We start from the raw sequence: 112,980 nt of genomic DNA on the forward strand, positions 1-112,980 counted from the left end.
CAGGATGCCGCCCGCCAGACGCGGCGGGTCCTTGATGATCTGCAGGAAGTAGAACAGCAGGTTGCCTTCGCGCTGTGCCGGCGTCTTCTTCTGGTTTCCGTACGTGAAGTCGTACTCGTAGTCGAAGCGCACCAGGTTGAAGTCACCGCCCTGCGTGACCGGTGCCTGCGCCCAGGACGTGGCGTAGGTATCACCCTTGTAGATCGTCAGGTGGTTCCAGATCGCTTCCTGTCCGTTCTTCGGGATCGGGAAGGGCGTGCCGTCGCTGCTGCCGGTGAAGCCGTTGCCGCCGCCGACCAGGTTGACCTTGGTGGCGTTGGCAATGGACTCGTCGTACCACTTCTGCGGATAGCCGGCGCTGCGGCGTGTCGGGTAGACCACCATCTTCCAGTCGGCGTAGCGCTTCAGCAGCGCGATCTGGCCGGGAGAGAGCTTGTCCTTGTACTGCTCGGCATTGGCGGCGGTGATGGTGAACAGCGGCTTGTCGCTGGAGTAGGGATCCGGATAGTGGCCGCCCGGCTTGAAGCCCGGCTGCGCCTTCACCAGGCCGCCGTCCCAGGCAGGAATGCTGCCGTCCTTGTTTCCGGCCTTCTCGGCCCCGATGGGGGTCAGCGTCTTGCCGAGTGCGGCGGCTTCATCGGCGGACACCGCGGCCTGCGCGGTGCCGGCGAAGAAGGCCAGAGCCATCAGGCTCGTCTTAATCATCTTGTGCTTCATGAAATTCTCCTTGTGTCCTCGCTCAGAACGCGTACGAGACGCTGAGAGCGAGGAAGTCACGATCCTTGAGGGGATTGGCGCTGCTGGCGTAGCTGCCGGCATTGTCCGTGCCCGAATAGGTGCGCCCGCCGAAGAAGCTGGTGTAGGCCAGGTCAGCCTGCCAGCGCTGCAGGTAGTTCAGACCCAGGCCGAGTGTCACGGCCTTGGTGTCCTGGTTGAAGGTAGGACCGACGCCGTTGACATCGTGTGCGAACACGATGCGGGGCGTCAGGCCGGCAGCGCCAATCACGTTTTCATATTCGAGACGGCCTACCAGACGGTAGCCCCAGGAACTTTCGTCGGCATAGCCTTCGCCGGCCTGTGTAGCACCCTGAGTCACTGCCGCCAGCGGTCCGGTGGGGCCGTACGATGCGTCAGAAGGTAGGTTGGTTCCTGGTCCATTGAACAGCATGCCGTCCGGCAATTCGAGGTGGGTGAAGCCGGCATCGGCAATCAGGGCAAATTGCTGCGCCCCAAAAGTTGGCCCGAATGCCTTGGTCGCCGTTGCCTGAATCTGGTGCATCGGCACCCGCTTGTAACCCTGGATGATCGTTCCCTGCGGCACCAGCGCCGCTACGGGCGTAGCGCCCTGGAAGCCGCGGCCCGTGATGTCATTCGGCAGACCCAGAACGGCCAGCACGATCTCCACGTCTTCGCGCTGCAGAGGCTGGTTTGGACGATACGAATATTCGCCCTGCAGGGCGACGCCGAACGGTCCGTTGGTGTTGAAGCTGAGGCCATAGAGATCAATGTCCTCCGGATACTCCGCGAAGTAGAAGGCAGAACCACCGGGACCTCCTGGGGTTGTGCTAGGTGCAGACTGCGCATTCGTGAACAGGCCAAAGCGGTTGGTGGCTGCCGGCGCCAGAGGATCCGCACGTACGCCCGATACCAACGGGGTACGACTGTGATAGCGCAGGTAGTAAAGGCCGAACTCTGTGCTGTTCAGGGCTTCCGCCAGATAACGGAAGGAGATGCCGTACTGCGAGCTCTGGTTATCCGGATTCTGATCGGCTTGGCGGACGCCCCAAGATTGCGCGCCGGGTGGCGAACGCTCGTCAGGGCCTCGACCAAAGCCAGCAAAGACCTGCGTGGCGTCGTCGGACAGCACGTCGGTATTGGAGAAGAAAGCGCCCTTCGGATCGATCTCAGTCTTGTCCCAGGAAAGAATCCACAGCAGTTCTGCGCTGAGGGAGTCGGTCAGGGAGATGGACGACCATGCGATCGGCAGCGGCAGCAGCGCCTCCTTGATTTCGGAGCCCGGCTGGCGCAGCTTGGAGACATCAACCGGGTTGATCGAATTGATGCCATTGGGGATGAAGGTGCTTTCGCCCCAACTCACTACTTGCCGCCCAAAGCGTGCGGAAACACTGCGCCCCGCCACATTGAAGTTGCCGTAGACGAAGAGATCGAGAAGGTCGAATTCCGCGCCCAGGCGGTCTTCACCGCGGCGGCCCAGCTTGTCCGAGTCATGGTTCTCGATGTCGTAGAAGTACGACACGCGGTTGAACAGACCGAAATTGCGCCAGGTCAATTCCAGGTCGTGCGTCGCCTTGATGGGCGCTGAGGTGACGTCACCCTTCTTGTAGTTCAGGTTGCCGTTGTCATCGTTGACGGAGCGGCCGACGCCGCCGTTGGCAATTCCGTATAAGGTTTCGTCCGGATCCTGCATGCGGATCTGGACACCGGCCGACAGGGTCGTATCGAAGCTACCCTGGATCTCGCCGGATTCGAACTTCAATGCTGAGGCCATGATCGGCACGGTCAGCATCACCCCGCCCGCGCCAAGGCGCAGGAGTCCTTTCACTCTCGACTTCATCGTTATCTCCTCTAGTGGCACCAAAGTGCCCGGCCCTCGCACAGGCCGGACGCAATCCTTCGTGGGGGTCTTGCGTCATGTGGCAGCCTCTGCTGTTGGGGACAGGGCTGCTCTTTACATTGAAATCGTTTCGAGTCCGGTCAAGGTACAAGACCTTGGCGGCTTGCGCCAGTGACTTCCTGCCGAGCACCGGTTCGGCGATTCGAAAGTCACGCCGCTGCGCATTCATGCGGACGTATTCCGGTACATCCAGGGGGCGATGCGCCGGACCGTAGCGGCAGCGCCGGTCGTTCCGTTCGCATCGCGCCCGATGGCGAATCCATTTCGCATCGAAGCTCCTTTCTCGCACTGGGAGAGGCCTCTGCCGGGCCGCTAACCGTGGAGTCAGCATACGCTTGCATAAAGAAACTCACAACCGTAGTCTGCTGCACATCAGCCGCCTTGCGGCACCGCAGCATTCCGCCGGAGAGCGGAGGGAGGAGAACATGGAGACGCCCGCCGCCGGTGCCGGGAGTGCTTCCGGAAACCCCAACGAGTTCAATCCTTACCTGCAGGGGCTCTACGCGCCCGTGGTACGCGAAGAAACCGTGCTGCACTGCGACATCGCCGGCGAGCTGCCGCGCGAGCTCTGGGGCGCCTATGTGCGCAACGGCCCCAACCCGGCGCAGGCCCCGCAGGGTCTGCATCACTGGTTCGACGGTGACGGCATGCTGCATGGTGTGTGGTTCGAGGACGGCCGTGCCGAATACCGCAGCCGCTACGTGCGCTCGTCGGATTTCGAGGCGGACCTGGCGGGGAGCTGCGGCGCCAGTGGCGTGATGCTGCCGGCGCATCGTGAGCGCGGCGGCACGGTGTACAAGGACACCGCCAACACCGACATCCTGCTGCACGGCGGCAGCCTGCTGGCGCTGTGGTACGTCAGCGGCACACCGGTGCGCGTCGATGCACGCACGCTGCAGACGCTGCGCGATGAGCGTTTCGACAGTCGCTTGCCGCGCCATGTCTCGGCGCACTCCAAGACCGATCCGGTCAGCGGCGAGTTCGTGTTCTTCGACTACGCGCTGTACGAGCCCTGGATGTCCTTCGGCGTGGTGGACCGTGAAGGACGCCTGCTGAACTTCGACAAGGTGGAGTTGCCGGGCCCGCGACTGCCACACGACATGGGCCTGACGGAGAACTACCTGATCCTGCACGATCTGCCGGTGGTGATGACCGAGCAGGGCCTGAAGCGCGGGCAATGGACCATCGAGCAGCGTCGCGACCAGCCGGCCCGCTTCGGCGTGGTACCGCGGCGCGGACGCGGCAGCCAGGTGCGCTGGTTCGAGACCGACCCCTGCTACATCTACCACGTGATCAATGCCTGGGAGGATGGCGACGAGGTCGTCATGCAGGCCTGCCGCATGGTGCCCAATGGCCTGGCGCCGAACCGCGCCTACGGCCCTTATGCACCGATGGTGGCAGTGCTGGCCTTGCATGCCGTGCCCTGGGAATGGCGCATGAACCTGAAGACCGGCGCCGTGCGCCAGCGCCAACTCGACGACCGCATCGGCGAATTCCCGATGGTGAACCTGGACCGTGCCGGCCGGCCGACGCAGTTCGGCTACGTCATGTCGATCGACACCGCCACCGATCTGCAGCGCTTCGACGGCATCCACAAGTACGACCTGCGCAGCGGCGCCTGCGAGACCTGGCGCTACGCGCCCGGCTGCTTCGGATCCGAGGCGGCATTCGCGCCGCGCATCGGCGCGACGGCGGAGGACGATGGCTGGCTGACGGTGTTCGTCACCGACGCCACCAGCGGCCGCAGCGAGGTGCAGGTGCTGGACGCGCGCGACATCGCGCTTGGTCCGGTGGCCACGGTGAAGCTGCCCTGCCGCGTGCCGGCGGGGTTCCACGCGACTTGGGCGCGCGGCGACCAGGTGCGGGCCGCGTGAGCGCGATCTGCATCCTCGGTGGTCACCAGACCGACTTCTCGCGCGTGTGGTCGCGCGAGGGGCGCGATCTCTCCGACATGATCCGCGAGGCCACCCACGGCGCGCTCGACGATGCCGGCATCGGTGCCGAGCAGGTGGAGTCGATCCACGTCGGCAATGCCTTCGGAGAGCTGCAGCGCCAGCAGGGGCACCTGGGCTCCATGGTGGCCCAGGTGGTGCCGGAGTTATGGGGACGTCCGGCGATGCGTCACGAGGGCGCCTGCGCCTCCGGCTCGCTCGCCATCCTGTCCGCCATGGCGGAGATCGAGGCCGGGCGCTACGACTGCGTGCTGGTGGTGGGCGTGGAAGAGCAGAAGAACCTGCCGGGCGACGAGGCCTCGCGCATCCAGAATTCCGCCGCCTGGCAGGGGCGGGAGAACATCCCCTGTCGCTTCATGTGGCCCGCCGTGTTCGGGCGGCTGGCGCAGGAGTACGAGGAACGCTATGGCCTGGACCGGCGCCATCTCAATGCCATCTCGCAGCTCAATTACGCCAACGCCCGGCGCAATCCCAAGGCGCAGACGCGACGCTGGCAGTTCGCGCCCGAGGCTTTCCACGACGACGATTCCGCCAACCCGGTGATCGAGCCCGGCGTGCGTCGGCAGGACTGCGCGCAGATCACCGATGGCGCCTGCGCGGTGCTGCTGGCCACTCCGCAATGTGCGACCGAACTGGGCCTGGACCCGTGGCGGTTGCCGCGCATCCTCGGTTGGGGTCACCGCAACGCCGGCCTGCGCCTGCTCGACAAGCTCGAACGCAGCCGCGGCCAGGACTACGTCTTTCCGGATGTGCGCGCCACGATCCTGGACGCCTTCCGCCGCGCCGGCTTGCCCGGCGTGCAGGCGCTGGACGGCATCGAGACGCATGACTGCTTCACCAGCACCGAGTACATGGCCATTGACCACTTCGGCCTGACGCCGCCGGGGCAGAGCTGGCGCGCAGTGGAGGACGGCACCATCGCCCCCGGCGGTGCATGCCCGGTCAATATGTCCGGCGGGCTGATCGGCGGCGGCCATCCGGTGGGCGCCACCGGCGTGCGCATGCTGCTGGATGCCGGGCGGCAGGTCATGGACCAGGCGAGCGAGATGCAGATCCCCGGCGCGCGCCGCATCGGCACGCTCAACATCGGCGGCTCCTGCGCCACCACGGTCAGCTTCGTCGTCGGCCGGCCTTGAACGCCCGGTCCATCGCCCCGCCCCGCCAGGTGGGAGCGCCGAACCTCTCGGTACAGGCGCATTCGGTCTCGCGCGCGCTGAATCTGATCGGCGACCGTTGGACCTTGCTGCTGCTGTACTGCCTGTTCCTGGGCCAGGGTCGCTTCAGCGATCTGCTGGAGATGACCGGCATGGCGCGCAGCGTGCTGTCCAAGCGCCTGCGGCGCCTGGAAGAGGCCGGCCTGCTGCGCCGCCGCCGCTATCAGCAGCATCCACCCCGCGACGAGTACCTGCTGACCGAGCGCGGCGCCGATCTGCACGACGTCGCCTGCGCCGTCATCGCCTGGGATCGGCGTTGGCACTACGACGCACGCAGCCCCATGCACCGCCTGCGCCATGTCGGCTGCGGGCGCGAGTTCACGCCGCAGCAGCGCTGTGCCGCCTGCGGCGAGACTATCCACGCGCGCGAGGTGGAGTGGCGCGCCGGCCCCGGTGCCGGCCTGGACCCGCATCCCGGCGCGCGTGCGCACCGCCGCTCCAGCATCGCGGCAGAGGATATCGCCGCCACGCAGCCGCTGATGCAGCGCAGCTTCGAGATCCTGGGTGATCGCTGGACCGCAATGACGGTAGCCGCGGCCTTCTACCGCCACCGCCGCTTCGGCGAGTTCCAGGAGGCCTTGGGCATTGCCAGCAACATCCTCAGCGAGCGCCTGGCGAGGCTGGTGGAGCTGGAGGTGCTGGAGCGCGGCGACGAGGCGCGCGACGGCTACAGGCTTACCGACCAGGGGCTGGACCTGTTCCCCATCATCGTCGCCTTGCTCCGCTGGGGCGACCGCTGGCTCGCAGGCCGCAAGGGGCCGCCGCTACTGCTGTTCCATCGCAGCTGCGGGCAGCCGCTGGTGCCGGTGGTGGGCTGCGACCGCTGCGGGGAGGAAGTGGGGCAGGGGGAGATGCGCTTGAGTGGGGCGATGAGGAAGCGGCTATTGGGTGATGCTGCTTCTGCTCCCGCTCCTGCTGGCGGGAGAGGAAGCTGACGCGAAGCTACCCATGATGCCCATGCCCACGGGCCACCAGCGTGATCAGCAGCGCAATCAGCGCCACCAGCGTCAGCTGGATGTGAACCAGTGCCTTGGTCTTGCGCAGGTCGGCCTCGGCCGGCAGGCCGTTGCCGGCACCCAGTTGCTTGTTCCAGCGGATGAAACGCACGGTCGGGACCAGCGACACAAAGAAGGCGACGACGAAGGCGGTGATCACGCCGTGCATCAGGCCGTTGTGCCAGTACCAGTCGGCACCCTTGCCGCCGTGGTACATGCGCAGGATGCCGGTGACGAAGGTCAGCACGGCGGTGATGCCGTAGAAGCGGTCCACGCGCGGCAGCAGGCGCACGATGTCGCTGGAGGCGGGCAGGCGCAGCAGGTAGAGCTCGGCCACGGCGCCGCCGGCCATCATCAGCACGGCGAGGTAGTGGATCCAGGGCAGGATGACGGTGCTGGCGACGGTGGCGTCCATGTCGGGGCTTCCAGTAGGCAAGTAATGAATTCATTCTAGTGCCAACGCGGCCCAAAACACCGACAATGGCGGGGTTCGCAGGAGATCGGGTCCGGTGTTCACCAAACTCCCCCGCTGGGTCGAAGTCGGCGCCTTCTGGCTGGCCGCCATCGCCGGCGCGGTCAACGCCATCGGCCTGCTGGGATTCCGCCACCAGGCGGTGTCGCATCTCACGGGGACGTCCACCTGGCTGAGCCTGACGCTGGTCGGCGCGGACCTGGGGGAGAGCCTGCACCTGTTCGGCGTGTTGCTGGCCTTCGTACTCGGCGCGGCGCTGAGCGGGGTCATCATCGGCGATGCCGTGCTGCGCCTGGGGCGCCGCTATAGCGTGGCGCTGCTGATCGAGGCGGCGCTGCTACTGGCGGCGATGCTGGCGCTGATGCGTGGCTCCACCAGCGGCCATTTCCTGGCCTCCGCCGCCTGCGGCCTGCAGAACGGCATGGTCAGCACCTACAGCGGTGCGGCGATCCGCACCACGCACGTCTCCGGCCTGTTCACCGACCTCGGCACCATGCTCGGCGCGCGCCTGCGCGGCCATGCCATGGACCGGCGCAAGGCGGTGCTCTACCTGCTGCTGATCGTCGGCTTCATCCTCGGCGGCTGCGTGGGCGCCTTGGGCTTCCAGCAGATGCAGTTCGCGGCGCTGGCGATCCCGGCGGCGGGTGCGGCGGCACTGGCGCTGCTGTACTGGGTCTACCGCTATCGCAGCATGGCGGCGGGCAAGGCGGCGCAGCCCTGAGGGACCTGCGCCGGCCGTTCGCCAGGACGGCCGCTCAGCGGCCGCCGAAGTGGTAGCGGGCCGACAGGCCGACTGCCAGAGGGTCGATCTCGAAGGTGCCCAGCGACGCGCCGTCGAGCGTGCCATCGGTGTCGATATCCATGTAGCGCACATCCAGCGCCACACCCCAGCGATCATCGATGTCCCAGTCGATGCCGGCTACGGCGGCGAGCCCCAAGGACGGATCAAGCTTCAGCTTCTGGCCGGCGATGGGGCCCTGGGTGTCCTCGTCGAAGAAGATGGTGTAGTTCAGGCCGGCGCCGACATAGGGGTGCCAGGGGCCATTCACCGCCGGATACCAGACCAGGGACAGCGTCGGCGGCAGGTGCCGCGTGCTGGCCACCTCGGTGCCGTTGAGCTCCACCGCGTGCTTGAAGGGCACGGCCACCAGCAGGTCGATGGCCCATTGCGGCTGCAGGAAGTACTCGACGCTGGCGGTCAGGGATGCCGCCGCCTGTACCTCGAGCGTGTCATGGTTGTCCGACTTGGGGCTCACGTAGTGGATGCCACCGCGCAGCAGGACGTCGCCGGCCTCGTAGGCCTGCGTCGCCGGGGCCGCAGCAAGGGCGAGCGCGTAGAGCGCCACGGAAATCTTCGTTTGCATGTTGGTTCTCCGGTGTGTGCGGTGGCGATGCTGCGAGCACCGCCCGTCGCCGGCATTGACCCAGGTCAATGCAGCGGTGGTGCGTGCTGGAGATCGTGTCGCCAGCAACGGAGAACCCCATGACGCAGTTCCGCAGCCTGTACCTGCTGTCCGATCCACAGCGGCCGCATTCGCCCGCCTTCGAGCGCACTCGCGCGCTTGCCCTGGCCTCGGGCGCGCGCGTGCACATCGCCGCCTTCTGCTACAGCCGCGCCATCGCCGCCATCGCGCTGGTGAACCGCGCCGCCATGGAGCAGGCCCGCGACGGCTACCTGGCCGAAGCGCGGCGGGTCGTCGAGCAGCAGGCGGTTGATCTGCGCGAACTCGACCTGCAGGTGAGCAGCGCCGCCGACTGGGCTCATCCGGTCTTGCCCGAGATCCTCACTGGCCTGGCGGAGCAGCAGACGGACATTGCCATCGTCGATGCCATGGAGGAGGGACTGCCGCAGCGCCTGCTGGCGCATTCGCCGGACCAGCAGATGTTGCGTCGCTCACCGGTGCCGGTGATGCGGGTGACGCCGGGTGACCGGCCGTTGCCGCGCCGCGTCCTCGTGGCGGTGGACGTGCTGGAAGACCCCATGCTGAACCTGCGCCTGCTGCGCGATGCGGCGGCCTTTGCGCTGCAATGCGACGCGAGCCTGCAACTGGCCTACGTCAGCGAGCCCATCGCCCTGGTCGGCAGCGACATCATCGTCGGTGGCGGAACCAGCGAAATGCTGGAAGCCGAGGTGAGCCGTGTGCGGCGCGAGACCTTCGCGGCTTTTTCCGCCGATGCCCACGTGCCGGCGGAACTCGCGCACTTCCTGGAGGGGCCCGCGGCGCCGACGCTGTGCCGCTTTGCCAGCGAGCAGGGCTGCGACCTGATCGTGCTGGGGGTGACCGCGCGCGGACGGGTGGATCGCTGGCTGCTCGGCAGCACCGCCGAGCAGGTCCTGCGTCACGCGAGCTGCGGCGTGCTGGCCCTGCCCACCGGTACGGCCTGAGCCGGCGTTGACCTGGATCAACGCCGGCCCAGGCTGGTGCCGGTAGTCTCGCTTCCAGGCTTCCGGGGCCGCTGCGCCCCACAGGAGACAGGCATGAGCGAGATGGCGACCGCAGTATCGCAAGCGTTACCAACCCAGGCGCTGGCCCAGCTGAACTTCGATGCGGCCCGGCCGCTGCTGGAGAAGCTCCCATTCCCCGCGTTGTGGGTCGGGCAGGACTACGAGCTGCGCTGGGCGAACGCGGCCACGCCCCTGCAGCGGCCTGAAGGAAAGTGCCACGAATGCCTGCATGGCTATGACCGGCCCTGCGACAGCCAGGGCCATGGACCCTGCCGCTCGCTGCGCGCGGCGGCGCAGGGGCTGACCTGCGAGTTCGTGCACGCGCACCGCGTTGGCGGCGGCCTGGAGCTGTTCAAGGTCGTGGCCTTGCCGATGGACCAGGGCGTGCTCGAATTCCATATCCCCATCGACGAGAACTTCTCGCGTGACGCGCTGACCGGCCTGCTGAACCGCCCGGCGATCGAGCAGGTCACGCGCCAGGGCATCCGCCTGATGCGCCGCCTGCGCCAGCAGTGCGCCGTGGTGATGCTGGACCTGGATCGCTTCAAGCGGATCAACGACACCCATGGACACGCCGCCGGCGATGCCTACCTACGGGCGGTGGGGCAGGTGCTGCGCCGCGAGACCCGCAGCACTGATCTGGTCGGGCGCTGGGGCGGCGAGGAGTTCCTGCTGTTCATGCCCGGCTGCGATCGCCGGGGAGCCGCCGCCAAGGTGCATGGTCTGCTGGAGGCCCTGCGCGAACTGCGCGTGGACTTCCACGGCAGCAGCATCCATACCACCACCAGTGCCGGCATCTGGGCCGGATATCCGCGCACCCGCTTCGAGCACATCTACGAGGTATCCGACGCCGCCCTCTATCAGGCCAAGGCCGAGGGCCGTAACCGCTACTGCTTCGCCCAGGAGCACCTGTCGCCGCCGCAGGCCGGGGCGCAGGGCCCCCGTTACCAGACGGAACAGTTCGCATGAGCGCGCTCGGCAGGATCATGGTGGTGCTGGAGCAGGAGCCCTGGCACGGTGCCGCGCTGAGCCGCGGGGTCGAGCTGGCGCGCCGCAGCGGGGCCGAGCTGCATCTTTACGTGTTCGACCATGAACCGATGGTGGAGGCCTACGGCGACGACCTGGAGCCGGGCCTCCGCAAGGCCGCCATCGCGCAGTTCATCGACAGCCGCCTGCGCCGGCTGGCCATAGAGGCCTCGGCCCTGGCGGATAAGGGCCTGCGTGTCGAATGCGACGTGCTGTGGGCGCCCCGGCCCCATCAAGCGGTGATCGCCCGCAGCATGGAACTGAAGCCGGACCTGGTGATCGCGCCAGCCGGCAGCGGCGACGAGGCCCTGCGTCCACTGGCCTGGAAGCTGCTGCGCCTGCTGCCGGCCGACCTGATGCTGGTGTGCGGCGAGGCGCCGCTGTTGCCTCGGCGCGCCGTCGCCGCCGTCGATGTCTGCAACAGTCGGCTGCACCCCACGCCGCTGAACGACGCCCTGGTCGGCAGCGCGCTGCGCCTGTGCCGCTATGCCGATGCGGAACTGCACCTGGCGCATGTGGTTCCGTTCATTCCGGCAGGGGAACTGGTGGGGCACCGCCTGCGTAGCGACTACGAGCTGCGGATCGCCGCCGACCTCGAATCCTTCCGCAGTTTCGCCGCGCAGCGGCACGTGCCGCCGGATCGGCTGCATACGCTCTCGGGAGATCCGGCGTCCAGCCTGGCCGCCTTCATCGGCCGCAGTGACGCGGACCTGGTGGCGCTGGGCTCGGTATACCGCTCGGCCTGGGACCGCTTCATGATGGGCAGCACCGCGGAGGGCCTGCTCGCCGTGCTGCGCTGCGACGTGCTGATGGTCAAGGAGCCGGAGTTCGGCTCGGCGCTGGCGCGGCATGCGGACCTCGCGCGCTGGCAGCGGGCACTGCAACCGGAGGCCTGAACCTTCCGTCGCCGCTGCCGATCCATTGCGTGCAATGTCCAGGGGAGTAAGGTAAGCACATGAACACCATGCCCGTCGCCTGGATCACCCATCCGGACTGCCTGCTCCACCAGATGGAGGAAGGGCATCCCGAGAGCCCGCTGCGCCTGCACGCGATCCAGGACCGGCTGATGGCCTGTGGCATTGACGGTTTCCTGCTGCATGCCGAGGCGCCGGAGGCCACGCCGGAGCAACTGCAGCGCGTGCACACCGCCGAGCACGTGCGCTTCATCCTCAACGCGCCGGCCGATCCGCCGCAGCACCTGGATCCGGACACCCTGTTCATGCGGCACACGCGCCGCGCCGCCCTGCGCGCCGCGGGTTCCGGCGTGCAGGCCGTGGACATGGTGTTGGGCGGCAAGGCCAGCCTGGCGTTCTGCGCCGTGCGCCCGCCGGGGCACCATGCCGAGCGTGCGCGGGCCATGGGCTTCTGCTTCTTCAACAACGTCGCGGTGGCGGCGGCGCACGCGCTGTCACGTGGCCTGGAGCGCGTCGCGATCCTTGACTTCGACGTCCACTACGGCAACGGCACCGCCGACATCTTCCAGGACGATCCGCGCGTGCTGCTGTGTTCCACCTACGGCCACCCGCTGTATCCGTACTGGGCCGGTAGCGGCGACTCCGCCAGCCTGATCGACGTGCCGCTGTCGCCCTACAGCGCCGGCACCGCCTTCCGCGCGGCGGTGACGGAGCACTGGTTGCCGGCGCTGGAGCGCTTCCAGCCGCAGATGCTGCTGGTCTCCGCGGGCTTCGACGCGCACGGCGCCGATCCGCTGGGCAACCTGCGCCTGGGCCTGGACGACTACCGCTGGCTGGGCCGCCTGGTGCAGCAGTTGGCCGAGCAATGCTGCGAGGATCGCGTGGTGGCGATGCTCGAAGGTGGCTATGACCTGACCGCGCTGGCGCGCAGCGTCGAGGCCTTCCTGGAGCCCTTCATGGGCGGCGCGCTGTGACCGTCCGCAATCTCGACGCCTTGCTGCAGCCCGACCACGTGCTGGTCCTGGGCCGGCCGGCGGACGAGGCGGCGCGCCAGCTGTTCCACAACATCGCGCAGAGCGTGCCGCCGGAGCGGCGCACGCATGCCGGTGCCGATGCCGAGCCCGGCTGGGTGAGCCTGTCGCCCGGCGAGCCCTGGCCGCGTGCGTCGCTGGCGGTGGTGCTCGACCCCGCGATGCTGGACCCGGCCACCGTGTCCGCTCTGGCGGAGCAGGGCTGTCGCGCCTTGCTGTGGCCCAGTGTTGAGCCGGCGCCCGCGGCGCTGCTGGAAGCCATGCGCCCCACCACTATGCGCCTGCTCGGCTCACGCGCCGGCGGCATCTGCTCGGTGGCCCAGGGTTACAACCTCAGCTCGCTGCCGCTGACGCCGCCACCCGGCAGCATCGCGCTGATCGCGCAGTCGCAATCGGTGGCCGCCGCCGCCGTCGACTGGGCCGTGGGCCGCAACGTCGGCCTGTCCTGGCTCGCCGTCACCGGCATCGAGGCCGACGTCGATGTCGCCGATCTGCTGGACCGCGCCGCGCTGGACCCGCGCACGCGCGCGGTGGCGCTGCAGCTTAGCCGCATCCGCGCCTCGCGCAAGTTCATGTCGGCCGCGCGCGCCGCGGCACGCATCAAGCCGGTGGTGGTGCTGCAGACCCAGCCGCTGTTCGGCAACCGCGGCGATCCGCAGCTGCGCTCCGCCGCCTTCCAGCGTGCCGGCCTGGTGGAATGCACCACGCTCGGCGGCCTGTTCGACGCGCTGGCGGCGCTGGAGCGCATCCCGGTGCCCGAGGACGGACGCTTCGTGGTGGCCGGCAACGGTGCCGGTGCCTGCGCGCTGGGTATCGACGCGCTGCGGCGCCAGGGCCTCAGCGTGGTGCCGCCACCGGCGGACAGCCTGGAGCGGCTGCCGGAACTGGCGCCGCAGGCGCGCCTGGGCCTGGCGGTGGACCTGGGCCGCAGCCCGCCGCAGACCACCGTCAACGTGCTGCGCCTGCTGCTGGCGCAGAAGGGCGTGGACGCGGTGATCTACGTGCACAGCCCCGAGGAGCGCGGCTCACACCAGACCATGGCGCAGGCCCTGATCGCCTCGGGCCTGCGCGAGCGCCTGCTGACGGTGTGGCTGGGCCTGGAGACCGCCTTGCCGGCGCGGGGCCTCGCGGCCCTGAGCGGACTTGCCACCTTCCCCTCGGCGGACGAAGCGGCCCGCGCGCTGCGCTACCGGCGCCAGCACCGCCTGACGCGTGAACTGCTGATGCAGACACCGCCGCCGGTGCGCGAGGCCTCGGCGCAAGGCCAGCAGGCCGAAAGCCTGCTGGCGAGCCAGCCCGAGGGCGAGCCTCTGGCCTCGTCGGTGATCGAGGAACTGTTCGCCGCCTATGAGCTGCCGGTGGTGCCGGCAGCGACCGGGCTGTGCCTGCGCCTGCGCGCCGACCTGGACCCCGAGCTGGGCATGCACCTGCGCCTGGCGGCACAGGCCGGCGGCCTGCAGGAGCGCGAGGTCTACGGCTTTGCGCCGCTGGATGCGCTGCTGGCGCGCCGCATGCTGACCGACGCCGGACTGCTGCCGGATTCCCTCGCCGTGCGCGGCGCGGCTCTGCCGGAGGCGCTGGTACGCCTGGGGCAGATGCTGGTGGACCTGGCGCAGCTGACGCAGCTGGAGCTGCTGCTGGCGGTGGCCGCCGACGGCAACGTGGGCATGGTCGCCGGCAGCGGCACCGGCTTGCTGCAGACACCGCCACCCGAACGCCAGCGCCTGTCACTGGCACCGTATCCGGCGGCGCTGCGGCATCCGCTGGCGCTGCGCGATGGCCGCAGCCTCAAGGTGCGGCCGGTGCGCGCCGCCGACGAGCCCGCGCTGATCGAGCTGCTGCAGCGGCTGGACCCGGAGGAAGTGCGCCTGCGCTTCTTCCTGCACATCCGCAACTTCTCGCACGACATGGCGGCCCGCATGACGCAGGTCGACTACGACCGCGAGTTGTCGCTGGTGGTGGTGCCGCCCGAGGGCGGCGACCGCATCGTGGCGATGGCCACGCTGGTGATGGACCCCGACAATGCCGAGGCCGAGTACGCCATCCTGGTGCATCACGACTGGGCCGGGCTCGGTATCGGCAAGCACCTGATGCGCTGCCTGCTCGACGTCGCCCGCGCCCGCGGCGTCGGCACGGTCTATGGCGACGTGCTGGCCGAGAACGGGCCGATGCTGGCGGTAGTGCGCTCGCTGGGCTTCACCATCCGGCGCGACCCGGAAGACCCGCAATGCATGCGCGTCAGCCTGCGCACCGCACTGGGGCCTGGCCCGGCACAGGACGCCGCGCAGTCCTGACGTCGCTCAGGCCTGTCGCGGCCGCGGCAGCCGGCGCAGCAGGCTGCGCGTGGCGGCGACGATCGCCCGGTCCAGGTCCACGGCATTGCTGGGATGCTTCAGGCCGTTGCAGCTGACGATGCGCTCCGCGCCCGCGCTGCGCAGCAGGTCCACCGTGGCCTGCCCGAACAGCGCATGCACGCCGATGCACACCGGCTGCGGAAATCCCGCGCTGCGCAGGCGTCGCACCGCCATGGCCATGGTCTGGCCGCTGGAGACGATGTCGTCGACCAGCACCGGGGTGAAATCGGTATAGGCCGTCAGGTCGGGGATCGACACCTCCACGCGGCTGTCGCCTATGCGGATCCGGTGCAGGAAGATGCTGGGGCACTCCAGCGCGCGGGCGATGCTGTCGCTCCACTGGCGGCTTTCCATGGCGGGCCCGACGATCATCGGCCGGGAGACGTTCTCGCCCACCCAGCGCGCGATGCTGTCGGCGGCGCCCACCACCTCGCAGGGTATCGAGAAGACGTCGGTGAGTTCCGCGATGCGGTGCAGGTGGGGTTCCACCGTCACCAGGCCGTCGGCGAAGCCGGAGAACCAATGCGCGATGTAGCTAGACGACAGGCCCTCGCCGGGCCGGAACACCCGGTCCTGCCGCAGGTAGGGCAGGTAGGGCGCGACCAGCACGATGTTGCGCGCCCCCAGGCTGCTGAGCGTGCTGGCCACCAGGAACAGCGGCACCAGCTTGCTGTCCGGCGCATCCAGCGCCGTCACCAGCAGCACGTCGCGGTCCGCCACCGGCGATTCGATGCGCACATAGGTCTCGCGATCCGGGAAGACGTGCAGGTCCATCGTCCCGGTGTCGGCGGGCAGGCCTTCGGCCAGCGCCTCGCCCAGGGCCTCGCTGCCGGGCATGGACAGGGCCAGGGGATTCATCGCGTGATCTCCTTCATGGCCATCCCTTAACCCGCGGTGCGCCGGCCGCGCCGGTCGCAGGCGGTCAGGATCGCCGCGCGGTTCGGGCAGAGAGCGATCGGCGGATCGCCGACGGCGCTGTTGATGCTGCGGTCGCAGCGGTGCGTCTCCGCGCAGCCGCCACATTGCTGCAACTGGCGCTGCAGGGTGTCCAGGCCTTGGCATCCGGCGTATTCCGCGGGATCGATGCGACGGCGGACCAGCACCGCATGCAGGCGCATCGTCGCCAGCGTCCGCAGCAACGCCTGCCTGCGCCGGCGCAGGAAGGCGGGCGAGTCGCGGTACAGCAGCAGGGCCAGCAGGACGGCGAAGACGGCGGTCGTCAGGATGACGCTGAAGGTGTAGGCGTGTGCGATCTGTTCGGTCATGGCGGCTGGCTCACAAGGACTTGAGCCAGCATGGACGCGACGGTGCCTGGCGCGCATTGAGCCAGGTCAATGCCACTGCGATGGGGCAACGGCAGGATGCGGGAATCAGCCCTGCAGGTGGAGCATCATCTGCACCAGGTGGGCCAGGCCGCGGGCCTCCATCTTCTGCATGATGCGGGCCCGGTGCAGCTCCACCGTGCGCTCGCTCAGGTCCAGGTCGATGGCGATGACCTTGTTGGCGTCGCCGGAGACGATGCGCTCCGCCACCTCGCGCTCGCGCGGGGTCAGCGTCTCGAAGCGCCGCCGCAGGCCCTCACGCTCCTCCAGTGCCGCGCTGTCGCGCTCGCCCTGTTCCATGGCGCGCTGCACGCGGCGGATCATGTCCTCGTCGTGGAAGGGCTTCTGCAGGAAATCCATGGCGCCGGCACGCATTGCCTCCACCGCCATCGGCACGTCGCCGTGGCCGCTCATGAAGATCAGCGGCAGGCTGCAGCCGCGCCGGTTCAGCTCCTGCTGCAGCTCCAGCCCGCCCATGCGCGGCATGCGCACGTCCAGCACCACGCAGCCGCGCATGCCCGCGTGGTAGGCCGTCAGGAAGCTGCCGCCGTCGGGGAACAGCCGGGTGGGGATGCCGACCGAGCGCAGCAGCAGCGCCAGGCTGTCGCGGATCGCCTCCTCGTCGTCGACGATATAGACGCAGGCCGTTTCGCTCATTGCGTGTTTCCTTCCGCCGGCAGGCGGATGCGGAAGCGCGATCCGCCGCCCTCCCGTGGTTCGTGCTTCAGTTCGCCGCCATGGGCGGAGATGATGGACTGGCAGATCGACAGCCCCAGGCCCATGCCCTGCGGCTTGGTGGTGAAGAAGGGCTCGAACAGCCGCTGCGCGGTAGCCGCCGGGATGCCCGGCCCGCAGTCGTCCACCGTGATCTCCACCCAGCCGTCGTGGGTGCGGGTGCGCAGGTCCACGGTGTCGCCGCCGGTGGTGGCCTCGGACATCGCCTCCACCGCGTTGCGCAGCAGGTTCAGCACCACCTGCTGCACCTGCACGCCGTCACCGCTGACCGGCGGCAGCCCCGGCGCCAGCGACTGGCGCAGCTGCCAGCCGGCATTGCGGAACTCGAACTCCACCAGGCGTGCCACCTCGCCCACCAACTGGTTGACGTCGAGGCGGTCGGCGGCGCGGTCCTCGCGCCGCGCCAGCTTGCGCAGGCCGCGGATCACCTGTCCGGCGCGTTCGGCCTGAACGCTGATCTTGTTCAGCACTTCGGCGATCTCTTCCGGTTGGGCGTGGCCCGACAGCAGCAGGCGCTTGCAGGCGCTGGCGTAGTTGGCGATGGCGGTCAGCGGCTGGTTCACCTCGTGGGCGATGCCGCTGACCATCTCGCCGAGCGTGCCGAGGCGGCCGGCATGGGTCAGGCGCGCGCGCAGGTCCTCAGCCTCGCCGAAGGCCTGGCGCAATTCCTCCGCCGTGTCGCGCAACTGCTGTTCCTGCAGCTTGCGCGCGGTGATGTCGCGCAGGATGCCGACGAAGCCGTGCTCGCCCTCGTCGCCGGAGGGTTCGCCGCCCTCCGCCGCCGGGCGGCGGAACTCGCCCACCGACAGGTCGATGGGAAAGGTGCTGCCGTCCTTGCGGCGCGCCACCACCTCGCGGCCGATACCGATGATGCGCGGGCGGCTGGTGGCGGAGTAGCGCTCCAGGTAGCCGTCGTGCTCGCCGTGATAGGGCTCGGGCATCAGCATCGAGACGTTCTGGCCCAGCACCTCCGCCGCGACGTAGCCGAACAGCCGCTCGGCGGCGCGGTTGAAGCGCGAGATGCGTCCGCGCGGGTCGATCAGCACGATGGCATCCACCGCCGCGTTGAGCAGTGCGCTCAGGCGGTCTTCCGCGGTGGGTGGCGGCGTGGTTCCGGGCATGCGCCCAGTTTAGCCGCGCAGGAACGGGTTGCAGAAGGCGGGCGCGGCGGTCACCGGGGCCAGGCCGGCGGCGGCCAGCCCCACCAGGCCGAAGACGATCAGCAGCGCCGCGCCGGCGCGGCGCAGGCCCTCGCGACGTAGTGTCGCGCGCGGCAGCAACCAGCCGCCGGCCCCGAGCAGCGGCAGGGTGCCGAGTCCGAAGGCCGCCATCAGCAGCGCGGCGTACAAGGGGCTGCGGCTGAGCATGGCCAGGAACAGCATGCCGTACAGCGCGCCGCAGGGCAGCAGCGCCCAGGCCATCCCGCGCAGCAGCACACGGACCGGCTTGGGCGCGGCTGCCGGCGGCTGTCGCGCGGCGTGGCAGCGGGCAGCACCGCGCCACTGGCGCAGGCCCATCAGCAGCAGGATCGCCGCGGCCAGCCCTTGCAGCGGCAGTCCGGTCATCGCCTCCGGCAGCCGGCGGAACAGCAGCAGGCCGCCGGTACCCATCACCGCGCCCAGCAGCGCATAGCCGGAGACACGGCCGGCATGCAGCAGCAACAGGCGCTGCCGCAGCGCGGCGCCGTCCGCGGCCGGCCGCAGTTGCAGCGCCTGCAGGCAGCCGCACATCAGCGCGCAATGCGGGCTGGCGCCCAGCCCCGCCGCGGCGAAGGCCGCTAGGGTCAGTTCGGCGGCGGGCATGGCCGTGGTGCCGGCTGGCGCTGGGCCAGGGCAAGCGCCGGCACCGGGGCGCGGTGGTCGAGCAGGTCGCGGTAGAGACGCCGGGCCCAGGCGCTGTCGCCCTGCTGCATCAGGGTGCCGAACAGCAGCATCAGGTGCTCCTCCAGCGCCGCCACGTCGCGGCACAGCGCCAGGTAGGGGTCGGCGCCATCCTCGCTCGCGGCCAGCGGGGCCGGCGCATGCGCCAGCCAGTCCTGCAGCAGGGCCGCGGTCTCGGGATCGGCGGCGAGGCTGGACACCACCTGGTCGAAGCTGCGCTCGCGGGCGGCGCACCACTGGCGGATCCGCGCCGCGGCATCCTGCTGGACGGCATCGCCCGGCGCCAGCAGCACGGTGCGCCCCGCCAGTTCGTGAAGCGCCATGCAGATGTCCTGCAGGCTGCAGTAGCAGTAGGGCTTGGAGGAACAGCGGGCGGAGGAAAAGCTCATGTCTGGATTGTCCGGCGCAGCGGGCTGCGCTGCCTTGATCTGGGTCAATCGTCGTCGGGCAGGGTCTGCGCCTGCTCGTCCAGGTTCTCGTACTGGCCGCTGCCGATGGTCCAGGCAAAGATCAGCGCGGCGGCCAGCACCACCAGCAGTCCCATCGGAATCAGCAGGTAGAGCGCTTCCATCAGTGTTCTCCGGTGTGCAGGCGCAGGGCGTTGCCCACCACCAGCAGCGACGACAGCGACATGCCCAGCGCCGCCAGCCAGGGCGTCAGCCAGCCGCCCAGGGCCAACGGCAGCACCACCAGGTTGTAGCCCAGCGCCCAGGCCAGGTTCTGGCGCAGGCGGCGCTGCGCCTGCCGCGCCACGCTGCGCAGGGTGCCCAGGCCGCTCAGCGAATCACCCACCAGCACCACGTCGGCCCGCGCCTGCGCCAGCGCGGCGCCCTGTGGCATCGCCACCGCGACGTCGGCCGCCGCCAGGAAGGGCGCGTCGTTGATGCCGTCGCCCACCACCATGACCACGCGGCCCTGCGCCTGCAGCTCGCGCAGGCGCGCCAGCTTCTGCTCCGGCGTCTGGCGCGAGCGCAGCGCGGCGATGCCGGCCTGCGCGGCCAGCGCGCGGGCCGGGGCCTCGGCGTCGCCAGTCAGCAGTTCCATCGCCAGGCCCTGGCTACGCAGCGCGGCGATCAGCCGCTGCGCCTCGGGCCGCAGCTCCGCGCGCAGGCCGAACAGCGCCAGCGGGCGTTGGTCTTCGCAGAGCAGCAGCCAGCTGGCCTGCGCCGCCTGCGGGCCGGCGGGCAAGGCGACCGCTTGCGGCGCCTGCTCCGCGGCGCCGATCCAGTAGCGGCGTCCGTCTATGCTGCCGCTGACGCCGCCCGACTGCAGGCGGATGTCCTGTGCCCGCGGCAGGTCGCTGACGCCGGCGGCGAGCGCGCGGGCGATGGGATGGGTGAGCTCGCGCTCCAGTGCCGCGGCCAGGCGCCGGCAGGTCCCGATGCCCAGGTCCGCCAGCGGCAACACCTGCGCCACGGTCAGATCCGGTCGCGTCAGGGTGCCGGTCTTGTCGAACAGCACGGTGTCGACCTGGGTCAGGCGCGCCAGTGCGCGCGGCCGCGCCATCAGCACGCCGCGGCGCGCCAGCAGGGAGCTGGCCGCGGCATGCACCGTGGGCACGGCCAGCGACAGGGCGCAGGGGCAGCTCGCCACCAGCACCGCCAGTGCCACGCTCAGGGCCTTGTCGGCGTCCTGCGGCCACCAGTACCCCGCACCGGCCAGCGCCAGTGCCTTCACCGCCAGCACGAAATGGCCGGCGTAGCGGTCGGCCAGCAACTGCACGCGCGGCCGGTCGTCCTGCGCCTGCTGCAGCAGGCGCGTGATCTGCGCCAGGCGCGTGCCCGCACCGGCGTCGCTCACCTGCAGGCGCAATGTGGCCGGCGCCAGGTTCAGGCTGCCGGCCAGCACCGTGTCGCCGCGGCGGTGCAGCACCGGCCGCGACTCGCCGCTGAGCAGCGACTCGTCGAGCTGCGCGGTCTCGTCCAGCAGCTCGCCGTCGGCCGGCAGGGCCTCGCCGGGTGCCACGCGCAGGCGGTCGCCGGCCTGCAGCGCGGTGAGCGCCACTGTCTCCGCACTGTCGCCCTGCTCGCGTACGGCGGTCAGCGGGCGCCGGCCGGCCAGCAGGCGCATGCGTTCGCCGGCACGGCTGCGGCTGCGCCCCTCGAACCAGCGTGCCACGCCCAGCAGCATCACGAACATGGTGGCGGCGTCGAAGTAGAGCTCGCCCTGGCCGGTGAAGACCCGCAGCGCCGACGCGGCCCAGGCGATCAACAGCGACAGCGCCACCGGCAGGTCCATGGTCGGCACCCGTGCGCGCAGCGAGTGCCAGCCACCGGCCAGGAAGGGCCAGCCGGCGTAGAACACCACCGGCGTGGCCAGCAGCAACTGCGCCCAGCGCATCAGCCCGGCGATGCCGGGCTCGATGGTGCCGCCGTCGAAGTAGGCCGGCCAGGCCAGCATCATCACCTGCATGGCGCCGATCACCGCCACGCCGATCCGCACCAGCTCCGTGCGGCGCCGGCGCCGCGCACGCGCGCGGTCGGCGTCCTGCGCCAGCACCTGGGGCTCGAAGCCGGCGGCGTCGATCTGCGCCAACAGCGCGGACAAGGCTTGGCGCTGCGGATCGTGCACGAACTCCAGCGTGCGGCTGGCCAGGTTGATGCGCAGGTCCTGCACTTGTGGCCCCAGCAGTTTGCGCAGGCGGCCCACGCAGGAGGCGCAGTGCATGCCCTCGGCCAACAGCAGCACCTCCTCGCGCCCGCCGGGCAAGCCGGTGGCGATGGCGGCGCGCAGCTCCGGCCGGTCGTAGGCGCTCCAGTCGGCCGCGGCGGCGCTCATGTCAGCGCACCGCCTGCTGCAGGACCACGGCTTCGAGCGGCGTGAAACCCTGCTGCATGGCCAGGGCGGTGGTGAAGGCACCGGCCACCAGCACCAGCAGCGGCAGGCCGACCAGCAGCGACATCTCGATCCAGGGGAAGCGTTTCATGGTTGTGCTCCAGACAGGAAGCGGGCCTCGCGCTCGCGCCTCAGGCGCGGGGCATCGACGGCGGCCGCGGTGAACAGCAGGGTCGTCACCGTCTCGGCGGGACGTTCGGCGGTGCGTACCGGCAGCACCAGGCTGCGCAGCTCGCCCGGCGCCAGCGTGATCTCCCCGGAATCGGCCTCGTAGGCGCGGCCCTGGCGGTCGCGCACCTCGATGCGGAAGCGGTGCGCGTCCGCCGAGGCATTGGCGAGCTTCACCGTGTACAGGTTTTCCACGCGCCCATCGGGCAACTGGCGGTAGAGGCTGTGGCGGTCGCGCATCACGTCGAGCTGCAGCGGCGAGCGCAGCGCCACCATGACGACGAAGCCGCCGCAGAGCAGCAGCCACAGCAGGCCGTAGGCGAGGGTGCGGGGACGCAGCAGCTTTGTCGCCAGGCCCTCCTCGCGCGCGCTGCTGGTGTAGCGGATCAGGCCGCGCGGCTGGCCGACGCTGTCCATGACGTTGTCGCAGACGTCGACGCAGGCGGCGCAGGCGATGCACTCGTACTGCAGGCCCTGGCGGATGTCGATGCCGGTGGGGCAGACCTGCACGCACAGCGAGCAATCCACGCAGGACCCGCGCGCCTGCGCGTCGGCCTTGCGCGCCAGCGACTTGCGCGGCTCGCCACGCTTTTCGTCGTAGGCGATCAGCAGCGTGTGGCGGTCGAACATCGACGACTGGAAGCGCGCGTAGGGGCACATGTACTTGCAGACCTGCTCGCGCAGGAAGCCGGCGTTGCCCCAGGTGGCGAAGCCGTAGAACAGGCTCCAGAACAGTGCCCAGCCGCCCACGGCGCCGGTGAAGAAGGCCGGGAACAGTTCGCGTGCCGGCACGAAGTAGGCGACGAAGGTCAGGCCGGTGAACAGCGAGAACAGCGCCCACAGCAGGTGGCGCCCGCCACGGCGCAGGATCTTGTTCGCGCCCCAGGGCGCCGCGTCGAGCTTGAGGCGCGCGTGGCGCTCGCCCTCCACCAGCCGCTCCATCCACAGGAAGGCCTCGGTCCAGACCGTTTGCGGGCAGGCGTAGCCGCACCACAGGCGGCCGGCCAGGGCGGTGAACAGGAACAGCGTCATCGCCGCGATCACCAGCAGCCAGGCCAGCAGGTAGAGGTCCTGCGGCATCAGGGTCAGGCCCAGCACGTGGAAGCGCCGGTGCGGCAGGTCCAGCAGCACCAGCGGCTGGCCGCCCAGGCTGATCCAGGGCAGCAGGTAGTACAGGCCGAGCAGGCCCAGCATGGCCGCCACGCGCAGACGCGCGTAGCGGCCGTGGGCCATGCGTGGTTGCAGCTTGGCGGTGGCGGCGTAGAGCGAGGTGGCGGGAGTGGTCATGGGCGATTCCCGCGTGGCGGCAGCACCAGCATCTGCGTGACGATGGCCGGCACCAGCGCCAGGGCCCAGCAGACGAAGAACAGCAGGCTCAGTTCGCGCAGGCCCGCGCCATGCTCCAGCCAGGACGGCGGCAGCGCCAGGATCGCGCCCATGCTGCTGGCGCCGCCCAGGAAGGCGGCCCACAGCAGGGCGCCGAGACGCTGCAGCCGTTCCGGGTTCACGGCGTCTCCGCCAGGCCGTAGACGTAGGCGGCGAGCAGGTGGATCTCCGCGTCGCTGAGCAGGTCGCGGTGCGCCGGCATGTTGCTGCGCCGCCCGAACAGGATGCTCTGCCGCACCGACTCGTACGAGCCGCCGTGCAACCAGGTGGCGTCGGCCAGGTTGGGAACGCCGATGGCCGGGTTACCGCGCCCTTCCGGGCCGTGGCAGGCGGCGCAGGTGTAGGCGTACTGCTTCATGCCGCGCTCGCGGACCTCGGCCGGCAACGCCGGATCTGACCAGCCGCGCACGGTGCGCACCAGGTCGTCCACCACCTCGGCCTTGAGCATGGCGTTGAAGTTCGGCATCTGCCCGGCGCGCCCGTCGCGGATGCTGGCGAGGATGGCCTCGGGATCGCCGCCGTAGAGCCAGTCCTTGTCGGCCAGGTTGGGGAAGCCCAGCGCGCCGCGCGCGTCGGCGCCGTGGCAGCCGGCGCAGTTCGCCATGAACAGGCCGCGCCCCAGCGCGCGTGCCTCGGGGTCCACCGCGTTGGCCGGGATGGGGCGCGAGGCCAGTGCGGCATAGCGCTGGTTGCGCGCCTGCTCGACCTGCGCCAGCTGCTGCTGCATCTGGCCGTCCGAGCTCCACTGCAGGCGCCCGCCGAAGTTGCCCAGGCCCGGGTAGAAGGCCAGGTAGCCCAGCGCGAACACCACCGTGAGCACGAACAGCACCAGCCACCAGCGCGGCAGCGGGTTGTTGTACTCGCGCAGGTCATCGTCCCAGACGTGGCCGGTGTCCGATCCGCCGGGAGCCTTGGCATTGGCGAACAGCAGCCACAGGCAGCCGGCGATCGAGACCAGCGTCAGCAGCACGATGAACCAGTGCCAGAAGCCGCTGAGTTGCTCGAGCATGTTCATGGCTGGCGCTCCTTGCAGCAGCAGGCGGGAGCGCCCTGCGCGCCGTCATCCTTCAGCGGCAGGCTGGCGGCCTCGGCGAAGCGCTCGCGGTTGCGCGAAGACCAGGCCCAGACCGCGATGGCGAGGAAGGCGAGCAGCAGGATGGCGGTGACGATGCCGCTGATCATGGTTGTTCTCCGGTGGCGGGGCCGGCGGCGGCTGCCGCGGCCGTGCGTTGCGTGGTGGCCGCGGGCGTGGCCGGCGCGGCGGCGGCCTTGGGGGCGCGCAGCGACTGCAGGTAGGCGATCAGCGCGTTCATCTGGTTCTTGCCCGCCACCGCTTCCGGCGCGCCGGCAATGTCCTGCTCGCTGAACGGCACGCCGGCCAAGCGCAGCGCGCGCATCATCGCGGCAACCTCCTCGCCGTCCACCGCCTGCTCCGTCAGCCAGTGATAGGCCGGCATGTTCGACTCGGGCACCACGTCGCGCGGGTTGTTCAGGTGGATGCGGTGCCAGTCGTCGCTGTAGCGGCCGCCGATGCGCGACAGGTCCGGCCCGGTGCGCTTGGAGCCCCACTGGAAGGGGTGGTCCCAGACCGACTCGCCGGCCTGCCCGGCCGGGCCGTAGCGCATCACCTCTTCATGCAGCGAGCGCACCATCTGCGAGTGGCAGTTGTAGCAGCCCTCGCGGATGTAGACGTCGCGGCCGGCCACCTCCAGAGGCGTGCGCAGCGCCAGGCCCGGCGAGGGCTGGGTGGCGGCCTTCTGGTTCATCAGCGGGACGATCTCCACCAGGCCGCCGATGCTGATCGCGGCCAGGATCAGCACCGCCAGCAGGACGACGTTTTTCTCGAGGATCTCGTGTTTCATGCCTGGGCTCCGGCGGGCAGGGCGCGGCGCTGCGGCTGGGCCTGCGGTTCGATGGTCTTCCAGACGTTCCAGGCCATCACCAGCATGCCCGACAGGAAGATCAGGCCGCCGGCCAGGCGCAGACCGTAGAAGGGATAGGTGGCCTTCAGCGACTCGACGAAGCTGTAGGTCAGCGTGCCGTCGTCGTTGACCGCGCGCCACATCAGGCCCTGCATGACGCCGGCGATCCACATGGCCACGATGTAGAGCACCGTGCCGATGGTCGACAGCCAGAAGTGCAGGTTGATGGCCGGCACGCTATGCATCTGCGGCTTGCCCCAGAGGCGCGGGATCAGCATGTAGATCGAGCCGATCGAGATCATCGCCACCCAGCCCAGCGCGCCGCTGTGGACGTGGCCGATGGTCCAGTCGGTGTAGTGCGACAGCGCGTTGACGGTCTTGATCGACATCATCGGACCTTCGAAGGTCGACATGCCGTAGAACGACAGCGAGACGATCAGGAACTTCAGGATCGGGTCCTCGCGCAGTTTGTGCCAGGCCCCCGACAGGGTCATGATGCCGTTGATCATGCCGCCCCAGCTCGGCGCCAGCAGGATCAGCGAGAACACCATGCCCAGCGACTGCACCCAGTCGGGCAGCGCGGTGTAGTGCAGGTGATGCGGGCCGGCCCACATGTAGACGCTGATCAGCGCCCAGAAGTGCACGATCGACAGGCGGTAGCTGTAGATCGGCCGCCCGGCCTGCTTGGGCACGAAGTAGTACATCATCCCCAGGAAGCCGGCGGTCAGGAAGAAGCCCACCGCGTTGTGGCCGTACCACCACTGCACCATCGCATCCACCGCGCCGCCGTAGACGCTGTACGACTTGGTCAGCGACACCGGGATCGACAGGCTGTTGATGATGTGCAGCACCGCCACCGCGATGATGAAGGCGCCGTAGAACCAGTTGGCCACGTAGATGTGGCTGACCTGGCGCTTGGCGATAGTGCCGAAGAACACCACGGCATACGACACCCAGACCGCGGCGATCAGGATGTCGATCGGCCACTCCAGCTCGGCGTATTCCTTGCCCTGGGTCATGCCCATCGGCAGCGTGATGGCGGCGGCCACGATCACCGCCTGCCAGCCCCAGAAGGTGAACGACGCCAGCCGCGGCAGGAACAGCGGCGCGCGGCAGGTGCGCTGCACGCACCAGTAGCTGGTGGCGAACAGCGCGCAGCCGCCGAAGGCGAAGATCACGGCGTTGGTGTGCAGCGGCCGCAGGCGGCCGTAGCTGAGCCAGGCGGTGTCGAAGTTCAGCGCCGGGAACATCAGCTGGGCGGCGAGCAGCACGCCGACCGCCATGCCGACGATGCCCCAGGCCACGGTCATCACGGAGAACTGCCGGATGACCTGGTCCTGGTAGGCGACGGGGGTGGGTTGCGGGTCCATCGGTACGTGCTCCCTGTGGAGGTTCGTTGCGGCGCCAGTCTCGGTCCGCGGGGCGGCGGCGGCATTGATCCAGGTCAACCCGCCGCCGGGTCTCAGATCACCCGCGAATGGCGCACCTGCTCGCCCGGGGCGGCGGCCTGGTAGGTGTCGAACACCATGGCGATGGCGCGCAGCAGGTAGCGCCCGGCGGGCGTCACCTCCAGCCGCGTCTCGGCCACCCGCACCAGGCCGTCGCGCGCCATCGGCTCCAGCGCCGCCAGCTCAGCGGCGAAGTGCTCGCGGAAGCGGATGCCGTGCTTCCACTCCAGGCCGCTGAACTCCACCGCGCAGCGGCACATCAGCGACTCGATCAGCTCCGCCCGCAGGCGGTCGTCGGCGGTGGGCGCCAGGCCGCGTTCCACCGGCAGGTGCCCGTGGTCGAGCTGGGCGTAGTAGGCGTTGAGCTGGCGCGCGTTCTGGGCGTAGCAGCCGTCGGCCCGGCTGATCGCGCTCACGCCCAGGCCGATCAGGTCGAGCCCCGCGCCGGTGGAGTAGCCCTGGAAGTTGCGCTGCAGGCGGCCGGCCGCGGCGGCCTTGGCCAGTTCATCGGAGGGCCGCGCGAAGTGATCCATGCCGATGTACTGGTAGCCGGCGGCGCAGAGCCGCTCGATCGCCAGGCGCATCAGGCGCAGCTTGAGCTCGGCACCCGGCAACTCGCGGGCGTCGATGCGCTGCTGCGCCTTGAACTGGCGCGGCAGGTGGGCGTAGCTGTACAGCGACACGCGGTCCGGCAGCAGCAGGGTGACGCGGTCCAGGGTCTCGGCGAAGCCCTGCTCGGTCTGGCGCGGCAGGCCGCAGATCAGGTCCATGCCCACCGAGCGCATGCCGTAGTTGCGGGCCTGCACCACCGCGTCGCGGGTCTCCTCGAAGGACTGCAGTCGGTTCACCGCCTTCTGCACTGCGGGGTCGAAGTCCTGCACGCCGATGCTGATGCGGTTGAAGCCCATCGCCGCCAGGTCGGCGATGGTGTCGGGGCCCAGGCGGCGCGGGTCGATCTCGATGGAGTATTCCCGCCCCGGCCCGTCCACCAGGCCGAAGCTGCGGTCCAGCTCCGCCATCAGGCGGCCCAGCTGATCGCTGTCGAAAGAGGTCGGCGTGCCACCGCCTAGGTGGAGCTGCTGGATCGAGCGGCGCGCGCCGGGCGTGCGCGCATGCAGGCCGATCTCCTGCAGCAGCCGCTCCAGGTAGGCCTGGGTCATGGCCTTCTGCCGCGTCATCACGCGGTTGCAGGCGCAGTAGAAGCAGGGGCTCTCGCAGAACGGCACGTGCACATAGACCGACAGCGGCCCGCCGCGATGGTGGGCGCGCTCCAGTGCCGCCTCGTAGTCGCTGCGTGTGAAACCGCTGCCGAACTGCGCGGCGCTGGGGTAGGAGGTGTAGCGCGGGCCGGCGCGGTCGTAGCGGCGCAGCAGCTGCGGGTCGAAGGCTTGGGCGTCGTTCATGGGCGGGCACGGCGGTGGTGGGTGCCGGGCCAGTCTCCGGCGCGCGCCAGGGCGCGGCATTGATCCGCGTCAATGCGCCGCATCCCGCTTCCGGCGGATCGTGTGGCCGCCACAGCCACCGACGGAGCCCGACATGAGCCACCGCAGACACGCCCCGGGCCTTGCCGCCCTGCTGCTCGCCGCCTCGCTGTCGCCGGCCCTGGCACAGGGCGGCGACGACTGCAACGTCGCGCCGCCCGCCATCGCGGTGCCACCGCCCGCGGCGACGCCGGGCAAGGACTGGACGCCGCCGTCCACGCTGCTGCCGGTGCAGCAGGCCGGCACCCTGCGCTACATCACCGGTGGCATCGGCGAGGACAGCGCCGTCGCACTGCGCGCGCTGCGTGGTGAGTATCCGGTGGCCATCACCTTCGGCCTGCGCGACGGCGGACGCAACCAGTTCACCGCCGGCGTCACCGTGGCGATCGACGATGCCGCGGACCGTCACCTGCTGAGCGTGATCACCGAGGGCCCCTACCTGTATGTGGACCTGCCGCCGGGCGACTACCTGCTCAAGGCCGCCGCGCCGTCGCTGGGCCCGGCGCAGCAGCGCCGCTTCCAGTTGCGGCCGGGCCGGCATATCGACCTGCTGCTGCTGTGGGAGGCGCCGCGATGAGCGCCGATCCGCGCCGCATGCTGGTGATCCAGGGACACCCCGACCGGTCGGAGCCGCATTACTGCCACGCGCTCGCGCAGGCCTATGCCGAGTCCGCAGGCATGGCCGGCCACGCGGTGCGCGTGCTGGAGGTAGCGGCCCTGGACCTGCCGCCGCTGCGCTCGAAGAAGGAATGGTCGCGTGATGCTCCCACCGAGGCACTGCTGCAAGCGCGCGAGAATCTGCTCTGGGCCCAGCACCTGGTGATCGTCTACCCGCTGTGGCTGGGCTGCATGCCGGCGCAGCTCAAGGCCTTCTTCGAGCAACTGGCGCGTCCCGGGTTCGCGGTGCCGGCCGGCCCGGCCCGGCTCGACGCCGGGCTGCTGCGCGGCCGCTCGGCGCGCGTCGTGGTGACCATGGGCATGCCGGGCTGGTTCTACCGCTGGTACTTCGGCGCGCACAGCCTCAAGTGCCTGAAGCGCAACATCCTGCAGTTCATCGGCATCCGGCCGGTGCGCAGCAGCGTGATCGGCCAGGTGGAAGGCAGCGCGGAGCACCGCCGGCGCGGGCTGGAGACGATGGCCCGGCTCGGCCGGCGGGCGGCCTGAGCTATCAGGCCGCGAGTTCGCGCAGCGCCACCGGCTCGGCCACCGCCTTCAGGGCCTCGCGGTCGCGAAGGGTGATCTCGCGATCCTGCACGGCCAGCAGGCCGCGCTGCTCGAAGCGCGTCAGCGCGCGGCACACGGTCTCGGTCGCCAGGCGCAGGTAGTTGGCGATATCGCGGCGCCCCATCGGCAGGCGCAGCGGCCGGCCCGGCAGAGGCGCCAGGCGCACCTGCATCTGCAGCAGGAAGGCGGCCACGCGCTGCTCGGCGGTGTAGTCGCCGCCCAGCGCCAGGGCGTTGCGCAGCGAATCGCTGAGGCGGTCCACCAGGCGGCCCATCAGCACCGGCGAGGTCTGGGTCAGGCGGCGCATGTCGCCGCGCGCCAGCACGCAGACCTGGGTGGGGACGATCGCCACCGCATGGATCGGGTAGCGCTCCTCGGTCAGCGCGTCCAGGCCGACGATGTCGCCGGCCAGGTAGAAGCCGCGCACGCGCTCGTTGCCCTGGGCGTCGAGCGTGAATGTCTTGATGCAGCCGGCACGCACCGAGTAGGCCACCCCGGCGCTGGCACCCGGCTCGAACAGCACCTTGCCGGCCAGCAGGTTGGCCATGTGCTCGACGATGCTGTTCCAGCGCAGGGTTTCCTCGGCGCCGAGGTCCCGCACCAGGCAGTGCTGCCGGGTGGGGCACTGCAGGCAGTTGGCGGCGCAGGCGTTGCGCAGGCTGGTGGGGGCGGTGTCGAAGGCCATGGGGGTCACCCGGTTCGGTTGCAGTGACCACAGGTTCGCAGACCGGCCCGGTGCGGGAAATCCGGGGTTTCCGGCAGCACATTGCGGGTAGTACGTATGTTGCCGCGGAGGGGCCGAGGCGGGCGGGTGGAGGGCAAAAGAAAAGGCCGCCCCGGATTCCCGGGGCGGCCTTGGGTGACGCGCTTCAGCTTACTGGCAGGCTTCGCAGTCCGGATCCAGGATCGAGCAGACCTTGGCGCCGCCGACGTCGGTCGAGGCCAACGGGGCCACGATCGGTTCGGCGGCCTTGGCGGCCGGCTTGGCCGAGGAGCCGCCTGCGGCGCCGTTGCCGACGGCGTTCAGGCGGTTGTCCTGGATCGTCGTCTTCTCGGCGTGGGTGGCGCCCAGGGTGCGCAGGTAGTAGGTCGTCTTCAGGCCGGACAGCCAGGCGTGCTTGTACAGCTCGTCCAGCTTCTTGCCGTTGGGCTGGCTCATGTACAGGTTCAGCGACTGCGCCTGGTCGATCCACTTCTGGCGGCGGCTGGCGGCGTCGACGAGGCGCTTGGCGTCGATCTCGAAGGCGCACTTGTAGAGCTCCTTCAGGTCGGCCGGGATGCGGTCGATGCGCTGCACGCTGCCGTCGAAGTACTTCAGGTCATGCGCCATCACCTCGTCCCACAGGCCGAGCTTCTTGAGGTCGTTGACCAGGTACTCGTTGACCACAGTGAACTCGCCCGACAGGTTCGACTTGACGTACAGGTTCTGGTACGTCGGCTCGATCGACTGCGACACGCCGGTGATGTTGGCGATGGTCGCGGTCGGCGCGATGGCCATGGTGTTGGAGTTGCGGATGCCCACGGTCTTGATGCGGCTGCGCAGCGCATCCCAGTCGAACTGGCCGGACACCGACACGTCCTGCTTCAGGTACTTGCCGCGGCTCTGCGCCAGGATCTGGATGGAATCCAGAGGCAGGATGCCCTGGTCCCACAGCGAGCCCTTGAAGCTGCTGTAGGCACCGCGCTCCTGCGCCAGGTCCGTGCTGGCCTTGATCGCGAAGTAGCTGACCGCTTCCATCGAGTTGTCGGCGAACTGGATCGCCGCGTCGCTCTCGTAGGGCAGGCGCAGCTTGTACAGCGCGTCGTTGAAGCCCATCACGCCCATGCCCACCGGGCGGTGGCGCAGGTTGGAATTGCGCGCCGTGGCCACCGAGTAGTAGTTGTACTCGATGACGTTGTCGAGCATGCGCATGGCGGTGTTGACCGTGCGCTCCAGCTTGGCCAGGTCCAGCTTGCCGTCGACGATGTGCGCCGGCAGGTTGACCGAGCCGAGGTTGCACACGGCAATTTCCTGGCCGGCCTTGGTGTTCAGCGTGATCTCGGTGCAGAGATTGGAGCTGTGCACCACGCCCACGTGCTGCTGCGGCGAGCGCAGGTTGCAGGGGTCCTTGAAGGTGATCCAGGGGTGGCCGGTTTCGAACAGCATCGACAGCATCTTGCGCCACAGGTTGAGGGCCGGCATGCGCTTAAAGTTCTTGATGCGGCCTTCGTCGGCCAGCTTCTCGTACTCGCAGTAGCGCTTCTCGAAGGCCTCGCCCACGAGGTCATGCAGGTCCGGCGTCTCCTCGGGGGAGAACAGCGTCCACTGGCCTTCCTCCATGACGCGCTTGAGGAAGTAGTCCGGCACCCAGTTGGCCGTGTTCATGTCATGGGTGCGGCGGCGGTCGTCGCCGGTGTTCTTGCGCAGGTCGAGGAATTCCTCGATGTCGCGGTGCCAGGTTTCCAGGTAGGCGCAGACCGCGCCCTTGCGCTTGCCGCCCTGGTTCACCGCCACGGCGGTGTCGTTGGCCACCTTCAGGAAGGGGACCACGCCGTTGGACTTGCCGTTGGTACCCTTGATGTAGCCGCCCATGCCGCGCACCGGGGTCCAGTCGTTGCCCAGGCCGCCGGCAAACTTGGACAGCAGCGCGTTGTCCTGCACCGCGCCGAAGATGCCGGAGAGGTCGTCGGGCACCGTGGTCAGGTAGCAGGAGGACAGCTGCGGGCGCAGCGTGCCGGAGTTGAACAGCGTCGGCGTCGACGACATGAAGTCGAAGGACGACATCAGCTGGTAGAACTCGATGGCGCGGGCTTCACGGTCGATCTCGTTGATCGCCAGGCCCATGGCCACGCGCATGAAGAACGCCTGCGGCAGCTCGAAGCGGGTCTTGTTGCTGTGGATGAAGTAGCGGTCGTACAGGGTCTGCAGGCCCAGGTAGTCGAACTTCTGGTCGCGGTCGGCGAGCAGGGCCTTGCCCAGCGCGTCGAGGTCGTACAGCGCCAGCTTCGGGTCCAGCAGCTCCAGCTCCACGGCGCGGTGAATGAAGGCGGTGAAGTAGGCCGGGTACAGCTCCTTCATGTCCTCGAAGGTCGGCCGGGTCTCCGGCAGGTTGAGGAACTTCAGGGCCTCGTGGCGCATGGCGTCGCAGAGCAGGCGCGCCGACACGTAGGTGTAGTTGGGCTCCTTCTCGATGCGGGCGCGGGCGGCCAGGGTCACCGCCTGCGACAGCTCGGCCTCGGGGATGCCGTCGTAGAGGTCGCGCAGGGCAGAGGAGACCACCTCGTCGATGCTGACGCCGGTCAGGCCCGAGCAGGCCTCGCTGACCACGCGGCGGATGCGAGCCTCGTCAAGCGGCACCGAGCGGCCGTCATCGAGCTTGACCGACAGGCGCGGCTGGCTGGATTCGGGAACCTTGGCGGCCTCGGCGGCACGCTCCTTGGCGCGCTCGGCACGGTAGATCACGTAGGAGCGGGCGATCTTGTGTTCGCCGGCGCGCATCAGGGCCAGCTCGACCTGGTCCTGGATGTCCTCGATGTGCAGGGTGCCGCCGCCGGTCATGTGGCGGGTCAGGCCCTGCACGACCTGGCGGGTGATGCCCTCGACCTTCTCGCGCACGGCGGCGGAGGCCGCAGCGGCGCCGCCCTCCACGGCCAGGAAGGCCTTGGTCACGGCGATGCTGATCTTGCCGGCATCGAAGCCGGTGACCTTGCCGTTGCGGCGGATCACCTTGATCGCGCCGGGGGCGGTGGCGGTCACCTCCACCGTCGAGACGGGGGCGGGCGGGGCCTGGCGGCGGGCTTCGGTGGTGGTGGCAGTGGACTCGTTCTGCATGTGGTTTCTCCCCCTGGATGATGGGATGCCGTCAGGTGCCAAGGGCAGGGCGCCTGCGGGATTCTTGCGGAGTACCTGAAGCCGGCGCCCCATCCTGTTGGGGGTGGCTTGGGTAGTGTGGCTACCATATCTTGTGGTTCTTCCCCCCGTCAACCCCAATTGTTTGTGTCCAAGACGGTGCAAAGAACCTGCCAAAACTGTGCATAAGCTGGGGATTTCCGGGGCAGAACCCTGTCTCCGCGGGGCTTGCAGGGCCGGGGCGGCCCGCAAGCCCCGACGCTGCGGCGCCGGACACGAAAAAGCCCGCAGGACCGGGGCTTGCGGGCTTTTTCGTGTGTGAGATTATTTAACGAACTTTGATTAAGAGTTAATTAAATAAAAACATCGATCATTTGCGCTCGGTACGCATCATCTTGGTGTCGCCGCCGTCCGCGACCGCGCCGGCCATCGACAGGCGGCTGGGGACGCAGCTGAAGCGCACCACCTCGCCGGTCTGGCTGGACAGTGGTGCGCCCGGGCTGATGGCGCCTTCGCCGGCCAGCACGATCTTCTCCTGCTTGAGCAGGATCTCCTGGCCGCCGCCGGTAAGTACATAGGTGCCGTTGCGGCTGTCGTCCACGTAGTGGAACTTCTCCTTCTCGAACTCGATGCGGCCGTGCACACGCGAGGCCTTCTCGCCGGACACCTGCACGCCGCAGGACTTGTCGCGGCCAATCAGGATCGGGCAGTCGCTGGAGCGGAAGGTCTGCGACACGCCGCGAACGCGCAGCGTCAGCGTCAGGAAAACGCCGTTGGCGCCACCGCCGATGCCCGCCATGCGGGTTTCCTGGTCCTCGGTCACCTCGATCATCGGCAGGATGAACAGGTCGCTGCGCGCCGAGGGACGCGGTGCCGGATTGAGCTGCCCATGGGGGAACTGGGCCACGAAGTCGCGCAGCGCCGCCACGCCGTTCTGCGGCACCGCCGTGACCAGGCCGGCCAGCCGGTGGGTCCAGTCGCTGCGCAGGCGGCCCTGTTCCATCGTCACCTGGCCATGGCCCAGGATCACGCGGATATCCAGGCCCAGGCGGCTCAGGTCCGAGCGCGCGCGCAGCGACAGCTGCGCGATCTCCCGGGCCAGCTGCAGGGCGCCCTCGGCCTGGGGGAAGAAGGCGTAGAGCTTGCGCGGCGTCGCCTCCATCACCAGGCCACCCAGGCGGCCGCCGGCGGCGGCCAGGTCGCGCACTTCGTTGTAGTTCAGCGGGGATTCGGAGATACGGTCGGACAGGGCTTCGCTGAAATCGGCGTAGAGCACGGTGCCGCGGTACTGGCCATCGGGAATCTGCGTCATGGCATTCACTCTTCTGTTTGGCGATCCTCGCCGGAGTTGTCGTGGCTGGCACAGCCTAGGACGAAAGCAGGGCTTTTCGCCAGCTGCCGGCCGCCGGCCCAAGGGCACAGGCAGTTTCCGTGCCCCGCACCCCGGACAGCGCCGGCAATGTGGATACAATCGCCCCGGAACGGCACGAGGGAGAGAAGCCGCAGGTGGACTACCAGAAGCATTGCCCGGGCTGCTACGCGGAAAAGGGCGGGGCCGCGGTATGCCCGGCCTGCGGCTATGACGAGTCGGCGCCCCGCTCGCCGCTGTTCCTGCCGCACGGCATCGTCATCGGCGGGCAGTTCCGCGTCGGCCGCGTACTGGGCAAGCGCGGCGGCTTCGGCATCACCTACATCGGCTGGGACATCCACCTGCAGCAGCGCGTGGCGATCAAGGAGTACATGCCGCGCGACCTGGCCACGCGCACCGCGGATTCCCTGGACGTGCAGGTCCATACCGAGGCCGACCAGGCCAATTTCCGCTACGGCCGCGAGCAGTTCCTGCAAGAGGCGCGCATCGTGGCGCGCTTCGACCACCCCAACATCGTGCGCGTGCGCAGCTTCTTCAACGCCAACGGTACCGCCTACCTGGTGATGGACTACTACGAGGGCCAGTCCCTCGGCGAGTACCTCTCCACGGTGCGCAACAGCACCGCCCCGGGCGTGGCGCTGCGGCTGATGCGGCCGATCCTGCAGGGCCTGCAGTACCTGCACGAGCACAACGTCATCCACCGCGACGTCAAGCCGCACAACATCTACCTGGCGGCCGACGGTCGCCCGATCCTGCTCGACTTCGGCGCCGCCATGCAGGCCGCCGGCGAGCGCCCGCACAGCCTGGTGGTGGTGCTGACCGAGGGCTATGCCCCACTGGAACAGTACCAGCGCCGCAGCCCCCAGGGCCCCTACACCGACGTCTACGGCGCCGCCGCCACGATCTACCGCATGATTGCCGGCGAGGCCCCGCCCATGGCGCTGGACCGCCTGGGCCACGATCCGCTGGAGCAGGCCGGCTACAGCGCCCTGCCCGCGGCGTTGCGCGAGGGCATGGCCAAGGCGCTGGCGGTGCGCGCGCAGGACCGCTACGCCACCGCGGGCGAGTTCCTGGCCTTCCTCGACAGCCTGAGCGACGAGCAGATCGACAACGGGGCCGGTATGGCCGACGTCTTTACGCCGCCACCCGTGCGGCAGGGGGCGGTCGCCGACGAGGCCACCGTCACCCGCAGTGCGGAGTCCCGCGTGGTCAGCATGGTGCCGGCGGATGCGCAGGTCACCATGACGCGGGCGCCCGTGACGCTGCCGGCGGTGCCGGAGCGGCTGCCGAGGCGCTGGCGCTGGGTGGTGGCGGTCCTGGCCATGATCAGCGTGGTGGAGTTCCTGCTGCTGATGCTGCGCTGAGTGGGAGCACGCCGTGGGAGCGGCCTTGGCGCTGTCCAGACGCACAAAGCAAAACGGCCGCCGGTTTCCCGGCGGCCGTTTCGTTTGCAGCGGTGTGGCTTACTTCTGGCCTTCGATGCGCAGCTCGGTGCGGCGGTTCAGCTGGCGGCCGGCATCGGTGTCGTTCGGAGCGACCGGCTGGGACTCGCCGTAGCCCTTGGCGGTGAGGCCATCGCCGGCGACGCCCTGCTCGATCAGGTACTCCTTGACCGAATTGGCGCGCAGGTCGGACAGCTTGAGGTTGTACTCATCGCTGCCGATGCTGTCGGTGTGACCGGCCAGTTCCATCGGGATCTTCTTGTAGGCGACGATCTTCTTGGCCACGTCGTCGAGGATCTTGCGGGCATCCGGGGTCAGGGTGGCCTTGTTGAAGTCGAACACCACGCCGGTCAGGGTCAGGACCTGCGGCAGCGCGCAGCCGCGGCCGTCCACTTCCATGCCCTGCGGGGTATCCGGGCAGGCGTCATACGGATCCAGGACGCCGTCCTGGTCCGCATCGCCCGGCTGGCCGGCGTCGACCACCTGCACGCGCTCTTCCACCACGGCCAGCGGGGTGACCGGACCGTCGCCGCGCTGCAGCGGCAGTTCCAGGCCCAGGCCGATCTTCACGTCCTGGCGCTTGTCCAGGTATTCGAAGGCGTCATAGACATAGCGGGCTTCGAGGCGCAGGCGGAAGCCGAAGTCGCTGATCGGGCCGGTGATGAAGCCCAGGCCCGCGTTGGCCGCCCAGCTCCAGTCGTCCTCGTCATCCGGGATCACGTCGGTGTAGGTCGCCGCAGCGCCGATCAGCACGAACGGCGTGAAGTGCAGGCGGTCACCGAAGGAGTACACCAGGTCGGCGCCCAGGCCGTAGCGATAGAAGTCCGTGGTGCCGGTGACATCGGTCTCGATGTTGTCGGCGGTGAAGTTGCCTTCGATGTACCAGTTGTCGGACAGGTTCCAGCCGCGCAGCAGCGTCAGGCCGATGGCGTGCTCGATGCTGTCGAACGGGGTGTCACCGATGAAGGTGTAGTTGCCCAGCAGGCTGACGTAGTCGGTGACGCGGGCGGCGGAAGGAGCTTCCGTCGTCTCGGTGGTCTCCGTGGTGGTCTCGGTGACCGTCTCGGTGACGGTTTCCGTCTCCGTCAGGGTGGTTTCGACCGGGGCAGCTTCGGCGGCCACGGCTTCCTCGGCGACAGCCTCGGGGGCGGCTTCGGCAGTGGCGTCGGCCGGTGCAGCCTCGGGGGCGGCTTCGGCGGGAGCGGCTTCCGCCGGCACCGCCTCGCTGACGACGGCTTCTTCGACCGGGGCTTCTGCGGCCGGGTCCTGGGCGTACGCCATCGGCGTCAGCACAAGGCAGGCGAGGGGGAGTTGTTTCAGCAGCGCTTTCATCGTGACTCTCCTGATTGTTGGGGTGGGCACGAACAGTGCCTGCGGAGCGGGTAGGAAGACCGTTCCGGGGTGCGTTTCTATTATTTGACGACGTTTAAGGCGGAATGCCTGAATGCATGATATATCGTGACGGGGGTCACTCAAGCAAGTCCGGGTTGAACGAGCGTTTTAGTGACAACCCCATCCGATATTTCTTACATTACAGGCGGATAGGCCTGGGGCATGATACTACCGGTTGGGCCGGCAGGCACTATCCCAGAAGCGGTCAACAAGAACGCCGAATCCCTCACCCCTTTGACAGTGGAGATGCACTAAATGAAAACGAACCTCCCCCAGGCCTGCGGCATTGCGCTGCTGGCCATCTCCGGCCTGCTCCTGGCCGGCTGCGATGCCAATGGCGACGGCACCATCGATGGCAGCGGCGGCCTGAATACCGGCAACGGCGATGACAACGGCAACGGCACCATCGACCCCAACGAATTCCCCAATGACGGCACGGTGCCCACCGACGTCACCGACGGCGGCGCCCCCGGCGGCACGCCGATCGCAGGCAACTTCATCTGCAGCGCCAGCGCTTCCGGCCCCGGCGTGACGACCACGGTCGGCGCCCGCGGCCTGGTCGGCGGCCTGCTGACCAACCTGCTGAACCTGCTCGGCGCCGATCCGGTGACCCAGCTGACCAATGGCGTGGCCGACAAGGACCTGCTGATCGACGGCAAGCTGTCGACCCACTCGACCTTCACCCTGGCCGTGGGCCTGCTGGGCTCCCTGCTGGAAGGCGTCGACCAGAATGTCAACCTGCCGACCGCCGCTCCGGCTGGCACCTTCTCGGTGTTCGCGCTGGGCTTCCCCAACGGCACCGTCGATCTCTCCTTGGTGAATCAGGTCAAGATCACCACCTACCTGAATGGCAACCAGCGCGAGACCCGCAGCTACACCCAGAACGATCTGGACCTGCTGGGCGCCGGCACGCATGAGCGCGCCTGGGTGGGCTTCCGCAGCAAGCAGTCCTTCGACCGGGCCACCGTGACGCTGGAGCCGGGCCTGCTCAGCGCTAACGTCGGCAAGGCGATGTACGTGCACGAGCTGTGCACGGGCGGCCGCTTCGTCGCGACCCCGTAAGCCTCAGGCTGAAAACAAAAAGCGCGGCTCCGGCCGCGCTTTTTTGTTGCCTGCCGTTCCGGTGTCGGTCAGGCCGAGCCGCGCAGGGCCTCCACCACCGGCAGGCGGGCGGCCTTCAGGGCCGGGAAGAAGCCGCCGATGGCGCCGATCAGCAGCGCCCAGGTCACCCCTTGGCGCAGCAGGTCCGGCGTCACCTGGAAGGCGAAGGCCACCTGGCTGAAGGTCTGGAAGTTCAGTGTCGAGACGCTGTAACCGTTGAACACCACGTAGGCGATGGCCGCGCCCAGCACCCCGCCCGCCAGCGACAGCAGCATGGCCTCGATCATCACCGACACCACCACCGGGGCCCCGCCGAAGCCGATGGCGCGCAGCGTGGCGATCTCGACCGTGCGCGTTGATACCGCCGCGTACATGGTGTTGAGCGCGCCGAACAGCGCGCCGATCGCCATGATCACGGCCACGGTATAGCCCAGGCCGTTGATCAGGCCATTGAGCGCCTTGGAGCGCGAGGAATAGTAGTCCGGCTCCTTCTGCACGCCGGCGTTCAGGCGTGGGTCGGTGGTCAGCGCATCCTTGAAGCGATCGAAGTCCTGCTCGGATTCCAGCTGCGCCGTCACCGAGGTGGGCGCGCCGCGCTTGGCCGCCTGCATCAGCGTCTCGGCGTCGGTCCACAACTCGGACTCGTGCACGTCGCCGCCGCTCTCGAAGAAGCCGACGATGGTCCAGTCGCCATCGCGCAGCGGCAGCTTGCCGCCCAGCTCCATGCCGGCGAACTGGTCGCGGGCGCCGCGGCCCACGACCACCTCGTAGACGCCGGGTCTGAACATGCGCCCTTCCACCAGCTTCGTCTCGGATCGCACCTCCAGCACATGCGGCTCCGTGCCGCGCAGCACGACGTTGGCCGGGTCGGTCTGCCCTTTGCGCGGCAGGCCGGCGAGGATGTAGACCTCGGCCAGGGCCAGCGGCCGGCCGTCGATGCCCTGGCGCACGCCCGGGGCCTGCTTGATGATCGTGGCCTGCTCGCGGAACAGCACGCTGGACAGCTCGTCGTTGGCGCCGCCGCGCAGCACGATCACCCGGTCCGGCCGCCCGGTGCTGTTCAGCGTGGCCTGGAAGCCCTTGGCCATCGACAGCAGCGCCACCATCACGCCCACCACCCCCGCGATGCCGATCACGATCACCATCGACGCCCCGAGCCGCTGCGGCACGGCGCGGAGGTTCATGAGGGTTACAGCAAGCACCTGTTGAAGCATGGTGGCTCCCTGCCTGTTTGAAATTCCCGGGCCATGGATGGCCCGGCCCTGGTCATGGACGGGTTAATGAGCCGACAGCGCATTGACGATGTCGAGCCGCATGGCCCGCCAGGCCGGCAGGAAGCCGACGATCGCCGCCAGCACCGCGGCCAGACCCAGCCCCATCAGCCAGACCTCGGCTCCCATCTCCAGGCCCGGCATCTTCGCCGCCAGGCCCGGCATCATGATCGACGCCGCTCCCAGGCCCGCCAGGGCCGCGATCAGGCACAGCAGCAGCGATTCCGCCAGCACCAGGGCCAGCACACTGGGGTCCGAGAAGCCGATGGTCTTGAGCACCGCCAGTTCCGGGATGCGCTCGCGCACCGACTGCATCATGGTATTGCCGGTCAGGAACAGCAGCGTGAAGAACACCGCGCCCAGGATCGAGCGGACGATCAGCTGGATATCGCCCATCTGCTTCATGAAGGCCTGGTTGAAGGCCTTCTCCGAATCGGTGCGGGTTTCCTTCGGCGAGTTGGCGAACTGGCGGTCGATGGCCGCGGCGATGGTCGCAGCCTGCGCCGGGTCGGCGATCTTCTCCAGGTACCAGCCGACGTAGCCCTGGCCGAACTGGCGCGCCTCGTCGAAGTAATCGAAGCGGAACAGCAGCACGTCGGCCTGTGCCTGGCTTGCCTCGTCCTGTCCGTCGATCAGGCCGACGACATCGAACTCCCAGTCGTTGCGGCCGTCGCGCTTGGGCCAGATCGCGGCCTGGATGGGAATGCGGTCTCCCACCTTCCAGCCGAACTTCTTGGCCAGGCCGGAGCCGACCAGGGCACCTGTCTTGTTGCGCGCCCAGGCGCGGCGCGCTTCCTCGCTCACGATCAGGTCCGTGTAGACGTCCAGATAGGTCTCGTGATCCACCGCGAACTGGCCGAAGAAATTGCGCTCGTTCTGGTACACGCCGCCGAACCAGCTGGCATGCGAGGCCAGCTGCACCCCGGGCGTGGACTTGATCCGCGCGTAGTAGCCCAGCGGCAGGATCTCCGTGAACGAGAACTTGCCGGCGGTGAACAAGCGGTCGGCGCCGGAAATCTGCACCGACTGGGTCATGCTCTGCGCCACCGCCTGCAGCATGCCGAACAGCAGGAAAGCCACCACGATGGACAGCATCGTGAAGATGGTGCGCGGCTTCTTGCGCCACAGTGCCGACCAGACCAGGGGGAAGTATTTCATCGTCGCTGCCTTCAGGAGTGAGCGACGGTCTCGACCAGACGGCCCTTGTCCATATGCAACTGGTGCGTCGCGAACTCCGCCGCCTTGGGGTCGTGCGTGACCATCACGATGGTCTTGCCGTACTCGCGGTTCAGCGCCTGCAGCAGGTGCAGGATCTCGTCGGCGGTCTTGCGGTCCAGGTCGCCCGTGGGCTCGTCACAGACCAGCAGGGTCGGGTCCGCCACCAGCGCGCGGGCGATCGCCACGCGCTGGGCCTGGCCGCCGGAGAGCTCGCTGGGCTTGTGTCCGCCGCGCTCGCCCAGGCCGACGATCTCCAGCGCCACGCGCACGCGGCGCATGCGGTCCGCCGCCGGCAGGCGCGTCAGCAGCAGCGGCAGCTCCACGTTGCGCTCGGCGTTGAGCATCGGCATCAGGTTGTAGAACTGGAACACGAAGCCGACGTGGCGCGCGCGCCACTGCGCCAGCTGGCCGGAGCTGAGCTGGTCGATCCGCTCGCCCGCCACGTCCACGCTGCCGGTGGTGGGGCGGTCCAGGCCGCCGATCAGGTTCAGCAGCGTGGTCTTGCCCGAGCCGCTGGGGCCCATCAGCGCCAGGAAGTCGCCGCGGGCGATGTCCAGGTCCAGGCTCTCCAGCACCTCCACGGTCTGCTTGCCGCGCGTATAGCTCTTGCGCACGCCGCGCAGGCGGACGATGGCTTCGCTCATGGGCTCACTCCTTCTTCTTCAGCCTGACCTTGCCGCCGTCTTTCAGCAGGGCGAAGTCGCCCACCGCCAGGCGCTCGCCGCCGCGCAGGCCGCCCAGCACGCTGATCTCGCCCTCGCTGCTGCCGCCGAGCTTCACCGCGCGGCGCTCCAGCGTCAGGTCCTCGCGCAGCACATAGACCACGCCGTCCTCGCCAGTCTTCTGTACCGCGGCCGCCGGCACCAGCACGCCCTGCGGCTGCTGCGCCTGCTTCTCCGCCTCGTTCTCGCGGAAGGACACGCGCACGCCCATCTCCGGCAGGATGCGCGGGTCCTTCTGCTTGAAGCCCACGCGCACCTTGACCGTGGCCTTGCTGCGGTCGGCGGTGGGGATCACGGCGATCACCTCGCAGGGAATCTCCCAGTCCGGGTAGGCATTGAGCCGCGCCGCGGCCGGCTGGCCGGTCTGCACGCGGTTGATGAAGTTCTCGTTGACGTCGACCTCGATCTCCAGCGAGTCCATGTCCACCAGCGTGCCGATGCCGGTGCGCGTACCCGCACCGCCGGCCGACAGCGGCGAGATCATCTCGCCCGGCTGGGCGTTCTTCAGGGTGATGACGCCGGAGAAGGGGGCACGCACCACGGTGTCGTCCAGGGCGCGCTGCTGCACGGCGACACTGCGCTCCGCTACCACGATGTTCTGGCGGGCCGTATCGAGCTGCGCCCGCAGGCCATCGGCGTTGGCCTGTGCGGTGTCCAACGCCTGCTGGCTCAGCAGCTTGCGCTCCGCCAACTCGCGCGTGCGGACCAGCTGGCGATCCGCCTCGGTCAGTTGCACCTGGACCGTGGACAGTTGCGAACGCGAGGCCGCGAGCTGCGACTGCGCCAGCGCCAGCTGTGCCTGGGCATTGCTGTCGTCGATGCGGGCCAGCACCTGCCCCTGCTCGACGCGGCGGCCCTCGTCCAGCAGTACCTCGATGACCTTGCCGGTGACCTTGGAGGACACCGTGGCCTGGCGTCGCGCGACCACGTACCCGGAGGCGTCCAACACCGAGGCGCTGGCGCCCGGGCCGGCGGCGCGGGCCTGCACGGTGGTGACCTCGGGTGGCTTCTCGCCGCCGAACAGGGCGGCGGCGGCCACGATGATCGCCAGCAGCACGGCACCGATCAGCAGCCAGCGCTTCCAGGGGCTGGGCTGCGGGGCGCGGGCGGAATGGTCGATGCGCAACTGTTCGAGCAGGGCGGATTTGTCGTTCATAATCGTTGTAGATGGTTCTCCGCCGGCGTTTATACACGAAGCTGGCCGGCGCCTGCCCTGCCGGTGTGGAACCATGATTCGGTATGCTGGCGGTCCATCACCATGGAAGGGACGGGCCCCGATGATCTGGCTCCTGCTGCTGATCGCGCTGAGCGTGGCGCTGGCCTGGCGCCGGACCTCGCCGCGTACCGCCATCACGCTGTACGCGGTATTCCTGCTGGCCTATGCCGCCGGTGGCGGCTCCTGGAGCCTGTTTTTCCTGGGGGCGCTGCTGCTGGCCGTCGCCGGCACGGTGTTGCTGAACCCGCCCTTGCGCCAGGAATGGCTGACCCGCCCGGCCCTGGAGTACTTCCGCCGCGTGATGCCGGAGGTCAGTGCCACCGAGCAGGCGGCACTGGACGCCGGCACGGTCTGGTGGGACGGCGAACTGTTCTCCGGCCGCCCGCAATGGGAGCGGCTCTATGGCCTGCCCGCCGCCGGCCTCAGCGCCGAGGAGCAGGCCTTCCTCGACGGCCCGGTCACGGCGTTCTGCGCCCTCTGCGACGACTGGCGCATCACCTCCGCGGACCGCGACCTGTCCCCCGAGGCCTGGGCCCACCTGAAGCTCCACGGCTTCTTCGGCATGATCATCCCGAAGGAATACGGCGGCCTGGGCTTCGGCGCGCTGGCCCATTCGGCGGTGCTGAACCGCATCGCCTCCAGCCCCGGCGGCGTCACCGCCGCCTCCATCGTCGCCGTGCCCAACTCCCTGGGGCCGGCGGAACTGTTGCTGCACTACGGCACCGATGAGCAGAAGCAGCACTACCTGCCGCGGCTGGCGGCGGGCGAGGAGATTCCCTGCTTCGCGCTGACCTCGCCCTGGGCCGGCTCCGACGCCGGCGCCATCCCCGATCTCGGCCTGGTCTGCCGCGGCATGTGGCAGGGGCAGGAGGTGCTGGGCATGCGCCTCACGTTCGACAAGCGCTACATCACCCTGGCGCCGGTGGCGACGCTGGTGGGCCTGGCCTTCCGCCTCTACGACCCCGAGCAACTGCTGGGCGGCGGGCGCGAGCTGGGCCTGTGCTGTGCCCTGATCCCGCGCGATACCCCGGGGTTGCAGATCGGTACGCGCCACTGGCCGTTGGACAACCCCTTCATGAACGGCCCGGTGCGCGGCAGCGAGCTGTTCGTGCCGCTGGACTTCATCATCGGCGGCCCGCCGCGCATCGGCCAGGGCTGGCGCATGCTGATGGAATGCCTTGCCGCCGGCCGGGCGATCTCGCTGCCGTCCAACACCGCGGGACAGGCCACCATGGCCGCGCTGGCCAGCGGCGCCTACGCCCGCATTCGCCGCCAGTTCGGCCAGCCGGTGGGAAGCTTCGAGGCGGTGCAGGAGCAGCTGGCGCGCCTTGGCAGCCAGGCCTACGCGGTGCAGGCCGTGCGCCAGCTCACCGCGCAGGCGGTGGAGCTGGGCGAGAAACCGGCGGTGCCTTCGGCCATCGCCAAGTCCTTCTGCAGCGAGACCGCGCAGGACTCACTCAAGCGAGCCATGGACATCCATGCCGGCAAGGGCGTGATGCTTGGGCCCTCCAACTGGCTGGCGCGTGCCTTCCAGGGCACTCCGGTGGCGATCACGGTGGAAGGCGCCAACCTGCTGACGCGAGGCATGATCCTGTTCGGCCAGGGCGCGCTGCGCTGCCACCCCTACCTGCGCGAGGAGATCGCCGCTGCCGCCGAGCCGAATGCTGCGCTGGGGCTGGAGCGCTTCGACGCATTGCTGATGGCGCATGCCGGCCATGCCCTGCAGGCCGGCGCGCGCAGCCTGGTAGCAGGGCTCACGCTGGCGCGCTGGGGCCATTCGCCCGGCGATGCCGCCATGCGCTGCATCGCGCTGCGTGCCAACCGCTACAGCGCCGCGCTGGCGCTGTGCACCGAACTGACGCTGGCCGCGGTCGGCGGTGGCCTGAAGCTACGTGAAAGCCTGTCGGCCCGGCTTGGTGACGTGCTCGCCGGACTCTACGTGGTCAGCGCCGCCTTGCGCCGCTATGACCAGGACGGCCGGCCCGCCGAAGACCTGCCGCTGCTGCAGGCGGTTTGCGACGAGCAGTTCCTGCGTATCGAGAACGCCCTGGATGGCCTGTTGCTGAACCTGCCGCGTCGCCCGCTGGCCTGGCTCGGCCGCCTGCTGGTGTTCCCGCTCGGCCGCCATGCGCGCGCCGCGGACGACGCCACCGGCCAGCGCATTGCCGCCGCCCTGCAACAACCCGGTGGCCTGCGCCTGCGCCTGGCCTCGGGCCTGCACGATGCCAGCGATTCGCCGTTGGGCCGTCTGGACGCTGCGATGGTGCAGGCGATCAACGCCGAGCCCCTGATGCGCAAGCTGCAGCAGGCCCAGCGTGCTGGACGCCTGCAGCATCCGCACCCGCTGCAGCGGATCGACGAGGCGCGCGAGGCCGGTGTGCTGGCCGAGGACGAGTCGCGCCTGCTGCGCGCCGCGCAGCAGGCGGCGGAAAGCCTCTGCGCGGTCGATGAATTCGATGCCCACCTGGAACAGGTACAGACCCCTTAAGTCTTGAGATGACCCCCGCCTTTCCCTTCCTGCGCCGCCCCGGCGCGCTGCGCGAGCGCAGTTTCGACCTGCTGGTGATCGGCGGCGGTATCTATGGCGCCTGGGTGGCCTGCGACGCCGCGCAGCGCGGCCTGTCCGTGGCGCTGGTGGAAAAGTACGACTGGGGCGGCGGCACCTCATCGGCCTCCAGCAAGCTGATCCATGGCGGCCTGCGCTACCTGGAGAACTACCAGCTCGAGTTCGTGCGCCATGCGCTGCGCGAGCGCCGCCGCCTGCGGCGCATCGCCCCGCACCTCGTGCGGCCGCTGGATTTCATCATGCCGTTATGGAAAGGCCCGCGTGCCAGCAGCTTCACGCTGTCGGCCGGCCTGGCGATCTACGACCTGCTCGGCGCGGGCCGTGGCTCGGTGGGCCGTCACCGGCAGTATCGCGCGCCGGCACTGCTGTCGGAGTTTCCGTTCCTGGATCCGCAGAACCTGCAGGCGGGTTTCCGCTACGGCGACTGCCAGACCGACGACGCGCGCATGGTGTTGACCGTGGCCGCCGCGGCCCAGGCGCAGGGCGCCGTCTGCGTCAACCGCATGGCCGCAGAACGCCTGCTGGAAGGCGAGGGTGGCGTGCGCGGCGCACGGCTGCGCGACCAGGAAACGCAGGAGTCCTTCGAACTGCGCGCGCGAGTCACCATCAACGCCGCGGGCTCCTGGGCACCGTCGCTGATGGGCGACGCGGCGCCGCCACTGCGGCTGGTGCAGGGCACGCATCTGGTGATGCCGGCGATCCCGGGCTGCCAGGAAGCTTTCCTGCTCACCGCCCGGGATGGGCGCGTGTTCTTCGTCATCCCCTGGTACGGCCGCACGCTGGTCGGCACCACCGAGCGTGAAGTGGCGTCACCGGACCAGGCGCAGCCCACCGTGGACGAAACGCGCTACCTGCTGGACGGATTGCGTAACGGCCTGCCGGGTCTGCGCTGGACGGAAAAGGACGTGATCGCACGCTTCTGCGGTCTGCGCACGCTACAGCCCGCGGAGTACGGCAGCTTCTCGCAGATCACGCGCGAGGCCGTGATCGTGAAGCCGAAGCCGCGGTTGGTCACCTATGTCGGTGGCAGCTTTACCACCGCCCGTCGCGATGCCTCGCATATCGTCGATGCAGCCTACTGGCAAATGTCCGAGACACCGCGTCCCTGCCTGACGCGCGAGACGTCCTTGCCCGGAACCCCGGCCGAGCCGTTCGAACAATGGCAGCGCGGGGCCGTCGCGCAACTCGGCGAGGCGGGTATCGACGAGGAAGCCGCGCAGTCCCTCAGCTTGCGCCACGGCACGAATATCTCCTTGCTACTGCAGCTCATGGAACAGCGCCCGGAGCTGCGTGCGCGCATCCATCCGGAATGGCCGTTCCTGATGGCGGAAGTCGTGCACGCGCTGCAGTCCGAGATGGCACGAGACATCGACGACGTGCTGCGCCGCCGCCTGCCGCTGGACCTGTTGTTGCCCGACGACGACTGGCGTGAGCGCGTGGGAAACCTGATCGGGCGCTACCGCACAACTGTGTAGGAACGGTCCGACAAACGGTATTCATTGCCGGGTCAAGACAGATTGTTTGCTGCACTGCGACACACGAATACTGCCTCGAGATGGTGCAAATGAGTCCTGACGGAGTTCGGGGCGACAAATAATGTGGAAGTGCGGCTGCTTCCCCACGAGTGCAGGAGACGAAGATGAGATACGCCCGCCTGGGAGCGTTGGCTTTGGTGTTGGCCCTGTCCGCTTGCGACAAGGCGTCCAACGAAGGGGGAGACTTCCCCGGGGGCGTAGGCGAAAAGGCGGTGTCGTTGTTCGACCCGCTGGCGGACAGCCCGCAGATTCCATTTCCGGTGGACTTGTTGTTCGCCGGCTTCAGCGATCCGACGCTGAACATTCCCAATGCGTCCACGCCGCCCAACCCCTTCATCGCTGCGGTCAACCAGCTCGACGGCTGGTCGACCACTGCCTCGCTGTTCACCGACGTCGCCGGCTTCGTCGACTTCGACACCGTCCTACCGGCGCTGACCATCATCGACACCTCCACCTCGCCGCCGAGGCCGCTGGTGCCCGGCGTCGATTTCCGCGTGCAGAGTTCCACCGTGATCGATCCGGCCGACGGCCGGCCGATCTCCGACAAGCGCAGCCGCATCCTGATCGAGCCGCTCAAGCCGCTGAAGCCGTCCACCACCTACGTGGTCGGGCTGAGCACCGCGGTGCGCTCCACCGCCGGCGAGCCGATCATCCCCAGCGACTACTTCCGCGTGGTGCGCTCCACCACGCCGGTGTCCGCGCAGACCGAGCCGGTGCTGGCGATCCTCAACGACACCCAGAAGGCCACGCTAGAGGCGATCCGCCAGCAGCTGATCCCCGTGATGCAGGTGCTGGCCGCCTTCGGTAAGCCGGCCGACACCGTCGCCATCGCCTGGCCCTTCACCACGCAGTCCACCACGCGCACGCTGGATCGCATGGCCGCGGCGACGCAGTCCAGCATCCTGCGCCTGCAGCAAGCCCCGGCACCGGCGCCGGCACCGGCCGGCACCCCGCTGACCACCACCATGCTCGGCCTGCCCGGTGCCCCGGCACAGGTCTACGCCGGCCTGCTGCGCCTGCCTTACTACCTTTCCACCACGGCCCCGCTGAGCGCGGCCTGGAAAGCGGACATCACCAAGCCCGATACCGCCGCCAGCTTCCTCGGCCGCGTGCCCTGCGGCGCGTTTGCCATTGGCGCCACGCTACCCGACGGCCAGACCGCCAAGCCGAGCAACAGCACCACTATCTGCTATCCGCTGCCGCTCAAGCAGAGCGACCAGACCGTGCCGGTGCTGGCCACCGTGCCGGCCGGCACCATGCCGACCAATGGCTGGCCGGTCGTCATCTTCCAGCACGGCATCACCGGCAACCGCTCGCAGATGCTGGGCCTGGTGCCGGCGCTGACGCAGGCGGGATTCGCCGTCATCGCCATCGACCTGCCGCTGCACGGCATCCGCGAGGCCGACGGCAGCATCGCCGCCTTCCGCGTCCCGGGGACCACCGAGCGCACGCTCGAACTGGACGTGGTTGACAACGCCACCGGTGCTCCGCGTCCCGCGACCCCGGAGAATCCGTTCGCCCCGGGTGACGGCATCGTCGACAGCTCCGGCACGCACTTCATCAACCTCAGCAGCTTGCTGACCTCCCGTGACAACCTGCGACAGGGCGTCTCCGACCTGCTGGTGCTGGGCAAGTCGCTGACCGCGGTGCCGCTGTCCGAACTGGCCAACCCCGCCGCGCCCGGCACGATCTTCGCCTCCGTGGCGGGTGCGCCCCAGGTGACGGTGAAGTTCGACACCACGCAGGTCCGCTATGTCGGGCACTCGCTCGGCGCCATCGTCGCCAGCACCTTCCTGGGCGTGAACGACGCCACCGGGGCCGGCGTGCTGGCCATGCCGGGCGGCGGTATCGCCAAGCTGCTCGATGCCTCCGCCGCATTCGGCCCGCGCATCTCGGCCGGCCTGTCCGCGGCGTCGGGCGGCCTCGTCGCACAGGGCAACGACTCCTATGAAACCGTGCTGCGCTTTGCGCAGACTGCAGTGGACTCGGGTGACCCACTGAACTTCGCCGCCGCCGCCGCTGCCAAGCATCCGATCCTGATGATCGAGGTCGTCGGTGACGCGGTGGTGCCCAACTGCGCGATCAAGAACGACCCGGCCTGCCCGGCGATCGACGTGCTGCCGATCTCCGGCTACCTCTCCGGCACCACGCCGCTGGCGCGGGTCATGGGCCTCACCTTCAAGCCCAGTGAAACTGGGGCGATCGGCATCCCTGCGACCGAGGAGATCCTGCTCGGTGCCGCGGCACGCAGCAACGTCGTGCGCTTCCCCCAGGGCCAGGCCGACCACAGCACCATCCTGACGCCGGACAACGGCGCGGCCGCGGGCAGCGACACCCAGTTCCTTGCGGCCTTCACCGAGATGCAGAAGCAGGTGGCCAGCTTCCTGGCTTCCAACGGGGCCTGCCTGCCCATCGGCGGCAACTGCCCGGCGCCGGCTCCGGCCGCTGCGGCGGCTGAGTGAGCCAGGAGAACAAGACCATGAAGAACCTCAACAACAAAAACCTGATCTCCTTGGCCGCAGCCGCGCTGTTCATGCCGGCACTGCCGGCCCAGGCCTTCACCGACGACATCCACGGCGTCACGCTGCAGTTGGAGAACAAGCTGGCCGTGGGTGCCGCCATGCGCGTGCAGGGCCGTGACGATGGCCTGGTCGGCATCGCCAACGGTGGCACCGCCTTCTCCACCAACAGCGACGACGGTAACCTGGCCTTCGACCGTGGCGAGGTAGTGGCTGCCACTGCCAAGATGACCTCGGACCTGACCTTCACCCGTGGCAACTGGGGGGCCTTCTTCCGCGGCAGCTACGTCTTCAACCAGAAGGCGCGCAACCACGATTTCTTCGACGCCAGCGACTACGGCGTCGGCAAGGAAGCCCCGCTGTCGGAATACGAGGCCAAGAACGCGCGCCTGCACAACTACCTGGGCAGTGACGCCGACATGCTCGACGCCTACCTGTTCGGCGGCTTCGACATCAACGACCGCTCGCTGGCCTTCAAGATCGGGCGCCAGGTGATCAACTGGGGCGAATCCACTTTCGTGCTGCACGGCATCAACAGCGCGCTGGCCTTCGACCAGTCGGCCCTGCGCGTTCCGGGCTTCGAGCTGGACGAGGTCCTGGTGCCCACCGAGAACCTGTGGCTGTCCTACAACCTGCTGGAGAACCTCTCGATGGAGGCGTTCTACCAGCTGCACTGGCGCCCGACCCAGATCGATCCCTCCGGCTCCTACTGGGGCACCAACGACTACGCCGGCATCGGCGGCACGCGCGCCAATCTGGGCCTCGGCCGTGTCAACGAGAACTCGCTCTTCAATACGCCCTGCCAGACTCCCAACGGGCCGACGTTCTGCGTCGCCGCCGGCAGCACGGTCCCGCGCGGTCCGGATGGCGAGGCCAAGGACTCCGGGCAGTGGGGCGTCAAGCTTGGCACCCTGGTGAAGTGGCTCAACGACATGGACCTGTCGGCCTACGCCATGAACTATCACAGCCGCCTGCCGCTCTACAGCGGCATCTCGCGTGCCAGCAGCACGGCGCCGGCCAGCACGGCCAGCTATTTCGTCGAGTACCCGGAAGACATCCAGCTCTACGGCCTGTCGTTCAATACCACCGTGGGCGACTACTCGATCCAGGGCGAATACAGTTACAAGGTGGACCAGCCCCTGCAGATCGACGACATCGAGTTGCTGCTGACCGGCCTGGGCGCCGCCAGCCAGATCAACCGGAATGCCGGTGCCGCGCTGGGCGGCCAGTACATCCGCGGCTGGCGCCGCTACGACGTCAGCCAGGGCGACCTCGGCTTCACCGCCCTGTTCCCGCCCAACCGCTTCTTCGGCTACGACCAGGTGCTGGTGGTGGGCGAGGCTGGCATGGCCTACGTGCACGGCATGCCGTCGGCGCAGGAACTCGCGTTCGAGGCACCAGGCACCTACACGCCCAATCCGGGCACGGCAGCGCTCAACGGCCCCGGTACTCCGGCCTTTGCCTCCATCAGTGGTGCGCCGACGACGCCTTACGGTCGTTACGCCACGCCCTTCTCCTGGGGCTACAAGCTGATCGCCCGCTTCACCTACAACAACGTGTTCAACATGTTCACGGTGGAGCCGACCATCCGCTTCGACCATGACGTGGACGGCACCACGCCGACGCCGATCACCAACTTCGTGGAAGACCGCAAGTCGGTGCACGTGTCGCTGGGGGTCACCTACCTGCAGGCCTGGCAGGGCGAGATCGGCTACACCACCTACTTCGGCGCCACCAGCTCCGGCGGCCTTGGTGGACGCAACCTGCTGGCCGACCGCGACTACGTGGAGGCGGTGCTGAAGTATTCGTTCTGATATGCGGCCAACGGCTCGCACGGTGACGGCCGCGCGGAGCCCATGATCGTGGGGTGTGTGCCTGGGGCCGGGAAACCGGCCCTTATTTTTTGCCCGATTAGCCGGCCGTGTTCATGTCGCGCAGGCGCGCGATCAGCTTCACCAGCAGGTTGCGGTAGATGGTGGCGGCAGCCTAATCGTCGTTGGCTACCAGCTTCTGGAACAGGCCGCTGGGCAGGAAGTACAGACGGGCAGCAGACAGCGCCCTCAGCGAAGCTGACGTGGGTTTGCCATCGATCAGCGAGTACTCGCCGAAGCAGTCGCCGCGCTATAGCACATTGAGCCGCGTCTCGCCCTGGTGGACCTCGACCTCGCCCTCCACCACCACGTAGAGCCCCGGGCTGCTGCGCTCGCCTTCGAACAGCACGGGCGAGCCGGGTGCCGCTTCCAGCAGCATGGCGGGGCCCACGACACGGTCCATGGCACCCGGCGCCAGGCCGCGGAAGGGGACGGAGTCAGCCAGGATGGCGCGGTAGCGGTGAGGGCCGGCGAGAGTCATGGCGCCGATCATAGCGCCTGCGTTGCAGGATGCCAGGCCCGGTCTTCCTGACTGCCTCACCCCTCGTGGCTGAGGGCAGGGGACGAGGGCATGGACGCCCGAGGTAGGGCAACGCAGGACCAGTTGCCAAGAGCAGGATTTCGAAGTGTTGATCGTGCCGTTTGCCCTGAGCTTGTCGAAGGGTGAGCGTGTTCGGGTAGCCATCCATGGCGCGACTCCAGTTCGTCCATCTACCGGCGGGGCGGCCATCCTTGGCCGCCCGATCAACCGTTCGCGCTGAGCCTGTCGAAGGGCGTACCGCGAACTTAAACCAGCAGCGGCTTCAGGAACCGCCCCGTATGCGAGCGCTTGTTCTTCGCCACTGCCTCCGGCGTGCCGACCGCCACGATCTCACCGCCGCCCGATCCGCCCTCCGGACCCAGGTCGATGATCCAGTCAGCGCGCTTGATCACGTCGAGGTTGTGCTCGATGATCACCACCGTGTTGCCGTGCTCGCGCAGGCGCTCCAGCACCACCAGCAGCTGCGCCACGTCGTGGAAGTGCAGGCCGGTGGTCGGCTCGTCCAGGATGTAGAGCGTCTGGCCGGTGTCGCGGCGCGACAACTCCTTGGCCAGCTTGATGCGCTGGGCTTCGCCGCCGGACAGCGTTGTCGCGTTCTGCCCCAGCGTGATGTACGACAGGCCCACATCCATCAGCGTTTCCAGCTTCTTGCGCAGCGCCGGCACGGCCTTGAAGAAGTCCAGTGCGTCCTCCACCGTCATGTCGAGCACTTCGTTGATCGCGCGGCCCTTGTACTTGATCTCCAGCGTCTCGCGGTTGTAGCGGCGACCCTTGCAGGTGTCGCAGGTCACGTAGACGTCGGGCAGGAAATGCATCTCCACCTTGATGACGCCGTCGCCCTCGCAGGCCTCGCAGCGGCCGCCCTTGACGTTGAAGGAGAAGCGCCCGGCCTCGTAGCCGCGTGCGCGCGACTCGGGTACGCCGGCAAACAGCTCGCGGATCGGCGTGAACAGGCCGGTGTAGGTTGCCGGGTTGCTGCGCGGGGTACGGCCGATGGGGGACTGGTCGATGTCGATGACCTTGTCCAGCAGGTCCAGGCCGTCGATGCCGTCGCAGGGTGCGTGGTGCGCGCTGGCGCCGTTCAATTGGCGCGCGGCATAGGCCCACAGGGTGTCGTTGATCAGCGTGGACTTGCCGGAGCCCGATACGCCGGTCACGCAGGTGATGAGCCCGGTGGGAATCTCCGCGGTGACGTTGCGCAGGTTGTTGCCGCGGGCATTGCGGATCACCAGCTCCTTGCCCGGCTGGCGCGGGTTGCGCAGCTTGGGCACCTCGATCTTGCGACGGCCGGACAGGAATTGCCCGGTCACGGAGCGCGCCGATTTCTCGATGTCCTTGGGTTTGCCCTGGGCCACGACCTCGCCGCCGTGCACGCCGGCCCCGGGGCCGATGTCCACCACGTAGTCGGCCTGGCGCACCGCGTCCTCGTCATGCTCCACCACGATCACGGTGTTGCCCAGGTCGCGCAGGCGGAACAGCGTCTGCAGCAGGCGCTCGTTGTCGCGCTGGTGCAGGCCGATGCTGGGTTCGTCCAGCACGTACATCACGCCCACCAGGCCGGCGCCGATCTGCGAGGCCAGGCGGATGCGCTGGGCCTCACCACCGGACAGGGTCTCCGCGGAGCGGGCCAGCGTCAGGTAGTCCAGGCCCACGTTGTTGAGGAAGGACAGGCGCGAGCTGATCTCCTTGAGGATCTTCTCCGCGATCTCGCCCTTGTGCCCGGGCAGCTTGAGGTCGCCGAACCAGGCGCCGGCATCGCGCACCGACAGCGCGGTCAGCGCCGGCAGGTTCTGCTGCGCCACGCGCACGTGGCGCGCCGCGCGGTTGAGACGCTGGCCGGTGCATTCGGGGCAGGCCTTCTGGCTGAGGTAGCGCGATAGTTCTTCGCGCACCGCGTCGGACTCGGTCTCGCGGTAGCGGCGTTCCAGGTTGGGGATGATGCCTTCGAAACGGTGCAGCGAGCGGCGCTTGCCGCCGTACTCGTCCGGGTACTCGAAGGTGATCTTCTCGTCGCCGCTGCCGTAGAGCAGCAGGTCACGCACCTTGGCCGCCAGCTTTTCGAACGGTTTCTCGGGATCGAACTTGTAGTGCCTGGCCAGCGAGGTGATGAAGTGCCAGTAATAGGGGTTCTTCTTGTCCCAGGAGCGGATGGCGCCCGCCGCCATCGACAGCTCCGGGTGCGCCACCACGCGCTCCTCGTCGAACACCTGCATCGTCCCCAGGCCGTCGCACTTGGGGCAGGCGCCGTGCGGCGCGTTGAACGAAAACAGGCGCGGTTCCAGCTCCTCCAGCGAATAGCCGCAGTGACCGCAGGACATGCGCGCCGAAAACGTCAGCGTCTCGGCCTTGCTCTCGCCGTGCGGGGCCACGTAGGCCAGGCCGTCGGACAGGCGCAGCGCCGTCTCGAAGGACTCGGTGATGCGCTGCTTGATGTCCGCGCGCACCTTGAAGCGATCCACCACGATCTCGATGTCGTGCTTGAGCTTGCGGTTGAGCGTAGGCACCTCGTCCAGCTCGTAGACCTTGCCGTCCACGCGCACGCGCACGAAGCCCTGGGCCTTGGCCTGCTCGAACCACTCCGCATGCTCGCCCTTGCGGCCGCGCACCACCGGCGCCAGCAGCATCCAGGCCGAGTCGGCCGGCAGTGCCATGACCTGGTCCACCATCTGCGCCACCGACTGCGCCTCCAGCGCCACATCGTGGTCCGGGCAATACGCCGTGCCCACGCGTGCGAACAGCAGGCGCAGGTAGTCGTAGATCTCGGTGACCGTGCCCACCGTGGAGCGCGGGTTGTGGCTGGTCGACTTCTGCTCGATGGAGATCGCCGGCGACAGGCCCTCGATGGCGTCCACGTCGGGCTTCTGCATCATCGACAGGAACTGCCGGGCATAGGCCGACAGTGACTCGACATACCGGCGCTGGCCCTCGGCGTAAAGCGTGTCGAAGGCCAGCGACGACTTGCCCGAGCCCGACAGGCCCGTGATGACGATCAGCTTGTCGCGCGGCAGGTCCAGCGAGACATTCTTCAGGTTGTGCGTGCGGGCACCGCGGATGCGGATGGTGTCCATGGGGATTCGGGGGAAGGAGAGAACCAGCTATTGAAGCGGCGATATGCCGTTTCCACAAGTTGCGGGGGCCGGAAGCCGGTTTCAAGGGTGGATTGGAGCGCGATATCGCCGCTTCAATAACAGACCATGCTCTGTGATTTTTGATCCGGCAACTCCGCAGCGTGATCGAGTTGCGGCACTGAGGGATGGCGAGCAGGGGTATCCAGGGAAGGGTTGCCGGATCAATAATATGTGCCCGATCCGCTGCATTTCAAAGGCGAAGCGCGCTTCGGCAAGACAATTGCGAATCACGGCTCAACGTTCCCGCACTTCCGCCCCTAAGCTCATGAATTCCCTTGAATGGCGTGCCGTTATCGGCCTCGGCGCGGTCTACGCGCTGCGGATGATCGGCATGTTCATGGTCATGCCGGTGTTCGCCCTGTACGCCAAGGACCTGCCCGGCAACGTCACCGCCTGGCAGATTGGTCTGGCCATGGGTGCCTATGGCCTGATGCAGGCCTGCCTGCAGGTCCCGGTCGGCATGGCCTCCGACCGCTGGGGTCGCAAGCCGCTGATCGTGCTGGGAATGCTGGTCTTTGCCGCCGGCAGTTTCATCGCCGGCCACAGCCAGGACATCCACTGGATCACCGCCGGCCGCATCATCCAGGGCGCGGGCGCCGTGTCCTCCGCCGTCGCCGCCCTGCTGGCCGACGTCACCCGCGAGCAGGTCCGCACGGTAGCCATGGCCATCGTCGGCGTCGGCATGGGCGTGTCCTTCATCCTGGCCATGGTGCTCGGCCCGGTGGTCTCCGGCTGGATCGGCGTGGACGGCATCTTCACCCTCACCGGCATGCTGGCCCTGCTGTCCGTGCCCCTGGTGCTCTGGTACGTGCCGGCCGAGCCGCCGCGCCACGTGCCGACCATCCTGAGCCTGCGCCCCGTGCTGCTCGACGGCCAGCTGCTGCGCATGGACGGCGGCATCCTGCTGCTGCATGCCTGCATGACCGCCGTCTTCGTCGCCGCCCCCTTCGCGCTGGAGCAGACCCTGGGCCTGCCGGGCGAGCAGCACTGGAAGGTCTACCTGCCGATGCTGCTGCTGTCGATCCTGCCGGTGTTCCCGCTGGTGCGCTGGGCCGAGGCCCGTGGCCAGGCGCGGCCGGTACTGCTGGGCTCCATCGGCCTGCTGTCCGTATCGCTGGCCCTGGCCGGCCTGCTGCACGGCAGCAGCCTGGGCCTGGTCGGCGCGCTGCTGCTTTATTTCATTGCCTTCAACTACCTGGAGGGCTCGCTGCCCTCCATGATCTCGCGCATGGCGCCGCCCGAGCAGAAGGGCGCGGCGCTGGGCGTCTATTCCACCGCCCAGGTGCTGGGCGGCGGCCTCGGCGGGCCGCTGGCCGGCCTCGTCCTGGGCCTTTGGGGCGTCAGCGGCGTGCTTTGCCTTGCCGCGGCCCTGCCTTTACTCTGGCTCACCTTCGCGGTGAAGCTGGCGCCACCCCCGTTGGCGGCATCCCGTTCACTGAATTCAAGCACCTAAGGAGAGCGCGCTCATGGCACGCGGCGTCAACAAAGTCATCCTCATCGGCAACCTGGGCAAGGACCCGGAAACGCGCTACTTCCCCAGTGGCGACGCCATCACCAACGCCACCCTGGCCACCACCGAGAGCTGGAAGGACAAGCAGACCGGCGAGATGAAGGACGCCACCGAGTGGCACAACCTGGTGTTCCCCGGCAAGCTCGCCGAGATCGCCGGCAAGTACCTGAAGAAGGGCTCCAAGGTCTACGTCGAAGGCTCCCTGCGCACGCGCAAGTGGCAGGACAAGGAGGGCAAGGACCGCTACACCACCGAGATCCGCGTGCAGGACATGCAGATGCTCGACGGCAAGCCCGGCGGCGGCACCGGCAACTTCGGTGGCGATGACCAGCGCAGCGGCGGCTACGAGCGTGGCGGCAGTAGTGGCGGCTATGAGCGCTCCTCCGGCGGCGGCCGTTCCGCCCCGGCACCGGCCAGCGCGCCGGCCGACAGCAACTTCGAGGACGACGACATTCCGTTCTGAGAAGTCGTCTGTCCCAGGCGATCGGCAGGGAAAGGGTGGTTCGCTAGGAACCACCCTTTTTGTTTGCCGATTCCCGAAGCCGGATTGATGCGGTGCAGTGCCGATGGAGTGGCAATCAATCAAAAGCTAGCGAACGTTAGCTTGTTTATAAGATGCATTGGTAATAAAATCAGGCACACCCTAACGAGTGTTAGTATGTTCTCCACTCCTGCTTCCCACCGCCGATTGGCTGCGGTCGGCACCGACCTGCCGCCAGGTACCGCTCCGGACGGTTCCCGCGGGCAGATCCTCAGCGAATCGCTGCGGCTGTTTGCGGAGCAGGGCTATGGCGCCGCGTCGATCCGCGACATCGCCAGCCGCGTGGGCATCAAGGGTGCCTCGCTGTATTCGCATTACCCCTCCAAGGCCCATGTCCTGGCGGAGTTGGTGCGCATCGGCCACGAGGAGCATTTCCGCCGCATGCGCGACGCCCTGCTCGCCGCGCAGCCCGACGTGCAGGTGCAGCTCGCAGCGGTCGTGCGGGCGCACGTCTGCGCCCATGCCGAATACCCCATGCTTGCCGTCGTCTCCAACTCGGAGCTGCATGCGCTGCCGGAGGAATTCGCGACGCCGCTGCTGGCCATTCGCCGCCAGTCCGAAACGCTGATGCTCGACGTCATCCAGCGCGGTGTGAACCTCGGTGTGTTCAAGGTCCCCGACATCCAGCTGGCCATGACCGCCATCGGTGCCATGGGTCTTCGCGTGGCCCACTGGTACACGCCGGACAGCGGCAAGACTCCCGAGCAGATCGCCGACACCTACGCGCTGTTCGCCGCCAGGCTGCTCGGCGTCACGGCCTAGCGTCGGCAAGGCTCGGGTGTCCGCCGCCGGGTCCAGCGGCGGGCGCTGCTGGAACCACCACTCTTCCGGAGGGCTTATCACATGAATCCCGTCACCAGGGCCTGGCGTGCCTGGCTCGACAGCAAGATGTCCGCCAAGCTCTGGGAGCAGATGCGCAGCACGCTGGATGCCACCGCCCCGCGCGATTGCGGCGGCGTGCTGTTCCTGGGCGACAGCATTACCATCCTGGGCCGCTGGGAGCTGCTGTTCCCCGGCCTGCGCGTGCTGAACTTCGGCATCCCGGGCGAGCGCTCGGAGCACCTGCTGGCGCGGCTGGAGCCGGTCGTCCGCGTGCGTCCGGACAAGCTGTTCCTGATGATCGGCACCAACGACCTCTCGCGCGGCGTGCCCGTGCCGGACATCGCCAGCAACGTCGAGAAGATCCTCGTCGAACTGCGTCGCGAACTGCCGGAGTGCCGCCTGTTCCTGCAGACCGTGCTGCCCTGCCGGCGCAAGCTCGCGCCGCAGATCCAGGACCTGAATGCGCGCTACGCCGCCATCGCCGCGAGCCAGGGCTTGTCACTGATCGACCTGTATCCGCTGTTCGACGACGGCAGTGGCCAGATCCGGCGGGAGCTCAGCAACGATCAACTCCACCTGCTGGGCCCCGGCTATGCGATCTGGGGCCGGGCCATCGTCCCGGCCGTTCTCGGTTCCTGAGTCGTTCCACCCCGCAGCAGAAGGCCGACGAGGAGGCTCCGGATGCACATGCAGGGAAGCTCGCCGGCACCGCTGCGCGCCGCGCCGGGTGAAGCCTTGACCGACCGGGAAATCGAGATTCTCGAACTCGCCGGCCGGGGCCTGTCGATGAAGGGCATCGCACGCGTGCTGGGTATCGCGGCCGGCACCGTGAGCTGGCACCTGAAGAACGCCTACCAGAAGCTCCACGTCGGCTCGCGCGAAGAGGCCGTGCGGCGGGCCCGGGAACTGCAGCTGATCGAAGGACTGCAGCTGTGCCCCCATTGCGCCTGCCGGCTCGCGCCCAGGCACTAGACGGGCAGGGCAGGGGCCGCCGAAACCCCGTGCTACACTTCAGCTCATCCCGCCTCAGCCAGCGAATGCGCGCCAGGGTTCACCTCTGGCAATGGACGCGCGCATGGCTGAATCCAACTCTCCCTCTCCGGCCTCCCGGTCTGCAGCGGTAACGCTGCGGGAATGCGGCGGGCACTGCGCCGCCGACGCGGCCCTGCTGTGCAAGTGGAAGCGGGCGCGCATGCAGGTGCGCCTCTGCACCGATCCCGACGAGCCGCGCCTGGTCGAGCAGGTCTTCGACGTCGGCCGCGGCGTGCTCGCGCAGGGGCAGATGTCACCCTGGGAAGTGGCCCGGCAGTCGGCGCAGCTGCTGCTCGACACTGCCGCCGATCCCGTGCTGCCCCTGCACTGGCGCTCGCTGTGCCTGGATCATCTTCACATCCCCCTGCAGGAACTGGCGCGTTGCGCCGACGATGCCGCGCGCCTGCAGCAGCTCGCGGAGCTGCGCTGGCGGCTTGCCACCTGCGCCCCCTCGGTCCAGGATTGAACTCCTTGTTCTGAAGTGGCCCGCAGCTCCCGTTATCTCCACTGCCGGACTCGCCGCAGGCGGCAGGGCCGGCTTTCCACCGAAGCAGCCGACATGAGCACCAGAACCGAACGCGACACCTTTGGCCCGATCGAGGTCCCCCGCGACAAGCTGTGGGGCGCGCAGACGCAGCGCTCGCTGCAGAACTTCGACATCTCCGGCGAGCAGCAGCCGCGCGAGATCATCCGCGCGCTGGCCCAGGTCAAGCGCTCTTCGGCCCGCGTCAACCACGCGCTGGGCCTGCAGGACGAGAGGAAGACCAGCGCCATCGTCGCCGCCGCGGACGAGGTCATCGCCGGCCAGCATTCCCAGGAATTCCCGCTGGTGGTCTGGCAGACCGGCTCCGGCACGCAGACCAACATGAACCTCAACGAGGTCATCGCCAATCGCGCCAGCGAGCTGCTGGGCGGCGAGCGTGGCGAGGCCCGCCTGGTCCACCCGAATGACGACGTCAACCGCAGCCAGTCCAGCAACGACGTCTTCCCCACCGCCATGCACGTCGCGGCCGTGGACGCTCTCACCAACAAGCTGCTGCCCGCCATCGCCCGACTCAAGCAGACCCTGGTCGGCAAGGCGCGCGAGTTCGACGACATCGTCAAGATTGGCCGCACGCACCTGCAGGACGCCACGCCCCTGACCCTGGGCCAGGAAATCTCCGGCTGGGTGGCGCAGCTCAGCCACGGCGAACGCCACGTGCGCGACGCCCTGCCGCACCTCTGCGAACTGGCGCTGGGTGGCACCGCCGTCGGCACCGGTCTCAACGCACCCAAGGGCTACGCCGAGCAGGTGGCGGCGGAGCTCGCGCAGCTCACGGGCCTGCCGTTCGTCACTGCGCCCAACAAGTTCGAGGCACTGGCCAGTTGCGACGCGCTGGTGCATGGACACGGCGCGCTGAAGACACTGGCTGCCAGCCTGATGAAGATCGCCAACGACGTGCGCTGGCTGGCCAGCGGCCCGCGCAGCGGCATCGGCGAGATCTCCATTCCCGAGAACGAGCCCGGCTCCTCGATCATGCCAGGCAAGGTCAATCCCACGCAGAGCGAGGCCCTGACCATGCTGTCGGCGCAGGTCATGGGCAATGACGTCGCCATCAACATCGGCGGTGCCTCCGGCAACTTCGAGCTCAACGTGTTCCGTCCCATGGTCGCGCACAACTTCCTGCAGAGCGTACGCCTGCTGGCCGACGGCATGGTCAGCTTCAACGATCACTGCGCCGCCGGCATCGAGCCCAACCGTGCGCGCATCAACGAACTGGTGGAGCGTTCGCTGATGCTGGTGACCGCGCTCAACACGCACATCGGCTACGACAAGGCAGCGCAGATCGCCAAGAAGGCGCACAAGGAGGGCAGCAGCCTGCGAGAAGCCGCCCTGGCGCTGGGCCACGTCACCGCCGAGCAGTTCGACCAGTGGGTGGTGCCGGGCAACATGGTCGGTCGCTGAACTGCGACAGGAAGTCTCGATGGCAGGAGCCCCCGGGCTCCTGCCATTTTCCCTTTTTTCAGGCAGCCCGCAGGCACTGCCGGCTTCATAAAGTGCCGCGGCTGGAACCGCGGGTCACCTGGAGCTGTGGGGCCAGGAGTGGCAGGTCGTCATCGAAGCGGCAGGTCCGCCCGCGATGCAGGGGCGCCGGTACCGGCGTAGCATTCGCGACCTTTGCGGCCAGCAGGGCTCTACAGCATGACGCTCAGAGGCGCGCGACCGGACGAGTACGAGGCCATCACCCAGGTCCGGGAGGCTTCCGTGCGGGCTACGCATGACTTCCTGACGACGGCGGACGTGGCCGCGCTGCGCCCCAGCTTGCTCCATGAATACCTGTCGGCGGTGACGCTACGTGTCCACGTGGATGAACAGGACCGCATCCGCGGCTTCATCGGCGTGGCCGAGCGCAAGATCGAAATGCTCTTCATCGCCCCGGAAGCGCGCGGGCAGGGCATCGGCAAACAACGGCTGGACCATGCCGTGACCCGGCTTTCGGCATGGCTGGCGGACGTGAACGAGCAGGACCCCCAGGCCACCGGCTTCTACCGCGCCATGGGCTTCGAGGTATTCGACCGTTCGCCGCTGGATGGGCAGGGTAAACCCTTCCCGCAGCTGCACATGCGGCGCAAGCACGCCGTGCCGCAGTAGATCAGCAAAGGGGTGCTGCCCTTGGGTGATGCCTTGCCCTCGAGTGACGCTCAGTCTGAGCGCCGAGCCTCCGAATGTCGCAGGCTCCGGATCATCCCCGAGACCGCGGCGATCATCACCGTCTGCACCACCTGGGACGTGGCGCCGTAGCGGCGCCAGCCCTCGGGCTGGGTCCAGGCGCGTGCCATGACGATGCAGCGCTGCACCGTGCCCTGCTCCAGGAAGCGCTCGCCCTGGGCCAGCAACTGGCCGATCGCAGCCACCTCGGCCGCATCCACCTCGCCGCGCCCGGGCTGCCGCCGTACCAGCCGCAGCAGGCTGCCGCAGATCAGCGCCAGCGCAGCCCGGTCATGGTCATCGTCGGACCAGTGAAGGCTGTCCTCGTCCGTCTCCACCGGAGTCAGGGCGTGGACATAGGGCCGGGTGAAGTCACTCAGGTTCTGCTGCTTCATCGTCATCGAATCCTTTCGATCGGGGGCACTCTCAGGCCGCGCGGCGTGCCGGGTGCGCGCCGCGCGACGGCGGCGGCATCAGGTCCGACAGCTCGTCGTCCTCGTCATCGCTCAGGTCCACGATCCGGTCGATGCATTCCACCAGTGGATCGCGCAGCACGTCCGGTTTGTGGCCGTGGGCCTGCCAGCCGCCGGGGCGGGTCCAGTCCACCATCAGCGCCTGCAGTTCGCGCAGCTGGCTCGCCAGCCGTGCATCGCCATCGGCCTCCTGCAGTTCCTCGCAGATGGCGAACACGCGCTCCAGTGCGCCCGCGCCACGGCCGGGCTGACCCATGGCGATCCGATAGAGCTCGATGTGCAGGGTCGTGGTGGCGATCTTTTCCATGATCCGTATCGTCCTTCTGATTGGGGATGAAAGGGGGGTTGTTCAGCCAATGGCCGCTTCGAGCGGCCTGGCCGCCTCGGGTGCCCAGGCGCCGCCCAGGCGGCGATAGAGCTGCAGGTATTGTGTTGCCGAGCGGCGCCAGCCGAAGTCGGCGGCCATGGCATTGCGTTGCAGGGCAAACCAGTCCTCGCGCTGCCGCTCGTAGACCGCCAGCCCGCGGCGCAGGGCATGCTGCAGAGCATCGCCGGAAATGCCGTCGAAGATGAAGCCCGTGCGCCAGGGCGTGGCAATGTCGTCGCAATCGATCACGCTGTCGGCCAGCCCGCCGACGCGCCGCACCAGCGGCAGCGTGCCGTAGCGCATCGCATAGAGCTGGGTCAGGCCGCAGGGCTCGAAGCGAGAGCCGTGCAGCAGCAGGTCGGCGCCCGCGTGCATGCGGTGCGCCAGCGATTCCTCGTAGCCGATCTGCACGGCCACGCGGCCGGGATAGCGCTCTGACATCGCCGTGAAGCCCTGTTCCAGCTGGCGGTCGCCGCGGCCGATCAGCGCCAGTTGCAGCCGCGGATGCTCGGCCATTATGGCGGGGATGCTGGTCAGCAGCACGTCGGCCATCTTCTGCGAGGTCAGCCGGCTGGCGGAGATCGCCAGCGGCGCATCGTTTTCCACCGCGAGGCCGAAGCTGCGCTGCAATTCTCGCTTGCAGGCGGCCTTGCCGCCGCAGTCGGGCCGCGAATAGTGGGCGTTCAGGTGAGGATCGCCCGCCGGGTTCCAGACATCGGCGTCGATACCGTTCATGATGCCCAGGAAGCGGTCCTGGCGCTGCCGCAGCAGGCCTTCCATGCCGTAGCCGAATTCCGGTGTCATGAGCTCTCGGGCGTAGCCGGGGCTTACCGTGCTCACCGCGTCCGCGTAGCGGATGCCGGCCTTCAGGCAGGAGAACTGCCCATAGAACTCCGCGCCCTGCGGCGTGAGGTAGCCGCGGTCGAGTCCCAGCGCTGCTGCCTCGTTCAGCGCGAAGTTGCCCTGGAAGGCGGCGTTGTGGATCGTGAAGAGCGTCGCCGGCCGCGGCCCGGTCTCCGCATGCAGCAGCAGGGGCAGCAGGCCGGTGTGCCAGTCATGCGCATGGACCACGTCCGGCCGCCAGCCTTCGCTGTTGTATCCCAGCGCGAGCATCGCGGCCGCCTGGGCGAAGACGGCGAAGCGGAGGAAATTGTCCGGCCAGTCCTGCCCCGAGGCGTCCTGGTAGGGAGTGCCGGGACGGTCGAACAGCGCCGGACAATCGACCAGCCATACCGGCAGCCCCGAATCCGGCATGCGACCGCGCAGGACCCGCAGCGTCTCGCCACCGATCTCGGCCGCCATGTCCACCTGCAGCTTGCCCGCCGCGTCGAGCGCTTCGGGATAGGCGGGCATGACCATCCGCATGTCTGCGCCGAGCGCGGACAATGCCTTGGGCAGAGCGCCGCAGACGTCGGCCAGGCCACCGGTCTTGGCCAGCGGATAGATTTCCGACGCGGCAACGAGAACCCTGCGGCCGGCGCCATCCTGGCGCGGCGCGAAGGCTTGCGACGAGCAATCCTTGCCCGACTCGTACATGTGAACTCCCTGTCCCGGCCATCCTTGGCCAGCGTGTAAGCTGCATTCCTGATCCGGGCGGCCCGCCACGATCTGCATGCATGGCAATGGCTTCCATGCTCTGCGCGGGGCAACCCTCAGCAGGTGGTTAGCAACGACCGTGCCGCTTATCCGCGCCCGCGTTTCAGCGTGCGGCGGAAGCGCTGCTGCAAGGCCTCCAGTTCTCCCGGCCGGAAGCGGAAGGCCTCGCCTCCGCGCATCGCCCCCAGCACGTAGTCGATGAAGCGGCGCACGCGCAGCGGCTGGCCGGCGCGGGGTGGGTAATAGAGATAGACACCGTGCCGCTCGCTGACGTGTTCGCAGAGCAGCGGCACCAGGCGCTGCTCGCGCAGCAGCGCGGCGGTGTTGATCGAGTCGATCTGGCCGATGCCGATGCCTGCCGTCACCGCCAGCGTCTCCGCCTCGAAGTCATTGGTGTGGAAGGGCGCGCGCACGCTGCGCAGGCGCAGTTCACCGTCCTCCAGGAATTCCCAGGGTTCGATGCGGCCGGAGTTGGGTGCGCGCGAGCCGGTGCAGGCGTGCTGCTCAAGGTCCTCGATGCGCTCCGGAATGCCATGCCGGCGCAGGTAGTCCGGCGCGGCGCAGACGATCAGCTGCAGGCGGAACAGCTCGCGCACTACCAGCTGCCGTTCCGGAGGATGCCCGGCGCGGAAACCCAGGTGGATGCCGGCGGCCACCAGGTCGGTATAGCGGTCCTCCAGCAGCAGCTCGAACTCCACCGCGGGATGCTCGGCGCGGTAGCGCGCGATCAGGTCCACCAGGATTTTCTTGCCCACCAGTGGCGGCGCGGCGATGCGGATCAGGCCGCCCTGCTCGCGGGTGAACTCGTGCGCCTCGCTCCAGGCCTCGTGGATCGACTCCAGCCCCGGCCGCAGGCGCGCGAGAAAGGCCTTGCCCTCGTCGGTCAGCGTGCTGCGCCGCGTCGTGCGGTGGAACAGCCGCAGGCCCAGCTCCTTCTCCAGCTGACGGATCGCCTTGCTCACCGCCTGCGGCGTGATGCCCTGCTGCGTGGCCGCGCGGTTGAAGCTGCCGAGCTCGGCCACGCGCACGAAGGTTTCCATCGCTCCCAGGCGGTCCATATATTATCAACCATTGGTTGTTACTGATGCGCAGGATTTTATCTACTTCGGTTGGCAGGGGTCACCTATCGTTCACTCCAGCAGCGCAGCCCGCGACTGCATCGAATCCGGAGCAGAGCCATGACCCAGCAGACTCAAACCAACCTCTCCAACATCGCCGGCAAGGTGGTCGTCATCACCGGCGCCAGCAGCGGCCTGGGCGAGGCCACCGCCCGCCATCTCGCCGGCCTCGGCGCCAAGGTGGTGCTGGGCGCCCGCCGCGCCGGCCACCTGGAGCGCCTGGTTGCCGAAATCCGCGCGGCCGGCGGCGAGGCCATCGCCACTACCACCGACGTCACCGACCGCGACCAGGTCGAAACCCTGGTGGCGCGCGCCATCGACCAGTACGGCCGCATCGACGTGATGGTGAACAACGCCGGCTACATGGCGTTGGCCCCGATGGCGCGGCTCAAGGTCGAGGAGTGGGACCGCATGATCGACATCAACATCAAGGGCGTGCTCAACGGCGTGGCCGCCGCGTTGCCGCGCATGCAGGCCCAGGGCAGCGGCCACATCATCAACGTCGCCTCCGTCGCCGGCACCAAGGTGTTCAGTCCCATCGGCGCGGTCTACAGTGCCACCAAGTTCGCCGTGCGCGCCATCAGCGAGGGCCTGCGTGCCGAGGTCGGCAGTCGCATCCGCACCACCGTGATCTCGCCCGGTGCCGTGGCCAGCGAGCTTAAGCACGGCAGCAGCGACGCCGAATCGGCCAAGGCCGTCGGCGAGTGGTACAGCGCCAACGAGATCCCGGCCGAGTCCGTGGCCCGCGCCATGGCCTTCGCCATCTCGCAGCCGCCCGAAGTGGACATCAACGAGATCCTGCTGCGGCCCACCGCGCAGGAATTCTGAGGCGCTTGCATCCAGCAGTCCCAGCGGCGCGGCCGCCGGGACTGCTGGTGGTTCTCACGCCTGCCTGGCGGGCATGGGGCCGGGCAGGGGCAGGCGTGCGATGCTTTCCGCCTCCTTCTGTGGGAGGCCCAGGATCGTCATGGCGGTGGTGGTGGCGCGCTCGGCGATGCCCTCCAGGTCCAGGCCCAGCTTCTTCAGTGGCATGGCCTGCGGGCCATGCAGGGAACTGGACTGTTGCTCGACGGCAATCGCGCCGAGCACCGTGCTGCCCACGGCGACGAAGCTCATCAGCAGGTCCGGGGCCTTGAAGCGTCCGGCCGCGACGCCACGCATGATGTCGCGCAGCAGGAACTGCCCCAGGCCGCGACTCAGCACGCGGGCCGAGAAGCCTTCGCGCAACAGGAATTTGCCCCACACCGGCTCGCGCCGCGCCCGCTGCAGAGCATGGCGCACGCTGAAGGCCACGGCCCTGGCCGGATCGTCCACGTCCTTGATCAGTGCGTCCAGCGCGCGGGCGAATTCCTCGAAGACACTGTCCATCAGTGCATCGTAGATCGCTTCCTTGGACTCGAAGTGGTTGTAGAACGAGCCGAAGCCGACATCGGCGGCCTCGGTGATCTCGTTGATCGCCACGCCTTCCATGCCGCGTTCGGCCATCAGGCGGAACGCGGCCTCCAGCAGTTTCCCCCGGGTTTCGCGCTTGCGCCGCGCACCGCGCGGCTCGCGCTCCGCAACCGTTGCCTTGGCAGCGGTCTTTGTCGCGGGCTTGGCGGGGCCGCGCGGGCGCCCGGGGCTTCGGGCGGCGGGGGACTTGGGCATCGGGAACTCCAGGGGATTCGTCGAGGCATCATATTCGATCACAAACCTGATGAAACAATCAGATATATAAGCCTATTGCCAAGGGGCTCTCCGTCCTGGGAGCCCCGCAGGGTGATCCCGCCGGCATCAGAACTGATAGCGCGCGAAGAACTGCAGGTAGTCGCGGTCGCGCAGCAGGTTGTAGCGCCCGCCGCCGGTGAACCAGGTGTAGCCCACGGTGAACGACAGCGCGTCCTGGTAGCGCGTCTCCAACAGCAGGTCGGCCTGCTTGCGTCCCTCCACGAAGTTGCCGCCGGGGCCGGGCGAGGTGCCGCGCACATCCTGCGCCCAGAAGATCGACGGCCGCAGGCTGATCGAGGGCAGCACGCTTTCGTAGCTGAGCATCCCGATCACGCGGTAGCCCCAGGAGAAGCCGTCGGCGAAGCCCGAGAGTTCCTCCTGGTGTGGATTGAAGCGGATGCCGTCGGCGCCATGGCTGCAGGCCGGGTTCAGCGAGCAGGCCTGGCGCGAGCCGTCCGCGCCGGAACCGTCCGCCCCGGCGCTGGCGTGGTAGTCGGTGCCCGGTGCTTCCAACTGGAGTTGGTCCAGTGCCGGCATGTCCGGTACCCAGGTCGCGCCCCATTCCGTGACCAGGATGACCTGGTCGGCGCCGAAGGGATTGTCCTGCGGGCCGTAGACGCGTGTGGTGCCGAGATTGAACTGGTAGACGTCGAAGCGTTCGTAGCCGCGCAGGTAGCAGTCGATCCCCGGCCGGTAGTCCGCCGCGCTCATACCGGCCGCGCAGGGCGGGTTCTCACCCACCGCGCCGCCACGGTAGGCGGTGACGAAGCTGGGGAAGGCGCGCGCCGAACCCGGGACATGGCCGATGCCGACGTTGATCAAGTCCGGGTAGGGCGTGGCGCCGCCGGCATCGACGAAATCGCTGGAGCCGTAATTGGTGGCCTGACCGTCCTCGCCGTAGCCGATGCCCAGGTTTAGCAACTGTGCCGATCCGGCGCAGCCGAGCCTGCGGTCATGGCAACGCGTCAGAGTGGGGCCGAAGGCGGCAAAGGCCAGGTCCTGCAGGTCCACCTGCAGCGGCAGGTTGGGGCGGTAGGCCACCTCGCCCTGGATGGCGAACTCGCCCACGGTGGTGTTGAAGCTCAGGCCGATCAGGCGGATGTCCTCCGGGTATTCCAGCTGGAAGCGCGCGCTGTCCAGCGTCGCGGCGCTGTCGGTGGCCTGGCTGGCGGACTCGCCCGGATGCGTCAGCGCATGCAGGAAGGGGATGTCCGGACAAGCGGCGAGGAAGCTCACCAGGTCGCGTGCGTCGATGCCAAGCGGGTTGCCCTCGCGGCGCGCACAACTGGCCTGCGTCGCGTAGAAGCTGCCGATCGGCAGGCGTGAGTGGTAGTTCATGAAGTACGCGCCCAGCTCCACGCCGTTGCCCAGCGATTCCAGGTAGTACTTCAGCGCCACGCCGAACTGCCCGGCGTCGCGCGGCTCCGCGTCACGCAGGCGCTGGATCGTTGAGCTGGTGTTGCTCAGGCCCGTCAGCGGCGAGTCCAGCGGCACGGCGAGGCGCTCCGGGTCCTCGGCCACGCCGCCGGTGCTGGTGTTGACCGTATTCACGGCATTGCCGGTGCCGACGTCGAGCTCGGAGAAGTAGCTGCCGGGCGCATGAATCTCCACGTTTCGCCACTCCAGCTGGTAGAAAACCTCCACCGTGGTGTCGTCGAAAGGCTCGAAGCTGGCGAACATCATCCCCACCGGCGTGAAGACCTCCTCCACCGTGCGGCCGATGCGGTAGAAGTTGTTGGCATTCACCGGATTGGCCTGGTTGAGGCTGTTCAGCGCCAGCGTCGTGCTTTCACCCCAGTTCACCACCTGCCGTCCCAGCTTCAGCGTCAGCCGCCGGTCGTCCCACAGCGGCAACTGCGTGAACAGCACCGCATCCAGCCATTGCAGGTCGCTGCCGATCTGCCGCAGCGTCTCGCCGTCGCTGCGGCGGTTGCGCACCACGCCGCCGGGTCCGTAGACCCGGCGCGTGCCGTCCTCCGCTGGCTGACCCCAGGGGCGGCTGGCGATCAGGCCGGTGAAGAGCGACACCGGGTTGGCCAGCAGCGTGGCCAGGTCCGGCGCCGGCAGCGGTGCCGAGGGCACCGTGCGGCCGACCTGTGCGGCATTGCCGGAGGTGATGCGGTTGGGGTGGTACTCGCGGAAATCGTCGTTGACCAGGTCATGGAAGAACAGCACGCGGCCGAAGAAGCCGAAGTCGCCGAAGCTTAGCGTCAGGTCGCTGGTCACCTTGAGCGGCGCCGCGAACAGTTCGCCGCGATCGTAGTTGAGGTTGCCGTCGTCGTTGTTGATCGACGCGGCGCCCGGCGCGGCCACCAGGCGCTGGGCGGGGTGGACCTGGTTGCGGAACAGCCCCTGGCAGCTCTGGTAGGCACCATTGGGGCCGGTGCAGACCTGTGGATCGAGATTGGCCTTGCCGACCAGGTCGCTGGACCGGTCCTGCATGCGCAGGCCCGCCCCGAGCGTGATGCTGGTGTTGAGCACCGCGTTGATCGCCTCGCCATCGCCGAGCGGCAGGTCGAAGCCCAGCGCGTATACCGACGGCGGCATCGTGAGCGCCGCCAGCAGCGGCAGGATACGCAGGCCTGGGCGGATCATGCCTGGGTGCTCCCCGTGTGATGCGCTTGCGGCAAGCCAGCCGGCGCCGGACCCTGCAGCAGCACCAGCGACTCGTCCACCAGGCGCGCGGCCTCGTCGGCGGGTCCGTCGTGCAGCACCACCCGGTCAGGGCGCAGTACCACCAGCCAGCCGAAGGGCGCAGCGCCGGGCAGCAGTGCGCCGGTGAGATCCTCGGCAGCATCGTCGCCGCGATGCAGCGACTGGCTGCGGTGGCAGATCTGCAGCATGCGTCCGCCGGCGGCAGTCCAGGCGCGACACCGCTGCTCATCGAGCTGGTGGTGCGGATGCAGGCCGAAACCCAGCAGTACCGGGCCGTCGCCGAGCAGGTCGTCGCTCAGTCGTATCCGTCCCTGGGCATCGCGCACCCAGCCCTGCGGCAACTGTCCGCCACGTGGCAGGCGTCCGCCACCGCGCGCGAACAGGCCCTTGTCGAAACGGTTCTTGGGCTTGATGCCGAGATCGTCGAGCAGCCTGCGCAGCGGCGGCAGCAGGCGGATCAGCCGCACCGTGCCATGCGTCAGGATCGCCACCAGCGCATTGCGCGGCATCACCATGCGACCCATCAGCTTGGCCAGGCCAATCATGGCTCTGGCATGCGGGCGCCGCTCCTGGTCGTAGCTGTCGAGGATGGCGGGCGTCGCACGGCCCTGGACGACGGCGGCGAGTTTCCAGCAGAGGTTCGCGGCATCGCGCAGGCCCGCCACCAGCCCCTGCCCGACGAAGGGCGGCGTGATGTGCGCGGCATCGCCCGCCAGGAACACGCGGCCGCGGCTGAAGCGCTCGCAGCAGCGCGCGTGGAAGCGGTATACCGCGCGCCGCTCGATCTTCATCTGGCCCGGCTCGCCCCAGGGCCGGAGCAGCTCGCCGATGCGCGCGTCGCTCTCCATCTGCTCGCGTGTCTCGCCCGGGGCCAGCATGAATTCCCAGCGCTCGCGCCGGCCGGGAGCCGGCATGTGCGGGATCGGCCGCCGCGGATCGCAGATGAACTCGATGTGGTCGATTGGCCGGGGCACGTCGAGTGCGTCGACGATCAGCCAGTCCTCCGGATAGGTGGCTCCACCAAAGTCCTGGCCGATGCTGCGGCGCACGAAGGACGCGGCACCGTCGGCACCCACCACGAACCCGGCCCGCAGGCGGCGCTCCACGCCGGAGGCGTCGCGCAGGCGGGCGGTCACGCCGCCGCCGTCGTCGACCAGTTCCAGCAGTTCCACGCCGCAGGCGGTCTGCACCATGGCCTGCGCGTCCACCAGGCGGCGCAGAGCCGCCTCCAGCGCCGGCTGGTAGAAGGTCACCAGCTTGGCGTGGCCGTCGATGGCGCCCGCGCTGTTCACCTGGCCGAACTGGCCGACGTAGGGCGAGTGCATGCGCACCTGCGGGATCGCCACGCGCTCGAAGGCCTGCTCGTCCAGCCCCACCATCTGCAGGATGCGCAGCGCCTCGTTGTCCAGGGCGATGGCGCGCGGCTGCGTGAGGATGTCCGGGGCCTTGTCGATGATCAGCGTGCGTACCCCGTAGCGTCCGAGCAGGCAGCCGATGGCGGCCCCCACCGGCCCGTAGCCGACCACGAGTACGCAAACCTGCTCGGGCAGGTCCTGGAGGAGGGAAGGAGGATGGCTCATGGAGGGTCCGTGGTTGGAGCGGAAGGGGCCGTCAGACCTGCAGCGGCGCAAGCCAGCGCCGCAGCAGGCTCCAGCTTTGCTGGCGGTCTTCGCGGCGGTAGCGCAGCAGGCGCGAGATCTGTTGCTCGACGGCGCCGGCGACCTGCTCGCGCAGTGCCCAGGCGGCGGCCGGATCGTCGTGAAGCCCGCGCAGCGACGTGGTGGCAATGCGCGGGCCGAAGCCGAAGTAGTAGCGCTGCGGCCGCGGCAGCAGGCTGGGCCCCAGGCCGCGCACCAGCGGCGGGATCATGTCGCCCCCGCGTGTCAGCGACTCCAGCGGCAATTGCCGCGACAGCCAGCGCCAGGCGCGCGAGTCCTGAACGTCGTTGGCGTCCAGCAGGATGCGGTAGCTCTCGTCAGGGCCGACCGAGCCGAACGGGATGATGTCGTAGCCGTGCTCGATCGCCAGCCGCGCGAAGCCGCTGCGCCGCTTCCAGATCAGCCGATAGGCCTCGCCGCGCCGGCGCATCACCTCGCGGCCGCCGCCGGGGAACACCAGCACGTGCTCGCCGGCGCGCATCAGCGCCGCACAGTTCTCCGGCGTGCCCAGCACCATGCCGTTGCGCGCCAGGAACTCGCCCCAGTACGGCACCTGGAAATGTCCGCGGTCGCCGAGGCCGCGGAGCATCACGCCGTACTGCGTGTAGAGGTGCTCGATCATCAGCGGCGCGTCGGTCAGGCCGAACAGCGTGTGGTTGCCGACGAACAGCGCGGGGCGCCGCAGGTCCAGCTCCCACAAGCCGAGGAACTCCGGCAGGAACCAGCGGCGCGCCAGTGCGAAATAGCGCCGCATCTGCTGGGGAGAAGGCGGCGTGAACGGCGGCAGGACGGGCAGGGCGGGATCGTGCATGGCACATCGGGATGACGGGATGGCGCCGGAGATTAGATCAATATCTCATAATTGACAAGTTTATCAGTTATAGATAATGTCATCATCAGACAGCCCGAGGAGCAGCCGATGACCGCAGCGGTCCAGAGCCCGATGACCACGCCCCAGCCCGCGCGCCACCCGGCGCCGACGGCCCGGGCCTGCGCGCTGGCCCACCTGGTGTTCGAGCGTCCCGACCTGCAGCGCGCCCAGCGCTTCCTGGAGGACTTCGGCCTGCAGGTGGCCAGCCGCAGCGAGGATCTGCTGCTGATGCGCGGCACCGGCAGTTCGCCGTACTGCTACCGCGTGCATCGCGGTCCCCAGGCGCGCTTCGTCGGCCTAGGCCTGCGCGTGGAGAGCCGTGCGGAACTGGAGCGTCTGTCGCGCCTGCCCGATGCCGGCCCGATCCGCCCGTCCTCCCATCCTGGCGGCGGCGAGTGCGTGGATCTGACCGATCCTTCTGGGTTCCGGGTCGAGGTACTGGCGGGCCAGGCTGCGGCCGCAGAGCTGCCGCACCGCGGCCCGATCCACTTCAACCTCCCCGGCGAGCCGCGCCGCGTGAACGCCACCCAGCGTCCGGCGGTGCAGCCGCCGGAGGTGCTGCGGCTCGGCCATGTGGTGATCGAAGTGGCCGACTACCAGGCCACCAGCGCCTGGTACACGCAGCACCTCGGCCTGATCCCCAGCGACGTGCAGTTGCTGCCCGACGGCTCCCCGGCGGTGTGCTTCTTCCGTCTCGACCTCGGCGACACCCCGGCCGATCACCACACCCTGGCGATGGCCCAGGGCTTCGCGCCGCTGTACAGCCACAGCGCCTTCGAGGTGCTCGACGCCGACGCCATCGGCATGGGCCAGCGCGTGCTGCGCGAGCGCGGCTGGCGCCATGCCTGGGGTATCGGCCGGCACATCCTGGGCAGCCAGATCTTCGACTACTGGCAGGACCCCTGGGGCGACAAGCACGAGCATTACTGCGACGGCGACCTGTTCACCGCCTCGCGGCCCACCGGCTATCACCCGGTGAGCCGCGAAGCCATGGCGCAATGGGGGCCGCCGATGCCGGCCAGCTTCACCAAGCCCCGGCTGAACCCGGCCAACATCGCCGCGCTGTTGCGCAACCTGCGGCGCAGTCCGGACCTGTCGCTGCGCAAGCTCATCACGCTGGCCCGGCTGTTCGGCTAGCCAGCAGGCCATGTCGTTCAGTCGCCGAGAGCTGCTCAAGGCCAGCCTGTCGCTGGGCCTGGGTGCCGTGGCGCTGCCGGCCGTGTCCAGGACTTCCTTCCAACCGGGCCCCGGCCCGCAAACACTGCAACGAGAACCGACCATGACCGTCAATGTCGTCCGCTACGAGCACCAGGCCCGTATCCACTGGGGCGTGATCCGCGAGGACCGCGTCACGCCGGTGCCCGGCGAGTACCCGACCACCGGGGATTTCATCCGCGCGCACAGCGTCACCTCGCTCCAGGGCCTCGGCGGCGACAGCCTGGATCGCGCGTCGCTGCGCCTGCTGTCGCCGGTGACCGGCAACCAGCAGTTCGTCTGCCAGGGCGCCAATTACCGCCAGCACATGATCGAATCCGGCATGAACCCGGACGTGAAGACCTTCAACATGATCTTCACCAAGGCATCCAGCTGCATCGTGCCGGCCGACAGCGACGTGGTGCGCCCGCGCGTCGTGCAGTTCCTGGACTACGAGATCGAGCTGGGCCTGGTGCTGCGCAAGGCCATCCGCGGGCCGGTACAGGTGACCGATGCCAACCTGCACGAGTACGTCGCCGGCGTGGTGATCGTCAACGACTACTCCGCGCGCGACGTGCAGATACCGCAGATGCAGTTCTACAAGGGCAAGAGCTTCCGGACCTTTGGCCCGGTGGGTCCGCACCTGACCCTGCTCGATGCCGGCAGCATCGGCCAGTTGCGCCAGCTGCAGCTGCGGCTCAGCGTCAACGGCGAAGTGCGCCAGCAGGACAGCACCGCCAACCTGGTCTACGGACCGGCCGAGACGCTCACTGAGCTGTCCGGCGTGCAGGACCTCGAGCCCGGCGATCTGCTGGCCACCGGCACGCCGGCGGGCTGCGCGCTGTCGATCCCGTCGCCGGCCAAGCAGAAGATCGGCGCCTTGCTGCCCGAGAAGAAGAAGTGGGAGATATTCATGAAGGTGCAGGCGGGGCGCAGCCAGTACCTCAAGCCCGGTGACGTCGTCGAGGCCAGCATCCGCAGCGCCGACGGCCGCGTAGACCTGGGCCTGCAGCGCAACCGCATCGTCGCCGGAGCCTGACGCCGATGCAGGGGATCGCCACGCTCGCCGACGTCGAGTCTCTGGAGGCCGCCGGCCTACCCGCGGACCTGCCGCCCAGCACCTACGAGATGATCGCGCGCGGCGCGCGCATCGACCCGGACGCGCCGGCGCTGAGCTTCTTCCTCTCTGTGGCCGAGCATCGCCGCCCGGAGGTCTGGAGCTACCGCGCGCTGCTGGCCGACATCAACCGCTGCGCCAACTTCTTCCACGGCCTTGGAGTAAGGCAGGACAGCGTCATCGCCTTCGTGCTGCCCAACCTGCCGGAGACGCACTTCGTCATCTGGGGCGGAGAAGCCTCCGGCATCGTCTTCGCCGTCAATCCGCTGCTCGAGCCCCCGGCCATCGCCGAGCTGCTCAATGCCGCCAGCGCCAGCGTGCTGGTGACCCTGGCACCGTTTCCCGGCACCGATCTCTGGCCCAAGATCGCGGCCATCCTGCCGCAGTTGCCCGCTCTGAAGCACCTGGTCCTGGTGAACCTGGCCGACCGGGTGCGCGGTCCCAGGGGCCTGGTGGCGCGCCTGCTGCAGAAGCGCGAGGCACGCCGGCAGCACGGCCCGCGCGGCGTCGCCTCGGTACTGCCGCCGTCCCTGCGGCTGCATGACTTCGGTCGTGGCCTGCGCCGCCAGCAGGGCGCGTCGCTGGACAGCGGCCGCCGCATCGCGGCCAGCGACATCTCCTCCTACTTCTGCACCGGCGGCACCACCGGCCTGCCCAAGATCGCGGTACGCCGCCATGGCAACGAGGTCGCCAATGCCTGGAGCGCGGGCCAGTTCCTCGGCGACGGCATCGGCCGCGGCAAGGTGGCCTTCTGCGGCCTGCCGCTGTTCCACGTCAACGGCGTGCTGGTCACCGGGCTGCTGCCGTTTTCGCGCGGCGCCCACGTGATCCTCGGCACGCCGCAGGGATATCGCGGCCCTGGCCTGGTGCCGCGCTTCTGGGAGGTGGTGGAGCGCCACCGCGTCAATTTCTTCAGTGGCGTGCCTACCCTGTACGCCGGCCTGCTGCAGGTGCCCACCGCGGGCCATGATCTGCGCTCGCTGGAGTACGGCCTTTGCGGCGCCGCGCCGATGCCGGTGGAAGTGTTCCGCAGCTTCCAGGAGCGCAGCGGCATCCGCATTCTCGAAGGCTACGGGCTGACCGAGGCGACCTGCGTCAGCAGCGTCAACCCGCCGCTGGGCGACCGCCGCATCGGCTCCATCGGCCTGCGCGTTCCCGGCCAGGCCATGAAGGCGGTACTGCTCGACGACGACGGCGCCTACCGCCGCGACTGCGAATGCGGCGAGGTCGGCGTGCTGCTGGTCTGCGGCCCTAACGTCTTCGAAGGCTACCGCCTGCCGGAGCAGAACAAGGGGCTGTGGGTGGACTGCGGCGACGGCCGGCGCTGGCTCAACACCGGCGACCTGGCCCGGCAGGACGCCGAGGGCTACTTCTATCTCACCGGCCGCAAGAAGGAACTGATCATCCGCGGCGGCCACAACATCGACCCGCTGACCATCGAGGAGCCGCTGCACCGCCATCCGGCCGTGGAGATCGCCGCCGCCGTCGGCCGGCCGGACGCCCACGCCGGCGAGCTGCCGGTGGCCTACGTGCAACTGCGCGCCGGGGCCAGCGCCAGCGAGGCGGAGCTCGCCGAGTTCCTGCGCCGCGAGATCGCCGAGCGCGCCGCGCTGCCGCGGCAGGTGCGCATCATCGACACCATGCCGCTCACCGCGGTCGGCAAGATCTTCAAGCCTGCCCTGAAGCTGCGCGAGACCCGCGACGCGCTGGAGACAGCGTTGCGCGAGGCTGGCATCGCCTGGCGCGAGCTGGCCGTGGCTGACGACAAGTCGCGGGGCCTGGTGGTGACGTTGCGCCTCGGCGAGGGTGCCTCGCCCGAGGCGGCGCGCCAGGTGCTGGGACGCTTCCCGTTCTTCTTCACCGTGGATTGAGGCCATCACATGCAAGGCAAGGCGGCGGTGATCAGCGGCGGCTCCTCCGGCATCGGCCGCGCGATGGTGGCCTGGCTCGATGCACAGGGCTGGACCGTCCATACCTGTGGGCGCGACCTCGCGAAGCGCCCGGCGGAACAGCGCCTCGCCCTGCGGGCCGGCCAGTATGTCGCCGGGCATCGGCGATGCCGACGGGGCTGCTGCGCTGCCTGCCACGGTTTTCCTCCTGGCGACATCGGTCCGGGGAACAGACCTGTGCGGACCGTAGCGGCCAGGAAAGCATGTTCTGCAGCGTCAAAACCTACTGCCACCTGTGCATAAGTCGCAGGCGGCAGCCTCCGCCCGACAGTCGGGCGCCGTCGTCAGCCCAGGCTGCCCTCAGGAAGCGCGCAGGCGCCGCGTGCGAAAGGTGTTCCAGCCGTTTTCCACCATGCCGATGGCAAAGGCCTGCAGGCCCGACTCGCGCGGCCGCGGATTGCGGCCCTCGCCCATGCGGCGCAGCTGGCGCGTGTACCAGGCCACTTCCATCAGCGCCATTCGGTCCACCATGCCGATGCCGGTGCTGATCGGCTTGATCTCTTCGCGCGGGTCCTCGCCGCGCATCAGGCGCGCCGGCAGGTCCGGCTCCACCGCCAGCAGGCGGCCCAGGCCGATGAAGTCGATGGCGCCGCTGTCCAGCGCCTGCGCCATCCCCGACAGCGAGCGGAAACCGCCGGTCAGCATCAGCGGCAGCTTCACCGCCGCGCGCACCTTCTCGGCGAACTCCATGAAGTAGGCCTCGCGCGCCACCGTGCTGGCCTTGCGCTCGATGCCAGTCATCGCCGGCGCCTCGTAGGTACCGCCGGAAATCTCCACCAGGTCGATGCCGGCCTCGGCCAGCGCGCGGATCGCGTCCAGCGACTCGTCCTCGGTGAAGCCGCCACGCTGGAAGTCCGCAGAGTTCAGCTTGATGCCGATGGGAAAATCCTTGCCCACCTGGCGGCGCATCTCGGCCAGCACCTCCAGCACGAAGCGGCGGCGGTTCTCCGCACTGCCCCCCCACTGGTCCTCGCGGCGGTTGTGGTGCGGCGACAGGAACTGGCTCACCAGGTAGCCGTGCGCACCGTGGATCTGCACGCCGGTGAAGCCCGCCTTCTTGGCAATACGCGCCGTGTTGCCGAAGCGCTGGATCAGTTCGCGAATCTCCGCGTCGGTCAGCTCGCGCGGTGTCGAGAAGAAGGCCGCCATGTCCGGGCGGAAGCCGATCGCCGAGGGCGACACCGTCTCGCGGTGGAGCCCGCGCGGCGACTGCTTGCCCGGGTGGTTGATCTGCATCCACAGCTGGCCGCCGCGGCGCGTGCCCGCCGCCGCCCAGCGCCGTAGCGCCGGCAGGTCAGACTCGTCCTCGATCACCACGTTGCCCGGCTCGCCCAGCGCGCGCCGGTCGATCATCACGTTGCCGGTGATGCACAACCCGATGCCGCCATCGGCCCAGCGCGCATACAGCCGCTCCAGGCGTTCGGTCGGGCGGTTGTCCATCGTTCCCAGCGCCTCGCTCATCGCGGACTTGGATAGCCGGTTGGGCACCACCACGCCATTGGGCAGGCGGAAGGACTGGGCCAGCGTCTGGGCGGGCGACTTGGGAGCGGTCTTGGCAGTGGTCTTGGGGCGGGAGGCCATGGGATGGGCTCGATGGAATAGGGAGTGCGTGCAGGGTAGGGAGCTATCGCGGCTCCTGCCAGCGCCGCACATGCAGGCGGGCCTGTCGGGGAAGCCAAGATTTTAAATTGCAAAATATGATATTAATCAATATAAATTCACAATCACCGCCACCAATCCGGCGTGCGTCGGCCGTGGCGGGTTATGCCGCCGGCCTCATGGTCGGCTCATTTCCGGGGCTCGCGCCGCGCCGGTGGTCCGGAGTCAGGGCTGCCCGGCCTCGTCCAGCGCCTTGAGCACCGCCGCATCGTCGGCGTGCTTCCGGCGCAGCGCCGCCACGTCGTCCTCCAGCGCCCCGCAGCGCAGCTCTGTCATCGTCGCGTTGATGCGCTTGTCGTGCTCGGACTGGTCGCCGTTGAACTCGCCGGCAAAATGCGTGCACTGCGCCACGCGTTCCACCAGCGCCGATGCATCCGCCGGCAGGCGCGGCGCCGCCTGGCCGGTCTCGTGCGCGATCCGCGTATCCAGGCCCATCGCTCCGGCGGCGCGCAGGCCGCTGCCCTTGACCCAGCCGCTGGTCATCTCGCCCCGGTCGTTGTACTGCACCGAATACCAGCCCTTCCACTCGTTGTAGGCGGTCAGCGCGCTGTCGCGCTGCACCGAGACCCTGGTCGCGCAGCCGCGGTCCGGTATGCGGTGGAAGTACAGTTGCTTGGGCGCGGTGACGATCATGCGTTGCACCGGCCGGATCGCCGACTGCTCCTTCTCCACGCGCTTGGGCAGTTTGTCGCAATGCGGGGCCGCAAGGGCGGCAGCGGGCAGCAGCAGCGCCGCCATCAGCAGTAGGGCTTTCATGGCCCGACTATAGCGCCCGGGTTCAGGGCGCGCGCGGCGCCGTGGCCAGTACCGGCTGGCAGGTTTCCCAGAGGATGCTCCAGGCCTCGCGCTCCTGCGCCTCGGCGCGCTGTCGGTCGCGCGGCTTCATCTGTTCCGCACCTCGGCGATATGCACGGCTCAGCTCATATTGCAGGAGCGCCGAGCGGATCTGCCGGCCGCGCCAAGGGTGCACCTGCGGGGCCACCTCGCGGCAGCGCTGCACCAGCATGTGTGCCGGCACGAAGCTGGGTTGCTGCGGGCGCGGCTGAGGTTGCGGCGCCGGCGGGGGGGGGCAGCGGGTCGCGCAGGCCCCCAGCAGCAGGGCAGGCAACAGGATCGTCAGGCGGCGGAGCAGGCGCATGCCCCCGCCGTTGCAGGAATCGTTCCGCATCAGCTTTCGAAGGACTGGATCAACTGCTCGCGCAGCCACAGGTTGGCGGGTTCCTGGTCCACGTTGGCATGCCAGTAGAGATAGGCGTCGAGCATCGGCACGGACAGAGGGAAGGGCAGGATACGGTTGTTGTACTGGCGGTTGGCGATGCGCGCATAGCTTTCCGGCATGGTCAGTACCAGGTCGGTCAGGCTCACCACGCGGCAGGCAGCGAAGTAATGCTGGCAGCGCAGGCGCACGCGGCGCTCCACCCCGAGCCGGCTCAGCTCCACGTCCTCCAGCCCCGGCCCGCTGCGGCGCGAGCTGACCAAGATATGGTCCTGGCGCAGGTAGGTCTCCATGTCCATGCCCTCGCCGAAGGCCGGATGATCCGCGCGCACGATCACCACCAGCGGATCGGCGGCGATGCGGATGCGGCGGATGTTGTCGGACAGCGGCAGCAGCGTATCGATCGCCGCGTCCACCGTGCCGGCCGCCAGTTCCGCCTCCAGGTCGCGCCGGTCCACGCGCACGGTGTTCACCGCGATCAGCGGCGCCGTCTCGGTGATGCGGCGCATCAATACCGGCAGCAGGGTCGCCTCCAGCACGTCGCGCACGGAGAGGGTGAAGCGCCGCTCCGTGCTGGCCGGGTCGAAGCGCGCCACTTCGTTGAGGGTGATCTCCAGGCCGCGCAGCGAGCGCCGTACCGGCTCGATCAGGCTGCGTGCCAGGGGCGTCGGAACCATGGCGCGGCCATCGCGTTCGAACAGCGGGTCGCCGAACATGTCGCGCAGGCGCCCCAGGGCATGGCTGATCGCCGGCTGGGTCAGGTTGAGCTTGCGGCTGGCGCGGGTGATCCCGCCCTCCGTATAGATCGCGTCCAGCACCACGAACAGGTTCAGGTCGATCCGGTTCAGATTCATTTCATTTATGGACGCTGATTCAATCTATTCATTTGAATGATTGTAGGGGGGCTCCTAAGCTGCCGGCAATCCAGAAACGGTGACCCATGGGCCAGATCTTCCTTGTGCGGCATGGCCAGGCGTCCTTCGGCGCGGCCGACTACGACCAGCTTTCCGACCTGGGCTACGAGCAGTCGCGGCTGTTGGGTGCCTGGTTCAAGCAGAGTGGCCTGAGCTTCGACCGCGTGGTGGTGGGCGGCATGAAGCGCCACCGCCAGACCGCCGAGGCCTGCCTGGGCGCCCTCGGCGCCGCCCCCCCGGAGTCCGAGTGGCTGGTCGACGCCGGCCTGGAGGAATACGACCACGTGCAGATGCTCAACGTCGCCCGGCCGGACCTGCAGGAGAAGGCCGCCATGGGCGGCTACCTGAAGCAGTTCGAGAACCCGCGCCGTGCCTTCCAGCGCCTGTTCGAGGACGCCATGATCCGCTGGATGAGCGGCCAGCACGACGCCGAGTACCGCGAGAGCTGGGCCGGCTTCCGTGGCCGCTGCGTCGGCGCCGCGCGCCGCGTGCTGGCCGACACCGACAAGTCGCGCCGCGCCGTGGTCTTCACCTCCGGCGGGCCGATTTCCGCCATCGCCCAGGAACTGTTCGGCCTCACCGAGGCGCGCACCGCGGCGCTGAACTGGACCGTGGTCAACAGCGCCGTCACCAAGCTGTTGCACAGCCCCGGCCAGCTGACCATCAGCTACCTGAATGCCTACCCGCACCTGGAACAGACGCGGGATCCCAAGAACATCACTTACCGTTGAGGACACCCGCATGAATCCCACCGAACTGTTCAGCCTCAAGGGCAAGATCGCCCTGGTCACCGGCGCCAGCCGCGGCATCGGCGAGAGCATCGCCAAGACCCTGGCGGGTGCCGGCGCGCACGTGATCATCTCCAGCCGCAAGCTGCCGGACTGCGAGCGCGTGGTCGGCGAGATCCGCGCCGCCGGCGGCAGCGCCGAGGCCATCGCCTGCCACATCGGCGAGATGGCGCAGATCGACGCGATCTTCGCGCAGATCGAGCAGCAGCACGGCCGCCTCGACATCCTCATCAACAACGCCGCCGCCAATCCCTACTTCGGCCCGATCCAGGACACCGACCTCGGCGCCTTCCAGAAGACCCTGGACGTCAACATCCGCGGCTACTTCTTCATGTCCTCCAAGGGCGTGAAGCTGATGGCGAAGAATGGCGGCGGCAGCATCGTCAACGTCGCCTCGGTCAACGGTGTCATCCCCGGCCCGGCGCAGGGCATCTACTCCATCACCAAGGCCGCGGTCATCTCCATGACCCAGGCCTTCGCCCGTGAATGCGCCCCGCAGAAGGTGCGCGTCAACGCCCTGCTGCCGGGCTTCACCGACACCAAGTTCGCCGCCACCCTGGTGCAGAACAAGCAGATCGTCACCAAAGTGCTGGAGCACGTGCCGATGAATCGCGTGGCGCAGCCCGACGAGATGGCCGGCGCCGTGCTGTACCTGGTGTCGCCCGCCGCCAGCTACACCACCGGCGTCGCGCTCAACGTCGACGGCGGTTACCTCGTCGCATGAAGACGCTCGCCGGCAAGGTCGCCGTCATCACCGGCGCGGGCAGCGGCTTCGGCCGCGAACTGGCGCTGCTCTGCGCCCAGGAAGGCATGCGCCTGTCCCTTGCCGACGTGGACGAAAAGGGCCTGGAAGCCACCCGCGACCTGCTGCCCGCCGGCACCGCCGCCCTGCTGCAGCGCTGCGACGTCTCGCAGGGCTGGCAGGTGCAGCAGCTCGCCGATCGCACCTACGCCGAGTACGGCAGTGCGCAACTGCTGTTCAACAACGCCGGCGTCGCCGTGGCCGGCCCCACCTGGACCACCACCGAGCAGGACTGGGAGTGGGTGCTGGGCGTCAACCTGATGGGCGTGGTCCACGGCATCCGCAACTTCGTGCCGCGCATGCTCAAGCAGGGCGACGAGTGCCACATCGTCAACACCGCCTCGGTCGCCGGCCTGCTGGCCGTTCCGGCCTCCAGCGTCTACTGCGTCAGCAAGCACGGCGTGGTGGTGATGTCGGAGTGCCTGCACCACGAACTGCAGGCGGCGAGCGCGCAGATCGGCGTCTCCGTGCTGTGCCCGGCCTACGTCAACACCGGCATCGCGGATGCCGCACGCAACCGCCCGGGTGAACTGGCCGACGCCAATCCCGAGGCCGCGGCCTACGAGGAGCGCGTCCGCCAGGCGGTGAAGAAGGGCAAGATCAGCGCCGCCGACGTGGCGCGCATCACGATCGATGCGGTGAAGGAAAACCGCTTTTATATTCTGACTCACCCGGCCATCAAGCCGGCCGTGGAGATGCGCCTGCGCGACATCGTCGACGGCGGCCAGCCGCGGAATCCGATGCCGTGAGCAGCACCCTGGACCATCCACCGTTCGCCCTGAGCCCGCCGAAGGGTGAACGGGCGCAACGCACCCGCAGTCACCAGCCGATCACGCTTCGACAGGCTCAGCACGAACGGCACCCCACTGGAGGAATAAAAGAATGAAAGCCCTGATCTGCAATCAATGGGCGCCGCCCGAGGCGCTGGTGCTGGAAGACCGTCCCGATCCGACGCCGGGCGACAATGACGCCGTGGTGCGCGTGCATGCCGCCGGCGTCAATTTCCCAGACACCCTGATCGTGCAGGGCAAGTACCAATTCAAGCCCGAGTTCCCGTTCTCGCCGGGCGGCGAGTGCGCCGGCGTGATCGAGTCGGTCGGCGCCAAGGTCAAGCACGTCAAGCCGGGCGACAAGGTCATCTGCTTCACCGGCTGGGGCGCCTTCGCCCAACTGGTTGTGGCCGACGCCCGCGCCGTGCTGCCGATGCCTGAAGGGCTGGACTTCGTCACCGCGTCGTCCTTCGTGATGACCTACGCCACCTCGTACCACGCCCTCAAGGACCGCGCGAAGCTCAAGGCCGGCGAGACCCTGCTGGTGCTGGGTGCTTCCGGCGGCGTCGGCCTGGCGGCCATCGAGATCGGCAAGGTGCTGGGCGCGCGCGTCATCGCCGCCGCCTCCAGCGCCGAGAAGCTGGCGGTGTGCAAGGAACACGGCGCCGATGAGCTGATCGACTACAGCAAGGAAGACCTCAAGGAGCGCCTCAAGGCGATCACCGGGGGCAAGGGCGTAGACGTCACCTACGACCCGGTCGGCGGCCCCTACACCGAGGTGGCGCTACGCAGCACCGCCTGGCGCGGACGCCTGCTGGTGATCGGCTTCGCCAATGGCGAGATTCCCAAGATCCCCATCAACCTCGCCCTGCTCAAGGGCTGCGACATCGTCGGCGTGTTCTGGGGCGACTACGCCAAACGCGAGCCGATGAACAACCTCGCCGATCTGCGCGTGCTGATCGGTTGGCTCAAGGAAGGCAAGCTCAAGCCGCACATCGCCGGCACCTATCCGCTGTCGCGCGGCGCCGAGGCCATCCGCCTGCTGATGGACCGTCGCGTGTCCGGCAAGATCGTTGTCACCCCGCAGGAGATCTGAGCGTGTCGGACCAGAAGGATTTCACCGGTACCATGCCGGTACAGGAAAAGCACCAGTTCGACGCCGCCGCCCTCGAGAGCTACCTGGCGAAGAACGTCGAGGGCTTCGCAGGCCCACTGACGGTAGAGCAGTTCAAGGGCGGGCAGTCCAACCCCACCTACAAGCTGATCACGCCGAACAGGAAGTACGTGCTGCGCCGCAAGCCACCCGGCAAGCTGCTGGCCTCGGCCCATGCCGTGGACCGCGAGTACAAGGTCATCAGCGCCCTGGCCAGCACCGACGTGCCGGTGGCCAAGACCTACGTCCTCTGCGAGGACGACAACATCATCGGCACGCCGTTCTACGTCATGGACTGCGTGGAAGGCCGCATCATGTGGGACCCGTCCTTGCCGGACTCCACGCCCGAGCAGCGCCGCGCCATCTTCCAGGAGATGAACCGCGTGATGGCCGCCCTGCACAAGGTGGACTACCAGGCCGTGGGCCTGGGCGACTACGGCAAGCCTGGCAACTACTTTGCGCGCCAGATCGACCGCTGGAGCAAGCAGTACCGCGCCTCCGAGACCGAGAAGATCGAGGCCTTCGACCAGTTGATAGAATGGCTGCCGGCCAACATCCCGGCCGGTGACGAGACCAGCGTGGTCCACGGCGACTACCGCCTGGACAACATGATCTTCCACCCCACCGAGCCACGCGTGCTGGCCGTGCTCGACTGGGAGCTGTCCACGCTGGGCCATCCCCTGGCCGACTTCTCCTACCACTGCATGACCTGGCACATCCCCAAGGGCGTGTTCCGCGGCCTGGCCGGCTACAAGCTGGCCGAGCTGGGCATCCCGAGCGAGGCCGAGCACGTCGCCGCCTACTGCGAGCGCATCGGCCGCGGCCCGATCCCGCAGAACGACTGGGACTTCTATATCGCCTACAACCTGTTCCGCCTCGGCGCGATCCTGCAGGGCATCGCCGGCCGCGTGAAGGACGGCACCGCCGCCAGCAAGCAGGCCGCCGCGATGGGCGCCGCCGCCCGTCCGCTGGCCGAGATGGCCTGGCAGAAGGTGCAGCAGATACAGAAGCGGAAGTAAGCACGACAGCACCCCTCGCCCGCGTGCGGGAGAGGGGAAGGGGAGAGGGTTTCTGTAATTCCCGCAAGTATTACAGAGCCCTCTCTCCCGACCTCTCTCCCGTCAACGGGAGAGAGGAGACCAGACGACGAGGAGATACCCAGATGGATTTCGAATACTCGCAAAAAGTGAAGGACCTGCAGGCCCGCCTCAACGCCTTCATGGACCAGTACATCTATCCCAATGAGAAGAAGTTCCTGGAGCAGGTCGCCGAGGGCGACCGCTGGCAGCCCACCGCGATCATCGAGGAGATGAAGGCCAAGGCCAAGGAAGCCGGGCTGTGGAACCTGTTCCTGCCCGAATCCTCGCGGGGTGCCGGCCTCACCAACCTGGAGTACGCGCCGCTCTGCGAGATCATGGGCCGCGTGATCTGGGCGCCGGAAGTGTTCAACTGCTCCGCCCCCGACACCGGCAACATGGAAGTGCTGGAGCGCTACGGCAGCGAGGAGCACAAGAAGCAGTGGCTGGAGCCGCTGCTGCGCGGCGAAATCCGCTCCGCCTTCGCCATGACCGAGCCGGGCGTGGCCTCCTCGGACGCCACCAACATCGCCAGCTCCATCGTGCGTGACGGCGACGAGTACGTCATCAACGGCCGCAAGTGGTGGACCTCCGGCGCCAACGATCCGCGCTGCAAGATCTTCATCTTCATGGGCAAGACTGACCCGGACAACCCGAGCCGCCACAGCCAGCAGTCGATGATCCTGGTGCCGCGCGACACCCCAGGCGTCAAGATCCTGCGCCACCTGCCGGTGTTCGGCTACGACGACGCCCCGCACGGCCACGCCGAGATCCTGTTCGAGAACGTGCGCGTGCCGGCCTCCAACATGCTGCTGGGCGAGGGCCGTGGCTTCGAGATCGCCCAGGGCCGCCTCGGCCCGGGCCGCATCCACCACTGCATGCGCCTGATCGGCCTGGCCGAGCGCGCGCTGGAGAAGATGTGCCAGCGTGCGCTGACGCGCACCGCCTTCGGCAAGCCGGTGGCGGCGCAGACCGTGACCCTGGAGCGCATCGCCGAGGCCCGCATCCAGATCGACTCCGCGCGCCTGCTGACGCTGAAGGCCGCGTACATGATGGACACCGTGGGCAACAAGATCGCCGCCAAGGAGATCGCCATGATCAAGGTAGCGGCGCCGCTGATGGCCTGCCAGGTGATCGACTGGGCCATCCAGGTCCACGGCGCCGGCGGCGTCAGCGACGATTTCGGCCTGTCCTACGCCTACGCCCAGGCCCGCACCCTGCGCCTGGCCGACGGCCCGGACGAGGTGCACCGCAACGCTATCGGCAAGATGGAACTGGGGCGCTACGTGCCCAAGGACGCGATGGCGGCCTACACCTCCTCGCGGGCGAAGAAGTAGGCGTAAAGCCTTGTGGCGGGAATCCGCTCGTACTGCGACCCGCCCAGTACGAGGGGATTCCCGGGCCTGACTGCAAGGACGCGGCGCAACCCTCAAGGAGCGAACCATGAACGCATTCGACTTCGAAGTGGCCCGAAAGGATCTGCGCCAGTGCCGCCTCGCCGAGTCCATGCTGCAGGAACTGCAGGACGGCCAGGTGCTGCTGCGCATCGAGCGCTTCGCGCTCACCGCCAACAACGTCACCTACGGCGTGTTCGGTGACGCCATGCAGTACTGGCAGTTCTTCCCGGCGGCCGAGGGCTGGGGGCGCATTCCGGTCTGGGGCTTCGCCCGCGTGGAGCGCTCGCGCTGCGAGGGCATCGCCGAGGGCGAGCGGGTCTACGGCTATCTGCCCATGTCCTCGCACCTGCTGGTGCAGCCGGGTCGCATCGGCGAGACCTCCTTCATGGACGCCATGCCGCATCGCCGCGCGCTGCCCGCCGCCTACCAGCTCTATCGCCGCGTCTCCAGGGATCCGGCGCATGACACGGGGCAGGAGGACGAGCAGGCCCTGCTGTCGCCGCTCTACATCACGTCCTTCCTGATCGAGGACTTCCTCGCCGACAACGGTCTCTTCGGCGGCCGCTCGGTGGTCATCGCCAGCGCCTCCAGCAAGACCGCATTGGGCGTGGCGCAGCGCCTGTCGCTGAACCGCCCGCAGTCCTGCGAGGTGATCGGCCTGACCTCGGCGCGCAACCGCGCGTTCTGCGAGCAGCTCGGCCACTACGACCGCGTGATCGGCTATGACGCACTGGAATCCCTGCCGGCGGACATGGCCAGCGTCTACGTCGACATGTCCGGCGACGGCGGCCTACTGTCGCGCGTGCATCACCATTTCAAGGACGCGCTGAAGCACAGCTGCATCGTCGGCGCCACGCACTGGGAAGAGCGCCAGACCCAGCATGCATTGCCGGGCGCCAAGCCGCAGTTCTTCTTCGCGCCGGGCCAGATCAAGAAGCGCACGCAGGACTGGGGCCCCGGCGGCATCGACCAGCGCTTCGCTCTCGCCTGGGCCGAGTTCCTGCCGCCGCTGCGCCGCTGGCTGCGCGTGCAGCACAGCAGCCCGGCGCAGTGGGAAGCCGCCTGGCGCAAAGTGCTGGAAGGCCGTGCCGCGCCGCAAGCGGGTCACATCCTGGAGGCCTGAAATGCTCGCCGCCACTCTCGACAGCCTGATCAACCGCTCGCTTTCCGCGCCGGACACCTCCGGCTGGCCGGCCGGCACGCGCCTGGTCGACACCCGCATCGGCCGCCTGCGCGTGTTCGACACCGGCGGCAAGGGCCCGGTGGTGCTGATGGTGCCGGATGGCCCCAATGTCATCGAGCACCACGCCGCGGTGATCGAGCGGCTGCGCCCCTATGCGCGCGTGGTCTGCTTCGACCTGCCGGGCTTCGGCCATTCGAAGCCCGCGCTGGCCTACGGCCATCGCCTGCAGGACGGTGCTGGCGCCGTGCTGGCGGTGATGGACGAGCTGGACATCCGCGAGGCCGCGCTGCATTTCTCCTGCGCCAACGGCCTCTACGCCATCGCCGCCGCCAAGGCCGCGCCGCATCGCATCCGCCGCCTGTTGCTGTGCCAGACCCCGTCGATGCCGGCCATGCGCGCCTGGACGCAGAAGAACGTGCCCAAGCCGCTGCAGGTGCCGGTGGTAGGGCAGTTGCTGATGCGTGCCTCGCGCCGCCGCTTCGCCAGCGTGTGGTATGGCATCGCCCTGCCGGACCGCTCGCGCTTCGATGAATTCCTGGCGCCCGCGGATCACTCGCTGACGCATGGCGGCTGCTTCTGCCTGGCCGGTGTCGTGCAGGGCCTGTCGCAGGCCCGGGACGGCGAGCTGGACGGCGTGAAGACGCCGACGCTGCTGGTCTGGGGCGAGCGCGACCGCAGCCACCTCCGCACCTCGCCCGATTCATTGCAGGAGCTGCTGCCGCAGGCCCGCGTCGAGCGCTTCGCCGACTGCGGCCATTTCCCCGATCTCGAACAACCACAGCGCTACGCCGAACTGGCGCTGGCCACCCTCAACGCCTGAAGGAGAACCCCATGACCGCCATCAATCACCAGATCCGCCTCGCCGCCCGCCCGGTGGGCCTGCCGCAGGAGAACGTCTGGCAGCGCACCGAAGAGCCCGTGCCCGAGCCGGCCGAGGGCCAGTTCCTGGTCAAGCTGCTGTACCTGTCGCTGGACCCGGCCATGCGCGGCTGGATGAACGACGGCAAGTCCTACGTGCCGCCGGTGGGCATCGGCGAAGTGATGCGCGCCGGTGCCGTCGGCCGCGTGATCGCCTCCAAGCATCCCAAGTTCGCCGTGGGCGAGCACGTGGTCAGCACCTTCGGCGTGCAGGAATACGCGCTGTCCGATGGCCGCGCCGTCACCAAGGTGGACCCCAAGCTGGCTCCGCTGCCGGTGTGGCTCGGCACGCTGGGCATGCCCGGCATGACGGCCTACTTCGGCCTGCTGGAAGTGGGCGAGGCCAAGGCCGGCGAGACCGTGGTGGTGTCCGGTGCCGCCGGTGCCGTGGGCGGCGTGGTGGGCCAGATCGCCAAGGTCAAGGGCTGCCGCGTGGTTGGCATCGCCGGCGGCGCTGACAAGTGCAAGTACGTGGTCGAGGAACTGGGCTTCGACGCCTGCATCGACTACAAGAACGAGGACGTGAAGAAGGGCCTCAAGCAGCACTGCCCCAAGGGCATCGACGTCTACTTCGACAACGTCGGCGGCGAGATCCTCGATGCCGCGCTGACGCAGATCACGCGCGGCGCGCGCATCGTCATCTGCGGCGCCATCTCGCAGTACAACAACACCACGCCGGTCACGGGCCCGAGCAACTACCTGTCGCTGCTGGTCAACCGCGCCAGCATGAAGGGCATGGTGGTGTTCGACTACGCCGACCGCTACGCCATCGCCGGCCGCGAAATGGCCGGCTGGCTCGCCGCCGGCAAGCTCAAGACGCGCGAGGACATCACCGAGGGCGGCATCCAGGTGTTCCCCGAGACGCTGCTCAAGCTGTTCCGCGGCGACAACACCGGTAAGCTGGTGCTGAAGATCGCGGAAGCCTGATCCTGCTCCCCCGTCATGCCGGCTTTCGCCGGCATGACGGGTTAAAGTAGGGCCATGAGTGATCTCAAGCCCATTTCCTACGCCGAGTTCGGCCACAACTTCATCCGGCAGGTGGTCAATGCCGGCCGCCTGAGCCAGGAGATCGAAGGCCTGCTGCAGGAGACCATCGACGGCTCGCTCAAGCGCATGCCGGCCGACCTGATCGTGGGCTCCTATTCCTTCCGCGTGCGCGACGTGCAGGTGGAGCCGCGGCTGGAGCTGCTGCCCAAGGTCGGCTTCCGGCTGGAACTGTTCGGCGACATGCTGCTGGAACTGCGCATCCTCAACATCCGCGCCGACGTCGACATCGACGTGCTGATCAACGTCGACCTCGACGTCGAGACCTACGAGCCACTGATCCTCAAGCTGGTGCCGCGCCCGGTCGTGCCCGAGCAGGTGCGCCTGCGGCTCGACGGCCGCAACCTGCCGGGTGGGCTGCTGCACCGCGCCCAGCTGCTGGAGCCGCTGGTGCGCGAGCAGATCGTGCGCCAGGTCAACAAGCGTATCGACAGCCCCTCGCTGGCCAAGGCCGCCACCATCGACGTGCTGAAGATGGCGCAATCCTCGCGCGTCTCCGGCAAGGCGCCGGAAGCGCCTGTGGCCGAGGTCGCCGGCCGGCCCCTGGACGGCGGGTCGCCGCAGGACACCAACTGACCATCGAACGCGGGTAGAATCGCGCCCCCTTTTCCGGCCACCCCCATGAAGCCCTACGCCGGCATCGACTTCGGTACCTCCAACTCCGCCGTCTGCCTGGGCGGGCAGGGCTCGCTCGGCCTGGTGCCGCTGGAGCAGGACCGCGTCACGCTGCCCAGCGCGGTGTTCTACAACGCCGACGAGCGCAGCACGGTGTTCGGCCGCCAGGCCATCGCCGAATACCAGGCCGGCTACAGCGGCCGCCTGCTGCGCTCGCTCAAGAGCCTGCTCGGCAGCGAGCTGCTGGGCGAGACCACGCTGGTCAACGGCAAGGCGGTGGCCTATCGCGAGATCATCGGCGGCTTCATTGCCCACCTGAAGCAGCGTGCCGAGGTACAGGCAGGCGCGCCCCTGGAGCGCGTGGTGCTGGGCCGCCCGGTGCATTTCGTGGACGACGACCCGGTGCGCGACGCCGCGGCCGAGACCTCGCTGCGCGAGATCGCCCTGGAGGCGGGTTTCAGCGAGGTGAACTTCCAGTACGAGCCCATCGCGGCCGCCTTCGACTACGAGACCGGCCTGTCCCGCGAGACCCTGGCACTGGTGGTGGACATCGGCGGCGGTACCTCGGACTTCTCCGTGGTGCGGCTCGGGCCCGAGCGCGCCGGCCGCCTGGACCGCACAGCCGACGTGCTGGCCAGTGGTGGCGTGCACGTCGCCGGCACGGACTTCGATCAGCAGCTGAGCCTGGTCTCGGTGATGCCCTGCCTGGGCCTGAACAGCACGGGGCGCGAGGGCAAGCCGGTGCCCTCGCACATCTACTTCGAACTGGCCACCTGGCACCGCATCAACTTCCTCTACACGCCCAAGGCCCTGTCGGAGGCCCTGACCCTGCGTCCCTTCTACAAGGCGCCGACCTTCCATGACCGCCTGATGAAGGTGCTGCGCGACCGCGAAGGCCACCGCCTGGCCGGCCTGGTGGAAGACGCCAAGGTGGCCATTGCCGACGGCGGCCGCCACAAGATCGATCTCGCCTTCGTCGAGAACGGCCTGATGACCACGCTCAACCAGCTCACCCTGTCCTTTGCCATCGACGACGCGCTGGCGCGCATCGTCGCCACCGCCCTGGAAACGGTGCGCAGCGCCGGGCTGACGGCGGAGCAGATCGACACCGTCTACATCACCGGCGGCTCCACCGGCATTCGCCTGCTGCGCGATGCCGTCGCCACGGCGTTCCCTGCGAGCGAGCAGGTGATCGGCGATCCCTTCGCCAGCGTGGCGCGTGGGCTGGGCGTGCATGCCCGCCGGCTCTATGGATAAAACATACCGGCCGCCCCTAAAGGGGCTGGATTTCGCGTAAATCTGGGCGTCATGAGGCATCGGCAAGCGGAAAGGCCGGTCTATGGCGGGGGCACGCGAGGGTCTGGGGTTCAGCTACGGCGAGCGCGAGGAATTCCAGCGCTCGTTCGAGCGCGCGGCCGCGCGCCTGCCGGGCATGTTCCGCTCCTTCTGGCACCGGTGGGAGGAAACCTCCGGGATTCCCCCCGAATTCATCGTCCATGCCGAGGACGGCACCCAGGTGCTGCGCGTGACCCGGCTCAATTCCGGCGGCTACCGTGCCGCCGGCGTGACCGGGCAGGGCTCGGTGATCTATGCCGTCGCCGCCCGCAGCATCACCGACGCCTTCAAGGCCGCCGGACTGCTCTGAACGATTCCCCGGTTTATTCGTGAAATGAAGCTCAGTTTGCGTCCCGTTGGGGGGGGGGCGCAGCGTATGATCGAAGCGCGTCGGTGGGGACCGACCGGGGACTTCGATGGGGATCGGGGACACACCGCAACACTTCAGTTATGTCGAGCGCCTGGAGTTCCAGCGCGTCTTCGACCTGGTGTCTACGCGCCTGCCGGCCATGTTCCGCCCGTTCTGGCATCGCTGGAGCCTGGTGGACGGTCCGCCGCAGGCCCTGGTGGTCCATGCCGACAACGACTCCGAGGTCCTGCGCGTCACGCGCCGCTTCACCGGCGCCTACCGGGTGGCTGGCGTCACCGCCGGCGGCGTGGTGGTCAGCTATGCCGAAGCCGTGCCGACCCTGATGGCGGCCGTGCGTGCGGCGGGGCTGCTTTAGGAGCCTCCAGAATTCCCAGCGCGGAAGCCCGCCTCCTTCTCCCCGCAAGCGGGGAGAAGGTGGCGCCTAGCGCCGGATGAGGGGCGCCCCACCAGGCTCCGCTACTTCTTCGCGTCCTTCTGCTGCGCCGCCAGCTCCTGTTCCAGGTCGTGGGCGCGCTTGATGATGTACTGCTGCAGCACCGCCTGGTAATCCGGCGGCAGCAGGTCGGCGAACACCGGCATGCCCTTCCGCGCGTAGGCGCCCGCCAGGATGCCGGCGAAGATCTGGTGCTTTTCCGGCGTCAGGTAGCGCAGGTCCGGCAGCACGCCGCCGCTGATCGCGTTGAAGCCATGGCAGACCGAGCAGTAGCCGTTGTACAGCGCGCGGCCCAGGGCCAGCTGTTCAGCCGTGGCCGTGACCGGCGGCGGCTTGGGCAGCGTGGCCAGCACGCGGGTCGGTGCCGGCATCTTCGCCTTGCCGCCCAGCTTGTAGGTCAGCACACGCGCTTCCGGGCGCACCTTGGCGACGTTGGCCATCGCCCCACCCAGCGCGAAGGCGCCGCCCCAGCCAGCCATGAAGGTCACATACTGCTCGCCGTCCACCGTGTAGGTCACCGGCCCGGCCATCACCCCGGTATTGGCGGGCGCCTCCCAGAGCTTCTTGCCGGTGTCCGCGGCATAGGCCACGGCACGGCCGTCGGCGCTGCCCTGGAACACCAGGTTGCCGGCGGTGCTCAGCGTGCCGCCGTTCCAGATTGTCACGTGCGGCTGGTCCCAGGCGGCCTTCTGAGCCACCGGGTCCCAGGCCAGCAGATGGCCCTTGTGGGCGTCGGCCACCTGCTGCATGCCCTTGGGGTCCTCGGGGATGTCGAAGGGCTGCAGGCCGACGTTGAAGATGCCCTTGCGCACGTACTTGGCGTTGTTGTCCGGCGCCAGCAGGATCAGCGTCTCCTGCATCGGGATATAGACCAGGCCGGTCTTCGGGTTGAAGGACATCGGCTGCCAGTTGTGCGCGCCGAAGGGCGAGGGGAAGATCAGCCGCGCTTCCTTGGTCCAGTCCGCCTCCGGGTTCTCCACCGGCCGGCCGGTCTTCATGTCTACGTGGCTGGCCCAGTTGGACGGCGCGAACTTCTCCGCCGAGATCAGCTCGCCGGTCTTGCGGTCGATCACGTAGAAGAACGCGTTCTTCGGCGCCTGCATCAGCACCTTGCGCAGCTCGCCCTTGATGCGCAGGTCCGCCAGGATGATGTGCTGCGTCGCGGTATAGTCCCAGGTGTCGCCCGGCGTGGTCTGGTAGTGCCAGACGTACTCGCCGCTGTCCGGCTTCAGCGCGATGATCGAGGACAGGAACAGGTTGTCGCCGCCGCCGGGGCTGCGCACCTTGCGGTTCCACATCGAGCCGTTGCCGGTGCCGATGTAGAGCAGGTCCAGTTCCGGGTCATAGGCCATCGAGTCCCACACCGTGCCGCCGCCACCCTGCTGCACGTAGGCGTCGCCGGCCCAGGTCTTCTGCGCCATCTCCATGGCCTTGTTCTCGGGCGGCTGCCTGGGGTCGCCCGGCACCGTGAAGAAGCGCCACAGCAGCTTGCCGCTGGCCGCGTCGTAGGCCGAGACATAGCCGCGCACGCCCATCTCGGCGCCGCCGTTGCCGATGATCACCTTGTCCTTCACCACGCGCGGCGCGCCGGTGATGGTGTAGCTGCGGTTGCGGTCGATCACCGTGTCGGTGGTCCAGGCCGGCTTGCCGGTCTTGGCGTCCAGCGCGATCAGCCGGCCGTCGAAGCTGCCGACGTAGACCTTGCCCTTCCAGGCCGCCACGCCGCGGTTGACCACGTCGCAACAGCCGTTGCCGGCCCACTCGCGTGGCACCTTGGGGTCGTACTTCCACAGCAGCTTGCCGCTGCGGGCATCCAGCGCATACACGATGGAATAGGCGCCGGTGGTGAACATGACGCCGTCCACCACGATCGGCGTGGCCTCCACGCCACGATCCACGTCCAGCTTGTAGGTCCAGGCCAGGCCGAGTTGGCCGACGTTGGCCTGGTCGATCTTCGCCAGGGGGCTGTAGCGCTGCTCGTCGTAGCTGCGGCCGTGCGACATCCAGTTGCCCGGCTCGCGGTCCGCCGCCTGGATGCGCGCGCCGTCCACCGGCGCCGCCGCCAGCGGGCCCGGGGCCAGCAGGAAAAGGAAAGCGACTGACGCCGCCGTGCACAGCGCCGTGATCGGGCTGGTAATTCTCATTTTCATTCTCCCCCGTTGCCGAGAGCCCTATCGTGTCTCAGCAAGGGGGCGATTGCCACCTACACCGTTGGGTGGGATTTTTATGCTGCGCTGCGGCAGATGGATGAGCCGCGGTACGGCCGCGGCTACTGCGAAAGCAGGAGGGCGGAGCAGGGGAGCGGGGGCGATACTCTCCGGCATCCACGCTCTTGGGGGAGAACCATGAAACGTACCGGCCTGGCGGCCCTTGCCCGCCGTGTCCTGCTGGCAGCCAGCACCGCACTGCTGCCCGTGCTCGTAGTGCAGGCAAATGCCAGCACTATCGACAACGCCGCCCTCAACAACGAGACCGACGGTGCCAACTGGGCGGCCTGGGGCCGTACCTTCAGCGAGCAGCGTTTCAGCCCGCTGGACCAGATCAACACGCAGACCGTGCCCAAGCTCGGCCTGGCCTGGTCGCTGGAGCTGGACGACGTCTGGAACGTCTCCAGCCAGCCGGTGGCCGTGGACGGCATCATCTACACCGCCGTGGGCTACAGCATCGTGCATGCCGTGGATGCCCGCACCGGCAAGCTGCTGTGGAAGTACGACCCCAAGGTGGAGTCGCGCAAGATGCGCTATGCCTGGGGCAGCCGCGGCCTCGCCTTCTGGAACGGCAAGGTCTACACCGGCGTGCAGGACGGCCGCCTGTTCGCGCTCGACGCCAAGACCGGCCAGCTGGTCTGGGAAGTGCAGACCAACACGCCGGGCGACAACCGTTACATCACCGGCGCGCCACGCATCTTCAACGGCAAGGTCATCATCGGCCACGGTGGCGCCGACTTCGGCGGCGTGCGCGGCTACGTCACCACGTATGACGCCGAGACCGGCAAGCAGCTGTGGCGCTGGTTCGTCGTGCCCGGCAACCCGGCCGACGGCTTCGAGAACAAGGCCATGGAAGAAGCCGCCAAGACCTGGAGCGGCGAGTGGTGGAAGTACGGCGGCGGCGGCACGGTCTGGAACGCCATGACCTACGACCCCGAGTACAACCGCATCTACCTGGGCACCGGCAACGGCTCGCCCTGGAATGCCCAGCTGCGCAACCCTGGCGGCGGCGACAGCCTCTATCTCTGCTCCGTGGTCGCGCTGGACGCCGACACCGGCGAGTACGTCTGGCACTACCAGACCACGCCGAACGAGACCTGGGACTTCAACTCCACGATGGACATGGTCAGCGCGACCATCGACATCGAGGGCAAGCCGCGCAAAGTGCTGATGCACGCGCCGAAGAACGGCTTCTTCTACGTGCTGGACCGCGAGAGCGGCAAGCTGATCTCCGCCGAGAAGATCGGCAAGGTCACCTGGGCCGAGAAGGTCGACATGGCCACCGGCCGCCCGGTGGAAGTGCGCGGCGCCCGCTACGAGAACGGCCCGGCGCTGACCTGGCCCGGCTCCGGCGGCGCGCACAACTGGCAGCCCATGGCCTTCAGCCCGGATACCGGCCTGGTCTACATCCCTGCGCGCGAGATGGCGGGCTTCTATGACGGTGAAGGCCGCAAGCCCGGCAAGTGGCAGATGACCCCGGGTGACGTGCTCGGCCTCAAGGGTTTCTTCGACGACATCCCCACCAGCGCCGGCAGCACCTCGCTGCTCGCCTGGAACCCGGTCACGCAGAAGGAGGCCTGGCGCAACCCGACCCCAGGCGCCACCGCCGGCGGCGTCATCGCCACGCACGGCGGCCTGGTGTTCCAGGGCCTGGCCGACGGCCGCTTCGTCGCCACCGACGCCGTCAGCGGCAAGGAGCTGTGGAGCTACCAGATGGGGGTGGGCACGCAGGCTCCGCCCCTGACCTACAGCGTGGACGGCAAGCAGTACGTCACCATCCTTGCCGGCTGGGGCGGCGCGCCCGCGCTGCTGGGCTCGCTCAGCGCCCAGCACGGCTGGGTCGGCCGCCAGTACCCCCGCCGCATGCTGACCTTCGCGCTGGACGGCAACGCCACGCTGCCGCCGTCACCCCCGCCGCTGGCCAAGGTGGAGCCACTCGCCGCCCCCGACTTCAAGATCGACCCGGTCCTTGCCGAGAAGGGCAAGCACGTCTACACCGGCTGCGTGATCTGCCACGGCACCGCCGCCGTCGCCGGCGGCTACGCCCCGGACCTGCGCGCCTCCCCGGTGCCGCTGTCGCATGACGCCCTCAAGGCTATCGTCCAGGGCGGTGCCCTGCAGTCCCGCGGCATGCCCAAGTTCGAGGAATTCACCGACGAGGACATCACCGCGCTGCAGCACTACCTGCGCGAGCGCGCTAACTACAAGCCCAGCTTCTGGGAGCAGGTGAAGCAGGTGTTCGGCTTCCTCTGGCTGATGATCAAGATGAAGCTGCTGGCGATGGGCTTGTTCTGATCGCAGGCTTGCGATGACACGAGGGCGGCGATGCGAATCGCCGCCCTTTTTCGTTAGGCGTCCATCGTCTTCATCCCCTCTCCCCGCAAGCGGGGAGAGGGCTACGAGGGCATGGATGCCCGAGGTAGGGCAACGCATGGAGCAGTTGCCGAGGGTGAGGGGCATGGATGCCCGAGGTAGGGCAGCGCAGGAGCCGTTGCCGAGAGGCGAGCTTGAAGGGACTAGCCCAACCGTTCGCCCTGAAGTCCTGAGCTTGTCGAAGGATCGAAGGGTGAACGCGACCGAGTAGCCGTCCATGGCGAGGCTTTAGTTACCTAATTTAGCCCCTGGGCGGCCATCCATGGCCGCGCTCAGTTAACCAGACCCACCAAAGAAATACGGAACTCCGTTATGAGTTCCCCAAGTAAGCGCGCAAACTATTCCCATCGAGCCAGGCCCCACGTTGGACACCCAACGACCGAGGCCCACCGAATACCGGGAACGATCTCACCCACCCGGCCCATACCCTCACGGCTCTCAGACTTCCCTGCAGTAGAACGATTGCCGGGCTAACCCAGTAGGGCTCTGCTAGCGCATCCGCGAACGAGTCCCGGGTCACACCTGCTGTCGGTGCTCATTAACAACTTGGTATTGCTGCCCGCCGGGTCCCTCCACCAGGGGAGCCCGCGCAGCGCAACGGCTGGCCGCAAGGCCAGGTCTGGCACGTGGCGAGCGCGATCTCTCCGGAGTCGGCCCGGCGGAGCAGGTTTTTATGGGTTGTCTAGTCAATAGATGTGGTGTACCTGGTGAACCGCATCTGTCGAAGCGAATGATGTGGCTTATTTCATTCGCCTCACCCTACCTTGCGCCATCACCATGGCTTCCACCAAGGCTTCTTCTTGATCTGCTGCTTTGTCAGTACGCCGCTCCTGAAGCGGCTCTCAAGAACGGATGAATACCTGGAGAAATCATGCGCACTCTCCGGAGCCACGTACATGAGCTCTCCAAAGTGTTCCGTGTAATCGTCCAGGTACAAGCCATCATCGCCGTAGTATTGCCCCGCGAAGCGATTGCCCTCGTCATTGAGCATGTCGTCGATCAGCTTGCCGTCGCAGTACTGGAAAAAGAACTCCGTGGCTGACAGGGTTCCGGCGATGACCTGCTTCACGGCCTCGGGTTCCTCGGTCTGGTGTAACTCACCGGCCCAACCCTTGATGAAACACCACTTCAGGAAGAGAGCGATGTGTGTGCCGCCATGTTCCTCGGGCTGCCCTTCGGGGAAGTTTCCGCCGTAGTGCCAGCTTGCATCGTCGTACTTCATGAGGGCTCCGGTGCCGGGGACGGTGGGCCGACGGATGGACAACGCCGGGGGTGGCTCTGGGCTACGATAAACCTCTCTGAGCCATCCTGCCTCGTCCCATGCGCAAAGAATACGGCGCCGCGCTACGCGAACTCTTCGCGGCCCGCATGAAAGCGGAGTTCCCGGCCTGGCGTGAAGTGCCTGCGCCCAAGACCTGGTTCTTCCCCGGCGAGCGCCTGTATGTCCGCGACGATCACCCCGCGGCTTGGCAGGTCATCGTGCTGCAGCCCGACATGAAGGACCACGACAGCTTCGACATCGAGATCGGCTGGTCGCGCCTGAAGCGCGTGCCGGAGTTGTCGATGCGGCCCAGCCTGGAGTCACCGGACAGCGCTGAAGCACTGGCGCGTGAGGAGTATATCTGCCGTCTGAGTAGCCTGATACCCGCACGCGACCAGCCGGCGCCAGGGTGGATTCTCGATCCGCGTACTTATTCCACCGACTTCAACCAGATCATGGCGGCGATGACCGAAAGGCAGGTGAAGCTGACCAAGGAGCAGGCGCGTGCCGCGATGACGCCCTTCGTGGACGAAGCCTTTGCGGTGCTGGGCGACCGTGGCCTGTCCTGGCTGGAAAGTCGCCTAGCCGCCTAGCCGCCGCGCGCCCGGAACTCCCCCGGCGAAGCCCCGTTCCACGCCCGGAACGCCCGCGCGAAGTTTGCCAGCGAGCTGTAGCCCAACTGCTGCGCGATATCCGTAAGCGTCAGCCGCGGATCTTCCAGCAGGCGCAGGCTGTCGCGTTGTCGCGCTTCGGCCAGCAGTTCGCGGAAGCCGCTGCCGCGCTTTTCCAGTTGCCGGTTCAGCGTGCGCGTGGAGGTATGCAGGCGCTTCGCCACCTGTTCCAGCGTGGGATAGCGGGTGCCGTCGTTCACCAGCACCGCGCGCACCTGGTTGACCAGGTCGCGGTTGCGGCTGAGCAGGGAGAGCTCGCGCTCGCACTCGCGCTCGGCCAGCAGGGCGGAGACCTGGTCGGCGGTGCGCAGCGGCATGTCGAGATAGGCCGCCGGCACTCGGATCTGGGTGCAGGACGTGGAGAAGCGGGCCCGCGGCAGGCGCTCGCGGTAGCGAGCGTGGTACTCCGGCTCCGGGTAGTCGAACAACAGCTCGATCTCCGGGTCGGGCACCGGCAGCAACTGCTGCGCGATGGAGTACATGCTCACCACCAGTTGCTCGCAGGAGAAGCGCCGCAGGCTGCCATGGGCGATGGCCTCCTGGCCTTCCATCACGGCGTGGTCGCCGTCCTCGTAGAAGCGCAGCTGCCAGGCCGGCATGCGCAGCGTGGCTCCGAAGCGCTGGGCGAACGTGAGCATGTCGCGGAAGCGGGCCTGGCTCATCAGGCCGTAGCCGAGGATGCCGTGCGTCGTCAGCGTGGCCCGCAGGCCGAACTCGTAGCCCAGGGCGGGCTCGCCGGTGTGCTTCAGGGCGCGGATGCAGAGGCGGGCGTAGTCGTCGAGTAGGCTGATGCGGGCGTCCGGCTTCTGCAACAGCTCGGGGGTGATGGCCAGGCCGTCCAGCAGGGTCTCCCGCCGCACGCCGTAGCCGGCGGCTATGTCCAGCATCAGCAGCACGTAGCTGACGGGGACGGTGGGGACGATTAGGTCGTTGGCTCGCATACCTGGATTTTAGGTGTGGCGAGAAATGAATGCGAGATTGTCCGGAGATGAGAAGCGGGCCGGCCCCTGCCGGGCCGACAATGCGGCATACAACATCGACAGGGTCGCGGCCGCGCCGCAGGCCCCCTGTGCCCGAGGAGAGTCATTTGCTGAAGAATGCCGCCATTGCCCTGGCCGCGGCCGGGACCCTGCTGCTTGCGTCCTGCGGATCGAGCACCGCCCCCAGCGGCGGCGGGGGCCGCAGCGTAGTGGACGCCGCCCCCTGCGCCCGCTCCACAGCCCCCGAGGCCCAGGGCATGCCCAGCACCGAGCGCATCTACGGCTGGATCGAGGACCTGGTGGGCATCGGCTACCGTCGCACCGGCACGCTGGAAGGCGAAAAGGCCGCGGCCTATGTGAAGTGCCAGTTCGAGTCCCTGGGCCTGCAGGACGTCCACTACGAGACGGCCAAATCCTGGAACTGGAGCGCCACCCGTTCTAGCCTCAAGGTCAACGGGGAGGCGGTGGACAGCTTCCCGGTGGCGCACACCTACGTCACGGTGGATCAACCCTCGGTGTTCTCCACGGGGCCCAACGGTTTGTCGGCCGAGATCGTGGATATCGGCTCCGGCGTGCCGCTGCGTTCGGTCAAGGGCAAGATCGTGATGTTCGATCTCAAGTTCCTGATGCCGCCGGCGCTGCTGGCGCTGCAGATCGAGTTCCTGTGGGATCCGGGCTTGACCACACTCGAGCCGACTCTGGTGATCGGCAATCCCTTCGTCACCTCCTACGCCAGTACGGTGGAGCGGGCGATGGAGGATGGTGCGGTGGGCTTCATCGGCGTGCTCAGCGACTACTTCGACTCCAACAAGTACTACAACGAGTTCTACCGCCGCACGCAGGTGACGATCCCCGGCGTGTGGGTGACCAGGAAGGAAGGCGCGCGCATTCGCGAGATGACCGCCAGCGGCGTGCCGGCCAGCGCCAACATGGTCATGGAGGGTTTCCGCAAGGAAGCCATCGGCCGCGCGGTGGTGGGCTTCCTGCCGGGCAAGAGCAAGGACACGATCATGGTGCAGTCGCACCACGACTCGGTGTTCTACGGCGCGGTGGAGGACGGCAGCGGCACGGCCGCGGTGCTGGCGCAGGCGCAGTACTACGCCTCGCAGCCGGCTGATTCGCGCCAGAAGACCATGATGTTCGCCACTTTCGACACGCACTTCAGCGGCTACCAGGTGCACCGCGAGTTCGTGCGCAAGTACGTCATCGACAAGGAGACGCCCTACAACATCGTCGCCAACGTCACGCTGGAGCACATCGGCAAGCAGGGTATCAAGGGTGCCGACGACAAGCTGGAAATCACCGACAAGCCCGAGCTGCGCGCGATCATCGAGAACATGGGGCCCACGCTGAAGCTCAGCATGATCAACTCGGTGATCCGTCACGACCTGCGGCGTACGGCACTGATCTCCGGGCATGTGCTGTGTCCGATCGGCGCGCTGCCGACCGACGCCGGTTTCATCTGTGCCGCCGGCGTGCCCACGGCCAGCCTGATCGCGGGCCCCAACTACCTGTACGACTTGGCCGACACGCTGGACAAGGTGGCCAAGGATGACCTGGTGCCCGTCACCAAGGTGTTCATCGACCTGATCGATGCCATCGACTCCACGCCGACGGCTCTGATCGGCCTGCCGCTGAAGTCGCCGCTGTACGAAAGCGGCTCGCAGGACTGATCGGGCCATGAGGATCGCAGCCGTCGCGTGGCTGGCCCTGTTGCTCTGTGCCTGCGGCCCCGCGGGCGAGGGCGGCGATCCCGCCGGGAGCTTCGGGCTGAAGCGCGGCGCCGGGCCAGACGGCAGCTTCTACCCGCCGCCCGCGGACGGCAGCGGCAAGAGCCTGGCGACGCGCTGGCCGATCCTGCTGTCGCACCCCTTCTCCTACACCGCGGAGCGCTCCTTCCGCGGTGACACGCAGCAGCCCGGCGGCGGCTTCGACGCCTATGGGGTCAAGGCCATGCTGGAAGCGGGTGGCGCGGTGGTGTACCAGCCGGACAAGCTGGCTTACGCCTCGCACGAGACGCGTGGCCAGTTGCTGTACAAGAAGTGCGCCGGCAGCAGCGTGGCCGAGCTGCTGTGCCAGGGGCGCAATCCCCGGGTGATCGACGGCGTGCATGCGGCCACGCTGGATTATTGCGCCGATGCCGCGCGGCGCGCGCGCAGCGGTTTCGCCGACGAGGCCTCCTGCCGCCGCGGCCTGCAGTTCAACGTCATCTGCCATTCGCAGGGCTGCCCGGACTCGCGCTACATGCTGGCGGCCGTGCGCAACGAGTTCAGCGGCGACCCCATGCACCGGCACGTGGCGAGCTGGACCTCCATGGCCGGCGCCAACAAGGGCACGGCGCAGGCGGACTGGATCCTCAAGGTCACGGCGTCCTGCCTGACGCCGGGTTGCCGCTCGCCGCTGGTGGACCTGGCGCTGGCGGCGGACTCCTACCGGCAGAACCAGGCACTGGTGGTCAATGGCAGCGAGTCGGCGGTGGCGCTGTCGCGCAAGTACATGATGATCACCACCGACATGGACTGCGAGCCCGGCTTCGGCAAGACCTGCCCGCCCAGCTTCAACCAGCGCTACCCGCTGCCGATGGACGCGGCCCACCCGGTGTTCTACCAGAGCTTCACCTCGCAGGTGGACGACATCGACCACCCCTGCTACTCGGGCAAGAAGTTCAACTGGCAGATCGTCATGGATGGCGAGGGTCCCAACGACGGCAACATCTCGGTGGACTCGCAGAAGTTCACCACCTACGGCCCCGAGGGCAGCGGCGGCGCCACGCCCGTGCTGCCGCGCTGGATCAGCGGCGTCTCTCTGGACCCCACCCGCCCGCACCCAGGGCTCAATCACATGGCCTATGCCGACTCGCGCGTGCCCGGCATGGACGAGGGCCGCATGAGCTGCAACGGCGAGGACAACAGCCTGTTCCGCTTCAGCCGCCTGGGCCTGTACCGCGACATCGTGGCGGAGCTGGCGCAGCGGGGCTACTGAGCCTGTCCTTGTGCGAGCCTGCCAGGCCTTGGCACTCTAGTTCCCGGGAGAAGCACACCTCCGGACAGGGATCACCATGCGCTACCAGGGCCGCATCATCGAGTGGAACGACGCCAAGGGCTTCGGCTACATCGAATGGCATGGAGCGAGCGACAAGCTGTTCCTGCACATCAGTGCCTTTGCCGACCGCAGCCGCCGGCCGCGCCTGGGTGACATCGTCACCTACGAGGCCGAGCGCGATCCGCAGGGCCGCCACCGGGCGGTCAAGGTCGCCTTTCCGGCCAGCGCCTCGCGCCCGCGGGATGATCCGGCGCGCCACGTCCGCCAGGAGCGTCGCCGGTCCGGGGGTGGCTGGCTGGGGGGCGTGATCATTGCGTCCATCTTTGCCGGCGGCCTGCACCTGTACTCGGGCTACCAGCAGGCCCGGCAGCCCGAGCTGGGGCCTGAGGTGACCGAGCCGGTGCAGTCCTTCGTGAAGCCGGTGCCGGTACGGGCGCCGGGCTTCAGTTGCGATGGCAAGGTCTACTGCTCCGAGATGAGCTCCTGCGACGAGGCGCGCTACTACCTGGCGCACTGCCCCGGCGTGAAGATGGACGGCGACGGAGACGGCAAGCCCTGCGAGAAATGGTGCGGGTACTGACCCGGCTGGTGTAGCGCCGTTCGGTGACGCCCCTTTCCAGGGGGGCGGGAGGGGTGGGTGGGGCGGGGGCCGCCCGGCCGGAAGGCTGGTATCGTTCCGTAACCAAAGCCTCCGGAGGGTCAGGCAGCGCCATGACCGGTACCTACGATCCAGCCCTTGTCGCCCTCTCCCTGCTGGTGGCCATTCTCGCGTCCTATGCGGCCCTGAGCCTGGCCGCGCGGGTGACGGAGAGCCGGGACAGCGCCACCCTGGGCTGGATCGTCGGCGGTGCCCTGGCGATGGGGGCAGGCATCTGGACCATGCATTTCATTGGCATGCTGGCCTTCAGCCTGCCGATCGCCATGGCTTTCGAGCTGAAGCTGACCGCCGTCTCCATGGCCTATGCCGTGGTGGCTTCGGCCATCGCCCTGACCGTTACCAGCCGGCCGCAGCTGCGCCTGCATTACCTGTTGGGCGGTGGCCTGGTCATGGGCGCGGGCATCTGCGCCATGCACTACACCGGCATGGCCGCCATGCGCATGTCGCCGCCAATCCGCTACGACACCGGCCTGTTCCTGTCCTCGTTCGCCATCGCGGTGGGGGCCTCGGTGGTGGCGCTATGGCTCGCCTTCAACCTGCGCTCGCGCAGCGAGGGCACGGTGATCAAGCGCCTGGCCGCGTCCGCCATCATGGGCGTGGCCATCGCCGGCATGCACTACACCGGCATGAGCGCCGCGCAGTTCTCGCCCGGTGCCATGTGCCTGGCCGGCGGCGGTCCCTTCGCTCTGCAGGGTGACTCGCTGGCCTTCGTCATCGCCGGCGTGGTGGTGGGCCTGCTGGTGCTGGCGCTGATCGCCTCCACCGTGGACGCCCGGCTGTCGCAGCGCCGCGCCGTGATGATTGCCCGCCTGGAGAAATCGAACGAGGACCTGCAGCACCAGGTCGAGGCCCGCGAGCAGGCGCAGGCGGCGCTGAGCCAGAGCCTGGCCGAGCAGCAGCGGCTGGCTGAGATCCTGCAGACCCGCAGCGCCGAACTGGAGCGCTCCAACCGCGAGCTGGAGCAGTTCGCCTACGTGGCCTCGCACGACCTGCAGGCGCCGCTGCGCACCGTCAACGGCTTCGTGCAGTTGCTGGAGCGCAAGCTGCCGCAGGCCGAGGGCGAGGTGCGCGAGTACCTGAGCTTCATCTCCGAGGCCTCCAACCAGATGCGCGAATTGATCCGCGCCCTGCTGGAGCTGTCGCGCGTCGGCCAGAACGGCGTGCATGCCACGGATTTCCAGCTGCGCGAGGCGGTGGATGCCGCGCGCCTGGCGATGAAGGCGCTGATCGAGGAGCGCGGCGCGGTGATCGAGACCGGCGAGCTGCCCCAGGTGCATGCCGACCGCCCGCTGGTCACGCAGCTGCTGCAGAACCTGATCAACAACGCCATCAAGTTCCAGCCGCAGTCCCGCCCGCTGGTACGCATCGGCGCCTCGTGCGAGCCGGGAGAGTGGGTCGTGTCCGTGGAGGACCAGGGCATCGGCATCGAGGAGATGCACCAGAAGCGCATCTTCCAGATCTTCCAGCGCCTGCACACCTCGGACCGCTTCGAGGGCAACGGCATCGGCCTGGCCATCTGCGAGAAGATCGTGCATCTGCACGGCGGCCGCATCTGGGTCTCGTCAGAGATCGGCAAGGGCGCCACCTTCTCCTTCACGCTGCCGCGCCGGGAGGCTGAGCCGCCACCGCAGCCGCTGGAAGCAGCCTAGGGAAGCTCTGACCTCATTTGCCGTTCGCCCTGAGCTTGTCGAAAGGTAGGCGGCAACGGATTGAGAGACCTGGCGGGTAGCCCGCCGATGCTTCGATCCTTCGACAGGCTCAGGACTTCAGCACGAACGGACTTCTTCAGGGGCTCGGCCTTGCCCCCGGCCGCAGGAGGGTTTCTCTTCGCGGCACGCGCCGGGCTGGACGCCGCCATCCGCATGCTATTGTGGTTCCCATAACGAGACGGCCGCCCAGCGCCGCGAGCCCTACAGAGGAGAGTGACAGCATGTACAGCCCCCCGCGTGCGCGGAACAGCGCCTGCCGTTGCCGCGTCCCTCATCGATGGGCCGGCGGTTGGCCGATGCCCCGGCTTTGAGCATGGCCGCGCGACGTTCCCTGGGTATCGCCGTGGTGCTGGTTCTTGCCGGCCTGGCCACGCTGGCGGTGCAGCAGCAGCTTGCACTGCGATCCGTGCGGGCCGAGTTGGCCGCGGTGGCGGGCAGCCCCATCGACGTCGGCTTCGCGCAGTCCATGAGCCTGCATCACCAGCAGGCCATCGCCATGTCCAAGTTCATGCTGGACGGGCGGCCCACCGGCCTGGGCCGGCTGGCGCAGACCATCGCCGACGCACAGATCGCCGAGTTGGGCCAGATGTACGGCTGGCTGCGCCTGTGGAACCAGCCCTTCGTGCCGCCCACGCGCGGCATGGACTGGATGCTGCTCGGCAGCGAGCCGCCCGACGCGGCGCTGAGCAAGTACCTGCTGGATTGTAGCCGCTCGCCCACCGGCATGACCGGCCTGGCCACGCCGGAACAGATCAACCGCCTGCGCCAGATCGAAGGCGCCGAGCGTGACCGGCATTTCCTTACGCTGATGCTGGCGCACCACGAGGGCGGGGTGCCCATGGCGCGCTTCGCCGCGGACAACGGCCGCGTGGCGGCGGTGCGCGAACTGGCGGCGCGAGTGGTGATGGAGCAGTCGCGCGAGATCGACATGATCCAGCGGATGCTGGCGATCCTGGCGCAGCAGGCCGCGGACGGCGGCGCCTCCGCAGGCGGCGCATCGAAGTAGAGCATCGAAAAACGCATTGAGACAACGGGCCGCCCACGCGGCGGTGCATGGAGACGCAGCATGGCAGTGAAATCCCCCCTGGTTCCGGCATTTCTGGTGGCGCTGTCCGCTGGCCTGGCGTCCTGCGGCTCCAGCAGTTCGGTGGCCGATGCCCCGCTGGAGGGCGCCACTCCCAGGGCCTCCTGCGGTGAAGGCTCCCTGCCCGAGACCGGCATGCAGGGGCGGGTGACGAAGGCCGACCACGACAGCGGCCGCGCGGCGCAGGGCTACACCTGCAACACCGAACTGGTGGGCAGCTACATGGTGCCCAATGCCATCGGCACCGTGGGCGGCTTCAAGGTGGAGCGCTACATCGACAAGGCCGGTCGCGAGTGCGCCTACTACGACAGCACGCTGCTGTTCCCCACCAACATCCTCGACGCCAACGTCGGCGTGAACGTGCTGGACATGAGCGATCCGGCCAAGCCGGTGCTGACGGCGCGCTTGATCAGCCTGGCCATGCTGTCGCCGCATGAATCGCTGGTGGTGTCGCAGCAGGCCGGCGTGCTGGCGGCGGTGATGGGCAGCCCGCTGGCCTATCCGGGCATCGTGGACGTCTACGACATCGCCGAGGACTGCCGCAGCCCCAAGCTGCGCGCTTCCGCGCCGGTGGGCGTGCTGGGCCACGAGAGCGGCATGTCGCCCGACGGCAAGACCTTCTTCTCCGCCACGCCGATGATCCCCACTCTGACCGCGGTGGACATCTCCAACCCCTCGCTGCCGCTGCCGATCTGGAGCGGCGGCTACAGCTCGCACGGCCTGTCGATCAGCGACGACGGCAACCGCGCCTACCTGGCCTATGGCCAGAACACCGGCGTAGTGGTGTTGGACATCTCCGAGATCCAGGCGCGCAAGCCCAACCCCAAGGTGCGTGAAGTGAGCCGCCTGGACTGGGACAACCGCAGCATCCCGCAGAACGCCATTCCGTTCACGCGCAACGGCAAGCCCTACCTGCTGGAGATCGACGAGTATTCCACCAACAACCCCGGCAGCCTGGGCGTGGCCCTGCACGGCCGCTACGTGGGCGCCGGCCGCATCATCGACATCGGCGACGAGACCGCGCCGAAGATCATCTCCAACCTGCGCCTGGAAGTGCACGAGCCGGAGAACCGCGACGCCATCGCCGGCGACCCCGGCGCCATGAATCCCATCGGCGGCTACGCCGGCCACTACTGCAACATCCCCACGCGCGTGAACCCGGACATCGCCGCCTGCAGCATGATCCTGTCGGGCCTGCGCATCTTCGACATCCGCGATCCGCATCGCCCGCGCGAGATCGCCTACTACAACGCCCCGATCCAGCCGCGCATCATCACCGTGCCGGCGCCAGCCAGTAACTGGGCCATGTCCAGCCCGTCCTTCGTGCCCGAGCGCAAGGAGATCTGGTACACCGACGGCTTCAGTGGCTTCTACGCCATCCGCGTCACCAACGGCGTCTGGTAGGTATGCAGGGCGCCGTTGGGGCGGATTTACCGCCCCCGGCGCCCGGCTTTTCATCCGGCTGCCATCTTCGGCGGCAAGACTGACCCCTTCTTTCAATTTGGGGTCGTAGCATGCCGCCGTTCACGCGCCGCGCCTTTGTCGTTGCGACGGGCGCGACCCTGGTCAGCCTGCTCTCCGGTTGCGGCAACAGCGATGACCGCGAGGATGGCGACGGCGGCCTCGACGCCGCCGACTTCACCCATGGCGTCGCCAGCGGTGATCCGCTGCCCGATGCCGTCATGCTGTGGGCGCGCGCCGTGCCCGCCACGGCCGCCGCCCGCAGTGCGCGCCTGCACTACGTGGTGGCACGCGACCCGGGCCTGACGCAGGTGGTGCTGCGCGGTAGCGTCACCAGCGCCGCCGAGCGCGACTGGACCGTGAAGCTGGACCTGCGCGACTTGGCGCCCGACACCGCGTATTACTATTGCTTCGAATCCGCCAGCGCCCGTTCGCCGGTCGGCCGCGCGCGCACCGCGCCGCTGGGCGGGGTGGCGCGCCTGCGTCTGGCCTTCGTCACCTGCTCCAACTACGTCGCCGGCTACTTCCACGCCTACCGCCGCGTGGCCGAGCGCAGCGACCTGCACGCCGTGGTGCACCTGGGCGACTACATCTACGAGAACGGCAGCCAGGACCAGGTGCGGCCCCATGAGCCGGCGAAGGAACTGGTCGGTCTGGCTGACTATCGCCAGCGCTACGCCCAGTACCGCGCCGACGCCGACCTGCAGGAACTGCACCGCCAGCATCCCATGATCTGGATCTGGGACGACCACGAGGTGGCCAACAACGCCTGGAAGGACGACGCCGAGGCCCACGACGCCGACACCGAAGGCTCCTATGCCGAGCGCCGTTTCGCGGCCATGCAGGCGGCCTTCGAGTGGATGCCGATCCGAGCGCCGGATGCCGCGGACCCTTCGCGCGTCTGGCGCGGCTTCCGCTTCGGCGACCTGGCCGACCTGACCATGATCGACGCGCGCCACCACGGCCGCGACGCGCCCCTGCCGCCCAACAGCCTGTTCGGTGACGCCGTGCCGGTGTTCACCCAGAGCGGTGACTTTGCCGATGCCTCGCGGCACATCCTGGGGCCGGTGCAGGAGGCCTGGCTGGGCGGACAGCTCGCCGCCAACACCGCGCATTGGCAGCTGATCGGCAACCAGGTGTACTTCTCGCCGCTCAAGCTGCTCGGCGGGCCGCGCGCGCTGGGCGGCGGCGGGCTGTACCTCTCCAACGACAAGTGGGACGGCTACGACCCGGCGCGCTCGCGCGTGCTCGAGATGATCCGCGCGCGCAGCGGCGGCAACGTGGTGATCCTGACCGGCGACGCCCACGAGGCCTATGCCTTCGAGGTCACCGACGATCCCAACGGCCTGGGCTACCAGCCGTTGAGTGGGCAGGGTTCGGCGGCGGTGGAGTTCGTGGCCACCTCCATCACCTCGCGCGGCGACCTGCCGGCCGGCAACGGTCCCACGGCCCTGCTCGCGCAACTCGCCGCCAATGCCGAGCAACTGCTGCGGCTGACCAACCCGCACCTGAAGTACTACCAGAACACGCTCAACGGCTACCTGCTGCTGGATATCACCCCCGAGCGCCTGCAGGCCGAGTTCTGGATGGTGCCGCGCGTGACCGAGCGCAACGACGAGCAGGCCCTGACCCAGGCCTTCACGGTGCAGAGCGGCAGCAATCACCTGGTGTCGTCGCGCCAGGCCAGCGAGCCCATCACTGGCGGGCCGGCCGCTGCCCCCTGAATCCCGGGGCCAAGGCTCCTGCTTGAAATCCCGGCACGGCGGCACCATCTTTGACCAAAAGCAAGCAGCAGCAGAGAGGGCCATGGCCACCGGTTGGGCGCGCGAGGGTGCGGTGCAGGAGCAGATCGATGCCACGGTCTCCGACGCCATTGCCCGTGCCCGCAGCGGCCTCTCCGCGGGCCCCAGCCTGAGCCACTGTGCAGAATGCGAGGCCGGGATTCCCGAGGGCCGCCGCCTGGCCATTCCCGGGGTGCGCCTTTGCGTGGACTGCCAGGAGGCGCAGGACCGCCAGTCCGGTACCTTCAGCGGCTACAACCGCCGCGGCAGCAAGGACAGCCAACTGCGCTGAGTTGGCGTTGAGGGCTGCAGGGCGATAGCAACAGTCTGTCAATTTCCCCCGGGGCCGGTGACAATCGGCCCATAACGATTCCGGGGGAGAACCCATGAACAAGACTTCAGGCCTCGGGCTGGCGGCCCTGCTGGCCCTGGCGGTGCTTCCGGCTGCGGCGACCGTGCCGGCCGCGGCCCCTGCGGACACGCGCCCCAACTTCGTGCTGCTGCTGATCGACGACGCCGGCTTCAGCGATCTCGGCGCCTACGGCGGCGAGGCGCGCACGCCCAACATCGACGCGCTCGCGGCACGCGGCGCGATCTTCACGCAGTACCACAGCTCGCCGCTGTGCTCGCCCTCGCGCGCCATGCTGCTGACCGGCGTGGACAACCACCGCACCGGCTTCGCGACGATCCCGGAGACGCTGCCCGCCGACCAGCAGGGCCGGCCGGGCTACCGCATGCGCTTCGAGCCCGGCGTGGAGACGCTGGCCACGCGCCTGAAGGCGGAGGGCTATCGCAACTACATGACCGGCAAGTGGCACCTGGGCCATGGGCCGGGCGAGTTGCCGGATTCCCATGGCTTCGACCGATCCTTCGTGCTCGATGCCTCGGGCGCGGACAACTGGGAGCAGAAGCCCTACATGCCGTACTACACCAGTGCCGACTGGTTCGAGGACGGCAAGCCGGCGACCCTGCCGGAGGATTTCTACTCCTCCAAGTTCCTCATCGACCAGATGATCGGCTACCTGGACAAGGACCAGCAGCGCCGCGAGCCCTTCCTGGCCTACATCGCCTTCCAGGCGGTGCATATCCCGGTGCAGGCACCGCGCGAGCTCACCGCGGGCTACGCCGGGGTCTACGACGGTGGCTGGGGCGTGATCCGCGAGCAGCGCTGGCGCCGTGCGCAGGAGCGTGGCCTGATCCCGCAGGGCGCGCCGCTGGCGCCGGTGCACGAGAGGCTGCGCAGCTGGGAATCGCTGGACGCCGACGAGCGTGCGATCTACGCCAAGAGCATGCAGGTGCACGCCGCCATGATCGAGGCGATGGACCAGCACATCGGCCGCCTGGTGGAGTACCTCAAGGCACGCGGGCAATTCGAGAACACCATCTTCCTGCTGACCTCGGACAACGGCCCCGAACCGAGCAACCCGGTGGCGCAGACCGGCTTCAAGACCTGGATGTCGCGCCATGGCTATACCCATGAGCTGGAGAACCTGGGCGAGAAGGGCAGCATGGTGTTCATCGGCCCTGAATGGGCCAATGCCACAGCCTCGCCCGGCAACCTGTTCAAGTTCCATTCCTCGGAAGGCGGCATGCGCGTGCCGCTGATCGCGGCGGGCCCCGGTATCGCCGCAGGCCAGCGCGTGATCGGCACCAGCTTCGTCACCGACGTGGCGCCGACCATCTACGACTATGCCCGCGTGGAGCCTTCCCGCTGGAACGGCCCGGTGCCGATGAGCGGCCGCAGCCTGAAGCCCGCGCTCAGCGGCGCCTCGCCGCGGGTCTACGCGGCCGAGGAACCGGTGGGCATGGAGGTGGGCGGCAACGCGGCGCTGTTCAAGGGGGACTACAAGATCACCCGTATCACGCTGCCCTGGGGCGACGCGAAGTGGCGCCTGTACAACCTCGCCACCGACCCGGGTGAAGTGCAGGACCTGAGTGCGCAGGAGCCAGAGCGCTTCCAGGCCATGCTGGCCGACTACGCGGCCTACGAGAAGGACGTGGGCGTGCTGAAGCTGCCGGACGACTTCAACCCGCACAAGCAGGTAAAGATCAACGCCATCAAGAAGCAGCTGCACCACTACCGCTTCGTGCTGGGCGGCGCGGCGATCGTGCTGGTGTCGCTGCTGCTGATGTGGCTGCGCCGGCGCCTGCCGGCCTGAGCCCTGGATGGATCGGCCCGCGGGCCGATCCATCTGGCGTGCGCCTCAGCTCCTGGGCTTCTTCGCCGCGGCCTTGTTGCCGCGGTACTCCGCGAGCACGCGCTCGACGTACTTGCGGGTTTCGCTAAAGGGGGGCACGCCGCCGTAGGTGTCCACTGCGGTGGGGCCGGCATTGTAGGCGGCGATCGCCAAGGGCGTGTCGTTCTCGAAGCGGGTCAGCAGCTGGCTCAGGTAGCGCACGCCGCCGGCGATGTTCTGGTCGGCGTCAAAGCTGTCGGTGACGCCCAGTTGCGCGGCGGTCCTGGGCATCAGCTGCATCAGCCCGCGCGCGCCCACCCGCGAGAGGGCTCGCGGATCGAAGCAGGATTCGACACGGATCATGGCATGCACCAGTGCGGCCGGCACGCCATGCGTCTGTGCATGCTTGGTCACCAGGTCCTGCCACTGCAGGGCCCGCTCGTCCATGGCCTGCCGGCTCACGCCCTTGCACGACGCCGCCCAGCCGACCAGGGCCTCCGGGTCTGTGCCAGCGGGCTTGTCGGCCGCGACCTCCGAGGGGGGCAGGCTCAGCACAGGACGGGCCGCGCCGGAGCCGGGATACACCACGGTGTACTCGACGTTGTCCGGCGGCAGGCTGGTGTACACCGGCATGCCGCGTTCCTTGTGCAAGTAGAGCTTCACCGGCTCGGCGCCAGCCTGCAGGCTGGCGGTGCCGAGCATGGCAAAAAGCACGGCGCGCAGCCCAACCTGCCAGCGCGAGCGCAGTATGTCGTTCAACGGTAGTTTCCCCATGGGGCAGCAGCCTACAGCGGTCTGCCGACAGAACGCCACCCTCCGTCCGCGCTCCGGCAACACCTTGCGCAAGGGTGGCGCCGATTCCTCAAGGGTGTTTCGCGCGCTGCCACGGCGAGGGCGGCGTAGCTGCTTCTGGCTCCGCCGCCTGTGACGTCACCGGCATGGTGGGGCCCATCGCTGCGAGCTTGCGGGACAGACGGAAGGCATAGGACTCCACCACGCGCCAGTCCCAGTCGGAGACGGCGCCCAGTTCGGGGTAGCGCGCTTGGCGCGACAGTGCCCGCGTCTGCGAGTTGACGGCGATGCGGCACTGCAGCTTGCGTGGCTGCGTGAAGTAGAGGTGCAGGTGGATCAGCCCCCACCCCGTCAACGAGTGGCGGAAGGCGTGGCCTTCACGCGGTGGATCGAGGATCACCTTGCGCTCGATGGGGCGGCCCATCATCGAGGGATACCAGAAGCCGAAGGCGTAATCGTGCAGGCCGGCGGCGGCACATTGCGCGACCTTGGCGTGGATGTCGGCGGGCGTTGCGAAGTGCTGCAGCGCCTGGCCGAGATCGGACTCTGAGGAGGACACCTTCGGTGTCTCCTTCTGGAAGGCACTGGCGAGCAGTTCGCCCAAGTCCGCGTGGGTGATGAGGGTGGCAAGCGTCACGGGGCGTCCTTCGGT

Annotated in this window: 100 protein-coding genes and 1 pseudogene (1 of these 101 cut by a window edge); 53 read left to right on the plus strand and 48 right to left on the minus strand. The window is 68.5% G+C overall.

The window, feature by feature from the left end:
* Both QT386_RS02750 and QT386_RS02755 read right to left on the minus strand, forming a co-directional pair.
* Positions 1-717, minus strand: partial view of a DUF1329 domain-containing protein gene (locus tag QT386_RS02750; protein WP_289272202.1) — the 5' portion only. Its footprint begins 642 nt before the window's first position; the window shows 717 of its 1,359 coding nt (coding positions 1-717); it begins with the start codon at positions 715-717; the stop codon falls past the left edge of the window.
* Positions 718-739: 22 nt separating this feature from the next.
* Positions 740-2,575 carry a DUF1302 domain-containing protein gene (locus tag QT386_RS02755; RefSeq protein WP_289272203.1) on the minus strand — a complete coding sequence of 612 codons (1,836 nt, stop codon included), beginning with the start codon at positions 2,573-2,575 and terminating at the stop codon, positions 740-742.
* A 485-nt stretch (positions 2,576-3,060) separates the two neighbouring features.
* Between QT386_RS02755 and QT386_RS02760 the strand changes: the two genes are divergently transcribed.
* The 3 genes from QT386_RS02760 to QT386_RS02770 are packed head-to-tail and all read left to right on the plus strand — an operon-like array spanning position 3,061 to position 6,736.
* Positions 3,061-4,509: a carotenoid oxygenase family protein gene (locus QT386_RS02760; RefSeq protein WP_289272204.1), complete on the plus strand. Its 1,449-nt coding sequence runs from the start codon at positions 3,061-3,063 to the stop codon at positions 4,507-4,509.
* A 5-nt stretch (positions 4,510-4,514) separates the two neighbouring features.
* Positions 4,515-5,723, plus strand: a complete 1,209-nt coding sequence (locus QT386_RS02765) for an acetyl-CoA acetyltransferase (protein ID WP_367401377.1) — start codon at positions 4,515-4,517, stop codon at positions 5,721-5,723.
* Positions 5,720-6,736, plus strand: a complete 1,017-nt coding sequence (locus tag QT386_RS02770; protein WP_289272206.1) for a helix-turn-helix domain-containing protein — start codon at positions 5,720-5,722, stop codon at positions 6,734-6,736. The genes QT386_RS02765 and QT386_RS02770 overlap by 4 nt, the downstream gene beginning before the upstream one ends.
* Positions 6,737-6,743: 7 nt before the next feature.
* Here QT386_RS02770 and QT386_RS02775 read toward each other — a convergent pair whose 3' ends face one another.
* Positions 6,744-7,211, minus strand: a complete 468-nt coding sequence (locus tag QT386_RS02775) for a DUF2214 family protein (RefSeq protein WP_289272207.1) — start codon at positions 7,209-7,211, stop codon at positions 6,744-6,746.
* Positions 7,212-7,305: 94 nt separating this feature from the next.
* On the opposite strand from QT386_RS02775, the gene QT386_RS02780 reads away from it, so the two are divergent.
* The gene (locus QT386_RS02780) at positions 7,306-7,989 is read left to right on the plus strand and encodes a YoaK family protein (protein WP_289272208.1); all 684 of its coding nucleotides are present in this window, start codon (positions 7,306-7,308) and stop codon (positions 7,987-7,989) included.
* Between the two features lie 34 nt (positions 7,990-8,023).
* On the opposite strand, the gene QT386_RS02785 is transcribed toward QT386_RS02780, so the two are convergent.
* Complete coding sequence (locus QT386_RS02785; RefSeq protein WP_289272209.1) at positions 8,024-8,632, minus strand: OmpW family protein; 609 nt, start codon at positions 8,630-8,632, stop codon at positions 8,024-8,026.
* Between the two features lie 119 nt (positions 8,633-8,751).
* On the opposite strand from QT386_RS02785, the gene QT386_RS02790 reads away from it, so the two are divergent.
* The 5 genes from QT386_RS02790 (at position 8,752) to QT386_RS02810 (ending at position 14,979) form a co-directional block, all read left to right on the plus strand.
* Entirely contained in the window at positions 8,752-9,654 is a 903-nt protein-coding gene (locus tag QT386_RS02790; protein WP_289272210.1) for a universal stress protein, read from the plus strand.
* Between the two features lie 93 nt (positions 9,655-9,747).
* Positions 9,748-10,683, plus strand: coding sequence for a GGDEF domain-containing protein (locus QT386_RS02795; RefSeq protein WP_289272211.1), 936 nt, complete (start codon positions 9,748-9,750; stop codon positions 10,681-10,683).
* Complete coding sequence (locus QT386_RS02800; protein WP_289272212.1) at positions 10,680-11,636, plus strand: universal stress protein; 957 nt, start codon at positions 10,680-10,682, stop codon at positions 11,634-11,636. Before QT386_RS02795 ends, QT386_RS02800 begins: the two co-directional genes overlap by 4 nt.
* A 68-nt stretch (positions 11,637-11,704) precedes the next feature.
* A complete protein-coding gene (locus QT386_RS02805; RefSeq protein WP_367401378.1) occupies positions 11,705-12,628 on the plus strand; it encodes a histone deacetylase family protein in 924 nt (307 codons plus the stop codon).
* Positions 12,625-14,979 carry a GNAT family N-acetyltransferase gene (locus QT386_RS02810; protein WP_289272214.1) on the plus strand — a complete coding sequence of 785 codons (2,355 nt, stop codon included), beginning with the start codon at positions 12,625-12,627 and terminating at the stop codon, positions 14,977-14,979. The genes QT386_RS02805 and QT386_RS02810 overlap by 4 nt, the downstream gene beginning before the upstream one ends.
* 6 nt (positions 14,980-14,985) lie before the next feature.
* Here the strand turns inward: QT386_RS02810 and QT386_RS02815 are convergent, their stop codons facing one another.
* From QT386_RS02815 to hemN, 16 genes are all read right to left on the minus strand, one after another.
* Entirely contained in the window at positions 14,986-15,897 is a 912-nt protein-coding gene (locus QT386_RS02815; protein ID WP_289272215.1) for a ribose-phosphate diphosphokinase, read from the minus strand.
* 26 nt (positions 15,898-15,923) lie between these two features.
* Entirely contained in the window at positions 15,924-16,304 is a 381-nt protein-coding gene (locus QT386_RS02820; protein ID WP_289272216.1) for a hypothetical protein, read from the minus strand.
* 105 nt (positions 16,305-16,409) lie between these two features.
* A complete protein-coding gene (locus QT386_RS02825; protein WP_289272217.1) occupies positions 16,410-17,018 on the minus strand; it encodes a response regulator transcription factor in 609 nt (202 codons plus the stop codon).
* On the minus strand, positions 17,015-18,217 hold the full coding sequence (locus QT386_RS02830) for a nitrogen regulation protein NR(II) (RefSeq protein ID WP_289272218.1): 1,203 nt from the start codon (positions 18,215-18,217) through the stop codon (positions 17,015-17,017). The genes QT386_RS02825 and QT386_RS02830 overlap by 4 nt, the downstream gene beginning before the upstream one ends.
* 9 nt (positions 18,218-18,226) lie before the next feature.
* Positions 18,227-18,898 carry a sulfite exporter TauE/SafE family protein gene (locus QT386_RS02835; protein ID WP_289272219.1) on the minus strand — a complete coding sequence of 224 codons (672 nt, stop codon included), beginning with the start codon at positions 18,896-18,898 and terminating at the stop codon, positions 18,227-18,229.
* Positions 18,880-19,365: a hypothetical protein gene (locus QT386_RS02840; protein WP_289272220.1), complete on the minus strand. Its 486-nt coding sequence runs from the start codon at positions 19,363-19,365 to the stop codon at positions 18,880-18,882. The genes QT386_RS02835 and QT386_RS02840 overlap by 19 nt, the downstream gene beginning before the upstream one ends.
* 44 nt (positions 19,366-19,409) lie before the next feature.
* Complete coding sequence (gene ccoS, locus QT386_RS02845) at positions 19,410-19,547, minus strand: cbb3-type cytochrome oxidase assembly protein CcoS (protein ID WP_289272221.1); 138 nt, start codon at positions 19,545-19,547, stop codon at positions 19,410-19,412.
* Complete coding sequence (locus QT386_RS02850) at positions 19,547-21,754, minus strand: cation-translocating P-type ATPase (RefSeq protein WP_289272222.1); 2,208 nt, start codon at positions 21,752-21,754, stop codon at positions 19,547-19,549. Before QT386_RS02850 ends, ccoS begins: the two co-directional genes overlap by 1 nt.
* Before the next feature lies 1 nt (position 21,755).
* A complete protein-coding gene (locus QT386_RS02855; RefSeq protein ID WP_289272223.1) occupies positions 21,756-21,902 on the minus strand; it encodes a hypothetical protein in 147 nt (48 codons plus the stop codon).
* Positions 21,899-23,266, minus strand: coding sequence for a cytochrome c oxidase accessory protein CcoG (gene ccoG / locus QT386_RS02860; RefSeq protein WP_289272224.1), 1,368 nt, complete (start codon positions 23,264-23,266; stop codon positions 21,899-21,901). Before ccoG ends, QT386_RS02855 begins: the two co-directional genes overlap by 4 nt.
* Complete coding sequence (locus QT386_RS02865; RefSeq protein WP_289272225.1) at positions 23,263-23,487, minus strand: hypothetical protein; 225 nt, start codon at positions 23,485-23,487, stop codon at positions 23,263-23,265. The genes ccoG and QT386_RS02865 overlap by 4 nt, the downstream gene beginning before the upstream one ends.
* Positions 23,484-24,380 carry a cytochrome-c oxidase, cbb3-type subunit III gene (gene ccoP / locus QT386_RS02870; protein ID WP_289272226.1) on the minus strand — a complete coding sequence of 299 codons (897 nt, stop codon included), beginning with the start codon at positions 24,378-24,380 and terminating at the stop codon, positions 23,484-23,486. The genes QT386_RS02865 and ccoP overlap by 4 nt, the downstream gene beginning before the upstream one ends.
* A complete protein-coding gene (locus tag QT386_RS02875; protein ID WP_289272227.1) occupies positions 24,377-24,547 on the minus strand; it encodes a cbb3-type cytochrome c oxidase subunit 3 in 171 nt (56 codons plus the stop codon). Before QT386_RS02875 ends, ccoP begins: the two co-directional genes overlap by 4 nt.
* On the minus strand, positions 24,544-25,227 hold the full coding sequence (ccoO, locus tag QT386_RS02880) for a cytochrome-c oxidase, cbb3-type subunit II (RefSeq protein WP_289272228.1): 684 nt from the start codon (positions 25,225-25,227) through the stop codon (positions 24,544-24,546). The genes QT386_RS02875 and ccoO overlap by 4 nt, the downstream gene beginning before the upstream one ends.
* Positions 25,224-26,657 carry a cytochrome-c oxidase, cbb3-type subunit I gene (gene ccoN, locus QT386_RS02885; RefSeq protein WP_289272229.1) on the minus strand — a complete coding sequence of 478 codons (1,434 nt, stop codon included), beginning with the start codon at positions 26,655-26,657 and terminating at the stop codon, positions 25,224-25,226. Before ccoN ends, ccoO begins: the two co-directional genes overlap by 4 nt.
* A 92-nt stretch (positions 26,658-26,749) precedes the next feature.
* On the minus strand, positions 26,750-28,138 hold the full coding sequence (hemN, locus tag QT386_RS02890) for an oxygen-independent coproporphyrinogen III oxidase (RefSeq protein WP_289272230.1): 1,389 nt from the start codon (positions 28,136-28,138) through the stop codon (positions 26,750-26,752).
* 133 nt (positions 28,139-28,271) lie between these two features.
* Between hemN and QT386_RS02895 the strand changes: the two genes are divergently transcribed.
* Positions 28,272-28,793 (plus strand): carboxypeptidase-like regulatory domain-containing protein, encoded by a 522-nt coding sequence (locus QT386_RS02895; RefSeq protein WP_289272231.1) that lies wholly within the window; start codon positions 28,272-28,274, stop codon positions 28,791-28,793.
* Positions 28,790-29,380 carry an NAD(P)H-dependent oxidoreductase gene (locus QT386_RS02900; RefSeq protein WP_289272232.1) on the plus strand — a complete coding sequence of 197 codons (591 nt, stop codon included), beginning with the start codon at positions 28,790-28,792 and terminating at the stop codon, positions 29,378-29,380. Before QT386_RS02895 ends, QT386_RS02900 begins: the two co-directional genes overlap by 4 nt.
* Positions 29,381-29,384: 4 nt before the next feature.
* On the opposite strand, the gene QT386_RS02905 is transcribed toward QT386_RS02900, so the two are convergent.
* The 3 genes from QT386_RS02905 to QT386_RS02915 all read right to left on the minus strand — a co-directional run bounded on the left by QT386_RS02905 (position 29,385) and on the right by QT386_RS02915 (position 34,581).
* On the minus strand, positions 29,385-30,125 hold the full coding sequence (locus tag QT386_RS02905) for a helix-turn-helix domain-containing protein (protein ID WP_289272233.1): 741 nt from the start codon (positions 30,123-30,125) through the stop codon (positions 29,385-29,387).
* Between the two features lie 189 nt (positions 30,126-30,314).
* The gene (locus tag QT386_RS02910) at positions 30,315-33,251 is read right to left on the minus strand and encodes a ribonucleoside-diphosphate reductase subunit alpha (protein WP_289272234.1); all 2,937 of its coding nucleotides are present in this window, start codon (positions 33,249-33,251) and stop codon (positions 30,315-30,317) included.
* A 388-nt stretch (positions 33,252-33,639) separates the two neighbouring features.
* Positions 33,640-34,581 carry an FHA domain-containing protein gene (locus QT386_RS02915; protein WP_289272235.1) on the minus strand — a complete coding sequence of 314 codons (942 nt, stop codon included), beginning with the start codon at positions 34,579-34,581 and terminating at the stop codon, positions 33,640-33,642.
* Positions 34,582-34,700: 119 nt separating this feature from the next.
* Here QT386_RS02915 and QT386_RS02920 point away from each other — a divergent pair, with 119 nt between their 5' ends.
* Entirely contained in the window at positions 34,701-36,002 is a 1,302-nt protein-coding gene (locus QT386_RS02920) for a serine/threonine-protein kinase (protein WP_289272236.1), read from the plus strand.
* A 99-nt stretch (positions 36,003-36,101) separates the two neighbouring features.
* Here QT386_RS02920 and QT386_RS02925 read toward each other — a convergent pair whose 3' ends face one another.
* Positions 36,102-37,412: an OmpA family protein gene (locus tag QT386_RS02925; RefSeq protein ID WP_289272237.1), complete on the minus strand. Its 1,311-nt coding sequence runs from the start codon at positions 37,410-37,412 to the stop codon at positions 36,102-36,104.
* Between the two features lie 315 nt (positions 37,413-37,727).
* Here QT386_RS02925 and QT386_RS02930 point away from each other — a divergent pair, with 315 nt between their 5' ends.
* Positions 37,728-38,534 carry a hypothetical protein gene (locus QT386_RS02930; RefSeq protein ID WP_289272238.1) on the plus strand — a complete coding sequence of 269 codons (807 nt, stop codon included), beginning with the start codon at positions 37,728-37,730 and terminating at the stop codon, positions 38,532-38,534.
* Positions 38,535-38,602: 68 nt separating this feature from the next.
* Here the strand turns inward: QT386_RS02930 and QT386_RS02935 are convergent, their stop codons facing one another.
* The 4 genes from QT386_RS02935 to QT386_RS02950 all read right to left on the minus strand — a co-directional run bounded on the left by QT386_RS02935 (position 38,603) and on the right by QT386_RS02950 (position 42,940).
* On the minus strand, positions 38,603-39,757 hold the full coding sequence (locus QT386_RS02935) for an ABC transporter permease (RefSeq protein ID WP_289272239.1): 1,155 nt from the start codon (positions 39,755-39,757) through the stop codon (positions 38,603-38,605).
* Positions 39,758-39,850: 93 nt separating this feature from the next.
* On the minus strand, positions 39,851-41,002 hold the full coding sequence (locus tag QT386_RS02940) for an ABC transporter permease (protein ID WP_289272240.1): 1,152 nt from the start codon (positions 41,000-41,002) through the stop codon (positions 39,851-39,853).
* An 11-nt stretch (positions 41,003-41,013) separates the two neighbouring features.
* Positions 41,014-41,706, minus strand: a complete 693-nt coding sequence (locus QT386_RS02945; protein ID WP_289272241.1) for an ABC transporter ATP-binding protein — start codon at positions 41,704-41,706, stop codon at positions 41,014-41,016.
* 4 nt (positions 41,707-41,710) lie between these two features.
* Entirely contained in the window at positions 41,711-42,940 is a 1,230-nt protein-coding gene (locus QT386_RS02950) for an efflux RND transporter periplasmic adaptor subunit (RefSeq protein WP_289272242.1), read from the minus strand.
* Between the two features lie 121 nt (positions 42,941-43,061).
* Between QT386_RS02950 and QT386_RS02955 the strand changes: the two genes are divergently transcribed.
* From QT386_RS02955 to QT386_RS02970, 4 genes are all read left to right on the plus strand, one after another.
* A complete protein-coding gene (locus QT386_RS02955) occupies positions 43,062-45,488 on the plus strand; it encodes an acyl-CoA dehydrogenase (RefSeq protein ID WP_289272243.1) in 2,427 nt (808 codons plus the stop codon).
* A gap of 8 nt (positions 45,489-45,496) precedes the next feature.
* On the plus strand, positions 45,497-47,041 hold the full coding sequence (locus QT386_RS02960) for a glycerol-3-phosphate dehydrogenase/oxidase (RefSeq protein WP_289272244.1): 1,545 nt from the start codon (positions 45,497-45,499) through the stop codon (positions 47,039-47,041).
* Positions 47,042-47,205: 164 nt separating this feature from the next.
* Entirely contained in the window at positions 47,206-49,563 is a 2,358-nt protein-coding gene (locus QT386_RS02965; RefSeq protein WP_289272245.1) for a hypothetical protein, read from the plus strand.
* 17 nt (positions 49,564-49,580) lie between these two features.
* Positions 49,581-51,434, plus strand: a complete 1,854-nt coding sequence (locus tag QT386_RS02970) for a DUF1302 domain-containing protein (protein ID WP_289272246.1) — start codon at positions 49,581-49,583, stop codon at positions 51,432-51,434.
* 172 nt (positions 51,435-51,606) lie between these two features.
* Here QT386_RS02970 and QT386_RS23310 read toward each other — a convergent pair.
* From QT386_RS23310 to uvrA, 3 genes and pseudogenes are all read right to left on the minus strand, one after another.
* A pseudogene (locus QT386_RS23310) lies at positions 51,607-51,729 on the minus strand (hypothetical protein); the annotation flags it as partial.
* Positions 51,730-51,741: 12 nt separating this feature from the next.
* Positions 51,742-51,972: a hypothetical protein gene (locus QT386_RS02975; RefSeq protein ID WP_289272247.1), complete on the minus strand. Its 231-nt coding sequence runs from the start codon at positions 51,970-51,972 to the stop codon at positions 51,742-51,744.
* Positions 51,973-52,277: 305 nt separating this feature from the next.
* The gene (gene uvrA, locus QT386_RS02980) at positions 52,278-55,100 is read right to left on the minus strand and encodes an excinuclease ABC subunit UvrA (RefSeq protein ID WP_289272248.1); all 2,823 of its coding nucleotides are present in this window, start codon (positions 55,098-55,100) and stop codon (positions 52,278-52,280) included.
* Positions 55,101-55,425: 325 nt separating this feature from the next.
* Between uvrA and QT386_RS02985 the strand changes: the two genes are divergently transcribed.
* The 8 genes from QT386_RS02985 (at position 55,426) to QT386_RS03020 (ending at position 61,697) form a co-directional block, all read left to right on the plus strand.
* Positions 55,426-56,613, plus strand: coding sequence for an MFS transporter (locus QT386_RS02985; RefSeq protein WP_289272249.1), 1,188 nt, complete (start codon positions 55,426-55,428; stop codon positions 56,611-56,613).
* A gap of 13 nt (positions 56,614-56,626) precedes the next feature.
* On the plus strand, positions 56,627-57,133 hold the full coding sequence (gene ssb, locus QT386_RS02990) for a single-stranded DNA-binding protein (RefSeq protein WP_289272250.1): 507 nt from the start codon (positions 56,627-56,629) through the stop codon (positions 57,131-57,133).
* Positions 57,134-57,328: 195 nt separating this feature from the next.
* Positions 57,329-57,973: a TetR/AcrR family transcriptional regulator gene (locus QT386_RS02995; RefSeq protein ID WP_289272251.1), complete on the plus strand. Its 645-nt coding sequence runs from the start codon at positions 57,329-57,331 to the stop codon at positions 57,971-57,973.
* 81 nt (positions 57,974-58,054) lie between these two features.
* Complete coding sequence (locus tag QT386_RS03000; protein ID WP_289272252.1) at positions 58,055-58,672, plus strand: GDSL-type esterase/lipase family protein; 618 nt, start codon at positions 58,055-58,057, stop codon at positions 58,670-58,672.
* 42 nt (positions 58,673-58,714) lie between these two features.
* Positions 58,715-59,005: a response regulator transcription factor gene (locus QT386_RS03005; protein WP_289272253.1), complete on the plus strand. Its 291-nt coding sequence runs from the start codon at positions 58,715-58,717 to the stop codon at positions 59,003-59,005.
* Between the two features lie 103 nt (positions 59,006-59,108).
* The gene (locus tag QT386_RS03010) at positions 59,109-59,531 is read left to right on the plus strand and encodes a hypothetical protein (RefSeq protein ID WP_289272254.1); all 423 of its coding nucleotides are present in this window, start codon (positions 59,109-59,111) and stop codon (positions 59,529-59,531) included.
* A 93-nt stretch (positions 59,532-59,624) separates the two neighbouring features.
* A complete protein-coding gene (gene fumC / locus QT386_RS03015) occupies positions 59,625-61,010 on the plus strand; it encodes a class II fumarate hydratase (RefSeq protein WP_289272255.1) in 1,386 nt (461 codons plus the stop codon).
* A 237-nt stretch (positions 61,011-61,247) separates the two neighbouring features.
* Complete coding sequence (locus tag QT386_RS03020; RefSeq protein ID WP_289272256.1) at positions 61,248-61,697, plus strand: GNAT family N-acetyltransferase; 450 nt, start codon at positions 61,248-61,250, stop codon at positions 61,695-61,697.
* Between the two features lie 50 nt (positions 61,698-61,747).
* On the opposite strand, the gene QT386_RS03025 is transcribed toward QT386_RS03020, so the two are convergent.
* The 4 genes from QT386_RS03025 to QT386_RS03040 form a co-directional block, all read right to left on the minus strand.
* On the minus strand, positions 61,748-62,149 hold the full coding sequence (locus tag QT386_RS03025; protein WP_289272257.1) for a hypothetical protein: 402 nt from the start codon (positions 62,147-62,149) through the stop codon (positions 61,748-61,750).
* A gap of 31 nt (positions 62,150-62,180) precedes the next feature.
* On the minus strand, positions 62,181-62,534 hold the full coding sequence (locus QT386_RS03030; protein WP_289272258.1) for a hypothetical protein: 354 nt from the start codon (positions 62,532-62,534) through the stop codon (positions 62,181-62,183).
* Positions 62,535-62,576: 42 nt separating this feature from the next.
* Positions 62,577-64,130 carry a glycogen synthase GlgA gene (gene glgA, locus QT386_RS03035; protein WP_289272259.1) on the minus strand — a complete coding sequence of 518 codons (1,554 nt, stop codon included), beginning with the start codon at positions 64,128-64,130 and terminating at the stop codon, positions 62,577-62,579.
* A 146-nt stretch (positions 64,131-64,276) separates the two neighbouring features.
* Positions 64,277-65,248, minus strand: a complete 972-nt coding sequence (locus tag QT386_RS03040) for a LysR family transcriptional regulator (RefSeq protein WP_289272260.1) — start codon at positions 65,246-65,248, stop codon at positions 64,277-64,279.
* 120 nt (positions 65,249-65,368) lie between these two features.
* On the opposite strand from QT386_RS03040, the gene QT386_RS03045 reads away from it, so the two are divergent.
* On the plus strand, positions 65,369-66,136 hold the full coding sequence (locus QT386_RS03045; protein ID WP_289272261.1) for an SDR family oxidoreductase: 768 nt from the start codon (positions 65,369-65,371) through the stop codon (positions 66,134-66,136).
* Between the two features lie 54 nt (positions 66,137-66,190).
* Here QT386_RS03045 and QT386_RS03050 read toward each other — a convergent pair whose 3' ends face one another.
* From QT386_RS03050 to QT386_RS03065, 4 genes are all read right to left on the minus strand, one after another.
* Positions 66,191-66,955, minus strand: coding sequence for a TetR/AcrR family transcriptional regulator (locus tag QT386_RS03050; protein WP_289272262.1), 765 nt, complete (start codon positions 66,953-66,955; stop codon positions 66,191-66,193).
* Between the two features lie 126 nt (positions 66,956-67,081).
* The gene (locus QT386_RS03055) at positions 67,082-69,610 is read right to left on the minus strand and encodes a DUF1302 domain-containing protein (protein ID WP_289272263.1); all 2,529 of its coding nucleotides are present in this window, start codon (positions 69,608-69,610) and stop codon (positions 67,082-67,084) included.
* Positions 69,607-71,250, minus strand: coding sequence for a bifunctional 3-(3-hydroxy-phenyl)propionate/3-hydroxycinnamic acid hydroxylase (locus tag QT386_RS03060; RefSeq protein ID WP_289272264.1), 1,644 nt, complete (start codon positions 71,248-71,250; stop codon positions 69,607-69,609). Before QT386_RS03060 ends, QT386_RS03055 begins: the two co-directional genes overlap by 4 nt.
* Positions 71,251-71,281: 31 nt before the next feature.
* Entirely contained in the window at positions 71,282-72,139 is an 858-nt protein-coding gene (locus tag QT386_RS03065; RefSeq protein WP_289272265.1) for a lysophospholipid acyltransferase family protein, read from the minus strand.
* Between the two features lie 108 nt (positions 72,140-72,247).
* Here QT386_RS03065 and QT386_RS03070 point away from each other — a divergent pair, with 108 nt between their 5' ends.
* From QT386_RS03070 to QT386_RS03080, 3 genes are all read left to right on the plus strand, one after another.
* Positions 72,248-73,336: a VOC family protein gene (locus QT386_RS03070; protein ID WP_289272266.1), complete on the plus strand. Its 1,089-nt coding sequence runs from the start codon at positions 72,248-72,250 to the stop codon at positions 73,334-73,336.
* Positions 73,337-73,478: 142 nt separating this feature from the next.
* Entirely contained in the window at positions 73,479-74,432 is a 954-nt protein-coding gene (locus tag QT386_RS03075) for a fumarylacetoacetate hydrolase family protein (protein ID WP_367401379.1), read from the plus strand.
* 5 nt (positions 74,433-74,437) lie between these two features.
* The gene (locus tag QT386_RS03080) at positions 74,438-76,381 is read left to right on the plus strand and encodes an acyl-CoA synthetase (RefSeq protein ID WP_289272268.1); all 1,944 of its coding nucleotides are present in this window, start codon (positions 74,438-74,440) and stop codon (positions 76,379-76,381) included.
* 378 nt (positions 76,382-76,759) lie between these two features.
* Here QT386_RS03080 and QT386_RS03085 read toward each other — a convergent pair whose 3' ends face one another.
* From QT386_RS03085 to QT386_RS03100, 4 genes are all read right to left on the minus strand, one after another.
* Complete coding sequence (locus QT386_RS03085) at positions 76,760-78,040, minus strand: NADH:flavin oxidoreductase/NADH oxidase family protein (RefSeq protein WP_289272269.1); 1,281 nt, start codon at positions 78,038-78,040, stop codon at positions 76,760-76,762.
* A gap of 243 nt (positions 78,041-78,283) precedes the next feature.
* Positions 78,284-78,874, minus strand: a complete 591-nt coding sequence (locus QT386_RS03090) for a hypothetical protein (RefSeq protein WP_289272270.1) — start codon at positions 78,872-78,874, stop codon at positions 78,284-78,286.
* Between the two features lie 22 nt (positions 78,875-78,896).
* A complete protein-coding gene (locus tag QT386_RS03095; protein WP_289272271.1) occupies positions 78,897-79,286 on the minus strand; it encodes a hypothetical protein in 390 nt (129 codons plus the stop codon).
* Positions 79,286-80,188, minus strand: coding sequence for a LysR family transcriptional regulator (locus QT386_RS03100; RefSeq protein ID WP_289272272.1), 903 nt, complete (start codon positions 80,186-80,188; stop codon positions 79,286-79,288). The genes QT386_RS03095 and QT386_RS03100 overlap by 1 nt, the downstream gene beginning before the upstream one ends.
* Before the next feature lie 86 nt (positions 80,189-80,274).
* Here QT386_RS03100 and QT386_RS03105 point away from each other — a divergent pair, with 86 nt between their 5' ends.
* The 13 genes from QT386_RS03105 (at position 80,275) to QT386_RS03165 (ending at position 92,054) form a co-directional block, all read left to right on the plus strand.
* Entirely contained in the window at positions 80,275-80,979 is a 705-nt protein-coding gene (locus tag QT386_RS03105) for a histidine phosphatase family protein (RefSeq protein WP_289272273.1), read from the plus strand.
* Between the two features lie 10 nt (positions 80,980-80,989).
* Positions 80,990-81,760: an SDR family oxidoreductase gene (locus QT386_RS03110; protein WP_289272274.1), complete on the plus strand. Its 771-nt coding sequence runs from the start codon at positions 80,990-80,992 to the stop codon at positions 81,758-81,760.
* On the plus strand, positions 81,757-82,587 hold the full coding sequence (locus tag QT386_RS03115; RefSeq protein ID WP_289272275.1) for an SDR family NAD(P)-dependent oxidoreductase: 831 nt from the start codon (positions 81,757-81,759) through the stop codon (positions 82,585-82,587). Before QT386_RS03110 ends, QT386_RS03115 begins: the two co-directional genes overlap by 4 nt.
* A 133-nt stretch (positions 82,588-82,720) precedes the next feature.
* A complete protein-coding gene (locus tag QT386_RS03120; RefSeq protein WP_289272276.1) occupies positions 82,721-83,704 on the plus strand; it encodes an NADPH:quinone oxidoreductase family protein in 984 nt (327 codons plus the stop codon).
* On the plus strand, positions 83,701-84,780 hold the full coding sequence (locus tag QT386_RS03125) for a phosphotransferase (protein WP_367401380.1): 1,080 nt from the start codon (positions 83,701-83,703) through the stop codon (positions 84,778-84,780). The genes QT386_RS03120 and QT386_RS03125 overlap by 4 nt, the downstream gene beginning before the upstream one ends.
* Positions 84,781-84,923: 143 nt before the next feature.
* Positions 84,924-86,174 (plus strand): acyl-CoA dehydrogenase, encoded by a 1,251-nt coding sequence (locus tag QT386_RS03130; RefSeq protein WP_289272278.1) that lies wholly within the window; start codon positions 84,924-84,926, stop codon positions 86,172-86,174.
* A gap of 106 nt (positions 86,175-86,280) precedes the next feature.
* Positions 86,281-87,357 (plus strand): DUF2855 family protein, encoded by a 1,077-nt coding sequence (locus QT386_RS03135; protein WP_289272279.1) that lies wholly within the window; start codon positions 86,281-86,283, stop codon positions 87,355-87,357.
* A 1-nt stretch (position 87,358) separates the two neighbouring features.
* Positions 87,359-88,237, plus strand: a complete 879-nt coding sequence (locus tag QT386_RS03140; RefSeq protein ID WP_289272280.1) for an alpha/beta fold hydrolase — start codon at positions 87,359-87,361, stop codon at positions 88,235-88,237.
* A gap of 11 nt (positions 88,238-88,248) precedes the next feature.
* On the plus strand, positions 88,249-89,262 hold the full coding sequence (locus QT386_RS03145; RefSeq protein ID WP_289272281.1) for an NADP-dependent oxidoreductase: 1,014 nt from the start codon (positions 88,249-88,251) through the stop codon (positions 89,260-89,262).
* Between the two features lie 54 nt (positions 89,263-89,316).
* Complete coding sequence (locus tag QT386_RS03150) at positions 89,317-89,955, plus strand: hypothetical protein (protein ID WP_289272282.1); 639 nt, start codon at positions 89,317-89,319, stop codon at positions 89,953-89,955.
* 45 nt (positions 89,956-90,000) lie between these two features.
* Complete coding sequence (locus QT386_RS03155; RefSeq protein ID WP_289272283.1) at positions 90,001-91,251, plus strand: Hsp70 family protein; 1,251 nt, start codon at positions 90,001-90,003, stop codon at positions 91,249-91,251.
* 82 nt (positions 91,252-91,333) lie between these two features.
* Complete coding sequence (locus QT386_RS03160) at positions 91,334-91,639, plus strand: hypothetical protein (RefSeq protein ID WP_289272284.1); 306 nt, start codon at positions 91,334-91,336, stop codon at positions 91,637-91,639.
* Positions 91,640-91,745: 106 nt separating this feature from the next.
* Entirely contained in the window at positions 91,746-92,054 is a 309-nt protein-coding gene (locus QT386_RS03165; protein ID WP_289272285.1) for a hypothetical protein, read from the plus strand.
* A 101-nt stretch (positions 92,055-92,155) separates the two neighbouring features.
* On the opposite strand, the gene QT386_RS03170 is transcribed toward QT386_RS03165, so the two are convergent.
* Positions 92,156-94,276, minus strand: a complete 2,121-nt coding sequence (locus QT386_RS03170; RefSeq protein WP_289272286.1) for a PQQ-dependent dehydrogenase, methanol/ethanol family — start codon at positions 94,274-94,276, stop codon at positions 92,156-92,158.
* 201 nt (positions 94,277-94,477) lie between these two features.
* Between QT386_RS03170 and QT386_RS03175 the strand changes: the two genes are divergently transcribed.
* Complete coding sequence (locus QT386_RS03175; protein ID WP_289272287.1) at positions 94,478-96,634, plus strand: PQQ-dependent dehydrogenase, methanol/ethanol family; 2,157 nt, start codon at positions 94,478-94,480, stop codon at positions 96,632-96,634.
* 850 nt (positions 96,635-97,484) lie between these two features.
* On the opposite strand, the gene QT386_RS03180 is transcribed toward QT386_RS03175, so the two are convergent.
* Positions 97,485-97,934 carry a hypothetical protein gene (locus tag QT386_RS03180; protein WP_289272288.1) on the minus strand — a complete coding sequence of 150 codons (450 nt, stop codon included), beginning with the start codon at positions 97,932-97,934 and terminating at the stop codon, positions 97,485-97,487.
* 98 nt (positions 97,935-98,032) lie between these two features.
* Between QT386_RS03180 and QT386_RS03185 the strand changes: the two genes are divergently transcribed.
* Positions 98,033-98,566, plus strand: coding sequence for a hypothetical protein (locus tag QT386_RS03185; RefSeq protein WP_289272289.1), 534 nt, complete (start codon positions 98,033-98,035; stop codon positions 98,564-98,566).
* On the opposite strand, the gene QT386_RS03190 is transcribed toward QT386_RS03185, so the two are convergent.
* Positions 98,563-99,585, minus strand: coding sequence for an AraC family transcriptional regulator (locus QT386_RS03190; RefSeq protein ID WP_289272290.1), 1,023 nt, complete (start codon positions 99,583-99,585; stop codon positions 98,563-98,565). The genes QT386_RS03185 and QT386_RS03190 overlap by 4 nt on opposite strands.
* Positions 99,586-99,731: 146 nt before the next feature.
* On the opposite strand from QT386_RS03190, the gene QT386_RS03195 reads away from it, so the two are divergent.
* The 9 genes from QT386_RS03195 (at position 99,732) to QT386_RS03235 (ending at position 111,518) form a co-directional block, all read left to right on the plus strand.
* Entirely contained in the window at positions 99,732-101,297 is a 1,566-nt protein-coding gene (locus QT386_RS03195) for a M28 family peptidase (protein WP_289272291.1), read from the plus strand.
* A 7-nt stretch (positions 101,298-101,304) separates the two neighbouring features.
* On the plus strand, positions 101,305-102,606 hold the full coding sequence (locus QT386_RS03200) for a hypothetical protein (protein WP_289272292.1): 1,302 nt from the start codon (positions 101,305-101,307) through the stop codon (positions 102,604-102,606).
* A gap of 76 nt (positions 102,607-102,682) precedes the next feature.
* Positions 102,683-103,246: a cold shock domain-containing protein gene (locus tag QT386_RS03205; RefSeq protein ID WP_289272293.1), complete on the plus strand. Its 564-nt coding sequence runs from the start codon at positions 102,683-102,685 to the stop codon at positions 103,244-103,246.
* Between the two features lie 131 nt (positions 103,247-103,377).
* Positions 103,378-104,973 carry an MHYT domain-containing protein gene (locus QT386_RS03210; protein ID WP_289272294.1) on the plus strand — a complete coding sequence of 532 codons (1,596 nt, stop codon included), beginning with the start codon at positions 103,378-103,380 and terminating at the stop codon, positions 104,971-104,973.
* Between the two features lie 373 nt (positions 104,974-105,346).
* On the plus strand, positions 105,347-106,039 hold the full coding sequence (locus QT386_RS03215; protein WP_289272295.1) for a DUF305 domain-containing protein: 693 nt from the start codon (positions 105,347-105,349) through the stop codon (positions 106,037-106,039).
* A 60-nt stretch (positions 106,040-106,099) separates the two neighbouring features.
* Complete coding sequence (locus QT386_RS03220; RefSeq protein WP_289272296.1) at positions 106,100-107,521, plus strand: LVIVD repeat-containing protein; 1,422 nt, start codon at positions 106,100-106,102, stop codon at positions 107,519-107,521.
* 110 nt (positions 107,522-107,631) lie between these two features.
* Positions 107,632-109,302: an alkaline phosphatase gene (locus QT386_RS03225; protein ID WP_289272297.1), complete on the plus strand. Its 1,671-nt coding sequence runs from the start codon at positions 107,632-107,634 to the stop codon at positions 109,300-109,302.
* A gap of 82 nt (positions 109,303-109,384) precedes the next feature.
* Positions 109,385-109,651 (plus strand): DksA/TraR family C4-type zinc finger protein, encoded by a 267-nt coding sequence (locus QT386_RS03230; RefSeq protein WP_289272298.1) that lies wholly within the window; start codon positions 109,385-109,387, stop codon positions 109,649-109,651.
* A 94-nt stretch (positions 109,652-109,745) separates the two neighbouring features.
* Positions 109,746-111,518 carry an arylsulfatase gene (locus QT386_RS03235; RefSeq protein ID WP_289272299.1) on the plus strand — a complete coding sequence of 591 codons (1,773 nt, stop codon included), beginning with the start codon at positions 109,746-109,748 and terminating at the stop codon, positions 111,516-111,518.
* Positions 111,519-111,563: 45 nt separating this feature from the next.
* On the opposite strand, the gene QT386_RS03240 is transcribed toward QT386_RS03235, so the two are convergent.
* Both QT386_RS03240 and QT386_RS03245 read right to left on the minus strand, forming a co-directional pair.
* Complete coding sequence (locus tag QT386_RS03240; RefSeq protein WP_289272300.1) at positions 111,564-112,295, minus strand: lytic transglycosylase domain-containing protein; 732 nt, start codon at positions 112,293-112,295, stop codon at positions 111,564-111,566.
* Between the two features lie 103 nt (positions 112,296-112,398).
* Positions 112,399-112,965 (minus strand): hypothetical protein, encoded by a 567-nt coding sequence (locus QT386_RS03245; protein ID WP_289272301.1) that lies wholly within the window; start codon positions 112,963-112,965, stop codon positions 112,399-112,401.
* Positions 112,966-112,980: the final 15 nt, after the last annotated feature.

The organism is Solimonas sp. SE-A11, assembly GCF_030345715.1.
Taxonomy (GTDB): Bacteria; Pseudomonadota; Gammaproteobacteria; order Nevskiales; family Nevskiaceae; genus Solimonas_A.

Excerpts from the sequence above, each read along its gene's own strand:
- QT386_RS02755 (WP_289272203.1), bottom strand. The coding sequence starts at position 2,575 with ATGAAGTCGAGAGTGAAAGGACTCCTGCGCCTTGGCGCGGGCGGGGTG.
- QT386_RS02760 (WP_289272204.1), top strand. The coding sequence starts at position 3,061 with ATGGAGACGCCCGCCGCCGGTGCCGGGAGTGCTTCCGGAAACCCCAAC.
- QT386_RS02775 (WP_289272207.1), bottom strand. The coding sequence starts at position 7,211 with ATGGACGCCACCGTCGCCAGCACCGTCATCCTGCCCTGGATCCACTAC.
- QT386_RS02785 (WP_289272209.1), bottom strand. The coding sequence starts at position 8,632 with ATGCAAACGAAGATTTCCGTGGCGCTCTACGCGCTCGCCCTTGCTGCG.
- QT386_RS02790 (WP_289272210.1), top strand. The coding sequence starts at position 8,752 with ATGACGCAGTTCCGCAGCCTGTACCTGCTGTCCGATCCACAGCGGCCG.
- QT386_RS02795 (WP_289272211.1), top strand. The coding sequence starts at position 9,748 with ATGAGCGAGATGGCGACCGCAGTATCGCAAGCGTTACCAACCCAGGCG.
- QT386_RS02800 (WP_289272212.1), top strand. The coding sequence starts at position 10,680 with ATGAGCGCGCTCGGCAGGATCATGGTGGTGCTGGAGCAGGAGCCCTGG.
- QT386_RS02805 (WP_367401378.1), top strand. The coding sequence starts at position 11,705 with ATGCCCGTCGCCTGGATCACCCATCCGGACTGCCTGCTCCACCAGATG.
- QT386_RS02815 (WP_289272215.1), bottom strand. The coding sequence starts at position 15,897 with ATGAATCCCCTGGCCCTGTCCATGCCCGGCAGCGAGGCCCTGGGCGAG.
- QT386_RS02820 (WP_289272216.1), bottom strand. The coding sequence starts at position 16,304 with ATGACCGAACAGATCGCACACGCCTACACCTTCAGCGTCATCCTGACG.
- QT386_RS02825 (WP_289272217.1), bottom strand. The coding sequence starts at position 17,018 with ATGAGCGAAACGGCCTGCGTCTATATCGTCGACGACGAGGAGGCGATC.
- QT386_RS02830 (WP_289272218.1), bottom strand. The coding sequence starts at position 18,217 with ATGCCCGGAACCACGCCGCCACCCACCGCGGAAGACCGCCTGAGCGCA.
- QT386_RS02835 (WP_289272219.1), bottom strand. The coding sequence starts at position 18,898 with ATGCCCGCCGCCGAACTGACCCTAGCGGCCTTCGCCGCGGCGGGGCTG.
- QT386_RS02840 (WP_289272220.1), bottom strand. The coding sequence starts at position 19,365 with ATGAGCTTTTCCTCCGCCCGCTGTTCCTCCAAGCCCTACTGCTACTGC.
- ccoS (WP_289272221.1), bottom strand. The coding sequence starts at position 19,547 with ATGGAAGCGCTCTACCTGCTGATTCCGATGGGACTGCTGGTGGTGCTG.
- QT386_RS02850 (WP_289272222.1), bottom strand. The coding sequence starts at position 21,754 with ATGAGCGCCGCCGCGGCCGACTGGAGCGCCTACGACCGGCCGGAGCTG.
- QT386_RS02855 (WP_289272223.1), bottom strand. The coding sequence starts at position 21,902 with ATGAAACGCTTCCCCTGGATCGAGATGTCGCTGCTGGTCGGCCTGCCG.
- ccoG (WP_289272224.1), bottom strand. The coding sequence starts at position 23,266 with ATGACCACTCCCGCCACCTCGCTCTACGCCGCCACCGCCAAGCTGCAA.
- ccoP (WP_289272226.1), bottom strand. The coding sequence starts at position 24,380 with ATGAACATGCTCGAGCAACTCAGCGGCTTCTGGCACTGGTTCATCGTG.
- QT386_RS02875 (WP_289272227.1), bottom strand. The coding sequence starts at position 24,547 with ATGATCAGCGGCATCGTCACCGCCATCCTGCTGCTCGCCTTCCTCGCC.
- ccoO (WP_289272228.1), bottom strand. The coding sequence starts at position 25,227 with ATGAAACACGAGATCCTCGAGAAAAACGTCGTCCTGCTGGCGGTGCTG.
- ccoN (WP_289272229.1), bottom strand. The coding sequence starts at position 26,657 with ATGGACCCGCAACCCACCCCCGTCGCCTACCAGGACCAGGTCATCCGG.
- hemN (WP_289272230.1), bottom strand. The coding sequence starts at position 28,138 with ATGAACGACGCCCAAGCCTTCGACCCGCAGCTGCTGCGCCGCTACGAC.
- QT386_RS02895 (WP_289272231.1), top strand. The coding sequence starts at position 28,272 with ATGAGCCACCGCAGACACGCCCCGGGCCTTGCCGCCCTGCTGCTCGCC.
- QT386_RS02900 (WP_289272232.1), top strand. The coding sequence starts at position 28,790 with ATGAGCGCCGATCCGCGCCGCATGCTGGTGATCCAGGGACACCCCGAC.
- QT386_RS02905 (WP_289272233.1), bottom strand. The coding sequence starts at position 30,125 with ATGGCCTTCGACACCGCCCCCACCAGCCTGCGCAACGCCTGCGCCGCC.
- QT386_RS02910 (WP_289272234.1), bottom strand. The coding sequence starts at position 33,251 with ATGCAGAACGAGTCCACTGCCACCACCACCGAAGCCCGCCGCCAGGCC.
- QT386_RS02915 (WP_289272235.1), bottom strand. The coding sequence starts at position 34,581 with ATGACGCAGATTCCCGATGGCCAGTACCGCGGCACCGTGCTCTACGCC.
- QT386_RS02925 (WP_289272237.1), bottom strand. The coding sequence starts at position 37,412 with ATGAAAGCGCTGCTGAAACAACTCCCCCTCGCCTGCCTTGTGCTGACG.
- QT386_RS02930 (WP_289272238.1), top strand. The coding sequence starts at position 37,728 with ATGAAAACGAACCTCCCCCAGGCCTGCGGCATTGCGCTGCTGGCCATC.
- QT386_RS02935 (WP_289272239.1), bottom strand. The coding sequence starts at position 39,757 with ATGAACCTCCGCGCCGTGCCGCAGCGGCTCGGGGCGTCGATGGTGATC.
- QT386_RS02940 (WP_289272240.1), bottom strand. The coding sequence starts at position 41,002 with ATGAAATACTTCCCCCTGGTCTGGTCGGCACTGTGGCGCAAGAAGCCG.
- QT386_RS02945 (WP_289272241.1), bottom strand. The coding sequence starts at position 41,706 with ATGAGCGAAGCCATCGTCCGCCTGCGCGGCGTGCGCAAGAGCTATACG.
- QT386_RS02950 (WP_289272242.1), bottom strand. The coding sequence starts at position 42,940 with ATGAACGACAAATCCGCCCTGCTCGAACAGTTGCGCATCGACCATTCC.
- QT386_RS02955 (WP_289272243.1), top strand. The coding sequence starts at position 43,062 with ATGATCTGGCTCCTGCTGCTGATCGCGCTGAGCGTGGCGCTGGCCTGG.
- QT386_RS02960 (WP_289272244.1), top strand. The coding sequence starts at position 45,497 with ATGACCCCCGCCTTTCCCTTCCTGCGCCGCCCCGGCGCGCTGCGCGAG.
- QT386_RS02965 (WP_289272245.1), top strand. The coding sequence starts at position 47,206 with ATGAGATACGCCCGCCTGGGAGCGTTGGCTTTGGTGTTGGCCCTGTCC.
- QT386_RS02970 (WP_289272246.1), top strand. The coding sequence starts at position 49,581 with ATGAAGAACCTCAACAACAAAAACCTGATCTCCTTGGCCGCAGCCGCG.
- QT386_RS02975 (WP_289272247.1), bottom strand. The coding sequence starts at position 51,972 with ATGACTCTCGCCGGCCCTCACCGCTACCGCGCCATCCTGGCTGACTCC.
- uvrA (WP_289272248.1), bottom strand. The coding sequence starts at position 55,100 with ATGGACACCATCCGCATCCGCGGTGCCCGCACGCACAACCTGAAGAAT.
- QT386_RS02985 (WP_289272249.1), top strand. The coding sequence starts at position 55,426 with ATGAATTCCCTTGAATGGCGTGCCGTTATCGGCCTCGGCGCGGTCTAC.
- ssb (WP_289272250.1), top strand. The coding sequence starts at position 56,627 with ATGGCACGCGGCGTCAACAAAGTCATCCTCATCGGCAACCTGGGCAAG.
- QT386_RS02995 (WP_289272251.1), top strand. The coding sequence starts at position 57,329 with ATGTTCTCCACTCCTGCTTCCCACCGCCGATTGGCTGCGGTCGGCACC.
- QT386_RS03000 (WP_289272252.1), top strand. The coding sequence starts at position 58,055 with ATGAATCCCGTCACCAGGGCCTGGCGTGCCTGGCTCGACAGCAAGATG.
- QT386_RS03005 (WP_289272253.1), top strand. The coding sequence starts at position 58,715 with ATGCACATGCAGGGAAGCTCGCCGGCACCGCTGCGCGCCGCGCCGGGT.
- QT386_RS03010 (WP_289272254.1), top strand. The coding sequence starts at position 59,109 with ATGGCTGAATCCAACTCTCCCTCTCCGGCCTCCCGGTCTGCAGCGGTA.
- fumC (WP_289272255.1), top strand. The coding sequence starts at position 59,625 with ATGAGCACCAGAACCGAACGCGACACCTTTGGCCCGATCGAGGTCCCC.
- QT386_RS03020 (WP_289272256.1), top strand. The coding sequence starts at position 61,248 with ATGACGCTCAGAGGCGCGCGACCGGACGAGTACGAGGCCATCACCCAG.
- QT386_RS03025 (WP_289272257.1), bottom strand. The coding sequence starts at position 62,149 with ATGAAGCAGCAGAACCTGAGTGACTTCACCCGGCCCTATGTCCACGCC.
- QT386_RS03030 (WP_289272258.1), bottom strand. The coding sequence starts at position 62,534 with ATGGAAAAGATCGCCACCACGACCCTGCACATCGAGCTCTATCGGATC.
- glgA (WP_289272259.1), bottom strand. The coding sequence starts at position 64,130 with ATGTACGAGTCGGGCAAGGATTGCTCGTCGCAAGCCTTCGCGCCGCGC.
- QT386_RS03040 (WP_289272260.1), bottom strand. The coding sequence starts at position 65,248 with ATGGACCGCCTGGGAGCGATGGAAACCTTCGTGCGCGTGGCCGAGCTC.
- QT386_RS03045 (WP_289272261.1), top strand. The coding sequence starts at position 65,369 with ATGACCCAGCAGACTCAAACCAACCTCTCCAACATCGCCGGCAAGGTG.
- QT386_RS03050 (WP_289272262.1), bottom strand. The coding sequence starts at position 66,955 with ATGCCCAAGTCCCCCGCCGCCCGAAGCCCCGGGCGCCCGCGCGGCCCC.
- QT386_RS03055 (WP_289272263.1), bottom strand. The coding sequence starts at position 69,610 with ATGATCCGCCCAGGCCTGCGTATCCTGCCGCTGCTGGCGGCGCTCACG.
- QT386_RS03060 (WP_289272264.1), bottom strand. The coding sequence starts at position 71,250 with ATGAGCCATCCTCCTTCCCTCCTCCAGGACCTGCCCGAGCAGGTTTGC.
- QT386_RS03065 (WP_289272265.1), bottom strand. The coding sequence starts at position 72,139 with ATGCACGATCCCGCCCTGCCCGTCCTGCCGCCGTTCACGCCGCCTTCT.
- QT386_RS03070 (WP_289272266.1), top strand. The coding sequence starts at position 72,248 with ATGACCGCAGCGGTCCAGAGCCCGATGACCACGCCCCAGCCCGCGCGC.
- QT386_RS03075 (WP_367401379.1), top strand. The coding sequence starts at position 73,479 with ATGACCGTCAATGTCGTCCGCTACGAGCACCAGGCCCGTATCCACTGG.
- QT386_RS03080 (WP_289272268.1), top strand. The coding sequence starts at position 74,438 with ATGCAGGGGATCGCCACGCTCGCCGACGTCGAGTCTCTGGAGGCCGCC.
- QT386_RS03085 (WP_289272269.1), bottom strand. The coding sequence starts at position 78,040 with ATGGCCTCCCGCCCCAAGACCACTGCCAAGACCGCTCCCAAGTCGCCC.
- QT386_RS03090 (WP_289272270.1), bottom strand. The coding sequence starts at position 78,874 with ATGAAAGCCCTACTGCTGATGGCGGCGCTGCTGCTGCCCGCTGCCGCC.
- QT386_RS03095 (WP_289272271.1), bottom strand. The coding sequence starts at position 79,286 with ATGCGGAACGATTCCTGCAACGGCGGGGGCATGCGCCTGCTCCGCCGC.
- QT386_RS03100 (WP_289272272.1), bottom strand. The coding sequence starts at position 80,188 with ATGAATCTGAACCGGATCGACCTGAACCTGTTCGTGGTGCTGGACGCG.
- QT386_RS03105 (WP_289272273.1), top strand. The coding sequence starts at position 80,275 with ATGGGCCAGATCTTCCTTGTGCGGCATGGCCAGGCGTCCTTCGGCGCG.
- QT386_RS03110 (WP_289272274.1), top strand. The coding sequence starts at position 80,990 with ATGAATCCCACCGAACTGTTCAGCCTCAAGGGCAAGATCGCCCTGGTC.
- QT386_RS03115 (WP_289272275.1), top strand. The coding sequence starts at position 81,757 with ATGAAGACGCTCGCCGGCAAGGTCGCCGTCATCACCGGCGCGGGCAGC.
- QT386_RS03120 (WP_289272276.1), top strand. The coding sequence starts at position 82,721 with ATGAAAGCCCTGATCTGCAATCAATGGGCGCCGCCCGAGGCGCTGGTG.
- QT386_RS03130 (WP_289272278.1), top strand. The coding sequence starts at position 84,924 with ATGGATTTCGAATACTCGCAAAAAGTGAAGGACCTGCAGGCCCGCCTC.
- QT386_RS03135 (WP_289272279.1), top strand. The coding sequence starts at position 86,281 with ATGAACGCATTCGACTTCGAAGTGGCCCGAAAGGATCTGCGCCAGTGC.
- QT386_RS03140 (WP_289272280.1), top strand. The coding sequence starts at position 87,359 with ATGCTCGCCGCCACTCTCGACAGCCTGATCAACCGCTCGCTTTCCGCG.
- QT386_RS03145 (WP_289272281.1), top strand. The coding sequence starts at position 88,249 with ATGACCGCCATCAATCACCAGATCCGCCTCGCCGCCCGCCCGGTGGGC.
- QT386_RS03150 (WP_289272282.1), top strand. The coding sequence starts at position 89,317 with ATGAGTGATCTCAAGCCCATTTCCTACGCCGAGTTCGGCCACAACTTC.
- QT386_RS03155 (WP_289272283.1), top strand. The coding sequence starts at position 90,001 with ATGAAGCCCTACGCCGGCATCGACTTCGGTACCTCCAACTCCGCCGTC.
- QT386_RS03160 (WP_289272284.1), top strand. The coding sequence starts at position 91,334 with ATGGCGGGGGCACGCGAGGGTCTGGGGTTCAGCTACGGCGAGCGCGAG.
- QT386_RS03165 (WP_289272285.1), top strand. The coding sequence starts at position 91,746 with ATGGGGATCGGGGACACACCGCAACACTTCAGTTATGTCGAGCGCCTG.
- QT386_RS03170 (WP_289272286.1), bottom strand. The coding sequence starts at position 94,276 with ATGAGAATTACCAGCCCGATCACGGCGCTGTGCACGGCGGCGTCAGTC.
- QT386_RS03175 (WP_289272287.1), top strand. The coding sequence starts at position 94,478 with ATGAAACGTACCGGCCTGGCGGCCCTTGCCCGCCGTGTCCTGCTGGCA.
- QT386_RS03180 (WP_289272288.1), bottom strand. The coding sequence starts at position 97,934 with ATGAAGTACGACGATGCAAGCTGGCACTACGGCGGAAACTTCCCCGAA.
- QT386_RS03185 (WP_289272289.1), top strand. The coding sequence starts at position 98,033 with ATGCGCAAAGAATACGGCGCCGCGCTACGCGAACTCTTCGCGGCCCGC.
- QT386_RS03190 (WP_289272290.1), bottom strand. The coding sequence starts at position 99,585 with ATGCGAGCCAACGACCTAATCGTCCCCACCGTCCCCGTCAGCTACGTG.
- QT386_RS03200 (WP_289272292.1), top strand. The coding sequence starts at position 101,305 with ATGAGGATCGCAGCCGTCGCGTGGCTGGCCCTGTTGCTCTGTGCCTGC.
- QT386_RS03205 (WP_289272293.1), top strand. The coding sequence starts at position 102,683 with ATGCGCTACCAGGGCCGCATCATCGAGTGGAACGACGCCAAGGGCTTC.
- QT386_RS03210 (WP_289272294.1), top strand. The coding sequence starts at position 103,378 with ATGACCGGTACCTACGATCCAGCCCTTGTCGCCCTCTCCCTGCTGGTG.
- QT386_RS03215 (WP_289272295.1), top strand. The coding sequence starts at position 105,347 with ATGGCCGCGCGACGTTCCCTGGGTATCGCCGTGGTGCTGGTTCTTGCC.
- QT386_RS03220 (WP_289272296.1), top strand. The coding sequence starts at position 106,100 with ATGGCAGTGAAATCCCCCCTGGTTCCGGCATTTCTGGTGGCGCTGTCC.
- QT386_RS03225 (WP_289272297.1), top strand. The coding sequence starts at position 107,632 with ATGCCGCCGTTCACGCGCCGCGCCTTTGTCGTTGCGACGGGCGCGACC.
- QT386_RS03230 (WP_289272298.1), top strand. The coding sequence starts at position 109,385 with ATGGCCACCGGTTGGGCGCGCGAGGGTGCGGTGCAGGAGCAGATCGAT.
- QT386_RS03235 (WP_289272299.1), top strand. The coding sequence starts at position 109,746 with ATGAACAAGACTTCAGGCCTCGGGCTGGCGGCCCTGCTGGCCCTGGCG.